Annotated in this window: 104 protein-coding genes and 4 pseudogenes (1 of these 108 running past the window's edge); 53 read left to right on the top strand and 55 right to left on the bottom strand. The window is 74.7% G+C overall.

The features are described from left to right. The first annotated feature begins 119 nt into the window (after window positions 1-119). The 4 genes from HNR61_RS42345 to HNR61_RS42330 all read left to right on the top strand — a co-directional run bounded on the left by HNR61_RS42345 (window position 120) and on the right by HNR61_RS42330 (window position 2,839). The gene (locus tag HNR61_RS42345; RefSeq protein WP_182848784.1) at window positions 120-1,184 is read left to right on the top strand and encodes a sensor histidine kinase; all 1,065 of its coding nucleotides are present in this window, start codon (window positions 120-122) and stop codon (window positions 1,182-1,184) included. Further along, window positions 1,181-1,855: a response regulator gene (locus HNR61_RS42340; protein ID WP_182848783.1), complete on the top strand. Its 675-nt coding sequence runs from the start codon at window positions 1,181-1,183 to the stop codon at window positions 1,853-1,855. The genes HNR61_RS42345 and HNR61_RS42340 overlap by 4 nt, the downstream gene beginning before the upstream one ends. A gap of 149 nt (window positions 1,856-2,004) precedes the next feature. Next, window positions 2,005-2,355 carry a hypothetical protein gene (locus tag HNR61_RS42335; protein WP_182848782.1) on the top strand — a complete coding sequence of 117 codons (351 nt, stop codon included), beginning with the start codon at window positions 2,005-2,007 and terminating at the stop codon, window positions 2,353-2,355. Between the two features lie 97 nt (window positions 2,356-2,452). Then, the gene (locus HNR61_RS42330) at window positions 2,453-2,839 is read left to right on the top strand and encodes a hypothetical protein (RefSeq protein WP_182848781.1); all 387 of its coding nucleotides are present in this window, start codon (window positions 2,453-2,455) and stop codon (window positions 2,837-2,839) included. A gap of 511 nt (window positions 2,840-3,350) precedes the next feature. On the opposite strand, the gene HNR61_RS47090 is transcribed toward HNR61_RS42330, so the two are convergent. Then, on the bottom strand, window positions 3,351-4,766 hold the full coding sequence (locus tag HNR61_RS47090; RefSeq protein ID WP_312898358.1) for a recombinase family protein: 1,416 nt from the start codon (window positions 4,764-4,766) through the stop codon (window positions 3,351-3,353). A gap of 252 nt (window positions 4,767-5,018) precedes the next feature. On the opposite strand from HNR61_RS47090, the pseudogene HNR61_RS50740 reads away from it, so the two are divergent. Together HNR61_RS50740 and HNR61_RS50735 are read left to right on the top strand one after the other, a co-directional pair. Beyond that, window positions 5,019-5,309 (top strand): annotated as a pseudogene (locus tag HNR61_RS50740) (lamin tail domain-containing protein); the annotation flags it as partial. A gap of 36 nt (window positions 5,310-5,345) precedes the next feature. Further along, window positions 5,346-5,653: pseudogene (locus tag HNR61_RS50735) on the top strand (IS982 family transposase); the annotation flags it as partial. Between the two features lie 27 nt (window positions 5,654-5,680). Here HNR61_RS50735 and HNR61_RS42310 read toward each other — a convergent pair. Continuing rightward, window positions 5,681-6,205, bottom strand: coding sequence for a GNAT family N-acetyltransferase (locus HNR61_RS42310; RefSeq protein WP_220510450.1), 525 nt, complete (start codon window positions 6,203-6,205; stop codon window positions 5,681-5,683). Window positions 6,206-6,305: 100 nt separating this feature from the next. Here HNR61_RS42310 and HNR61_RS42305 point away from each other — a divergent pair, with 100 nt between their 5' ends. Next, window positions 6,306-7,052: a cytochrome P450 gene (locus HNR61_RS42305; RefSeq protein ID WP_182848778.1), complete on the top strand. Its 747-nt coding sequence runs from the start codon at window positions 6,306-6,308 to the stop codon at window positions 7,050-7,052. Between the two features lie 21 nt (window positions 7,053-7,073). Here HNR61_RS42305 and HNR61_RS48795 read toward each other — a convergent pair whose 3' ends face one another. The 3 genes and pseudogenes from HNR61_RS48795 to HNR61_RS42295 form a co-directional block, all read right to left on the bottom strand. After that, window positions 7,074-7,286 (bottom strand): hypothetical protein, encoded by a 213-nt coding sequence (locus tag HNR61_RS48795; RefSeq protein ID WP_246444901.1) that lies wholly within the window; start codon window positions 7,284-7,286, stop codon window positions 7,074-7,076. A 58-nt stretch (window positions 7,287-7,344) separates the two neighbouring features. Beyond that, window positions 7,345-7,608: pseudogene (locus tag HNR61_RS50605) on the bottom strand (FtsX-like permease family protein); the annotation flags it as partial. 202 nt (window positions 7,609-7,810) lie between these two features. Beyond that, the gene (locus tag HNR61_RS42295; protein ID WP_220510449.1) at window positions 7,811-8,101 is read right to left on the bottom strand and encodes a hypothetical protein; all 291 of its coding nucleotides are present in this window, start codon (window positions 8,099-8,101) and stop codon (window positions 7,811-7,813) included. On the opposite strand from HNR61_RS42295, the gene HNR61_RS42290 reads away from it, so the two are divergent. The 8 genes and pseudogenes from HNR61_RS42290 to HNR61_RS42260 all read left to right on the top strand — a co-directional run bounded on the left by HNR61_RS42290 (window position 8,085) and on the right by HNR61_RS42260 (window position 13,285). After that, entirely contained in the window at window positions 8,085-8,729 is a 645-nt protein-coding gene (locus tag HNR61_RS42290) for a hypothetical protein (RefSeq protein WP_220510448.1), read from the top strand. The genes HNR61_RS42295 and HNR61_RS42290 overlap by 17 nt on opposite strands. Before the next feature lie 17 nt (window positions 8,730-8,746). Continuing rightward, complete coding sequence (locus HNR61_RS42285) at window positions 8,747-9,169, top strand: sensor histidine kinase (protein ID WP_220510447.1); 423 nt, start codon at window positions 8,747-8,749, stop codon at window positions 9,167-9,169. Then, a pseudogene (locus HNR61_RS50315) lies at window positions 9,166-9,420 on the top strand (response regulator); the annotation flags it as partial. The gene HNR61_RS42285 and the pseudogene HNR61_RS50315, both read left to right, overlap by 4 nt. Before the next feature lie 187 nt (window positions 9,421-9,607). Continuing rightward, window positions 9,608-9,949 carry a response regulator transcription factor gene (locus HNR61_RS50310; RefSeq protein ID WP_312898359.1) on the top strand — a complete coding sequence of 114 codons (342 nt, stop codon included), beginning with the start codon at window positions 9,608-9,610 and terminating at the stop codon, window positions 9,947-9,949. Continuing rightward, window positions 9,874-10,368, top strand: a complete 495-nt coding sequence (locus tag HNR61_RS42275; protein WP_182848773.1) for a SigE family RNA polymerase sigma factor — start codon at window positions 9,874-9,876, stop codon at window positions 10,366-10,368. The genes HNR61_RS50310 and HNR61_RS42275 overlap by 76 nt, the downstream gene beginning before the upstream one ends. Then, a complete protein-coding gene (locus HNR61_RS42270) occupies window positions 10,365-11,042 on the top strand; it encodes a hypothetical protein (RefSeq protein ID WP_182848772.1) in 678 nt (225 codons plus the stop codon). Before HNR61_RS42275 ends, HNR61_RS42270 begins: the two co-directional genes overlap by 4 nt. Window positions 11,043-11,334: 292 nt before the next feature. After that, window positions 11,335-12,099: a cyclodityrosine synthase gene (locus HNR61_RS42265; protein WP_182848771.1), complete on the top strand. Its 765-nt coding sequence runs from the start codon at window positions 11,335-11,337 to the stop codon at window positions 12,097-12,099. After that, entirely contained in the window at window positions 12,089-13,285 is a 1,197-nt protein-coding gene (locus tag HNR61_RS42260; RefSeq protein WP_182848770.1) for a cytochrome P450, read from the top strand. The genes HNR61_RS42265 and HNR61_RS42260 overlap by 11 nt, the downstream gene beginning before the upstream one ends. A 419-nt stretch (window positions 13,286-13,704) precedes the next feature. Here the strand turns inward: HNR61_RS42260 and HNR61_RS42255 are convergent, their stop codons facing one another. Then, window positions 13,705-15,147 carry a DHA2 family efflux MFS transporter permease subunit gene (locus tag HNR61_RS42255; RefSeq protein ID WP_182848769.1) on the bottom strand — a complete coding sequence of 481 codons (1,443 nt, stop codon included), beginning with the start codon at window positions 15,145-15,147 and terminating at the stop codon, window positions 13,705-13,707. 2 nt (window positions 15,148-15,149) lie between these two features. After that, window positions 15,150-16,094: an NAD(P)/FAD-dependent oxidoreductase gene (locus tag HNR61_RS42250; protein ID WP_182848768.1), complete on the bottom strand. Its 945-nt coding sequence runs from the start codon at window positions 16,092-16,094 to the stop codon at window positions 15,150-15,152. Window positions 16,095-16,153: 59 nt separating this feature from the next. On the opposite strand from HNR61_RS42250, the gene HNR61_RS42245 reads away from it, so the two are divergent. Beyond that, window positions 16,154-16,645 (top strand): helix-turn-helix domain-containing protein, encoded by a 492-nt coding sequence (locus HNR61_RS42245; protein WP_182848767.1) that lies wholly within the window; start codon window positions 16,154-16,156, stop codon window positions 16,643-16,645. A gap of 24 nt (window positions 16,646-16,669) precedes the next feature. Here the strand turns inward: HNR61_RS42245 and HNR61_RS42240 are convergent, their stop codons facing one another. The 3 genes from HNR61_RS42240 to HNR61_RS42230 form a co-directional block, all read right to left on the bottom strand. Continuing rightward, complete coding sequence (locus HNR61_RS42240) at window positions 16,670-17,650, bottom strand: NAD(P)-dependent alcohol dehydrogenase (RefSeq protein WP_182848766.1); 981 nt, start codon at window positions 17,648-17,650, stop codon at window positions 16,670-16,672. Window positions 17,651-17,870: 220 nt separating this feature from the next. Then, window positions 17,871-18,587, bottom strand: a complete 717-nt coding sequence (locus tag HNR61_RS42235) for a TetR/AcrR family transcriptional regulator (protein ID WP_182848765.1) — start codon at window positions 18,585-18,587, stop codon at window positions 17,871-17,873. A gap of 185 nt (window positions 18,588-18,772) precedes the next feature. Further along, window positions 18,773-19,132: an aldolase/citrate lyase/malate synthase family protein gene (locus HNR61_RS42230; RefSeq protein ID WP_220510445.1), complete on the bottom strand. Its 360-nt coding sequence runs from the start codon at window positions 19,130-19,132 to the stop codon at window positions 18,773-18,775. A gap of 187 nt (window positions 19,133-19,319) precedes the next feature. Here HNR61_RS42230 and HNR61_RS42225 point away from each other — a divergent pair, with 187 nt between their 5' ends. Beyond that, window positions 19,320-19,493 (top strand): hypothetical protein, encoded by a 174-nt coding sequence (locus HNR61_RS42225; RefSeq protein ID WP_182848764.1) that lies wholly within the window; start codon window positions 19,320-19,322, stop codon window positions 19,491-19,493. Window positions 19,494-19,657: 164 nt separating this feature from the next. Here HNR61_RS42225 and HNR61_RS42220 read toward each other — a convergent pair whose 3' ends face one another. Then, a complete protein-coding gene (locus HNR61_RS42220) occupies window positions 19,658-20,551 on the bottom strand; it encodes a DUF4437 domain-containing protein (RefSeq protein ID WP_182848763.1) in 894 nt (297 codons plus the stop codon). Window positions 20,552-20,626: 75 nt separating this feature from the next. Here HNR61_RS42220 and HNR61_RS42215 point away from each other — a divergent pair, with 75 nt between their 5' ends. Together HNR61_RS42215 and HNR61_RS42210 are read left to right on the top strand one after the other, a co-directional pair. Next, entirely contained in the window at window positions 20,627-21,187 is a 561-nt protein-coding gene (locus tag HNR61_RS42215; RefSeq protein WP_182848762.1) for a TetR/AcrR family transcriptional regulator C-terminal ligand-binding domain-containing protein, read from the top strand. Next, a complete protein-coding gene (locus tag HNR61_RS42210) occupies window positions 21,184-21,927 on the top strand; it encodes a maleate cis-trans isomerase family protein (protein WP_182848761.1) in 744 nt (247 codons plus the stop codon). Before HNR61_RS42215 ends, HNR61_RS42210 begins: the two co-directional genes overlap by 4 nt. Window positions 21,928-21,974: 47 nt before the next feature. Here the strand turns inward: HNR61_RS42210 and HNR61_RS42205 are convergent, their stop codons facing one another. Continuing rightward, window positions 21,975-22,892, bottom strand: coding sequence for a hydroxymethylglutaryl-CoA lyase (locus HNR61_RS42205; protein ID WP_182848760.1), 918 nt, complete (start codon window positions 22,890-22,892; stop codon window positions 21,975-21,977). Window positions 22,893-22,958: 66 nt separating this feature from the next. Between HNR61_RS42205 and HNR61_RS42200 the strand changes: the two genes are divergently transcribed. The 3 genes from HNR61_RS42200 to HNR61_RS42190 are packed head-to-tail and all read left to right on the top strand — an operon-like array spanning window position 22,959 to window position 25,447. Then, on the top strand, window positions 22,959-23,597 hold the full coding sequence (locus HNR61_RS42200) for a GntR family transcriptional regulator (RefSeq protein WP_182848759.1): 639 nt from the start codon (window positions 22,959-22,961) through the stop codon (window positions 23,595-23,597). A 9-nt stretch (window positions 23,598-23,606) separates the two neighbouring features. Beyond that, on the top strand, window positions 23,607-24,815 hold the full coding sequence (locus HNR61_RS42195; protein WP_182848758.1) for a CaiB/BaiF CoA transferase family protein: 1,209 nt from the start codon (window positions 23,607-23,609) through the stop codon (window positions 24,813-24,815). Next, window positions 24,815-25,447 carry an isochorismatase family protein gene (locus HNR61_RS42190; RefSeq protein ID WP_182848757.1) on the top strand — a complete coding sequence of 211 codons (633 nt, stop codon included), beginning with the start codon at window positions 24,815-24,817 and terminating at the stop codon, window positions 25,445-25,447. The genes HNR61_RS42195 and HNR61_RS42190 overlap by 1 nt, the downstream gene beginning before the upstream one ends. Here the strand turns inward: HNR61_RS42190 and HNR61_RS42185 are convergent. Beyond that, window positions 25,433-26,101, bottom strand: coding sequence for an ArsR/SmtB family transcription factor (locus tag HNR61_RS42185; RefSeq protein WP_182848756.1), 669 nt, complete (start codon window positions 26,099-26,101; stop codon window positions 25,433-25,435). The two genes, HNR61_RS42190 and HNR61_RS42185, sit on opposite strands and share 15 nt — an antisense overlap. Window positions 26,102-26,114: 13 nt before the next feature. Between HNR61_RS42185 and HNR61_RS42180 the strand changes: the two genes are divergently transcribed. Further along, window positions 26,115-27,335 carry an MFS transporter gene (locus HNR61_RS42180; protein WP_182848755.1) on the top strand — a complete coding sequence of 407 codons (1,221 nt, stop codon included), beginning with the start codon at window positions 26,115-26,117 and terminating at the stop codon, window positions 27,333-27,335. Here HNR61_RS42180 and HNR61_RS42175 read toward each other — a convergent pair. Then, entirely contained in the window at window positions 27,309-27,509 is a 201-nt protein-coding gene (locus HNR61_RS42175; RefSeq protein ID WP_182848754.1) for a hypothetical protein, read from the bottom strand. The genes HNR61_RS42180 and HNR61_RS42175 overlap by 27 nt on opposite strands. Before the next feature lie 80 nt (window positions 27,510-27,589). On the opposite strand from HNR61_RS42175, the gene HNR61_RS42170 reads away from it, so the two are divergent. Together HNR61_RS42170 and HNR61_RS42165 are read left to right on the top strand one after the other, a co-directional pair. Next, window positions 27,590-27,874: a hypothetical protein gene (locus tag HNR61_RS42170; RefSeq protein WP_182848753.1), complete on the top strand. Its 285-nt coding sequence runs from the start codon at window positions 27,590-27,592 to the stop codon at window positions 27,872-27,874. An 805-nt stretch (window positions 27,875-28,679) separates the two neighbouring features. After that, window positions 28,680-29,330, top strand: a complete 651-nt coding sequence (locus HNR61_RS42165) for a response regulator transcription factor (protein WP_182848752.1) — start codon at window positions 28,680-28,682, stop codon at window positions 29,328-29,330. Here HNR61_RS42165 and HNR61_RS42160 read toward each other — a convergent pair. From HNR61_RS42160 to HNR61_RS42105, 12 genes are all read right to left on the bottom strand, one after another. Beyond that, on the bottom strand, window positions 29,312-31,423 hold the full coding sequence (locus tag HNR61_RS42160; protein WP_182848751.1) for a prolyl oligopeptidase family serine peptidase: 2,112 nt from the start codon (window positions 31,421-31,423) through the stop codon (window positions 29,312-29,314). The two genes, HNR61_RS42165 and HNR61_RS42160, sit on opposite strands and share 19 nt — an antisense overlap. Next, window positions 31,420-33,135, bottom strand: coding sequence for an ATP-binding cassette domain-containing protein (locus HNR61_RS42155; protein WP_182848750.1), 1,716 nt, complete (start codon window positions 33,133-33,135; stop codon window positions 31,420-31,422). The genes HNR61_RS42160 and HNR61_RS42155 overlap by 4 nt, the downstream gene beginning before the upstream one ends. Beyond that, complete coding sequence (locus tag HNR61_RS42150) at window positions 33,132-35,171, bottom strand: ATP-binding cassette domain-containing protein (protein WP_182848749.1); 2,040 nt, start codon at window positions 35,169-35,171, stop codon at window positions 33,132-33,134. Before HNR61_RS42150 ends, HNR61_RS42155 begins: the two co-directional genes overlap by 4 nt. A 97-nt stretch (window positions 35,172-35,268) precedes the next feature. After that, complete coding sequence (locus tag HNR61_RS42145) at window positions 35,269-35,400, bottom strand: SapB/AmfS family lanthipeptide (protein WP_182848748.1); 132 nt, start codon at window positions 35,398-35,400, stop codon at window positions 35,269-35,271. Between the two features lie 10 nt (window positions 35,401-35,410). Continuing rightward, window positions 35,411-38,026: a class III lanthionine synthetase LanKC gene (lanKC, locus tag HNR61_RS42140; protein ID WP_182848747.1), complete on the bottom strand. Its 2,616-nt coding sequence runs from the start codon at window positions 38,024-38,026 to the stop codon at window positions 35,411-35,413. Between the two features lie 176 nt (window positions 38,027-38,202). Further along, window positions 38,203-39,123 carry an alpha/beta hydrolase family protein gene (locus HNR61_RS42135; protein ID WP_182848746.1) on the bottom strand — a complete coding sequence of 307 codons (921 nt, stop codon included), beginning with the start codon at window positions 39,121-39,123 and terminating at the stop codon, window positions 38,203-38,205. Further along, the gene (locus tag HNR61_RS42130) at window positions 39,120-39,782 is read right to left on the bottom strand and encodes a neocarzinostatin apoprotein domain-containing protein (protein ID WP_182848745.1); all 663 of its coding nucleotides are present in this window, start codon (window positions 39,780-39,782) and stop codon (window positions 39,120-39,122) included. The genes HNR61_RS42135 and HNR61_RS42130 overlap by 4 nt, the downstream gene beginning before the upstream one ends. Beyond that, the gene (locus HNR61_RS42125; RefSeq protein WP_182848744.1) at window positions 39,779-40,339 is read right to left on the bottom strand and encodes a neocarzinostatin apoprotein domain-containing protein; all 561 of its coding nucleotides are present in this window, start codon (window positions 40,337-40,339) and stop codon (window positions 39,779-39,781) included. Before HNR61_RS42125 ends, HNR61_RS42130 begins: the two co-directional genes overlap by 4 nt. Beyond that, entirely contained in the window at window positions 40,336-42,267 is a 1,932-nt protein-coding gene (locus HNR61_RS42120; protein WP_182848743.1) for a P-loop NTPase family protein, read from the bottom strand. The genes HNR61_RS42125 and HNR61_RS42120 overlap by 4 nt, the downstream gene beginning before the upstream one ends. A gap of 2 nt (window positions 42,268-42,269) precedes the next feature. Further along, a complete protein-coding gene (locus HNR61_RS42115; RefSeq protein ID WP_182848742.1) occupies window positions 42,270-43,280 on the bottom strand; it encodes a hypothetical protein in 1,011 nt (336 codons plus the stop codon). Beyond that, window positions 43,277-44,320: a COG1470 family protein gene (locus HNR61_RS42110; protein ID WP_182848741.1), complete on the bottom strand. Its 1,044-nt coding sequence runs from the start codon at window positions 44,318-44,320 to the stop codon at window positions 43,277-43,279. Before HNR61_RS42110 ends, HNR61_RS42115 begins: the two co-directional genes overlap by 4 nt. Window positions 44,321-44,411: 91 nt before the next feature. Then, a complete protein-coding gene (locus tag HNR61_RS42105; RefSeq protein WP_182848740.1) occupies window positions 44,412-45,758 on the bottom strand; it encodes a WxL domain-containing protein in 1,347 nt (448 codons plus the stop codon). A gap of 236 nt (window positions 45,759-45,994) precedes the next feature. On the opposite strand from HNR61_RS42105, the gene HNR61_RS42100 reads away from it, so the two are divergent. Both HNR61_RS42100 and HNR61_RS42095 read left to right on the top strand, forming a co-directional pair. After that, window positions 45,995-46,663 carry a class E sortase gene (locus tag HNR61_RS42100; protein ID WP_182848739.1) on the top strand — a complete coding sequence of 223 codons (669 nt, stop codon included), beginning with the start codon at window positions 45,995-45,997 and terminating at the stop codon, window positions 46,661-46,663. A 56-nt stretch (window positions 46,664-46,719) separates the two neighbouring features. Continuing rightward, window positions 46,720-47,427: a hypothetical protein gene (locus tag HNR61_RS42095; RefSeq protein WP_182848738.1), complete on the top strand. Its 708-nt coding sequence runs from the start codon at window positions 46,720-46,722 to the stop codon at window positions 47,425-47,427. 12 nt (window positions 47,428-47,439) lie between these two features. On the opposite strand, the gene HNR61_RS50305 is transcribed toward HNR61_RS42095, so the two are convergent. Continuing rightward, window positions 47,440-48,249: an IclR family transcriptional regulator gene (locus tag HNR61_RS50305; protein WP_312898356.1), complete on the bottom strand. Its 810-nt coding sequence runs from the start codon at window positions 48,247-48,249 to the stop codon at window positions 47,440-47,442. Window positions 48,250-48,419: 170 nt separating this feature from the next. On the opposite strand from HNR61_RS50305, the gene HNR61_RS42085 reads away from it, so the two are divergent. The 6 genes from HNR61_RS42085 to HNR61_RS42060 all read left to right on the top strand — a co-directional run bounded on the left by HNR61_RS42085 (window position 48,420) and on the right by HNR61_RS42060 (window position 56,089). Then, window positions 48,420-49,658, top strand: a complete 1,239-nt coding sequence (locus HNR61_RS42085) for a flavin reductase (protein ID WP_182848737.1) — start codon at window positions 48,420-48,422, stop codon at window positions 49,656-49,658. A gap of 60 nt (window positions 49,659-49,718) precedes the next feature. Further along, the gene (locus HNR61_RS42080) at window positions 49,719-50,987 is read left to right on the top strand and encodes an acyl-CoA dehydrogenase family protein (RefSeq protein ID WP_182848736.1); all 1,269 of its coding nucleotides are present in this window, start codon (window positions 49,719-49,721) and stop codon (window positions 50,985-50,987) included. Next, window positions 50,987-52,423, top strand: a complete 1,437-nt coding sequence (locus HNR61_RS42075; protein WP_182848794.1) for an aldehyde dehydrogenase family protein — start codon at window positions 50,987-50,989, stop codon at window positions 52,421-52,423. The genes HNR61_RS42080 and HNR61_RS42075 overlap by 1 nt, the downstream gene beginning before the upstream one ends. Next, complete coding sequence (locus HNR61_RS42070) at window positions 52,420-53,562, top strand: FAD-dependent oxidoreductase (RefSeq protein ID WP_182848735.1); 1,143 nt, start codon at window positions 52,420-52,422, stop codon at window positions 53,560-53,562. The genes HNR61_RS42075 and HNR61_RS42070 overlap by 4 nt, the downstream gene beginning before the upstream one ends. Next, a complete protein-coding gene (locus HNR61_RS42065) occupies window positions 53,559-54,980 on the top strand; it encodes an aldehyde dehydrogenase family protein (RefSeq protein WP_182848734.1) in 1,422 nt (473 codons plus the stop codon). Before HNR61_RS42070 ends, HNR61_RS42065 begins: the two co-directional genes overlap by 4 nt. Before the next feature lie 134 nt (window positions 54,981-55,114). After that, the gene (locus HNR61_RS42060) at window positions 55,115-56,089 is read left to right on the top strand and encodes an alpha/beta fold hydrolase (protein WP_220510443.1); all 975 of its coding nucleotides are present in this window, start codon (window positions 55,115-55,117) and stop codon (window positions 56,087-56,089) included. Between the two features lie 197 nt (window positions 56,090-56,286). Here HNR61_RS42060 and HNR61_RS42055 read toward each other — a convergent pair whose 3' ends face one another. Next, a complete protein-coding gene (locus HNR61_RS42055; protein ID WP_182848732.1) occupies window positions 56,287-56,637 on the bottom strand; it encodes a winged helix-turn-helix transcriptional regulator in 351 nt (116 codons plus the stop codon). A gap of 95 nt (window positions 56,638-56,732) precedes the next feature. On the opposite strand from HNR61_RS42055, the gene HNR61_RS42050 reads away from it, so the two are divergent. Beyond that, a complete protein-coding gene (locus HNR61_RS42050) occupies window positions 56,733-57,341 on the top strand; it encodes a carboxymuconolactone decarboxylase family protein (protein WP_182848731.1) in 609 nt (202 codons plus the stop codon). Here the strand turns inward: HNR61_RS42050 and HNR61_RS42045 are convergent. Both HNR61_RS42045 and HNR61_RS42040 read right to left on the bottom strand, forming a co-directional pair. Then, on the bottom strand, window positions 57,229-57,918 hold the full coding sequence (locus tag HNR61_RS42045) for a hypothetical protein (RefSeq protein WP_182848730.1): 690 nt from the start codon (window positions 57,916-57,918) through the stop codon (window positions 57,229-57,231). The genes HNR61_RS42050 and HNR61_RS42045 overlap by 113 nt on opposite strands. A gap of 3 nt (window positions 57,919-57,921) precedes the next feature. After that, on the bottom strand, window positions 57,922-58,203 hold the full coding sequence (locus HNR61_RS42040; protein ID WP_182848729.1) for a Dabb family protein: 282 nt from the start codon (window positions 58,201-58,203) through the stop codon (window positions 57,922-57,924). 85 nt (window positions 58,204-58,288) lie between these two features. On the opposite strand from HNR61_RS42040, the gene HNR61_RS42035 reads away from it, so the two are divergent. From HNR61_RS42035 to HNR61_RS41995, 9 genes are read left to right on the top strand one after another with little or no spacing between them, the layout of a single operon-like run. Continuing rightward, on the top strand, window positions 58,289-59,926 hold the full coding sequence (locus HNR61_RS42035) for a nitrilase-related carbon-nitrogen hydrolase (protein ID WP_182848728.1): 1,638 nt from the start codon (window positions 58,289-58,291) through the stop codon (window positions 59,924-59,926). A 37-nt stretch (window positions 59,927-59,963) separates the two neighbouring features. Beyond that, window positions 59,964-60,761 (top strand): oxidoreductase, encoded by a 798-nt coding sequence (locus tag HNR61_RS42030; RefSeq protein ID WP_182848727.1) that lies wholly within the window; start codon window positions 59,964-59,966, stop codon window positions 60,759-60,761. Then, window positions 60,758-61,720 carry an alpha/beta hydrolase family protein gene (locus HNR61_RS42025; protein ID WP_182848726.1) on the top strand — a complete coding sequence of 321 codons (963 nt, stop codon included), beginning with the start codon at window positions 60,758-60,760 and terminating at the stop codon, window positions 61,718-61,720. The genes HNR61_RS42030 and HNR61_RS42025 overlap by 4 nt, the downstream gene beginning before the upstream one ends. A 10-nt stretch (window positions 61,721-61,730) precedes the next feature. Further along, the gene (locus tag HNR61_RS42020) at window positions 61,731-62,888 is read left to right on the top strand and encodes an aromatic ring-hydroxylating dioxygenase subunit alpha (protein WP_182848725.1); all 1,158 of its coding nucleotides are present in this window, start codon (window positions 61,731-61,733) and stop codon (window positions 62,886-62,888) included. After that, a complete protein-coding gene (locus HNR61_RS42015; RefSeq protein ID WP_182848724.1) occupies window positions 62,885-63,610 on the top strand; it encodes a hypothetical protein in 726 nt (241 codons plus the stop codon). Before HNR61_RS42020 ends, HNR61_RS42015 begins: the two co-directional genes overlap by 4 nt. Then, window positions 63,603-64,550: a hypothetical protein gene (locus tag HNR61_RS42010; RefSeq protein WP_182848723.1), complete on the top strand. Its 948-nt coding sequence runs from the start codon at window positions 63,603-63,605 to the stop codon at window positions 64,548-64,550. Before HNR61_RS42015 ends, HNR61_RS42010 begins: the two co-directional genes overlap by 8 nt. Next, complete coding sequence (locus HNR61_RS42005) at window positions 64,547-65,329, top strand: SDR family oxidoreductase (protein WP_182848722.1); 783 nt, start codon at window positions 64,547-64,549, stop codon at window positions 65,327-65,329. The genes HNR61_RS42010 and HNR61_RS42005 overlap by 4 nt, the downstream gene beginning before the upstream one ends. Then, on the top strand, window positions 65,326-65,976 hold the full coding sequence (locus HNR61_RS42000) for a hypothetical protein (RefSeq protein ID WP_182848721.1): 651 nt from the start codon (window positions 65,326-65,328) through the stop codon (window positions 65,974-65,976). Before HNR61_RS42005 ends, HNR61_RS42000 begins: the two co-directional genes overlap by 4 nt. Continuing rightward, window positions 65,973-66,716, top strand: coding sequence for a maleate cis-trans isomerase family protein (locus HNR61_RS41995; RefSeq protein WP_182848720.1), 744 nt, complete (start codon window positions 65,973-65,975; stop codon window positions 66,714-66,716). Before HNR61_RS42000 ends, HNR61_RS41995 begins: the two co-directional genes overlap by 4 nt. 32 nt (window positions 66,717-66,748) lie before the next feature. Here the strand turns inward: HNR61_RS41995 and HNR61_RS41990 are convergent, their stop codons facing one another. The 9 genes from HNR61_RS41990 to HNR61_RS41950 form a co-directional block, all read right to left on the bottom strand. After that, the gene (locus tag HNR61_RS41990) at window positions 66,749-68,461 is read right to left on the bottom strand and encodes an ABC transporter ATP-binding protein (RefSeq protein ID WP_182848719.1); all 1,713 of its coding nucleotides are present in this window, start codon (window positions 68,459-68,461) and stop codon (window positions 66,749-66,751) included. Then, window positions 68,458-70,191, bottom strand: a complete 1,734-nt coding sequence (locus tag HNR61_RS41985) for an ABC transporter ATP-binding protein/permease (protein WP_182848718.1) — start codon at window positions 70,189-70,191, stop codon at window positions 68,458-68,460. The genes HNR61_RS41990 and HNR61_RS41985 overlap by 4 nt, the downstream gene beginning before the upstream one ends. A gap of 342 nt (window positions 70,192-70,533) precedes the next feature. After that, entirely contained in the window at window positions 70,534-71,412 is an 879-nt protein-coding gene (locus tag HNR61_RS41980) for an ABC transporter ATP-binding protein (RefSeq protein ID WP_220510442.1), read from the bottom strand. A gap of 47 nt (window positions 71,413-71,459) precedes the next feature. Next, window positions 71,460-72,533 (bottom strand): FecCD family ABC transporter permease, encoded by a 1,074-nt coding sequence (locus HNR61_RS41975; protein ID WP_182848717.1) that lies wholly within the window; start codon window positions 72,531-72,533, stop codon window positions 71,460-71,462. Then, the gene (locus HNR61_RS41970; protein ID WP_182848716.1) at window positions 72,530-73,525 is read right to left on the bottom strand and encodes a FecCD family ABC transporter permease; all 996 of its coding nucleotides are present in this window, start codon (window positions 73,523-73,525) and stop codon (window positions 72,530-72,532) included. The genes HNR61_RS41975 and HNR61_RS41970 overlap by 4 nt, the downstream gene beginning before the upstream one ends. After that, window positions 73,522-74,499 (bottom strand): ABC transporter substrate-binding protein, encoded by a 978-nt coding sequence (locus HNR61_RS41965; protein WP_182848715.1) that lies wholly within the window; start codon window positions 74,497-74,499, stop codon window positions 73,522-73,524. Before HNR61_RS41965 ends, HNR61_RS41970 begins: the two co-directional genes overlap by 4 nt. 164 nt (window positions 74,500-74,663) lie before the next feature. Continuing rightward, window positions 74,664-75,155 carry an NUDIX hydrolase gene (locus HNR61_RS41960; RefSeq protein ID WP_182848714.1) on the bottom strand — a complete coding sequence of 164 codons (492 nt, stop codon included), beginning with the start codon at window positions 75,153-75,155 and terminating at the stop codon, window positions 74,664-74,666. 148 nt (window positions 75,156-75,303) lie between these two features. Further along, window positions 75,304-75,483 carry a hypothetical protein gene (locus tag HNR61_RS41955; protein ID WP_182848713.1) on the bottom strand — a complete coding sequence of 60 codons (180 nt, stop codon included), beginning with the start codon at window positions 75,481-75,483 and terminating at the stop codon, window positions 75,304-75,306. Window positions 75,484-75,666: 183 nt separating this feature from the next. After that, window positions 75,667-76,953: a PP2C family protein-serine/threonine phosphatase gene (locus tag HNR61_RS41950; RefSeq protein WP_312898355.1), complete on the bottom strand. Its 1,287-nt coding sequence runs from the start codon at window positions 76,951-76,953 to the stop codon at window positions 75,667-75,669. Between the two features lie 372 nt (window positions 76,954-77,325). On the opposite strand from HNR61_RS41950, the gene HNR61_RS41945 reads away from it, so the two are divergent. Next, entirely contained in the window at window positions 77,326-77,655 is a 330-nt protein-coding gene (locus tag HNR61_RS41945) for a DUF6191 domain-containing protein (RefSeq protein ID WP_182848712.1), read from the top strand. Further along, window positions 77,645-78,172, top strand: a complete 528-nt coding sequence (locus HNR61_RS41940; RefSeq protein WP_220510441.1) for a DUF3995 domain-containing protein — start codon at window positions 77,645-77,647, stop codon at window positions 78,170-78,172. The genes HNR61_RS41945 and HNR61_RS41940 overlap by 11 nt, the downstream gene beginning before the upstream one ends. A gap of 335 nt (window positions 78,173-78,507) precedes the next feature. On the opposite strand, the gene HNR61_RS41935 is transcribed toward HNR61_RS41940, so the two are convergent. Together HNR61_RS41935 and HNR61_RS41930 are read right to left on the bottom strand one after the other, a co-directional pair. Next, a complete protein-coding gene (locus tag HNR61_RS41935; protein ID WP_182848711.1) occupies window positions 78,508-79,290 on the bottom strand; it encodes a DUF899 family protein in 783 nt (260 codons plus the stop codon). 724 nt (window positions 79,291-80,014) lie between these two features. Then, window positions 80,015-81,880 (bottom strand): cellulase family glycosylhydrolase, encoded by a 1,866-nt coding sequence (locus HNR61_RS41930; protein WP_182848710.1) that lies wholly within the window; start codon window positions 81,878-81,880, stop codon window positions 80,015-80,017. Window positions 81,881-81,989: 109 nt separating this feature from the next. Here HNR61_RS41930 and HNR61_RS41925 point away from each other — a divergent pair, with 109 nt between their 5' ends. Beyond that, window positions 81,990-82,595 (top strand): TetR/AcrR family transcriptional regulator, encoded by a 606-nt coding sequence (locus HNR61_RS41925; RefSeq protein ID WP_182848709.1) that lies wholly within the window; start codon window positions 81,990-81,992, stop codon window positions 82,593-82,595. Between the two features lie 194 nt (window positions 82,596-82,789). Here HNR61_RS41925 and HNR61_RS41920 read toward each other — a convergent pair whose 3' ends face one another. From HNR61_RS41920 to HNR61_RS41890, 7 genes are all read right to left on the bottom strand, one after another. Next, the gene (locus HNR61_RS41920; RefSeq protein ID WP_182848708.1) at window positions 82,790-83,419 is read right to left on the bottom strand and encodes a sigma-70 family RNA polymerase sigma factor; all 630 of its coding nucleotides are present in this window, start codon (window positions 83,417-83,419) and stop codon (window positions 82,790-82,792) included. Beyond that, window positions 83,419-83,652 (bottom strand): hypothetical protein, encoded by a 234-nt coding sequence (locus HNR61_RS41915; RefSeq protein WP_182848707.1) that lies wholly within the window; start codon window positions 83,650-83,652, stop codon window positions 83,419-83,421. The genes HNR61_RS41920 and HNR61_RS41915 overlap by 1 nt, the downstream gene beginning before the upstream one ends. A gap of 300 nt (window positions 83,653-83,952) precedes the next feature. Beyond that, window positions 83,953-84,207: a hypothetical protein gene (locus tag HNR61_RS41910; protein ID WP_182848706.1), complete on the bottom strand. Its 255-nt coding sequence runs from the start codon at window positions 84,205-84,207 to the stop codon at window positions 83,953-83,955. 461 nt (window positions 84,208-84,668) lie between these two features. Next, window positions 84,669-85,502: a phosphotransferase enzyme family protein gene (locus HNR61_RS41905; RefSeq protein WP_182848705.1), complete on the bottom strand. Its 834-nt coding sequence runs from the start codon at window positions 85,500-85,502 to the stop codon at window positions 84,669-84,671. A gap of 134 nt (window positions 85,503-85,636) precedes the next feature. After that, a complete protein-coding gene (locus HNR61_RS41900) occupies window positions 85,637-86,053 on the bottom strand; it encodes an RNHCP domain-containing protein (protein WP_182848704.1) in 417 nt (138 codons plus the stop codon). A 28-nt stretch (window positions 86,054-86,081) separates the two neighbouring features. After that, on the bottom strand, window positions 86,082-86,492 hold the full coding sequence (locus HNR61_RS41895) for an RNHCP domain-containing protein (protein WP_312898354.1): 411 nt from the start codon (window positions 86,490-86,492) through the stop codon (window positions 86,082-86,084). Window positions 86,493-86,825: 333 nt separating this feature from the next. After that, complete coding sequence (locus HNR61_RS41890) at window positions 86,826-87,830, bottom strand: serine/threonine dehydratase (RefSeq protein ID WP_312898353.1); 1,005 nt, start codon at window positions 87,828-87,830, stop codon at window positions 86,826-86,828. Between the two features lie 68 nt (window positions 87,831-87,898). Here HNR61_RS41890 and HNR61_RS41885 point away from each other — a divergent pair, with 68 nt between their 5' ends. Beyond that, window positions 87,899-88,555: a TetR/AcrR family transcriptional regulator gene (locus HNR61_RS41885; protein ID WP_182848703.1), complete on the top strand. Its 657-nt coding sequence runs from the start codon at window positions 87,899-87,901 to the stop codon at window positions 88,553-88,555. A 7-nt stretch (window positions 88,556-88,562) separates the two neighbouring features. Here the strand turns inward: HNR61_RS41885 and HNR61_RS41880 are convergent, their stop codons facing one another. Beyond that, complete coding sequence (locus HNR61_RS41880; protein ID WP_312898352.1) at window positions 88,563-89,387, bottom strand: SAM-dependent methyltransferase; 825 nt, start codon at window positions 89,385-89,387, stop codon at window positions 88,563-88,565. A gap of 163 nt (window positions 89,388-89,550) precedes the next feature. Between HNR61_RS41880 and HNR61_RS41875 the strand changes: the two genes are divergently transcribed. Beyond that, window positions 89,551-90,219 (top strand): sulfotransferase family protein, encoded by a 669-nt coding sequence (locus HNR61_RS41875; RefSeq protein ID WP_182848702.1) that lies wholly within the window; start codon window positions 89,551-89,553, stop codon window positions 90,217-90,219. Between the two features lie 68 nt (window positions 90,220-90,287). Here HNR61_RS41875 and HNR61_RS41870 read toward each other — a convergent pair whose 3' ends face one another. Then, window positions 90,288-90,887 (bottom strand): TetR/AcrR family transcriptional regulator, encoded by a 600-nt coding sequence (locus HNR61_RS41870; protein WP_182848701.1) that lies wholly within the window; start codon window positions 90,885-90,887, stop codon window positions 90,288-90,290. Between the two features lie 79 nt (window positions 90,888-90,966). Between HNR61_RS41870 and HNR61_RS41865 the strand changes: the two genes are divergently transcribed. The 5 genes from HNR61_RS41865 to HNR61_RS41845 all read left to right on the top strand — a co-directional run bounded on the left by HNR61_RS41865 (window position 90,967) and on the right by HNR61_RS41845 (window position 95,116). Beyond that, window positions 90,967-91,812 carry an alpha/beta hydrolase family protein gene (locus HNR61_RS41865; RefSeq protein ID WP_182848700.1) on the top strand — a complete coding sequence of 282 codons (846 nt, stop codon included), beginning with the start codon at window positions 90,967-90,969 and terminating at the stop codon, window positions 91,810-91,812. After that, window positions 91,809-92,996 (top strand): YbfB/YjiJ family MFS transporter, encoded by a 1,188-nt coding sequence (locus tag HNR61_RS41860; protein ID WP_182848699.1) that lies wholly within the window; start codon window positions 91,809-91,811, stop codon window positions 92,994-92,996. The genes HNR61_RS41865 and HNR61_RS41860 overlap by 4 nt, the downstream gene beginning before the upstream one ends. Before the next feature lie 47 nt (window positions 92,997-93,043). Further along, window positions 93,044-93,718: an alpha/beta fold hydrolase gene (locus tag HNR61_RS41855; RefSeq protein ID WP_182848698.1), complete on the top strand. Its 675-nt coding sequence runs from the start codon at window positions 93,044-93,046 to the stop codon at window positions 93,716-93,718. A 369-nt stretch (window positions 93,719-94,087) separates the two neighbouring features. After that, window positions 94,088-94,621 carry a hypothetical protein gene (locus HNR61_RS41850; protein WP_182848697.1) on the top strand — a complete coding sequence of 178 codons (534 nt, stop codon included), beginning with the start codon at window positions 94,088-94,090 and terminating at the stop codon, window positions 94,619-94,621. 36 nt (window positions 94,622-94,657) lie between these two features. Beyond that, window positions 94,658-95,116 (top strand): hypothetical protein, encoded by a 459-nt coding sequence (locus HNR61_RS41845; RefSeq protein ID WP_182848696.1) that lies wholly within the window; start codon window positions 94,658-94,660, stop codon window positions 95,114-95,116. Window positions 95,117-95,149: 33 nt separating this feature from the next. On the opposite strand, the gene HNR61_RS41840 is transcribed toward HNR61_RS41845, so the two are convergent. The 5 genes from HNR61_RS41840 to HNR61_RS41825 all read right to left on the bottom strand — a co-directional run. Then, window positions 95,150-95,590, bottom strand: a complete 441-nt coding sequence (locus HNR61_RS41840) for a hypothetical protein (protein ID WP_182848695.1) — start codon at window positions 95,588-95,590, stop codon at window positions 95,150-95,152. A 113-nt stretch (window positions 95,591-95,703) separates the two neighbouring features. After that, window positions 95,704-95,871 (bottom strand): hypothetical protein, encoded by a 168-nt coding sequence (locus tag HNR61_RS41835; protein ID WP_182848694.1) that lies wholly within the window; start codon window positions 95,869-95,871, stop codon window positions 95,704-95,706. 451 nt (window positions 95,872-96,322) lie between these two features. Next, the gene (locus HNR61_RS47085; RefSeq protein WP_220510440.1) at window positions 96,323-96,547 is read right to left on the bottom strand and encodes a hypothetical protein; all 225 of its coding nucleotides are present in this window, start codon (window positions 96,545-96,547) and stop codon (window positions 96,323-96,325) included. Continuing rightward, complete coding sequence (locus HNR61_RS47080; protein ID WP_220510439.1) at window positions 96,544-96,759, bottom strand: recombinase family protein; 216 nt, start codon at window positions 96,757-96,759, stop codon at window positions 96,544-96,546. Before HNR61_RS47080 ends, HNR61_RS47085 begins: the two co-directional genes overlap by 4 nt. 131 nt (window positions 96,760-96,890) lie before the next feature. After that, window positions 96,891-97,426, bottom strand: partial view of a TetR/AcrR family transcriptional regulator gene (locus tag HNR61_RS41825; RefSeq protein ID WP_312898351.1) — the 3' portion only. 55 nt of this gene lie beyond the right edge of the window; the window shows 536 of its 591 coding nt (coding positions 56-591); its start codon lies beyond the right edge, outside the window — the gene reads right to left on this strand; it ends in the stop codon at window positions 96,891-96,893.

Genomic DNA, 97,426 nt, shown 5'->3' with positions numbered 1-97,426 from the left:
GGGCGGGTCCACCACCCCCCACCCCGCGCCGTTGCCCCCCGCCCGGGGGGGGGGGGGGGGGGGGGCCCCCGCGCCCGGGGGGGGGGGGGGGGGGCGCCCCCCCCCCCCCCCCCCGCCCGGTGCTGTTCGACATCGCGCTCGCCGTGGCGGCGACCTTCGTGGAGGTGGGGGTGCTGTTCAACGACGGCACCAGGCCCGCACCCCTGCCGATCGCGGTGACCGTCCTCACCGGTGTGGTGCTCTTGGCCCGGCGCCGGTCCGGGGTGGCGGTGACAGCGGTGGCAGCCGCGTCGGCTGCCGCGGTGACCGCGGCCGGGTACTCGCCCGGGGGCGCGCCGGCCGTCGTCGCGCTGTGGTCGCTCGCCGAGACGCGTGACCGGCGCATCTCGCTTGCGGTGCTGGCACCGATGGTCGTGTTCCTGGAGGCCGGCAACGTCTGCAGCCCGACGGTTTCGATCGGGGCGTGGACGCTGGGCGCCTACATGCAGACGCACCGCCGCTACGTCCGGGCGGTGGAAGAACGAGCCGCCACCCTCGAACGCGAACGGGAACAGCTCGACCTGATCGCGGCGCAGCGCGAACGCGGCTCGATCGCCCGCGAACTGCACGACATCGTCGCCCACTCGGTGACGGTGATGCTGATCGGGGTCCGCGGCGCCCGCGACGTCCTGGATACCGACCCGCAGGTGGCAGCGCGGACGCTGGAGCGGGTGGAGACCAGCGCCGAGCAGAGCCTGGCCGAGCTGCGCCGGGTCCTCGTCCTGCTGCGCGGGCAGCATGCGGCGGAGACCCGACCGCAGCCCTCCCTGGCGGACCTGGACGAACTGATCGCCGGGTACCGCGCGGCGGGACTGCCGATCCGGCTGGAGATCGCCGGGGAACCGCTGGACCTGCCCAGCGGGGTTGAGCTGTCCGCCTACCGGATCATCGAGGAGGCGTTGACCAACGCCCTGAAACACGCCGGGGCAACACTGGTCACGGTACGGCTCGGCTATGGCGGAGCAGACCTGGAGGTGCGGGTGCACGACGACGGGACGGGAACCGGCGGGCCGGGACCCGGCGGGCACGGCCTGGTAGGCATGCGGGAACGGGTCGCGGTGCTCGGCGGTGAGCTGGAGACCGGCCGGGCCCCCGGCGGCGGGTTCCAGGTCGTGGCCCGGCTGCCGGTCGGGGAACGGGCATGACGATCCGGGTGCTGATCGTCGACGACCAGGAACTGATCCGGATCGGCTTCCGGCTGTTCCTGCAGACCCAGGCCGACCTGGAGGTCGTCGGCGAGGCCGCGGACGGCCACGAGGCCCTCATGCGAGCCGCGGAGCTGCGGCCCGACGTCGTCCTGATGGACGTCCGGATGCCGCGGATGGACGGCGTCGAGGCCACCGCCCGCCTCACCGCCACCGAGCGTCCGCCTCGCGTGCTTGTCCTCACCACCTACGACCTCGACGAGTACGTGTTCGGCGCGCTGCGTGCCGGGGCATCGGGATTCCTGCTGAAGGACGCGCCCCGCGAGCGGCTCCTGGAGGCCATCCACGTCGTCCACCAGGGCGAGGCGCTGCTGTCCCCGTCGATCACCCGCCGCCTGATCGAGGACTACGCCGACCGCGCCGACCCGGTCCGGCCATCACCGGATCTGCTGACCGCGCTGACCCCGCGTGAGCGCGAGATGCTCCTGCTGATCGCTCAGGGCCTGTCGAACCAGGAGATCGCGGCGCGGCTCGTCGTCACCGAGGCCACCGTCAAGAGCCACGTCGGCAGCGTGTTCGCCAAGCTCCACCTCCGCGACCGGGTCCAGGCCGTCGTACTGGCCTACGAGCACGGCATCGTCGTTCCGGGCCGCCGTCCCAACCCCCTTTGAGAGATCGCCAACAACTATCGGCGGCCCGACCCGATTCTCCTACATCCCCACGACCTGCAGCTACCTGACCACTGCGGCCCGTTCCTGCCGTATTCCGGTGGCACCCCTACGAGGCCGCCGCCGTCGCCGAGGTCGCCGAGGAAGCCGGGATGGACGTCATCCGACACACCCTGACCCGGGTCGCCGGCGGGTACCGCCCCAACCGCTGCAAGCGCGGCGACGGACCCAACGGCCTGGGGCACGTGTGGCTGGTCTTCACCGCGCACGCCACCGGCCACCCCCGCCCTGTGGACGGCGCCATGCCGGGCCTGCACTGGGCGGAGCGGGAGGAGCTGGCCGAGCTGGCGGCCCGCACCGCCGCACGTGCCCGGGGCACGGTGACCGACGCCCAGTGGCGCGACCGCCCCGGGCTGGAGCCGGTGTGGTGTCGATGGATCGTGGCCGTCGGCCTGATCACCATGAGCGCCGATGACCTGGAAGCCATCGACAACGCGCTCTAACCGGGGCGGATGCGTCGCGCTCGGCAGCATCCGCAACGCCCGCGGCCAGTACACCCTGGCGACCGCCACCGTTTGACCCTGCGAAGGAGAACTCCCGATGACGTTCCCGCCCCTGTTTCCGCCGGTCCGGCCTCTGGCCCCCGGCGGTTTGTCGGCTGAGGAGATCGACCACATCGAGCACCAGGCCGCCGCCCTCAACGCCGACGACCGTCTCATCCCGCTGTCGCAGGTTCACGAGCTGGCCCGCACCGCCCAGCTGCTGATCGAGCTGCTGGACCGCGACGGCGACTGGGGCGGCTGCACCGGCTGCATCGTCGCCGACCAGCTCGGCCCGCTGTGGACCAGCAGCCCCTGCCCCTATCACCTGGGAGTGGCTCACGACTGGGAGGCCGCCCGCGCCATCATCGGCACGGCCCTGAAGGCCCCCGAGCACCAGGCGGCCCGCGAGGCCGTCGTCAAGGCCCTGGAGGCCGAAGAAGGCTGACCGCCTCCCTGTCCATCCAGCGCCCTTCCGGGTCTCCGGAAGGGCGCTGATGCGTTCCGGGGTTCACCCGCCCGAACGGTCTGCATGAGCGCCAGGAGGTGGGCGAGCGGGTGGACGACCCGGCTCGCCGGGGGTCCGGGGGCGGCGCGCCCCCGGCGACGACCTGCTCAACCGGCGTGTTCACCGGCCGAGACCCGGGCCGCGCCCTGGTCGGTGTTCGGGGCCGCGTGGGTGGTGCGGGCCGGGAAGGTCCAGGCGCGCGGTGGCCGGGCGGGCGGCGTGCTGGGCGCGTTGGGTGCGCTCGGTGTCGCGACGATAGTCCGACAGGGTGTGACGCAGGGCCTGTTCGATGCGGATGTTGGTGAGCTGGGCGCGGGCGGTGGCCCCGGTGAGGGGTGTGCCGGGGCGGGGAGCGCCCGGCGGTGCTGGTCGGTCAGCCCGGCCGCGCGCTGGCGCGCGGTGCGCTCGTCGTCGGCGACGGCGGCGGCGTGGTGCTGGGTCCAGCGGGTGGTCAGGTCGGTGTGGTCGGCGGTGGCCTGGCCCTCGCGCCAGGTGGTGCGGGCGGCAGGTCGGTGCCGATCCGGTCGCTGTCGGGGTCGCCGGAGCGGGCCTGCCATCCGCGGCGGCCGCCGTAGGTGGTGCGCTGTAGCGTCCCGGCGACCTGGCCGCCCGGGGCCACCACCCGCCAGCGGCCCTCATTCGCCTCGGCTTGGGACTGCACCAGCCGCCATCCCGCCGGCAGCCCGTCGATCGGTTCGTCGCGGTGGATGGTGGCCTGGCGGCGGCGGTGTTCGGCCTCGGCCGCCAGCGCCCGCAGTGCCTTGACCCGCGAGGGGTAGGCGCCGTTCTTGGAGCCGGCGGTGACGATGGCGCCCGCGACCTGGTCGGTGGTGCGGGCGTGGCGGGCCTCCCAGGCGTACCCGCGGGTGGCCTGCCGCTGGTGGACCACCTGACCCACCTGCGTGCTCTGCTTCCACCACAGGGTGTAGACCTCCTGGTCGGGATCGGCCTGGGTCATCGTCCACTCCGGCTCCAGTCCCGCCACCCGGCGGCGCACCAACGGCCCGCCAGCTGACTTGGCCACCGGTTCCGGCGCGACCCCACCGGCGAGCCCGGCCTCACCAGACTCGGCCTCACCAGACTCGGCCTCGGCAAGACCGACCGACCGGCTCCCAGCGCGGTGGTCACCACCGCTCATCCCCTGCTCCGGAACCGAACCGTGGCGGCCCGCCCCCTGCCGCGCGGCGACCGTCTGCGGTGCTACCACGTTGTCCTTGCCGCCCTTCGAAGTCGCCGCGGCCGCGGGTGCGGCGAGCACGACGGCGGAGGGCTCGCTGAGGCCGCCGGTCGCCGGGGCCGCGGCGCCGCCCTCGTGACCGGCCTGGTGGCTGATCTGCTGGGCGGTGGCCTGGTCGTGGCCGCGCAGCATCCGCATCACGGTCGCCGGCGAGGGGTGTTTGCCCTTCTTGGCGCCGGTGGTGATGACCAGGCGGGCGGCGATCTCGCGCAGGCTCATCCCCTGGTCACGCAGGTGCAGCGCCCTCGACAGCATGGGCTCATCGGCGACGCTGGCGCCGCCGATGGCCTTGCCACGGGCCCGCGCCGCCTCGTGTCCTTCCAGGGCGCGGTCGCGGATGTACTCGCGTTCCATCCCCGACAAGGCGGCCAGCACGGTGAACACGATCCCGCCCGGATCGTGGGAACCCTGCAGTTCCCCGGTGAGGAACTCCAGCGCGATGCCGTCGGCGCGCAGCTGCTCGGCCAGCGCCGCCAGCTCCAGGCCGCGCCCCAGACGCTTGTGCTCATGCACCACCAGCGTCACCGCCACCCCGACGGCGCGCAACCCGCGCGCCAGGGCGATGGCGTTCTCCAGTTCGGGGCGACGGGTGGCGCGGATGGAGATCTTCTCGGCGAAGACCCGCGTCACCGAGCCCCCGGCTTATGAAGCGCGGCGGACCGGACGCCCCTGTGCGGCGCCCACGAAGGGGCTCGCCCGTCAGAAGCGGCGATGACGTCCAAGCTGGGTGCCTGGTTCGCGGCCGGACCGGCATCGGCCATCACCGCAGGTACTGCCCCGAAACCACAAGGCGTTCCGATACACCTGGCACGCACCAACCACACCACCAGACAGAGAAGAGGATGCGGGTGAGGAAAGCTTTTGGCGACGGGGGCGGCCGCGGTGACGGCGACCGCGGGCGTCGGGCTGGCCGCCACACCGGCCCAAGCCGCCAGCGCCGTTCAGATCTACCGGGTGTACTTCGACTCCCCCGGCAAGGACACCGGCTCCAACGCCTCGCTGAACGGCGAGTGGGTCCAGCTGGTCAACACCTCCCGCTCGGCTCGCCAGCTCAAGGGCTACAAGCTGCGCGACAAGACCGGCTACACCTACACCTTCGCCAGCTTCACGCTCAAGGGCCGCGCCAAGGTCACCATCCGGACCGGCAAGGGCCGCAACACCACCGCCACCCGCTACTGGGGCCGCTCCTACCTGCCGCAGGTGCGCCCGGTCGCTGATGAGCCGTGCCCGATCGTGTGCGACAAGGGCTGTGCTGGGGCTGGCGTTGAGGCCGCTGCGGCTCGGCTGGGCCATGTGCTGATCCGCCCCTGGCATGTCCGTTCTGGCTGCGGCAACGCATCGAGGCGGTCATCTGGACGTTGAAGAACCGGCTGGGGCTGGAACTCCACCAGGCCCGTACCACCGAGGGTTTGTGGGCGCGCATCAGCCAGCGCATCGTGGCGCTCAACGCCGCCATCTGGCGCGACTGGCTCGCCGGTCGGCCCGTCAAACGATCCCTGGTCGCTTACGGCCGCTGACCAGCACCAGGAATTCCCATCAACGGTCTAGGGGTGGGCGAGGCGTTCGAAGACGAGTTCTCGGCCGTCCTCCTCGTCCCATCGCTCGCCCGTCCGGTGGAAGCCGAGGGCGGTGATGACGGCCAGGGACGCGGTGTTGTCCGGGGCCACCGAGGCCCGGACGGTCCTGGCTCCCTCGTCTGCGGCGCGGTGGAGCAGTTCGGTCGCGATGACCTTGCCCCAGCCCTGTCGTCGTGCGGCCGGGTCCACCGAGTAGCTGATCTCGATGGTCCCCTCGTCGTCGGGCGGGGCCTGGAAGCCGCCGTGGCCGACCACCACTCCTTCGGGTTCGGAGACCACCGCCCACACGCGGCCCTGGGGCCGGTCGGGGGCGGTCTCGCGGAGCCCGGCCCGGTAGCGCCACAGAGCCCGCAGGCCATCGCCCACGAAGTGCTCGGTGAGGGGCACCCCCGCCTCCGCCGAGGCCGTGGCGGTGTCACCGGCCGCGAGCGCGGACATGGCCTGCGGGGTCATCTCGACCAGCCTCATGCGCCGGGAACTGTTTTTGATCATGGATGGGATGGTCGCACCGGCCGTGCGCGCGGCTCAAGGCGGTTGCGGGCCCGCGTCGTTTCGGCAGTGACCGAAGCGTCGCGGGCCTACCGTCGGGGCCGTGCAGACATTCACGCGATACGCCGAGGTGACCGCGGCCCTGGCCGACCCGGGCTTCACCGTCGTCCCGGCCGGTGGCGACGGCGGCCCGGGCACGTTGGACTGGCTGCGGCGCACGGTGTGCCGCTTCAGCGAAGGCGAGACCCACCGCCGGCGCCGCGCCGTCGTGGAACGCGAGCTGGCCCGCGTCGACCCGGCCGAGCTGCGCCGCGCGGCCCGAGTCCGGCCGGACGCGGTCGCCGTCCTCGGCCGTGCGCTCGGCGTCACCGACCTGGAAACGCTGACCGCCGCGGTTCCGGTCGCGGCGGCGGGCTATCTGACCGGTGACCGCCCGCCGGGCGCCGACGCGGCGGTCGCGGCGCTGGTCGGGCTTCTCGGGCCGGGGCCGGACGAGACCGTGGCCAACCGCATCGCGATCCTCGTGCAGGCCTGCGAGGCGACCGCCACGCTCGTCCGGTCCGCGCTCGGGCTCGCCGGCCCGGACCGGTGGGACGCCGAGTCGCTGGTCGTCGAGACACTGCGGTTCGCCCCGCCCGTCCCCGCCTTGCGCCGGGTCGGCGCGGGCACTCCGGTGGTGCTGGACGTGCGGAGCGCGAACCGCGATCCGGCCGTCTTCGCCGATCCCGAACGGTTCGATCCGGGCCGGACCGGGCCCGCGCACCTCACGTTCGGTTCGGGACGGCGGCCCTGCCCGGGCGCGGTCCACGCCGTGCAGATCGCCGCCGGGGCCGTGGAGGCGCTGCGCTGAACCCGGCGCCGGGATCGTCGATCACTCGGTGCGGAGGGCGGACGCGGTGCGGATCCGGGCGGCCCAGGTGGCCGGGAGCAGGGCGCCCGCCGTCGCGATCGCGAGTCCGCCCAGCAGGAGAGCGGCCGGCAGCGGCGGACCGTAGGGGTCCATCACCTCGGCGGGGAGGCCCGTGCCCGCGCTCTCCCCCATGACGGGCAGCACCCGGGCGTGCAGGGCGAGACCGAGCGGCACGCCCGGCGCGCAGGACGGGGACCAGCGCGGTCACGGCGACGACGCCGAGGGCCGCGGCGGCGACCGCGGCGGAGACCCAGGGCGCGACCGTCAGGGCGCCGGCACCGTAGGCGTCCTCCGCCTGGCTCATCACCGGGACCGCCGGCAGGTTGGCGAGCACGACGCCCAGGGCGGTGCCGGCGGCGGCCGGGAGCAGCGCCTGCCCGACGTAGGCCCGCACGACCTGCGCGGGCGTGAGGCCGAGCGATTTCATGATGCCGATCCGCCGCGTCGCCGCGCTGACCGCGCCGCTGACGACCGCGCCGATGACCAGCACGGACATGGCCAGGCCGAGCACGCCGGACGCCACGATGAACGGCACGAACGTCGCGGCGGCGCGCTCGGCGGCCAGCCGGGTCGTGAGGTGGGAGGTCGCCCCGTCCAGCGCGCGCCCGCGTCACCTCGGCGTCGGTACCGGAGGAGGCCAGCCGGTAGGCGCGGGGCGCGCCGGGGACGCGCAGGGCCGCGGCCTGTTCGGGCGGGACTTATGCGTCTGTGGTCCGGCTCACCGACCGGGCGCGGCCGACCACGGTCAGCGTGGGGCGGCCGGGCAGGCCGGGGAAGGAGAGCCGGTCGCCGATCGCGAACGGCGGGCCGTCGGCGCTCACCACGATCTGGCCCCGCCCGTCCGCCCACGCGTCCTCGGTGAGGTCGGGCCGGTCGACGCACCCTCCGGAGCGGTCCCGACCGACGATGGTCAGCGGTGGCAGCCGCATCCCCGGCGGCACGCCCCGCCCGTCGAAGCCGTCCGACTCGACCGTGGGACGCAGCGACACCACGGGGTCGGGGCCCGCGGCGGCCGTCACGCCCGGCGTCCGCGCGGTGGCGGCCAACTGCGGGGCGGTGGCCCTGGAGCCGTCGGACCGCGCCGTCAGGTGGGCGCCGTCCTGCCGCGCGAACCCGTCCGGGCCTCATCCGCCCGCGCCGCCGGCGCTCCCCGTCCCCGGCGTCGGGATCCCGCCGGTGGACGGCGCCGTCCACCCGTGGCAGATCCTCCTGGCCCTGCTGGTGGCGTTGCCGCTGGTGGTCCGGCGCCGGTATCCGCTGGCGGCGTTCGTGGTCGTCGTCGGCGCGGCGCTGCTCTACGACGACGCCCCCGGCTTCGGCCTCGCCTTCCTCTTCGCCGGCTGCGTCATCGCCGCCTACAACTCCTACCGGACGCAGGCCACGGGCTGCGTCATGGTCGGCGGCGGCCTGGTCATCGCCGACCACAAGGCGAGCCTTCCCGCCATCGGCACGGGCGTCAGCACGTCGCTCTCCCTGCTGCTGGTGTTCCTCGCCGCGAACGCCCCGCACAGCTGGCGCCAGCGCATGCGGTCGCTGGCGGCGCGGCAGGAGGCGGCGGCGCCCGACCGCGCCGAGCAGGCGCTGCTCGCCGTCGAGACCGGGGCCGCGCGGCGCTGACCGGGCTGCGCCACGTCATGGGGCTGCTCACGATGAACGGGGACGGCCCCGACCGGCTCACCGAGGACCTCGCCCCGCCGCCAAGGCCGGGGCAGGTGGAGGCCCTCGCCGCCCGCGTGCGCGCCACGGGCGTCCCGGTCGAGCTGTCCGTGACCGGAGCGTCCGGGCCGCTGCCGACCGGCATCGACCTCGCCGTCTACCGGGTCGCCCAGGAGGCGCTAACCAACACCGTCAAGCACGCCGCGGGCGCGAGCGTGACCGTCACCATCGACCACGGTCCTCGCGCGCTGCGCCTGGAGATAATCGACACCGGCACCGGGCGCGGCCTCATCGGCATGCGGGAACGCCTCGCCGTCTACGGGGACGCGCCGGAGGCCGGACCGCTGCCGGACGGCGGGTACCGCGTCCGCGCCGTCGTCCCGCGGGAGGGCGTCCGGTGACCGACCGGCCCCGCGTGGTGGTCGCCGACGACGGCATCGGCGTCGTCGCCGAGGCGGCCGACGGTGAGCAGGCCGTCGCGGCCGTCCGGCGGGACCGTCCCGACGTGGTCCTCATGGACATCCGCATGCCGGAGGCCGACGGGCTGGAGGCCACCCGCCGCATCCTGTCGGCCCCCGGCGGGCAGCCGCCCTGGATCATCATCCTGGCCACCTACGGCCTGGACCGGTACGTGTACGCGGCGCTGGCCGCGGGCGCCAGCGGCTTCCTGCTGAAGGACGTCTCGCCGGAACACCTGGTGGCGGCGGTGCGGCTGGTGCGCACCGGCGACGCGCTGCTGGCCCCGTCCATCACGCGCCGCCCGGTCGAACGTTTCGCGCCGCGCGAGCACGGCGCCCTCCACCGCGACCTGTCCGTGCTCACGCCCCGCGAGCTGGATCGTGCGCGGTCTCAGCAACGCCGGGCTCGCCGCGAGCCCGCACCTCGGCGAGGCGACCGTGAAGACCCACGTGACGCGGATCCTGTCCAAGCTCGACCTGCGCGACCGCGCCCAGGCGATCGTCGTGGCGTACGAGACGGGGTTCGTGACCCCCGGAAGCCCGGGAGACCGGTCGGGCGCGCGTTCCGCCGTCTTCGCCGTCGCTGTCGTCCTTCTGCGGTGCCCAGGGCGTAGTCCTGGTGCACACATCGACAGAAAGGCCTCCGCATGGCGGATCGATCCGGCTTCACCGACTACGTCGAGAAGCACTCCGGTCGCCTGCTGCGCAGCGCGTACCTGCTGACCCAGGACCGGGCCCGTGCCGAGGACCTGGTGCAGACCGCGCTCGCCAAGGCGTGGGTCTCCTGGGGCCGTGTCTCGGACGACCCCACCCCCTACGTCTACCGGATCCTGACCAACACCCATGCCTCCTGGTGGCGGCGGCGCTGGCGCGGCGAGGTCCCGACCGAGTGGCTCCCCGAGCCGGCCGGACCCGACCTGACGGCGGCGCTCGACGACCGCGACGTGATGTGGACGGCGCTGGCCCGGTTGTCGGCCCGCCAGCGCGCGGTCGTGGTGCTGCACTACTTCGAGGGCCTGCCGCTCACCCAGGTCGCGCAGATCCTCGGCTGCTCCGGTTCCAGCGTCAAGACCCAGCTCCACCGGGCCCTGACGCGCCTGCGCGTCGATCCCGCCCTCCAGGCCCTCAAGGAAGCGAGATGACCATGCCCCAGACCGAAGAGGAACTCGTCGCCCTGCTGCGCGAGCGCGCCGAGGGCGCGCCCGCCGATCCCGCCCGCGCCGACCGCGCGGCGGCGCTGGGCAGGCGCATGCTGCGCCGCCGCCGGACCGTTCGCGCGCTCGTCGCGACCGGTGCCGTGGCCGCCGTCGCGGCCGTCTTGCCAGCCGTCCCCGGCGATCCGGGCAGGGTCGGCCCGGCCGACGCCACGCTGGTGTCGGTGCGGCTCCCGGACCAGGTGCCGCTGCCGGGCCGGGCCGGTCATCTCTTCCGGGAGGAGAGACTGCCGCTCGTCGCGTCACGGCAGCGGGACCGGATGGGCGTGCCGGTCCGGTTCCGGTTCACGGCGCTGAGCACCGACACCATCTACAACGTGCGGTGCTCGGTGCCCGACTCCTGGATGGTGGTCAAGACCGACTCCCCCGGCCGGGCGACCAGCATCGGCCGGTGCGGCCCCCGGGACCAGCTCGGCCAGTTCGACGCCCGGTCGGCCGGGCGGTCGTGGAGCGGCCGGGCCCACGAGTGGGAGGTGTGGGTGCTGCCGCCGGACGCGCGGATCGACGCGACGACCGATCCGGACGACATCGACGAGATCGCCGCCCGCACCGGCACCCGTCCGGGAGCCTGGGCCGTCGGCGTCTACGACCGGCACGGGTGACCCTCCCCGAGGGGACGACGGCGGCCGCGAAGGATTTCCATCGGCCTTTGACCAGACCCGGACACGCCGAGTCAAATTCGAAGCCTGCGACGGGCGGGCAGGAAATCATCTCTTTTTCGGAGAGAAATTGGCGTTTCCCTCAGCGAGGAGGACGGCTGCGAACGATTCGGAAGATCACCGCTGGCGGCGCGGGGTAGTCGCTCGTTGACCCTTCGCGGCTCCGGACGCTAATTTCTGGCTGCCGTCGCCACACCAGGAGCATCGGGCTCCATCGGGACTCGCGACGCGAAGGATGCTCTGCGCGTTGACGCCAACGATCAGATCTTCGACCATTCCTTCCTTTCCTCCAGCCGATGATCCGGCGCGGCTCCTCGAGGTCCGGCCCTACACGCCGCACTGCCGCGTGATCTTCGAGGACCGGGACCACGCGGTCATCGGCGTCTCTCCGGGCAACAGCTACTTCTCGGCCCGCCGCCTGGTGGATCTCGCCAGGTGGGGGGCCGAGCGGTTCGACCGGGTCGACCTGGTCTACACCGACCTGCACGTGGCCGAGATGTACGCCGCGCTCGGCTACGACCCGGGCGACGCCAGGCGCAAGGCCGGCAAGAACCTGCGCGGTGTCCGGGCCAAGGTGAGGGCCGCCGTCGACAGCGTCGGCCGGCCCGGAGCGGGGGTGAGGGCACGCCCCCTGTCGGCGCTGGCCGACATCCCGGCGTACCGCGCTCTCCACGAACACGTGCTGTCGTTGCTGGACACCGACGCGCAGTTCCGCGGTGTCTGCGACGCGCTGGTGAGCTCGTTCCTGTCCGCCAGGGTGCTCGGGGGCCGGGAACCCACCGAACGGCAACGCCAGGCGTGCCTGCGGTACGTCTGCGCCGAGGCCCCGCTCTTCGTGGACACCCCCGCGATCCTCGGCGTCCCCTCCTCGCTCAACTGCTACCACCAGCTGCTCCCGATGGCCGAGCTGCTGTACTCGCGGGGTTCGGGCCTGCGCGCCTCCCGCAACCAGGGCCATGCCGTCGTGACCCCCGCCGAGGAGGATTCCGATGACCGTTGAGACGGCGCGCGAGCCGCTGCCCGACTTCCCCTTCTCCTGGCGCGGCGACCGGCTGCCGGACGAGGTCGGCGCGCTGCGCGGGGAGCCGGTCAAGCGGGTCCGCACGATCGCCGGCGACGAGGCCTGGCTGGTCTCCTCCCACGAGCTGTGCAAGCGGGTCCTGGAAGACCCCCGGTTCAGCCTGAAGGACACCTCCGCCGAGGGGGCGCCGCGGCAGTACGCGCTGACGATCCCCCCGGAGGTCGTCAACAACATGGGCAACATCACCGGAGCGGGCCTGCGCAAGGCCGTGCTCAAGGCGATCAATCCCAAGGCCTCCGGTCTGGAGGACTGGATGCGGGCCCATGTCGGCGACCTGCTGGACGGGCTGGTCGCCGAGGGGGCGCCGGTGGACCTGCGCGGCCGGTTCGCCAACCCCTACTCGGAGGCGATGCACTGCCGCGTCCTGGGCCTTCCCCCGTCCGACGCGCCCCGGCTGGCCGCGAGCCTGGACATCGCGTTCATGAACTCCCCGGCCCCGGTCGACGGCGCGCGGCTGAACTGGGACCGCGACATCGCCCACATGGTCGAGCGGCTGAACGACCCGGGCACCACCGGCCTGATGGGCGAGCTCGCGGCCCTGCGGTCGGACGGGGCCTACGCCCACCTCACCGACGAGATGCTCGCCACGGTCGGGGTGACGATGTTCGGAGCGGGCGTGATCTCGACCGCCTCCTTCCTCACCATGGCGGTCCTCTCCCTCCTCCAGCGCCCGCGGACGTGGGCCGAGCTGTGCGCGGCCCCCCACCGGGTCCCCGCGGCGGTGGAGGAGCTCCTGCGGGTCAACCTCTCGATCGGCGACGGCCTGCCCCGGCTGGCGCTGGAGGACGTCACGCTGGGCGAGGTGACCGTCCGCAAGGGCGAGCTGGTCCTCGTCCTGGTCGAGGGCGCCAACTTCGACCCCGCGGCCTTCCCCGACCCCCACGCCTTCGACATCGACCGTCCCAACAGCTCGGCGCACCTGTCCTTCGGCGGCGGCCGGCACTACTGCCCCGCCACCGCGCTGGGCAGGAAGCACGCCGAGATCGCGGTGCGGGCGCTCGTGGAGCGGATGCCCGGCCTGCGGCTCGCCGTTCCCGTCCAGCAGCTGGTGTGGCGGACCGGCTTCATGAAACGCATCCCCGAGCGGCTCCCCGTCATGTGGTAGCCAGAACCGTCACCCCACGGGACGCGCGCCGTCCGGGCGCCCTCCATGGAGGACGCCCGGACGGCCTCGCCGGCCTACGCCGTCACACCTCGGCGGGTGCCATCACGAGCCGGATCTCGGGGTCGAGGGCGGCGGGCCCGAGGTCTCCGTCGCCATGCCGCGGGGGCGGCTGGGACGGAAGGGTGGGCGCGGGTTCTCGAGGGAGCAGGGTCGACTCGAGTTTCTGCATCAGCAGCAGTACGGCGAAGGCCACCAAGGGACCGAGGAAGACCACAAGAATCGTTCACACCTCCAGCCGGGGCGTTCGCATGACCGCCGAGTGCCATGCGAAGTTCGCACTGGTTCGCGGTGTGCTGGTGTTCCGCGCTGCGGCCGGTTCAAACAGCCGATCCTCGATCGGAGGTCCCGGCCCCTCCGGTTCAGGACGGCGCGTCGGCCATCCGCGGCGCCTTCTCCCCTGCCGCGGGGCGGTCGACGGCCCGGGGGAGCAACGCCATCAGGGCCACCAGGACGGCGGCGGCCGGCGCGCCCCAGAACAGCACGTCGGGGATCGCCTCGACGGTCGCCTCCGGGCCCGGGGCGCGGCCGTGGAGTTCCCGGGTGAGGAGGGTGCCGGAGACGGCCACGCCGAGCGAGAGCCCCAGGCCCCGGACCGACAGCGCCGCCGAGGTGGTGGCGGCCAGGTCCGCGGGGCCGACCGCGTTCTGCGCGACGACCACCAGGTTCTGCGTCAGCAGCCCGAAGGCGAGGCCCAGCACGGCGATCTCCACGGCGAAGACGGCATAGGGGGTGCCGGACGTGACCCGGCTCAGCAGCGCGAACCCCAGCACCGCGATCGCCGCGCCCGCGACCAGGTAGGGCCGGAACCGGCCGCTCGCGCCGATGCGGGCGCCGGCCAGCGAGGAGACGACCATGAACACCAGGACGTAGGGGGTGAGGGCCAGCCCCGCCCGGGTGGCGCCCATGCCGTAGGCGGCCTGGAGGTGGGTGGGCAGGTAGAGGATCGATCCGCCCAGCAGCGCGCCGAGCAGCGCGGTGGCGGGCAGGACGACGCGCAGCGTGGGATGGGCGAACAGCCGCGGCGGGAGCAGCGGGTCGGCCGCGCGCCGTTCCCGCCGGACGAACAGCGCCGTCAGCACCGCCACCGTCCCGGCCAGCGCGAGGATCACGCCGGACGTCCACGCGTACGTGCGGCCGCCCCACTCGGCCACCAGCAGCAGGCTCACCGTCGCGCCCGCGATCAGGACGGCCCCGGCCACGTCCACCCGGCCGTTCCCGCCCGGCCGGGGCAACCGCAGCGCGAACGCGGTGAGGGCCATGCTCAGCAGGCCGAGGGGCAGGTTGACGTAGAAGATCCAGCGCCAGCCCCAGGCGTCGGTGATCGCTCCTCCGGCGAGCGGGCCGCCCACGCTGGCCAGCGCGAAGACGCCGCCGGTGAAGCCCTGGACCCTGCTGCGCAGGCGCCGCGGGTACAGCTCCGACAGCGCGATCGTGGGGATCACGAACAGCGCGCCGGCGCCGACGCCCTGCAGCGTCCTGGCGGCGATCAGCTGGGGCATCGTCTGGGCCAGGCCGCACAGCGCCGATCCGGTGACGAAGACGGCGACCGCGGCGACGAAGACCGCGCCGCGGCCGAACCGGTCGCTGACGCGCCCGTAGAGCGCGCCGGTCGCGGTCGAGGCCAGCACGTAGGAGGTGACGGTCCAGCCGATCCCGTCCATGCCGCCCAGGTCGGCGGCGATGTCGGGCAGGGCGATGGCGACCACCGTCTGGTCCAGGACCGACAGCAGCATTCCCAGCAGCAGGCCCGCCGTCGCGAGCGGCACGTTGCCCGGCCGGGGGGCGGGGTTCTCGGGCGCCATGCTCAGCTCCTCACCCGCGCGAACGGGTCGGGCAGGCCGAAGTCGGCGCCCAGCAGGTCCTGGTCGATGGCCGCGGCGGCGACGGTGCCGCTCGCCGCGGCGGCGATGACCGCGGCCATCGGCACCGGCATGGTGGCCCGCCGTGCCATGTCGCCCGCGGCGTAGACGCCCGGGATGCTCGTCCGGCCGAACTCGTCCACCTCCACGCACCCGTCTGCGAAGTGCGCGCAGCCCAGGTTCGCGGCCAGACCGGAGCGCTGGCGCGGGACGTTGACGACGAACACCGCGTCCCCGGCCAGCGGCGGTCCGCTTTCGAACACGATGTGCTCCAGGTCGCCGCCGGTCCCCTCCAGGCGGGCGACGGCCTCGCAACGCACCGCCACGCCGTTGGCGGTCAGCGTCTCCCGCGATCCGGGGTCCAGCGGTTCGCCGTCGGTGCACAGGACGACCTCGGCGGCGAAGCGGCTCAGTTGGAGCGCCAGCCGTATCCGGGGCGGTTCCGCGCCGAGCACCGCGACCCGCCGGCCGGTGCATTCGTAGCCGTGGCAGTAGGGGCAGTGGAAGGCGGAACGGCCCCACAGCTCCTCCACCCCGCGCGGGCCGGGCAGGTCGTCGGCCAGCCCCGTGGCCAGCAGGACGCGCCGGGCGTTCACCTCGTCTCCGTCGGACAGGCGCAGGTGGAACCCGCCCTGTTCCAGGGCCCGCGCGCCGGTGACCGTTCCGGCCCGCACCTCGACCGCCGGGTAGGCGGCCAGTTCCTCGCGGCCGAGCCCGCGCAGCTCGGCGGGCGGCGTGCCGTCGCGGGTGAGGAAGTTGTGCACCGCCCCGGCCGGAGCGTTGCGTCCCTCCCCGGCGTCGACCACGAGCACCGGGCGGTGGACCCGCCCGAGGGTCAGCGCGGCGGCCATCCCGGCCGGCCCCGCGCCGATGATGACGGCGTCGAACATGTCTGCCTCCACGAACGATCTCGCTTGACGTGGACGCAAGTCTGCAAGTTAATGTCAACATGAAGTCAAGTGACTCGCTCCGGATCGGGGAGCTCGCCGCGCGGTTCGGGCTGGCCCCGCACGTCCTGCGCCACTGGGAGGCCATGGGCCTGCTGGTGCCCGCGGACCGGGTGAACGGCCGCCGCCGCTACACCCGCGACCACGCCGTCCGCGTCCTGACGATCCTGCGCGGCAAGTCGGCGGGGATGAGCCTGGAGCAGATCCGCGAGATGCTCGACGCCTCCGGCAGGGAGGGCCGCCAGGCGCTGCTCCGGCGGCACCACGAGGAGCTGGAGCGCCGCCTGCGGGAGATCGCGGCCTCCAAGGCGCTGATCGAGCACGCCATGCAGTGCACGGCCGAGGACTTCACGCAGTGCCCCAACTACCGGCGCGTTCTGGACCTGGAGGGGGTGGCCGGGTTCCACGGCGCCCACGGGGGCGGGTGCGTGGTCGAGACCGCGCCGGTGCCCGGCGGCGACGGCACCGGCGAGGCGTCCCACCGCGAAGCCTGACGGCGGGCTCGCGAAGGCGGGCGGTCAGAGGGTGATGGCGACCTTGCCGCGGGCGTGGCCCCGCTCGATGTAGCGCAGCGCCTCGGGGAGCTCGGCGAACGGGTAGGTCCGGTCGATGACGGGGGCGAGCCGTTCCTCCTCCATCAGGCCGGCCAGGAAACGCAGGTCCGTGGAGTTGGGCCTCCAGCGGACGGCGGCGATGCGCTGGCTGACGAAGGGGGAGGCCAGCGCCCCGCGGAGCATCTGCGCCGCCGGGCCCAGCAGCCCGCCGCGGGCCGAGGCGATGCCGCCCACGATCACGAGCGTCCCGCGCGGGGTCAGGGGGCGGCGCAGCTCCGCCAGCGACCGGTCGCCCACGATGTCCATGAGCAGGTCGTACCGCTCCTCCCGCTCGGTGAAGTCCTCCCGGATGTAGTCCACGACGTCGTCCGCGCCCAGCGAGCGGACCAGCGCGACGTTGCGGGTGCTGCACACGCCGGTGACCTCGGCTCCGAACGCCTTGGCGAGCTGGACGGCGAACGTGCCGATGCCGCCGGAGGCCCCGTTGACGAGGACCCGCTGCCCGGCGGCGATCCTCCCGGCGTCGCGCAGCCCCTGGAGCGCGGTGTGCGCGGCCATCGGCACCGACGCCGCCTGCTCGAAGGTGAGGCGGGCGGGCTTGAGGGCCAGCCTGTCGTGCGGGACGGCGACGGTCTCGGCGAACGAGCCCAGCCGGACCTCCCCGAAGACCTCGTCGCCGGGACGCAGTCCGGTCACCTCGTCGCCCACCCGTTCGACGACTCCGGCGAGGTCGGCGCCGGGCACCAGGCCCGGTCTCGGCCGCCGCAGGCCGATGCTCAGCCGCACCAGCTTCGGATGGGCCCGCAGGTGGCGCCAGTCGTAGGGGTTGACGGAGGCCGCCCGCACCCGCACCAGCACCTCGTCCCGGGCGATGGCGGGTTCCGCGACGTCCTTGAGGGTCAGCACGTCGGGCGGGCCGTAGCGGTCCCAGCTCCAGGCCTTCATGGCGTCTTCCCTTCGGTGGGGGGTCCATGACCCGGTGCCGATCTCCCGGGCCGGTGTCCACGGCCGCTCTCGGCCGGGTCACTGTCGTACGCCGTAAGGTTCTCTTACGCCGTAAGACTAACTTACGGCGTAAGAGAGTCAAGGGGTGTGGCGGAAACGGACTCGGCCGGTGCCCGAGGGTGACGGAACGTCCGGCGCGTTCGGTCGCGCCCGGCAGGGGTCACGCGCCGGCGGCGCGGCGGCGTTCCAGCCCTTCGAGGATCAGGTCCAGCGCGAACTCGAACTCGAACTGGTCGTCGCAGAAGCCGAGGGTGCCCTCGGGATCGTCGTGGACGGCGTCCGCCAGCATCCCGACGATGTTCGGGAACCGGTCGGCCATCCGCTCCATCATCGCGGCGGCCTCGGCGTCCGCGGGGCGCGCGCCGTCGGGCCGGAACAGCTCCTGGGTGAATCCGAGGGCGCGGCTGCCGAGGACGTGCAGCGCGCGATGGGCCAGGTCGAAGGTGAACCCGCCCGCCCGGAGGACGGCGACGACGTGGTCGTAGTAGGCGATGACGGCCGGGCTCGTCTCGGTGCGGGTCTCGAGCACCCGCGGGGCCCAGCGGTGACGCAGGAACACCTCCCGGGCGGCGAGGATCCGCGCGCGCAGCGCCGCCCGCCAGTCCCGTTCCGGGAGCGGGGCCTCGACCGCGTCCACCGCCGCCATGACCTCCTCGAGGACCACCTCGACGACGCCGTCGAGAACGGCCTCCTTGTTGGCGACGTGGTGGTACAGCGACATCGCCTCCACCCCGACCTCCTGCGCGAGCCTGCGCATGGTGAGCGAGTCGAGGCCGTCGCGGTCGGCGAGTTCCACGGCGGCGCGCAGCACCCGTCTCCGGCTCAGCGGAACACGGGGCCGCTCGGCCGGTTCGTCGGCGTCGGCCCGCAGGGTCATGGATCTTCCTTCCGACACGCTCCGTCCGTACACGGTAAGTCTCCCCGGTCCGGCGCCCGCGCGGCGACCGGGGCCGACGGGACGACGAGGGCACCGGCCTGACGCTCCAGCGGTCTCCCTGGAGGCGGCGCTCGCGGCGTTGGGCGGGTGAGGGCCCCGGCGGATGTCCCGTCCCGGCCGCGTCGTCAGTCCGCCAGCAGCCGGCGCGCCGAACGCACGACCGCCTCGTCCACCAGGCGGCCGCGTTCGTCCAGGCAGACGCCGCTGCCCTCGGCCATGGCCGCGTCGTGGCGGGCGACCAGGTCACGGGCTCGGGCGATCTCCTGGGGCGACGGGGTGAACACCTCGTTGACGACGGGGAGCTGGGCCGGGTGGATGCAGGCCCGGCCCCGGAACCCCAGTCGCCTGAGGGCCAGGGTCGAGGTGCGCAGGGCCTCCAGATCGCGGAAGTCGGTGCTCACCGGGGCGATCGGTGGTCGCACGCGGGCGGCGGCGCTGGCCAGCACGACCTGGGAACGTGCCCACAGGAGACCGGCTCCGGCCACACCACGCCAGCCTCCCGCCCGCAAGCCCTGGGATACCTTCACAGTGTCCCGGACACTGTTTGCCCTGTCCGGCCCCCGCAGGCATTCGGACAGCTCGGACAGCAAAACGATCGCACCGGACATCCAGGGTTTCCGGGCTTGTCCGCACCCGCCCCACCCAGGCGGGCAACACCCCTCAATGGGCCGCATGAACACCCTGGAACCGGCCATCGCGGCCGCCGCCACAGTGATCGCCCTGACCACGATCGCCGCCGCGGCCATCCTCGCGATCCGCATCGCCGTCCGCGGCACCCCCGGCACCCACCGCGCCGGCATCATCCACGCCCTGGCCGACCTCACTCGCGCCCTGCGCGGCCGATAACCCCGCCACCAGCACTCTCGGCGACCACCGAAAGTGAACGCCCCGCCCGCGAGGGTCGTTCCCGATAACGGGCGCGGCACCGTGTGCGAGAACAGCGCCGTCGCGGGCCGGGGCGCGGTTGGGTTCGGGCACCGTCGCCAGGGCCTTGTCCTCGTCGAACGGGGTCACTGGTGGGTGGGGTTCTCCCAGCGGCCGACGCTGCGGGAGCGGACCGGCTCCAGGAAGCGGGGGGCCGCGGTGCCGGGGAAGTCCGGGCCCCAGTTGGTCGCGTCGCCCTCCATGACGACGCGGGCGTTGTCGGTGTACCAGTCGACCAGGTCGGCGTCGGAGCGGACCAGCCAGGTGCAGCCGAGTTCGGCGTCGGCGGTGAAGTCGCCGTGGCGGATCAGCGCCGGCCGCCAGAAGTAGGTGCCCGGCCACATCCTGCCGAAGTTGTACTCGAAGGCCCCTTCCAGGCAGTAGGCCTCCTCCGAGCAGGGGTGGTGGGCCAGCGGCTCCTCGCGCCAGCCGGGCTTGGCCTTGATGAGCCGGGTGTAGAAGCCGGTCTTCTCGTCCCGGTGCAACAGCTTGATGTAGAGCCCGGGAACGGGGGTGCCTCCCAGGTCGAACCGCATCGGGCTGCCGCCCTTGACGTCGATCCAGGGCATCTGCGCCGAGTCGAGCACGATCAGCCGCTGGTCGGGGCGGACACCGGGCCGGTCGGCGTCGGAGAGCTCGAAGCGCCAGTCGCCGTACTCGCGGAACAGCAGGATCTCGGTACCGGCGGTGACCGAGACCGGGGGTGTCCACACCCCGGTGGGGGCCATCCAGTAGCCCTCGGGCCCGAGGACGGTGTCACCGATGGTGACCTGGCCGGACAGGACGTACCACTCGGTCTCGGCGGGGTGGACGCCGGCGGGGCGGGACCAGTCGGAGGTGAAGCGGGCCTTCAGCGAGGCCGAGCCGTCCTCCTCGTCGTAGCTGAGGTTGCGCTGCTCGGCGGTGCCGTCGGCGTGCTGGAACTCGGCGGGGTGCCAGATCAGGTCACGCTCGTCCACGATCTCCACGTGCGCTCGCATGGTGCCCCTCTCGTGGGTTTCCGAGACAAAATGTAGCGCTTACCGGTTTCCCGGACAATATGTATTGTTAACTTCGTGACCCGACCCGGACGCCCGGCAGGCCCGTCCTCCGACACCGCGACGACCGTCCTGACCGCCGCACTCGAACTGCTGCTCACCGAGGGCGCCGCCGCGCTGGTGCCGCAGCGTCTGCACGCCGAGACCGGCGTGGCCCGATCGACGATCTACCGGCACTGGCCGACACCGCGCCACGTGCTGGAGGCCATCATCGAGGTCGCTCCGGTGCGGTCGCCGGAACCGACCGGCGACCTGGCCCGCGACCTGCACACCCAGGTCGACCTGCTGTGCGACCGGCTGGAGGGCAAGCCCGTCGGCGCGGTACTGCAAGCGCTGATCGTCGCGGCCTCCTGGGACGCCTCGACGGTCGACCTCAGGTGCCGCTACGTCCGGGACCTGATGACCCCGTTCGAGACCGTGCTGTGCGCGGCGGGTCTGGAGGAGTCCCGGGTGACGGAATGGGTCTCGGCGATCACCGCTCCGGCGCTGGTCGACTCGCTGCTGCTCAACCTTCCCGTCCCCCGCGCCCGGGCGCACCGCGCCGTGGAGGCGGTCCTCGCCGAACTGGAGTTGACATGACCAACGTCGTCGGCCCCCGTGCCGTCTTCGGCGTCGTGGTGCCCAGCACCAACACCGTGGCCGAACACGACTACTGGAAGGCCGGTGTCCCCGGCGTCGCCTACCGGGCCGGGTCGATGTACATCACCGATCCGGCCATCGCCGACGACGCCGGTTTCGAGGCGCTGCTCGCGCAGATCCGGGCGTCGATCGACAACGCGGTCCGGGACGTGCTGACCGCCGAACCCGACCGCCTGGTCATGGGGATGTCCGCCGAGACGTTCTGGGGCGGCGTCGAGGGTAACGCGGCCTTCGAACGGCGGTTGCGCGAGCGCACCGGCCTGCCGGTGACCACGGGCGCGAGTTCCTGCCGGGCGGCGCTGCGACACCTGGGATGCCGTCGAATCTCGGTGTTCTCCCCGTATCAGCCGGTCGCCGACCGCGAGGTGGGACGTTTCTTCACCGAGGCGGGTTTCGACGTCGCGGCGATCACGGGCCTGCGGTGCCCCACCGCGATGGACATCGCCCGCGTCCCCGGAAACCAGCTGCGCAAGGTGGTCGCGGAGCTGGACGGCCCGGACGTCGAGGCGATCGTGCAGGTGGGAACGAACCTGTCGTTCGTGGCCCTGGCCGACGAGCTGGAGGCCGAACTGGGCAAGCCGGTGATCGCCATCGACGCCGCCACGCTGTGGCACGCGCTGCGCGAGCACGGTTTCGACGACCGCGTCCCCGGCGCGGGCACGCTGCTGCGCGAGCACTGACGCGTCGCGCCGTGGCGCCCGGCGTGCGGGCACCACGGCGATGCCGCTCACCCAGCGGGGGCGGGGAAGGGTCCGGCGCGGCCGAGGAGGGCGGGGGCGGGTTTGCCGAGGTGGTCGCCGAGCCAGGCGCCGGTGGCCGCGACGGCCTGCGGGTCGATGCCGGTGGTGTGGCCCTCGCGGTGCAGGGCGTAGAGGAGGTCCTCGGTGGCGATGTTGCCGGTGGCGGCGGGCGCGAACGGGCAGCCGCCGAACCCGCCGGTACTGGCGTCCAGGACCGTGACGCCCTCGGCGACGGCGGCCAGCGCGTTGGCGTAGCCGGTGTTGCGGGTGTTGTGGAAGTGGAACCGCAGCGGAAGGCCGGGGGCCGCGGCGCGGACCCGGCGGGTCAGGTCGCGGACCTGCCCTGGAACGCCGACCCCGATGGTGTCGGCCAGGGCGATCTCGCGTGCTCCGGCGGCGTGGGCGCGGCGGGCCAGCTCGGCGACGCGCGCGGGCGGGGTCTGGCCCTCGAACGGGCAGCCGAACGCGGCGGCGATCGTGATCCCGCAGCGCACGCCCGCCTCGGCGGCGGCCCCGGCGATGCCCTCGAACGCGTCCATGGCGGCGTCGGTCGTGACGCCCTGGTTGCGGACGCAGAAGGTGTCGGTGGCGACGACGACCGCGTTGACCTCGTCCACGGCGGCGGCCAGGGCGCGGTCGAGGCCGCGGCGGTTGAGGACCAGGCCGATGTAGGAGACGCCCCCCGGGCGCGGGACCCCGGCCATGACCTGTTCGGCGTCGGCCATCTGGGGGACGCGTGCGGGGTGGACGAAGCTGACGGCCTCGATCCGGGTGATCCCGGCGGCGACTCCGCGCTCGATCAGCTCGATCTTCACCTCGGCGGGCAGGATCCGGTCCTCGTTCTGCAGGCCGTCCCGGGGGCCGACCTCGACGATGGTTGTATGCAACTCTCGCCTCTCATCCATGGAAGTCTTGTCTTTTGGGGAGATTAGGTCCTAAGTTGCATGCAATCCAGAGTTGAAGGAGGAATCGTGGCACGGGCTGCCGAGGTCGCGTACGCGGAGCTGCGCCGGATGATCCTGTCGGGGGACGCCGCCGCCGGGTCCCGGCTGGGCGAGGCCGAACTCGCCGAGGCGCTGGGGCTGTCGCGCACGCCGGTGCGCGAGGCGTTGCAACGGCTGGACGCCGACGGCCTGGTGGAGGTGCTGCCCCACCGGGGCGCGCGGGTGGTGCGGTGGACCACCACCGACCTGGCGGAGATCTTCGAGCTGCGGGGGCTGCTGGAGCCGTACGCGGCGGCGCGCGCCGCCCGGCGCGGCGTGCCCGCCGAGGCGGTGGCGGAACTGGAGGCGTGCTGCGCGCAGATGGAGCAGGCCGCCGCCGCACGCGACTTCCAGCACGTCGCCGAACTCAACGACCGCTTCCACGGCCGGGTGATCGACCTGTCGGGCAACCGGCGGCTGCCCGCCTTGTTGACGTCGGTGGTGCACGCGCCGCTGGTACTGGGCACCTTCCGCCGCTACGACGCCGCCGCGCTGGAGCGCAGCATGCACCACCACCGCGAGCTGGTCGCCGCGCTGCGCGCGGGCGACCCGGCCTGGGCCGAGGCGGTGATGCGCTCGCACATCCGCGCCGCCGCCGACCACCTGATCGACAGCGACCGGAAGTGAGCAGGAGCGATGTCTGAGACCCCCGTCAGCGGCACCCCCCTGGGTGATCTGCGCGTGGTGGAGATGGGCCAGTTGCTGGCCGGGCCGTTCTGCGGCCAGCTGCTCGGCGACTTCGGCGCCGAGGTCATCAAGGTCGAGCCGCCGGGCTCGGGCGACCCGATGCGCCAATGGGGACGGGAGAAGCCACACGGCCACTCGCTGTGGTGGCCGATCCTGGCCCGCAACAAGAAATCGGTCACCCTGAACCTGCGCGCCGAGGAGGGCCAGGCCCTGGCGCGGCGGCTCATCGCCGAGGCCGATGTGCTGGTGGAGAACTTCCGGCCCGGCACCCTGGAGCGCTGGGGCCTGTCCCCCGAGGCGCTGTGGGCCGACAACCCCGGCCTGATCATCACCCGCGTCACCGGGTACGGGCAGGACGGGCCGTACGCGCCGCGCGCCGGGTTCGGATCGATCGGCGAGGCGATGGGCGGCATCCGCTACGTCACCGGGGACCCCGACCGCCCGCCGTCGCGGACGGGCATCTCGCTGGGCGACGAGCTGGCCGGGACGTTCGCGGCGCTCGGCACGCTGGTGGCGCTGCACGCCCGGCGCCGCACCGGACGCGGCCAGGTCGTGGACTCGGCGCTGTACGAGGCGGTGCTGGCGATGATGGAGTCCCTGGTGCCCGAATGGGACATCGCGAGCTACCAGCGCGAACGCACCGGATCGGTGCTGCCCAACGTCGCGCCCAGCAACGTCTACCCCACCGCCGACGGCCCGGTCCTCATCGCCGCCAACCGGGACACGATCTGGCGGCGGCTGGCCGAGCTGATGGGCCGTCCCGAACTCGCCGACGACGAGCGGTACGCCACCCACGGCGCGCGCGGAGAGAACGCCGACGCGCTGGACGACCTGATCGCCGCGTGGACGGCCGGCTGGGAGTCGGGCCCGCTGCTGAAGCTGCTGCACGACAACGGCGTCCCGGCCGGGCTGACCTACCGCGCCAAGGACATGCTGGATGACCCGCACTTCAAGGCCCGCGAGGCGATCGTGCGGCTCACGCACCCGGAGTTCGGCGACTTCCCGATGCAGAACGTGTTCCCCAAACTGTCGGACACCCCGGGACGAGTGCGGACGCTGGGCCCCGAACTGGGCGAGCACAACGCCGAGGTGTACACGACGCTGCTCGGCCTGACCGAGACGGACCTGGCGGACCTGACCGCCGACGGCACCCTCTGATGGACCCCCTGGAGGCCGACTACCAGGCGGCCGGGTTCGGCGGGACGCTGCCGTTCGGGGAGCGGCCCGCCGTGCTGGTCATCGACATCGTGCGCGCCTATCTCGACCGGGAGTCGCCGCTGTACGCGGGGGTGGAGGACGCGGTCGCGGCGGCGGCGCGGCTGGTGGCGGCGGCGCGTTCCCACGGGGTGCCGGTGGTGTTCACGCGGGTGGAGTACGGGCCGGACGGGCGCGACGGCGGGCTGTTCTACCGCAAGGTTCCCGCGCTGCGCTGCTTCGACCAGGGCAACCCCCTGGGCGGCTTCCCCGCCGACCCCTCCCCCGCGCCCGGCGAGACCGTGGTGGTCAAGCAGTACGCCAGCGCGTTCTTCGGCACGAGCCTGGCGGCGACGCTGACGGCGATGCGGGTGGACACCGTGCTGCTGTGCGGGCTGTCCACCAGCGGGTGCGTGCGGGCGAGCGCGGTGGACGCGGTGCAGCACGGGTTCGCCCCCTTCGTGGTCCGCGAAGCCTGCGGGGACCGCGACCCCCGCCCGCACGAGGCGAACCTGTTCGACCTCCAGGCCAAGTACGCCGAGGTGGTGTCCCTGGAGACCGCCCTGTCCGCCCTGCCGGCGCTATCGGCCGGTTAGCAGGGCCTCGGCGTCCGGGGCCTCGGTCAGGAGACGCTCATGGGGGCCGGGCCGCAGCAGGCCGCGTTCGCGGAGGGAGCGCAGGATCGCCGCGCCGAGCGCGCCGCCGAGGTGGGGCGTTCCGGCGGTCGAGTCCAGGCAGCCGACCGCCAGGTGGCGGCGGCCGAGGTCGGGCGGGGTGACGCCGAGGCGCTCCAGTTCGGCCGCCAGGGCGGGCCCGGAGGTGAGGGGCGCCTCGGGACCGTCGCCGGGGACGAGGGCGCGGGCCGCGACGAGACGCCGGTAGAGCAGGACGCCCAGCTCCCCGGCGAGATGGTCGTAGCACAGGCGGGCGCGGGCGAACGCGGTCGGCTCCGGGTCGCGTTCCTCCTCCCCGGCCAGGGCGTCCAGGGCGCGCACGAACGCGGCGGTGCGGTCGGGGGCGGTCAGCCGGTAGACGGCGACGCGGCCGGAGCGGCGGGAGGCGACGAGCCCGGCGTCGCGCAGCACGGCCAGATGGTTGGCCAGCCGGGACGCGCTCACGGCGAGGCGGTCGGCCATGGCCCCGGCGGGCAGTTCCCGTTCCCGGGCCAGCAGGCGCAGGACGGCGAAGCGCAGCGGGTCGGCGACCACGCCCAGGATCCGCTCCCCCTTGACAACACGAGCGTCACTCATACTTCATTGTTGCATGAATAATGACAGCAGGCGAGTCGTACGGCGGTTGCTGCTGGGCAGCGGGATCAACGGGCTGGGCGGCGGTGTCTGGTTCACCGTCTGGGCGCTCTACCTCACCCGCGACCTGGGCATTCCGCCGGGCCGGGCCGGGCTGGCGCTGCTCGTGGCGGGGGCGGTCGGGCTGGCGCTGGCGGTGCCGGTGGGCGCGGTCGCCGACCGGTACGGGGCGCGGCGCGTGCTGGTCGTGCTGTACCTGGTGCGGGGCGGGGCGGCGCTGGCGTTCCTGCTGGTACGGGACCTGCCGAGCCTGGTGGTGGCGGCCGCGCTGTTCGACGGCGCGCAGATCGTCGGGATGGGCGTGCAGGGCGCGCTGGTCGCCGGCCTGTTCGAGGGCGGGGAGCGGGTGCGGGTACTGGCGCTGAACCGGGCGGTCGTGCACGCCACCAACGCGCTCGGCGCGGCGATCGGGGCGGTGGTGCTGACGATCGACCAGCACTGGGCCTACGCGACCGCCATCGCGTTCAACGCCGTCACGTTCGTGGTCGCCGCCCTCACGCTGCGGGGCATGCCCGAGGCCCCGACCGTGGAACGTTCCGCGCGGTGGGCGGGGCTGCGCGGCGAGGCGGTCCGCGACCTGCCCTACATCGCGGTGATGGCGCCGGTGGCGGGGCTGACCCTGTGCTGGGCGATGCTGTCGGCGGGGGTGCCGCTGTGGGTGTCGGAGCGCACCGACGCGCCGCCCGCCGTGGCGGCCGTGGCCGTGGTGATCAGCGCGGTGTTCATCGCGGTGCTCCAGACCCCCGTCAGCGTGCGCGTGCGGACCGTCTCCCAGGGCGCGCGGGCCGCGACGTGGGCGGGCGGGCTGCTGGCGGCGAGCTGCCTGGTGCTGGTCGGCGCGCCATGGCTGGGCGCGGCCGTCGTTCTGGCGGCGGTGGTGGTGCACGTGGCCGGGGAGCTGCTGTTCACGGCGGGCCAGTGGCAGTTGTCGATGGAGCTGATGCGCGAGGACCGCAAGGGCGAGTACCAGGGCCTGAACGCGGCGCTGACCGGCGTGGTGATGACGTTCGCCCCCGCGCTCGTCACGGCCCTGGTCGGCGGGCTGGCGGCGGTGGGATGGGTGGTGCTGGCGCTGGTGTTCGCGGCGTGCGCCGCGCCGGTGGTGCCGCTGGCGCGGTGGGCCGAGCGGACGCGGCCGGCCGAGGCCGTGTCAGTCCGCGAGCAGGCGGCGCGCTGAGCGGACGACCGGCTCGTCCACCAGCGGGCCGTCGCCGCCCAGGCAGACACCGGTGCCGTCGGCCGCCGCCTCGTAGCGGGCCAGCAGGTCGCGGGCGCGCGCCAGCTCGTCGGGGGTGGGGGTGAAGACCTCGTTGACGACGGGGAGCTGGGCCGCCCCCTCCAACCACTTCACCCACCCGGCGATCGACTGCGCGCTGGCGCTGCGGGACGGCGGCCTCGACCCCGGCGACATCGCCGCGATCGAGCTGGGACATGCTCGCGCCGACGCTGCGGACCGTGGCCAAGCCGCGGGAGGAGAAGGCGCGGCCGCGCACGCCCTACCACGCGAAGTTCTCCGGGCCGTTCACCTTCACCGAGGAGACGCTGCGCGACCCCGCGCGGCTGGCGCTGGCGGCGAAGGTGGCGTGCGTCGCCGACGAGCGCGCCGGGGCGCTCTTCCCGACCGCGTTCGCGGCCGTCCTGCGGGCGCGGACCCGTGGCGGCGCGACGCTGGAGCATCGGGTCGGCTCCTCCCGGGGCGGGCCGGGTGCCCTCTGACGCGTGTGGAGCCGCTCATCAGGTTCCGCCTCAACGCCGCCCGGGTGCTCCCCGGCGGCCGGGCGGCGGAGCTGGTGTGGGCTCGGCTCCCTGCCGCGCGTGGGCGTGCCGGCGGCATTGGCGCGCGGGCCCGAATGAGTTGTGCGGGAGGAAGTTTGGAAAGGTTTCCCGTGGATATGCTCGTCAGGTTACCGAGGAAACGGAAGGGACGCGGCAAGCGCCGACGCGTCACCCAGGTCACCCCGAACGGGCGTTCGGAAAACGTGTTCCACCAGGATGCGCGGCGCTTTAAACAGTGCTTGACAAAGGGACTCGATCAACTTTGTCCTTCGACAAGTAGCGCGCCTTCCTGAACAAACCCTGAATGCTTCCGGACCACCTTTCCCTCCCTCCTGGACATCCAGTCCAGGAGAGGTCGCGGATTCTAGCGCAAGCAGCGACACAGAGCCAGAAAGTGGCCCGATCCGGACGCCACACTTTACGCAATCCTTGCCATCTTCTCCTGGCGGCCACGCTCCGTCAACTGTCCGTAACGCCCCGACCTGCGTCTTTACTGGCGGTACGAGAACGAGGAAGGGAGAACCTCGCCGAAAATCAGTGACCGGTGACGGCGCCGGCGCGTTTGACGTTTACTGCAAGATCCATCACTCTGAATGCCGCCCCCTCGACTCAGCCCGGTTAAGGCGGCAAAAAGATGATCTCCAAATCCCCTGAGAAGCCCCCACCCACCCCGCTTTCCCGGGGTCGCCCCGCCTTTTCGCTCTCCCCTCCGAGAACGATACGGAACGAGCCTCGGGAAGGCAGAATGATCCGAGTTGTGATCGCCGAACGCCTCCATCTTTTCCGCAGCGGCCTGGTGGCCCTGCTCGCCGGGGAGCCCGGCCTGGCCGTCGCGGAGGCGGCGGACTCGGGCGCGGCGCTGGTGGCCGCCTGCCGCCACCACCGCCCCGACGTCGCGCTCGTGGGGACCGAGCTGCCCGACATGCCCGGCGTCGACGCGGTGCGGGCGGTGCTCCGGACCGAGCGCCGGTGCGGGGTCGTCGTCGTGGCCGACCGGCCCCGGCCCGGCGAGCTGCGCGCCGCCGTCGACGGCGGCGCGCTCGGCTTCGTCCTGCGCGACTCCTCCCCCACCGACCTGGTGGACGTCATCCACCGGGTCGCGCGGGGCGAGCACGCCGTGGACGGCAGGCTGGCGCTCGCCGAGCTGGCCGCCGCCCGCAACCCCCTGACCCCGCGCGAACGCGACGTGCTGGCGGCGGTGGCCGAGGGCGCCACGGTCGGCGAGATCGCCGGGCAGCTCTGCCTGTCGACCGGCACCGTCCGCAACTACGTGGCCCGCGTGCAGGCCAAGCTCGGCGCGCGCACCCGCGTCGAGGCGGTCAGCATCGCGCGCGAGCACGGCTGGCTGCCGTACGGCGCGCGCGACGGATCGGGCCGCTACCCGCTGAACCGCTGACCCGGGGCGGCCCGCTCGGCCACCGGGCCGGGCGGGCCGCCCGCCGGGGCCGGCCCGGCCCGCAGGCCGGTGTGCGCGGCGGCGAAGGCGAGCAGGTCGGCGGCCAGGTCCAGGCCGCGCGCGGCGGAGCGGGCGCCGTGCCCGACGCGTTCCTCATGGCGCAGCAGGACCGGCCGCGTCCCGGCGGTGGCCCACTGCATGGCCGCGCACGTCTTGCGCGCGTGCAGCGGATCGACGCGGGTGTCCCCGCCGAACGTCGCGAACAGCACGGCCGGGTAGTCGGTTCCGGACCGGACCCGGTGGTAGGGCGAGTAGCCGTACAGGCACGCGAACTGCCCGGGGTCGGTGACGGTGCCGTACTCCTCGCGCCAGGCCGCGCCCATCCCGGAACGCTCGTAGCGGACCATGTCCAGCAGCGGCGCGACGCAGACGGCGGCGGCGAACAGGTCGGGCCGCCGGGTGACGGCGGCCCCCACCAGCAGCCCGCCGTTGGACTCGCCCCAGACCGCCAGCCGGTCGGGGGTCGTCCAGCCGTCGTCGACCAGCGCGCGGGCGGCGGCCAGGAAGTCGTCGAACACGTCCTGCTTGCGGTCCAGGGTCCCGGCGCGGTGGGAGTGCAGGCCGTCCTCGCCGCCGCCGCGCAGATGCGCGATGGCGAGGACGCCGCCCGCCTCCACCCAGGCCAGCGCGTCGGCGGCGTAGGACGGCACGAGCGGCATGCCGAAGCCGCCGTAGCCGTAGAGGATCGTGGGACGCGGCCCCCGGTCGCCGGGGCGGTCGATCACGGTCATCCGCACCGGGGTGCCGTCGGCGGAGACGGCGACGGCCTGGCGGGTCCGCACCGGCGGGACGGTGAGATGGCCGGGCGGCGCGGCCCACGGCGTCGTCTCGCCGGTGCGCGCGTCGTAGCGCCAGACGGTCGGCGGGGTCGCGACGTCGGTGTAGGTGAACCACGCCTCGTGGCCGCCGCCCGGCCGGGTCGACAGCGCGCCGACGGTGCCCCGGCCGGGCAGCGGCACCTCGGCGAGCCGCTCGCCGGCGGCGGCGTCGTGGACGGCGAGCTCCCCGGCGGCGTCGCGCAGGCGCGCCACCAGCAGGACGGGGCGGCCCGGCTCGGGGCCGTCGAGGAGCGCGACGTCCGCCAGGACGGCGGCCGGGTCCTCGGGGAGCAGCTCGGTCCACCGGCCTGGGTCGGCGGGGTCGGCGACGCACAGCCGCACGCGCGGCGCGTCCAGGTCGGTGACCACCAGCATCCGCCCGTCATGGCCCACCAGCGGCACGGCGCGGGCGGCGTGGCCGCGCAGCACCGGCCGGAAGCGGGGCTCGGCGGGGTCGCCGTGCGCCAGGTCGGCCAGCCACACGTCGTTGCGCGGCGCGGTGCCCGGCGACGCCGACAGCGCCAGCCACCGCCCGTCGTGGCTGATCCCCAGGCCGTAGCCGACGGCGGGGTCGTCGCCGGCGGTGAACACGACCGGGTCGCTGTCGGCCGGGGCGCCGAAGCGGTGCAGGTGGACGCGGCGGGCACCGTCCGGCCCGGTGGCGCGCACGTAGTAGAAGCCCGCGCCGTCGGGCAGCCACGCGACCGGCGAGTAGCGGCAGCGGTCGATGGGGCCGTCCACGACCGCGCCGGTCGCCACGTCCAGGACGCGCAGCTCGGCCTCCTCGGTGCCGCCGGTGGAGATCTGGTAGGCCAGCAGCCGCCCGGTCGGGTCGGGGTGCCAGGCGTCCAGGGTCGTCAGGCCGGACGGGTCGAGCGTTCCGGGGTCGAGCAGCACCCGTTCGGGGCCCGCGCCGAGGGCGGTGTGGAGGACGGGATGCTCCCTGCCGGGCGCGCGGCGGGTGTGGAAGCGCCGGTCGCCCCGCCAGACGGGGGCCTCGACGTCGCCGGTGTCGGCGAGGGCGGCGCAGCGGTCGCGGAACCACGCCCGCGAGGTCAGGGTGTCGGCGTGGCCGCGCCACAGCTCGTCCTGGGCGGCGAGCCAGGACCGGGTGCGCTGTCCGCCGGGGTCCTCCAGCCACCGGTAGGGGTCGGGGACGCGCTGCCCGTGCAGCAGGTCGGCGACGGGTTCGCGGTCGGCGGGCGGGTATCTCATGGGACGGCCTCCGGTCGGGGGTCGCGGTCCGGGGGCCGCCAGCGGCCCACCAGCTCGGCGTACGGCGGTGCGGTGCGGACGAGCTCCTCGTGGGTGCCCAGCCAGACGCGGTCACCGTCCATCAGCAGGACGCGCCGGGCGCGCAGGGCCGAGCTGATGCGGTGCGCGACGACCACGAGGGTGCCGCCGCGCCGGGCGAACGCGGCCTCGGCGCGGGCCTCGGCGGCCGGGTCGAGATGGCAGGTCGCCTCGTCCAGGACGGTCAGCCCGGCGGGGGCGAGCCAGGCGCGGGCCAGGGCGATCTGCTGCCGCTCCCCCGCCGACAGCGTCCGGGGGTCCAGCCGCGCGTGCGGGCCGCCGAGCCGTTCGACCAGGGCGTCGGCGCCGACGGCGGCGACCGCCTCCCGCACCCGGTCGGGCGGGGCGTCGGCGAGGTAGCACAGGTTCTCCCGCACGGTGCCCTCGAACACGTACGCCTCCTGCGGGATCAGCACGCGCGCCGCGCGGGGCAGCCGGTCGGCGGGGACGCCGCCGACGGTGACCTCGCCGGACCGCGGCGTGAGCATCCCGGTGACGAGCGCGGCCAGCGTGGACTTGCCGATCCCGCTGGGGCCGACCACCGCCAGGTGGTCGCCGGCGGGGATCGTCAGATCGAGGCGGTCGATGACGGGCGCGGCGTGCGGGCCGTAGGCGGCGGTCACCCCGCGCAGCCGCACGGTCGTGTCGGACGGTGCGGGCAGCCGGGGCGGGGTCGGCCCCGGTGGCGGGGCCGTCTCCAGGACGCGGTCCAGGGCGACGGCGAGGCGGACGGCGCTGACGCCGAGCCCCTCGACGAACCCGCGGAACGCCGGGATCAGCGACTGGGTGACGCACGCCAGCGCGCCCACGACCACGCCGGGGCCCGCCCCGTTCCGCAGCAGCCAGGGCGCGGCGGCCAGCAGCAGCACCACCGGCAGCCATCCGCCCAGCGACAGCGCGGCGGTGCGCAGCGCGGTCACCCGGGCCAGCGCGCGGCCCTCGCCGGCCTGCGCGGCGACGCGGCGGGCGACGGCCGCGCCGACCCGGTCCTCCGCGCCGCAGGCGACGATGTCGCGCAGCCCGGCGGCCAGCTCCCCGGTGGCGGCGGCGGTGCGCTCGTCGGCCAGCAGGTAGGCGCGCTGGCGGCGGGCCAGGGCGGGCAGCGACAGCAGGAACAGCGCCAGCCCCGCCAGGAACGGCGGCGCCACCGCCAGCAGCGTCGGCGGAGCCAGCGCCAGCAGCCCCAGCACGACGCTGACCACGGTGAACACGAACGACCGCACGACCGTCACCACGGCCGCCAGCGCGTCGCGGGCCAGCTCCACCTGGAGTCCGGCGCGGGCGACCGCCGCGGCGTCGGGCGGACGTCCCCCGCCGGTCGAGCGGTGCAGCGCGCCGGTCACGACGCGGGTCAGCAGCAGGTCCCGGAACGGCTCCACCAGCTCCGCGACGGTGAGGATCACCTGCCGGGCGCCGACCGCCGCCGCCAGCCACACCGCGCCGAGCAGCGCCAGCCACGCGGCCCCGGTCCCCGGCCGCCCGGCGGCGAAGCCGTCCTCGATCGCCCGCGCGATGGCGACCGCGACCGCGAACGCCGGAGCCGCCTCCACCGCCGACCAGGCGACCAGACGCACCAGCAGACGCGGCTCGCCCAGCAACGTACGAACGACCAGCGACGCGACGGGCCCGCTCACGCCTTCCCCTCCGAACCGTCCGGGCACTCCGGAACGGCTGAGGACCCGCGGCCGGACACAGGCGCCGGGACATCCAGAAATTCCGAACCGACCGAACCCTCCCAACTAACCGAAGACCCCGGACCGGCCGAAGACCCCGGACCGGCCGAAGGCTCCGAGGCGGCCGGAGCCTGCGCGGCGACCGGAGACTCGGGGACAGCCGAAGCCCGCGCGGCGATCGAAGGCTCCGGCACAGCCGAAGACCCCGGGATGGTCGAAGACCCCGGGATGGTCGAAGACCCCGAGACGGTCGAAGAGTTCGGGGTGGTCGGGGATTTCGGGGTGGTCGGGGGTTCTGGGGTGGTCGGGGGTTCTGGGGTGGGTTGGAACAGGGATCGGTAGGCGGGGTCCTGCCACAGGTCCTCGTGGCGGCCTCGGGCGCGGATGTGGCCGTCGTCCAGCCAGATGACCTCGTCGGCGCGGCGGACCGTGGTGAGGCGGTGCGCGACGACCAGGCGGGTGCGGCGTTCGGGGCCGCCGGTCAGGGCGTCGGTGACCCGTTGCTCGGTGACGGTGTCGAGGCTGGAGGTGGCGTCGTCCAGCACCAGGAGCCGTTCGCCCTGGGCGATGGCGCGGGCCAGGCCGAGGCGCTGGCGTTCGCCGCCCGACATCGGCGCGGCCTCCAGCGGGGTGGCGTGGCCGTCGGGCAGGCCGCGCACGAACGCGTCGGCGGCGGCGGCCGCGACGGCGCGCCGGACCGCCGCGGGGTCGGGGGCGGGCAGGCCGAGGGCGACGGCGTCGCCGACGGTGTCGCCGACCAGGACGGGGCGTTCGAAGGCGTAGCCGACGGCGCGGCGCAGTTCGGCGCGCGACAGTTCGGGCAGGGGCGTGCCGTCCAGCAGGACCGTGCCCCGCTCGGGGTCGGCCAGGCGCCCGGCCAGCGCCGCCAGCAGGGACTTGCCGGTTCCCGACCGGCCCACCACCGCCGTCGCCGAGCCGCCCCGCACCACCAGGTCCAGGTCACGCAGCCCGCCCCCGCCGGCCGCGGTCGCGGTGACGCCCCGGAACTCCAGGGTGCCCGGCCCGGCGGGCAGGCGGCGGGCGCCGTGGGGGGTGGGGCGCGACGCTAGGGTCTCGGCGATGCGGGCCGCCGCCGAACGGGCCCGCGCCAGCCGCCCCACCTGGCCCAGCGCCGCCGACAGGCCCGCGCCGAGGACGGCGTAGCGGGCGGCCGCGTACAGCTCCCCCACGGTCAGGTGCCCGGTGGCCAGGCGCCATCCGCCGACGCCGAGCACGACCACCTCCAGCAGCGGGACGGCCAGGCCGACCCGGACCCCGGCGCGGGCGTTGGCGCGCCACAGCGCCATCCCCTGCTCGCGCAGCCGGGGCAGCGGCTCCAGCACCCGCCGGACCTCCGCCGGGGCGGTCCCGGCCGCCGCGACGGTGCGGGCCCCGGCGAGCGCGCCGGTGAGCCGGTCGGCGATGACGCCCAGGGTGGCCTGGTAGCCGCCCGCCAGCGCGGTGGTGTCGCGCAGGAACGCGCGCAGCGCCACGGTGATCAGCAGCAGGCCGAGGACGAGCGCGGCGGGCAGCCACGGGTCGAGCAGCGCCAGCGCGACCAGGGCCCCCACGGTGGGGACCAGCAGCGCGGCGGCGGAGATGACCGCCTCGGGCGCGTGGCCCGCCTCCTCGGCGTTCATGCCGACGCGGGTGACCAGGTCGCCGTCGCCGAACCGGCGGGTGACGGCCGGTCCCGCGCCCAGCACCCGCCGCACGACCCGTTCGCGCAGCCGCGCCGAGGCGCGCGCGCCGGTGGCGCCTCCCGCCCAGGCCCCGAGCGTCTCGGCCACCACCACGCCCGCCACCAGCAGCGCGCACGCCGCGAGCCAGCCGCTCCGGGCGGGCGTTCCCGCGACGAGCGCGTCGATCGCGCGGCCCAGCGCGTACGGGAGCGCCAGTTGCAGTGCGGCCCCGCCGAGCACGGCCGCCGCGAGCGCGACCGGCCAGGGGCCGCCGTCCCGCAGGGTCCGCGCGACCAGCCGGTCCGCCTCGCGCATCGGATGCTCCTTTCCGGGGTGTGGACGGGCCCCGAACGTCCGTCTGGACGTCCGGGGCCCGGTCGTGCTGGGCGGTCAGACCGCCGTCGGGGTCGGCTCAGTGGCAGAGCGCGACGCTCAGGTTGCTCGGCTTGGTGGAGCCGCACGTGGCCGCGGTCAGGCTGGAGCCGCCGCTGGCGCCGCCGGAGGCGGCGGGGGCCTTGAGGCCCTGCAGGTCGAGAAGCGCCATGGTGGGGGGTTCACCTCCTCCCTCTGTCGGTCCTGGGCTGGGCGGAACCGTCCGGCGTGTCGCCGGGCGGCCCGATGAGGGGGAGGGAGGGGCGGCGCTCGTCGAGCGCCGCCCCGAGCGCCAGCAGCACCCCGGCGGTCCCGGTGGCCAGGTCCATCGACAGCCGCAGCAGCTGGTCGCCGGTGAACGCCAGGCCGCCGCCGTAGGGCAGCGCGTGCCAGCGCAGGCCGCGTACGTGCGCGGCGAGCAGCGGACCGGGTCCCTCCGGGCCGGTCCGCCCGTGGTGGGCCAGCGCGGCGATGATGCCGGCGCGGCCGGTGAACAGGCCCGACTGCACGAAGTACCGGGACCGGGTGACCAGGTCCAGGTCGTGGCGGGCCTTCTCGAGCTCGGGGTCGGGGCGGTGGTCCAGGTAGCGGTCGAGGACGAGGGAGATGCCGACCGATCCCTCGTCGAGGTAGGGCAGCAGCCGCCAGTCCTGGTTGACCTGGAGCGAACCGTCGTCGGCGTGCTTGCAGCGGCGCAGGTCCTGGCGGAGGGCGTCGGCGGCGCGGTCCAGCAGGGCGGTGTCGCCGGTGCGTTCGTAGGCGTGCAGGAACAGCAGCGCCGTGCCGCTGGAGCCGTGCATGAGCCCGGCGCGCGGGTGGTCGCCGCCGCTGATGTCGGGGACGTCGTCGGGTCCGCCGAGCCGTTCGGCGCACAGTTCCACGGCGCGGTCGGCGGCCTCGGCGAGCGCGGTCTCGCCGGTGGCGCGGTGCAGGTGCGCCAGGTTCAGGCCGACGCCCGCCAGGCCGGAGAACAGGTTCGTGCCGAGCCGTTCCCAGTCCTCGCGCAGGCAGATGTCGGCGACGTCGAGCGCGTCCTGGCGGCGGCCCAGGCGTTCCAGCGCGTAGGCGGTGCCGTGCAGGCCGTCGTAGAAGCCGAGGGGCGTGCCCGGCGCGGGTTGCAGGGCGCGTTTGGCGAGCCATTCCTCATGGTCGGGGCGGGGGTCGGCGCCGGTCTCGGCCAGCGCGTACAGGACCCCGGCCGCGCCGGTGGCCATGTTGATCCCGCCGCCGTCGTCGAACTGGGCGACGTCGCCGGGGAACAGGCGGTCGTCGCGTTCGGGGGTGGCGGCGGCCAGGATCGCGCGGTGCAGGGCGTCGCGGACCTCCGGCCAGGGGGCCTCGCCGGGGAGCGGCGGGGCGGTGACCGGCGCCGGGTCGGGTTCGGGGTCGGGGCCGAGGATGGTGGCGCACGCCTCGTCGAGGAACGCGCGCGGCACCGGGAACGTCTCGGCGACCAGGTCGGCGATCTGCCGGACGCGGGGGCGGTGCAGCAGCAGGGTGACGGTGGTCATGGGGGCGAACAGGCCGAGCCGCAGGCAGGCCAGCGCGTACTCGTCCACGGCGGTGCCGGTGCGGTCGGCCGGGGCGAAGAAGGCGGGGTTGGCGAGGGTGGCGCGGCCCCCGTCGGCGGCGAGCATGGCCACCTCGAAGTCGATGAGGCAGATCCGGCCCGACGGGGTGAGCAGGATGTTGTTGGGATGCAGGTCGCCGAAGACGACGCCGCGTCCGTGCAGCGTGCGCACCGCGTCCTCGACGGCGGCGACCGTCTCCAGCGCCCAGTCGGTGTACTCGGCGATGGTCGTCTCGTCGCAGGTGGCGCTGGTCAGCGGGTAGCGGCTGACCAGCCGGTTCTGCAACGGGACGCCGTCGACGAACTCCTCGACGAGGAACTCGTGCTCGCCCAGGGTGAAGTGGTCGAGCAGGGCGGGCACCGCGTCCAGCCCGGCGAGCCGCCGCAGGATGTCGCGTTCGTGCCGCAGCCGGGTGACGGCGTCGCGTCCCGCCGCGTCCAGTCCCGCGTGCGGCCGGGCCTCCTTGAGCACCACCCGGGAGCCGCTCCTGCTGTGGCGGCCCAGGTAGACGCCGCCGCCGTTGGAGAAGTGCAGGACGCTCTCGATCTCGTAGGGCAGGCCCTCGACGGTGACGGCGTTGCGGGCCGCCAGGTGCGGTTCGAGGAAGGCGGGCAGCGGCACCCACTCGGGGGTGGCGAAGGTGGCCCCGCGCACGTCGGGGACCAGCTCGCCGTCGGCGTTCTCGATGGCCAGGACGAGCTCGCCGTCCTTTCCGACGCATTTGCGTTCGGCGAATCCCCCGTATCTGACGAAAAGCGGTCCGTCGTCGTATCTGAGATCGCTCAGAATGTACGGTCCCTGGACTCCGTCGAGAAGTTCGTCGAGTTCCGTCAGGGTCGTTTCGAGTTCTTTCTCGTCGCGCGGGTAGAGGGTGGCGAGTTTCCCGCTGGCGCCGCGTGAGGCGGTCTTGGCGTTGCGCATCAGAAGGGTCGCCTGGCCGCGCAGGTACTTGAAGGCGATGCCGCGTTCGACGCAGTAGTCCCACATCACGCCCAGGGCGCGCTCGGCGTCCTCCAGCCGCGCCGAGATGTGGATCTTCCAGCCCTGGGCGGGGAGGGGCGTTTCCCCGACGGGCCCGTAGTACATCCACACATCGGATTCGTGCCTTTCCCAGCCGTCCGGGAGGGGGCGGGAGACGAGCGAGAAGTCCGAGGCCTCGTTCTGCTGCCGGCCGAGCACGTCGTAGAAAAGTCGATCGGCGAGACAGTAGGGCTCGTACCGGTCCATCCCGCTCCTTTCGTCGGCCACCGGTGAAAGCATTGCCGATCGTTCGGGAAAGGGATAGTCGGTAACACAGCATTGCGATGTGCGTATCGCACGGCCGCGGTGTGCGGCCGCCACCGCCGCCGCCGTGCGGTCCGCCCCGGACGGCGGCGGTACCGGTGGCGACGGCGGTGGCGGGCTCAGCGGACGTAGGTGACCGTGACGTCCTCGTCGACGCCGTCGCCGACGCCGTAGAGCCAGGCGGCGGCCCAGCGGTCCCCGAGGGCGGTGCGCAGGAACATGCCGCTCCACCTGGCCGAGGCCCGGATCGAGGCGTCCTGCCCGAGCGTCTGGGGGGACGGGTCGGGCAGGGCGCCCGCCGGGTTCTGGCCGTCGGTGAGGCCGTAGTGGTTCGCGCCCGTCACCGACACCAGCATCTTGGGCGGCCGCTGGATCGCGTCGTAGGTGCCCGCCGCCGCGGCGGGGGCGGCCACGCCGTCGGCGGTGCCCTGGACGAGCGCGACGGGGACGCTGTTGGGGACGGGCGGGTTCGCCCCGCCGCCGCGCGGGGTGTTGTTGGTGCCGTGGAGCGCGGCGCCCTTCAGCTCTGCGGGCCGGGCGGCGGGGTCGGCGCAGAACGGCGGGGCGCACGCGCCCGTGGTGAGCGCCAGCCCGGTCGCGCCGCCGAAGGAGTGGCCGAGCAGGACGAGGGAGCGTTCGTCGATGCGGCCCCGCAGCGGGGACCCGGCGCGGGCGTCCTCGGCGCGCATCCACTCCACCGTCCAGGCGGCCTGGGCCGTCTCGGCGTACAGGCCCGTCTGCCCGAACACCGCGCGGCGGTGGTTGGGGACGACGACCGCGAAGCCCAGCCGCGCGACGGCGCGGGCGAACGCGGAGTAGTGGGACTTGTCGACGTTGGCCCCCTGGAGCAGCAGCGCGACGGGCAGGTTCGCGCGGTCGCCGGGGGCGTACACGTCGGCGGCGTCGCCGTGCACGGTCGTGGGGTACTCGATCGGGTCGGCGGACGCGCGGGCGGGGGACGCGGTCGCCGCCGCCAGGGGCGAGGCGGCCAGGGCCAGGGCGGCCGACGCCGACGCGGCGAGCCTCAGCAGGGCGTTCACGAGGCGCGGCGACGTCGGCGCGGAATGATCAGCAACGCGGCGGAGCCGCCCATGACGAGGGCGGACGCGACGAGCGCGTAGGTGGGGACGCCGTCGGGGCTGCCGGTGTGGGGCAGCTTCCCGCCGTCGTCGCCGTTGCCGTTGCCATTTCCGTTGCCATTTCCGTTGCCGTTGCCGTCACCTCCCCCGCCGTCGTCTCCTCCGCCGCCGCTTCCCTGGCCGATGGTCAGGGGGACCATGGCGGTGTTGGCGGTCCGGTCGGCGCCCGAGACGCCGATCAGGGTGACGCCCACGACGCACGCGCCGGGCCGGGCGGTGCAGTCGGTGCCCTTGACGTTCTTCTTGATGGTGATCCGCACCGAGGTCTTCCCGTCGGACGAGGTCCACCGGCCGCCGGCGACCTGGCCCATGTAGGCGTGGGGCGCGGCCAGTTCACAGTCGTCCAGACCGGCGGCGGGCGGCTTGCACAGGCCGAGCGGGGACTGGCCGGTCTTGGTGAACCCGGACGCCGACACGGTGATCTGGTCACCTTCCTTGAGGCCGGTGGTCTTGCCGACCTGGAGCCGTGGCTTGGCCGCGGCGTCGGCCGACACCGCCGCCAGGGTCGCGGGCGCCACCGCCAGGGCGGCGAGCGCGGGGAGGGCGGACAGGCGTTTCATGGCGTTCTCCTTCGGGAGGTGCGGCGCTGGGCGAACGCGATGCCCGCGCCGGTGAGCACGAGGACGGCGACGGTGGCGCCCCACAGTGCGGTGGACGGCCCGCTCTCGGCGGCGGGCGGTGCGGCCGGGGCGGCGGGGGCCGCCGTCCCGCCCTGGAACGGGGAGCCGCGGAAGCCGACGGCGACGGCCGCGGTGTTGGCCCTGACGATCGCGGGCGGCGCCTTGCCCGGCAGCGGGGCCGCGCCGATGACGCACCGCCGCCTGGTGCAGTCGGTCCCGCCGAACCTCGCGCGGGCGGTGAGGGTGACGGTGGGCAGGGCGCCCCCGGCGTCGACGTTCACGAACGTCGCGCCGCCACCGAGGTCGCAGTCGCCGGGGCCGGTGTAGCCCTCCCGGCACAGGCCGACCGCGACCGACTGGAGGCCGGGCCGGAACCCGGCGCCCGTGACGGTGATCTTCTGCCCCTCGGTGAGGTCGGTGACGGGGGACGCGTTCAGGGTGGGGCCGGGGGCGAGGGCCGCCGCGAGCGCCAGGGCGGCGGTCAGGGACGCGGTCATGCCGGTCGGCCTCCTCGGTGGAGCAGGTGGTGGACCTGTTCGGGGGTCGGCGCGGTGAGCTCGGCGGCGGTGCGGCCGCGCCGGAGCACGTGGACGCGGTCGCACACCGACAGCGCGACGGGGATCACCGGCTCGGCCAGCAGCAGGGCGGTGCCCTCGGCCAGCAGCCGCCGGACCGTCGCGGCCAGCACGTCGGCGGACACGCGGTCCAGTCCCGGCGACAGGCCGTCGACGAGCAGCAGCCGGGGCCCGGTGATGAGCGCCTCGGCCAGGCCCAGCAGCCGCGCCCTCGGCTCGTCGAGGTCGGCGGCGGGCTCGTGGGCGCGGTCGCGCAGCGACGGGAACACCTCCAGGACGGCCGCCGCGGCCGTGCCGGGGTCGGCGCGGCCGCGGGCGGCGGCGCGGTCGCGCAGCAGCTCGGTGACGCTGCGGCCGTCGCGGGTCCCGGCGCCGACCAGGTGGGACAGGCCGAGGTCGGCGCGGAGTCCGGGCGGGACGGCGGTGACGTCGGTCCCGCCCACCACGACCGCTCCCCGGTCGGGGGGCAGGTGCCCCGCGACGGCCGACAGCAGGGTGCGGGCCCCGGGGCCGAACACCGCGACCGCCTCCCCCGCGCGGACCTGGAGGGAGACGTCCCGGACGGCCGCCGGTCCGCCGCCCGCCGACAGGCCGCTGACCTCCAGCAGAGGCGGGGACGCGGGGGCCGGTTCGGCGGTCGGTCCGGGCTCGGGCAGGCGCAGCGCGGTCAGCGCGGCGGCGGCGATCGGGACGGCCGTCAGCGTCAGCGCGGACGCGTCGTCCGCCACCCGGCCCAGCAGCGCCAGGACGCCCGTCGCCGCCGACCCGGCCAGGACCGCGGCACCGGCGGTCAGGCCCGCGAGCGCGGGGCGCAGCGCGGCGGGGGCCGGTCCGAGGATCGCGGTGTCCAGGCCCGCGGCCGTCACCGTCGCCGCCGCCAGCGCGACGGTGAACGCGGCGGGCAGCGCCCACGGGGCGGGCGCGGTCGCGGCGAGCGCGGGCGCCGTCGCCGCCGCCAGGAGCAGCCACGGCACCGGCCGCGCCGACCGGGCCAGGGGCCCGGCCACGGCGGCGATCACGACGGCCGGGACGGCCGCCCACGCCAGCAGGGCGATCGGGTCGGAGCCGACCATGTTCCAGCGGAACAGCAGCAGGTGGAGCCCGCCCTGCACGGTGACGGCGACCGCCGCGCCGCTCGCCGCGTAAGCGGGCAACGCGGGCCGCGCCGCCGCGAACGCATCACGCCACCCGGACGGCGAGGACGACCCGCCGACGCGAACGCGGCCGTTCAGATCGGCGCGTCCCCGGTCGGAGCGCGCCGGGTCGTTCTCTTCGGGGCTGCGACGCCCCGGCGCGGATCCTCCCGGGCCGGGAGTTGTTCGGGGGACGCGGACGGCGACGACCGCGAGTACGGCGGCCGCAACGCCCGCGACCACCAGCGCGCCGTCCGGTGTGTCCGTGAACGCCGCCGCCACCTGGGCGGCGGCGGCCAGCCCGGCCAGCGCCGCCACGTGCGGCCAGACGTACGCGCGCGGTCCGGCCGCGGACCGGGGCAGGACGAGGAGCGGGCCGCCGAGGACACCCGCCAGCACCATCGCCGACGCGAACACCGCAACGCCCGGGACCAGCCCGGCGGCGGCGACCAGCAGAGCGGCGAGACCGCCCGCCACGGCCGTCATCCCCGGCGCGGGCACACGGCGCGCCAGCCTCAGGACCAGGGGGACCCCCAGGCAGGCGAGCAGCAGACCGGTGAAGGCCGTGTAGGAGACCGCCTCCCCCGGCATCCCGACGACGCCGCCGAGCGCGTCGGTCAGCAGCAACACCGTTCCGGCGAGCAGAGGCCCGGCGGCACAGGCCAGGAGCGCGGCGTGGGGTGTCGCCGGGCGGCGGGGGTGGGTGGGTGGGCCCATGCTCAGCCCTTCCGTTCGGGGACGGTCGGCTCGCCGGGCTTCAGGTAGCGGTCCAGTGCCGCCAGGTCCACCGGCCCCGACCGGCGGCTTTCCAGGAACGCCCGCAGTTCGTCGCGGTCGTAGCCCGCGCGGCCGAGGTGTTCGAGGAGTTCGTCCAGTCCCGGCGCGGGGGCGGGGGCCGGCCGGCGGCGGCGTGCCGCCCGGCGGCCCAGGGACAGCCGGACGCCGAGGAGCAGCAGCAGCGCCGCGAGGGCGTTCGCGCCGAGCAGGCCCCAGGGGTAGGTGCTGAAGGAGGTCGTGAACGGCACCGTCCCGGCGAACCGCCCGCCCACGACGAACCGGCCGGACGCGGCGCGCGGCAGCTCCACCGGGATCCGGTAGGTGGCGGTGCGCCCCGGCTGGATCGTGCCGGTCCCGGGCGCGGCCAGGGGCGAGTCGGGGGTCGTGCCGGCGCCCCAGCCGACGACCAGGGGCGCGTCGGTGATCGGTTGGGTGCCCGCGTTGCGGACGCGCAGCACCAGGGTGCGGCGGGGTCGGCCGCCGAACATCTCGCCGCGTCCGCCGCCGGTCAGCTCGGCGCTGACGATGTCGACGCGGACCGGGGCGACGTCCTTTCGCACGGGTCCGGTCGGGTGGCCGGGCAGCGTCAGCGGCGCGGTGGCGGTCGCCGGGGGTCCGGCCGTTCCGGGGAACGTGGTCACGCGGACGACGCAGGGGCAGGAGGCGGGCGGCGCGCCGACGGTCAGCCCGGCCTCGAACGTCCCGGCGGGCGCGACCATGGCGGTGACCGCGCGCGGGGTGTCGCAGTCGGCGGAGCCGTGGACGGCGTTCGCGCCGCACACCTCGGCCTGCACGGTCGAGCCGGGCGTCCACGCGCTGCCCCGGACGCGCAGCGACGTGCCGGCCGGCGCGCGGCCCGGTTCGGCGCTCACCCCCGGTCCGGGCGCGGCGGCGTGCGCGGGCACGGGCGTGAGGATCAGCAGCAGCGCCGCCGCCGTGGCGCGCGGTCTCATCCGCGCCCCTCGTAGGACGGGTCGGTGTACCGGTCGGGGGCGGCCGGGGGCGTCTCCGGGAGCAGGCCCGCGCGCCGCCGCCAGCGGCGGATCGCGCGGGGCAGCGCCGACCAGGTCAGCAGCACCGTCGCGGCCAGCACGAGCAGCGCCGCCCACGGCACCGCGACGAACCCGGTCCGGGCGTGCGCCGTCACGCCGTCGGCGGCGGTCAGCTCGACGCGGACGGTGACCGCGTCCAGCGGCGGCGGGCCGTTCCAGGGCAGGTCGACGACCGTGGACTGGCCGGGCAGGATCTCCGGGAGCCGCCGGGCCGACCATTCGGCGACGGTGCGGCCGAACAGGCCGGTGGCCCGGACCCGCGCGGTCGGGGTGATCCGCAGGTTGCCGGTGTTGACGACGGTGTAGCGCAGCGCGCCGCGGGACTCGTTCAGGACCGGGACGAGGGGTTCGCGGCGGGTGACGGTGAGGGCGTCGGCGCGGACGCCGGGCGCGGCCGGGCCCGGGACGCGCAGGTAGACGCGGGCGGCGACGGCGCGGCGCAGCCCGATGCGGGCGCCGCCGGTGCGCTGGACGGCCTCGACGGCGGTGTGGAGCGCGACGATCCCGCCGATGTGCTCGCCGGGCGTGGCGTTGCCCGGGACGGAGATCCGGAACGGGATCTCCCTGGCGGTGCGCGGCGGCAGGACCAGTGCGGCGGCGTCCAGCCTGGTCCACGCGCCGACGCCGCGGCGCGGTTCGTTCTCGGCGCGCAGCGCGAACCCGGCGTCGCGCGGGGTGTTGTAGGCGTCGGCGCCGTACAGCCGGAACGTCAGGGGGCGGTCGGTGAGATTGGCGACGCGGACCGAGTCGCGGACCGTCGCGCCGGGCGGCGCCTGGAACGCGAAGTGGGGGCGGGCGGCGGGCGCGCCGCTGCGGTTGGCCGGTCCGACCGACCACGCCCCGTTGCCGGTGGCGGGCGGCGGGCCGGGGGCCGCGTGCGCGGGGACGGGCGGCAGGGCGCAGGCCGCCGCGACGACGGCGGCGCGGACCGGGAAGCTCACAGGGGCCACCTCGCAGACCTGCTGTCGGGGTAGGGGCCGGCCGGACGGGGAGGTGCTGACCACCGCCCGGCCGGGGCCGGGGCGTCCGGGATCAGGACAGGGTGAGGGTGAGGACGGCGGTGTAGCGGCCCGCGCCCGTGGCGGGCGGGACCTTCAGGTCGAGTCCGGCTCCGGCGGTGTGGGTGCCGCCGACGACGGTGGAGCCGCCCGGTCCGCCGCACAGCGTGGCGGCGGTGGCGGTGTCGAGCGGGCCCGCGCTGCCGGGGGTGACCGGGGTCGCGCCGTCCCGGGCCGCGCAGGACGGTTTCCAGGTGAGGCGGCCCGCCGGGATCCTCGTTCCGTTCGGGCTGGTGAAGTCGGTGAGCACGCCGGTCAGCGACCATCCGGCGGTGCCGCCGCGCGCGTCGACGACCTCGACCTCGCGCAGCTCGCCGGTGGCGGAACGCTCGGTCCCGTCGAGGGTGACGGGGGTCAGCGCGACCTCGCCGGGCTTCTGGGACATGGTGAGCGGGCCGCCGTTGACGGTGACCTTGAGGGTCTGCTCGCCGCACCGGTCACCGGGCTTGCCCGCGCAGCCGCCGGTGGGCGGCGGGGTGTCGGCGGTGACGGTGACGGCGGTGCGCCGGGTGACCGTTCCCTGGGTGACCGCGAGGGTGCGGGCGCCGGGCGCGGCCTCCCCGGCGACCTTGGCCGATCCGGCCAGCCTGCCGCCGGCGTCGGCGCTGGCGGTGGCGTCGGTGAGGTCGCCGGGTTTGCAGTCGGCGCCGTTGGCGTCGCACAGGGCGAGGGCCGCGGCGCCGGGTTTCCAGCCGGTGCCGCCGACGGTGAGGCCCGCGCCCCGCTTGACGGTGGCGGGGGTGACGGTGACGTCGGGGCCGGGCGGTTCGCCGCCTCCGCCGTCGGTCACCTTGACCGTGCCGAGCACGGCGGGGTCTCCCTTGGGCGCGCAGTCGATGGTGGCCTCCGCGCCCGCGTCGGCCACGATCCTCAGGGCGGCGGGGGCGAGCGTGACGTCCCCGGCCCTGGTGAGGGTGAGCTCGCCGGTGGCGGTGCCGACGGGGATCGGGACCCTGGCCGGGATCGGCCCCTGGCGTTCGGGGACGGCGATCGGGACGCTGCCCGACTGCGCCCCGGCCACCGTCAGCGCGCCGCCGGTGCGCCACTTGTTGATCGGCAGCGGGGCGACGCCGGGCAGGTCGGAGAAGTCGGCCTCGACGGTGACCCTGTCGCCGACCTTCGCGGTCGCCGGGGCCCGCACCGTCACCGTGGCGTCGTAGGCGAACCTGGTGGAGAAGATCTGGCATTCGTAGGCGACCCTGCCCGGCTGCGCCGTGGTCGCCGCCGCGTGCGCGGCCGGGGCCGCGAGCCCGGCGACGGCGGTCGCCGCGGCGGTGGCCGCGGCCAGTCCCGGGCGTCGTGCGTTGACGGATGTCCCCATGGGTGGTGCCGCTCCTTTTCTGCCGGCTGCCGGGCCGCGGGGCCGGGCAGGTCCACACCGTGCCGACGGGCGCCGCACCACGCGCCCATTCGTTTCTCTGTGCGAAACATGGTTTCGCAATTGCCCCAGAGTTCTCCGCGCGGCCACCCGCTGTCAAGGGTCAAGCCCCACCCGAAACAGATTCGTTTCACTCTGGGGATCGCCGTTTCCATCGATCCGGGTTGGGTTGCGGCTCCATGCGGACGCTCATGCGCGGTCTCGGGGAACTGGCGGCGACGGCCGGGCTGGTGCTCGTGCTCGGGGTCGCCTACCTGGTGTGGGGCACCGGCGACCACACGCGGCGCCAGCAGGCCGGGCTGGCCGACGAACTGGAACGGCGATGGCAGGCCCGCCACCTCACCGCGACACCGTCACGGCGGGGCGGGGGCGGGAACGTCACGGAAACGGCCCCGCCGGCACCGGGCGGCGCCTTCACCCTCCTCCGCATCCCCCGCCTCGGAGCGAGGTACCGCTACGTGGTCGTCGAGGGCGTCTCCCCCGCCGACCTGCGCAAGGGGCCGGGGCATTACCCGGGGACGGCGCGGCCGGGCGAGGTCGGCAACATGGTGGTCTCCGGGCACCGCACCACCTACGGCGCGCCGTTCCGGCGCGTGGACGAGCTGGTGCGCGGCGACGAGATCCACGTCGGCACCGCCGCGGGCACGCACGTGTACCGGGTCACCGGGCGGCGGGTGGTGCGGCCGGACGCGATGGAGGTGATCCTGCCCGTGCCGGGACGGCCCGGGCGCGCGCCCCGCCGCCGGCTGCTCACCCTGACCACCTGCCACCCCGAGTTCTCCGCCGCGTACCGGCTGGTCGTCAGCGCCGAGCACGCCGGATTCCGGGCGGGACGCGGCGCCGCCTGACCCATCCGTGTTACGTTCCGCTCCTGGTAACGATGTTTCCTTATGAGTGAGGTGGCATGGGAGCGCATCCGCACGGCTGGTGGATCCTGCTGCACCTGGTGCTGTTCGTGTTCTGGCTCGGCGGCGACCTCGGCGTGTTCTACGCCAGCCGGTACGTGCTGCGGCCGGACCTGACCCCCGTGGCCCGCGCGACGGCGCTGAACGTGATGAGCGGGCTGGACCTCGGCCCGAAGACCTGCCTGGTGCTGTTCCTGCCGAGCGGCGTGACGCTGATGGCGCTGGAGCCGCACGGGGCGCGGCTGTTCGGCGCGCCCGCGTTCACCGCCTGGCAGGTGGCGCTGGTATGGGCGCTGGCGGCGGCCTGGCTGGCGGCGACCGTCACCGACCACCGCGCGCACGGCAGGTTCCGATGGGTGCGGCGGGCCGACCGGGCGATCCGGATCGGGCTGGTCGTGGCGCTGGCCGGGGTGGCCGCCTACACGATGCTGGCGGACCGGCCGTTCGGGGTGACGACCGATCCGCGCTGGCTGGGCGGCAAGCTCGCGCTCTACACCCTGGCGCTCGCCTGCGGGCTGGGCATCCGGCTGACCCTGCGGCCGTTCGGGGCCGCGTTCGGCACGCTGATGACCAGCGGCTCCACGCCCGAGGTGGAGCGCGCGCTGAAGCGCGCGGTGGACGGGTGCCTGCCGTTCGTGTTCGGGATCTGGGCCTCGGTGCTGGCCGCCGCCGCGCTCGGCGTGTTCAAGCCGGGCGCCGACGTGTAGCCGGCCGGCCGTTCAGCCGGTGTGGCCGAGCTGGGCGGAGACCCGCGCGGACGCCTCCAGCAGCAGCGGGACGTGCTCGTCCATGCGCGGCTCGAAGCGCGAGTCGGGGCCCGACAGGCTGAGGGCGGCGATGACGTGGCCGTCGTGGTCGAAGACGGGCGCCGCGATCGAGGCCGCGCCCGTCTCCCGCTCCCCCAGCGAGGTCGCGTGGCCGCGCCCGCGGGTCGCCGCCAGCTCGGCGCGCAGCGCGTCCGGGTCGGTGATGGTGCGGCTGGTGACGGCGTCCAGGGAGTGGCGGCGCAGGTAGCCGTCCACCTCGGCGTCGTCGAGGAACGCCAGGATCGCCTTGGAGGACGCGCCCGCGTGCAGCGGGTAGGGGATGCCGAGGCTGACCTCCATGCGCAGGGCCTGGGCGGGCACGACCTGGTCCACGTACATCCGGGTGTCGCCGCGGCGCACCGACAGCGTCGCGGTCTCGCCGGTGAGCTGCGACAGGCGGCGCAGCTCGGGCGCGGCCATCGCGCGCAGGTCCATGCGGGCCAGGTAGGCGCGGCCGAGCGCGATGGCGGCGTGGCCGAGGGAGTAGCGGCGGGTGACCGGGTCGACGGTGATCAGGTCGCGGCTGCGCAGCGCGGTGAGGATGCGGTGCACCGCGGCCTTGGTCAGGTCCAGCTCGGTGGCGATCTCGGTGACGCCCAGGTCGGGACGGCCGCTGCGGCCGAACAGCAGCAGCACGTCCATGGCGCGCTCCACGGCCGCGATCGACCGGCTCTGGCTCTCGGCCTCCTCGGCGACGGCCGTTCCGGTGGCCCTGCGCGGCACGGCGGTTCCCTTCCCTCGGCGGTTGGTGACCGAAGTCTAGGGCAAGTCGTTTCGCTTGGGGAAACGCGACGCGGGGCGGGTTGGCGAACGCATTGACACCCCGCCATCCAGCTCGTTACCTTGAGCGATACAGCGTTTCCATTAATGGAACAACGGACTGGGGGCCGGGCGTGACGGTCGATGCCGAGACCTTCCGGGCGGTGCTGGGGCAGTGGCCCACCGGCGTGTGCGTGGTGACCACCGTCGCGGACGGCGCCTGGCACGGGATGACGGCCAGCTCGTTCAGCAGCGTCAGCCTGGACCCGCCGCTGGTGCTGGTCTGCCTGGACCGGCGGCTGCGCACGCACCGGCTCGTCGAGTCCTGCGGCGCGTTCGCGGTGAGCGTGCTGGGCCGCGACCACGCGCGCCTCGGCCGGGTGTTCGCCGGGCTGGAGCCGGGCGAGCGGTTCGCCGGCCACCCCTGGCGCACGGCGCGGACCGGCGCACCGGTGCTGGAGAAGGCCCTGGGATGGCTGGACTGCCGGGTGGCGCACGCCTACCCCGGCGGCGACCACACCATCTTCGTCGGGGAGGTGCTGGCCGGGGCGACGCCCCGGCGGGCCGCCCCCCTGCTGTTCCACTCGCGCGCCTGGGGGCAGCTCGCCGACCCGCTGCCGGACGAGGTGTCGGTGTCCGACACCGGCCTGGCGGCGGCGCTGCACCGCCGGTCCCGGCCGTCGGGCACCGCGCCCGCGCGGATCGCCCCGGCGGAGGCGGCGCGGCTGCTGGAGACGGTGCGCGCGGCGGGCGTGCGCACCCGCGTCCACCCGGCCGACCCGCCGCCGGACCCCGGGCCGCGCGGATCGGTGCTGGTCTCCGGGCCCGCGCAGGTGCGGTCGCTGCCGCGCGGCGCGGCGGGCGCGGTGGAGTTCCACGACGACCGCCACGCGCCCGGGATCGTCGCGGCGGCGGCCGGGCGCGGGCTGCGGACGGTCGGGCGGGTCGCCGACGCGTTCGCGGCCGCGCGCGAGGCGGCCGCGCTGGCGGCGGTCGAACGGCTGCGGGAGCTCGGCTGCGACGAGATCGCCCTGGACGAGGGCCCCGACGCCGCGTCCCCGCTGCGGGTGCGGCGGCTGCTCCAGAACGCGGTCGCCGCGACCCGGCCGGTGCCGCTGCGGGTGCGGCTGCGCGAGGCGTACGGGCTCGGCCTGGCCAACGCGCTCACCGCGATGAAGAGCGGCGTCCGGCACTTCGACGCGACGCTGGGCGGCGTGGACGGCGGGCTGTGCGCCGAGGACGTGCTGTTCCTGGCCGAACGCCTGGAGGTGCGCACCCCCGTCGACCGGTCGGCGCTGGTCGCGGCCGCCGCCGCGCTGGAGGCGGTGTGGGGCGGCCCCCTGCCGGGCCGCACCTACCGCACGGCGTCCTGACCTCGCCCCCGCGGCACACCCCCACCGCCTGCTTTCGCGACAAGGAAGGGACCTCCCCCCATGACCCTGACGGGCCAACGCCTCGTCGAGACCATGACCGACGCCGAGCGCGCGCGGGCCGAGCGGGTGGAGGCGGTGCTCCCGGCGCTGCGCGCCGCCGCCGCGTCCGCCGACGCCGCCGCCGAGTTCCCCTCCCCGCACGTGGCGCTGCTGCGCGAGGCGGGCCTGCTCGGGCTGGTGGTGCCCGAGAGGTTCGGCGGCCTGGGCGGCGGGCTGCGCGACCTGGCCGCCGCGACCTACGCGATGGGCGGCGCCTGCCCGTCCACGGCGCTGGCGTTCTTCTTCCACAACACCAGCGCCTCGCGCGGGCTGCTGCCGCTGGAGGCCCTGGACGCGGGGCTGTTCGACGCGGACGAGGCGCCGGTGGTGCGGGCGTTCGCCGAGAAGGTGCTGACCCGGATGGCGGGCGGCACGTGGATGGCGAACTTCGCCAGCGAGGAGGTCAAGAGCTCCGGCGCCAACATCGCCATCGCCACCACCGCCCGCCCCGCCGGCGGCGGCTGGGTGCTGGAGGGCGTCAAGTCGTTCGGGTGCGCGACCGGCGTCGCCGACACCTACCTGGTGACGGCCCGGCTCGACGGCACCGACGACGCCGACGGGCTGGCGCTGTTCCTGGTGCCGCGCGAGGCCGACGGCGTGAGGTCGCGCGACCCGTGGAACGGCCTCGGCATGCGCGCCTCGGCCAACCACGGCGTCACGCTCACGAACGTGTTCGTCCCTGCCGGCGAGGCGCTGACGGTGCCCGGCGCGTTCGTGCGGATGCTGCGGATGAGCCGGGGCAGCTTCGTCGGCAACCAGCTGGCGATCTCCGCGGTCTACCTCGGCGCGGCCCAGGCGGTGTACGACTTCACCGTGGACCGGCTCACCCGCAAGACCTTCGCCGACACCGGCCGCCCCGTCGCGTCGTCGCCCATGCACCAGATGATCATCGGGGAGATGGCCGAGCGGCTGGAGACCGCCTACCTGTGGGCGCGCCGCCAGCTTGAGCTGGAGACCTCCGAGCCGCCGCTGCGGCCCCGGCGCGAGGTGTACCGGCAGTGGCGGATCGGCAAGGGCGACATCGCCGAGGCGTGCTTCCAGGTGGCGGTCGGCGCGTTCAAGGCGTGCGGCACCTCCGCCGCCACCATGGACGGGGTGATCGGGCGGGGGCTGCGCGACCTGGCGATGGGCCTGGTGATGACGTTCCCCGCCGAGCGGGGACGGCTGGAGGCCGCCCAGATGATCACGTCCGACCGGGAGAACGCGCTGTTCGCGAGCGTGTCCCGGTGATGCCCGCCGAGCCGCGCGACCTGGTCGCGGGCGAGTGGGCGCCGGTGGAGGGCGTCCTGGACCTGGTGCTGGAGGACCCCGCGACCGGCGCGGAGCTGCGTCCGGCCGCGGTGTCCGGCGGCGCGCGGGCCGAGCGCGCGCTCGCGGCGGCCGACCCGCGCTGGGGCGGGACGCCCGACGCCGAACGCGCCGAGGTCCTCGACGCCGTCGCCGCCGCGCTGGAGGCGGTGACCGGAACGATCGCGGAGCTGGAGTCGCGGGCGACCGGCGTGCCGATCCGGCAGACGGCGCCGCTCGGCGCGATCGTGTCGGGCTCGTTCCGGCTGGCGGCCGAGCGGCTGCGGGCGGGGGTGCTGACCGAGCGGCCCGGCCCGGGCGTGGAGGTGCGGCGGCTGCCCTGGGGCCCGGCGCTGTGCCTGGTGCCGTGGAACGCGCCCGCGCCGATGGCCGCGCACAAGGTCGCCAGCGCCCTCGCCGCGGGCTGCCCGGTGATCCTCAAGCCGAGCGAGTACGCCCCCTACGGCACGCAGCTTCTCGCCGAGACGGTGGACGCGGTGCTCGCCGAACGGGGCGCGCCGCGCGGGACGTTCCAGTTCCTGCACGGCGACGGCCGGCTCGGGGCCGCGCTCACCGCCGACCCCCGGGTGCGCGCGGTGTCGTTCACCGGCGGGACCGCGGGCGGCACGGCGGTGGCGGCGGCGTGCGCCGCCGGGCTCAAGCCCGCCCAGCTCGAACTGGGCGGCAACAACCCCCTGGTCGTGATGCCGGACGCCGACCCCGACCGGGCGGCGCGGGCCGCCGTGGACCTGCTCACCACCCTCAACGGGCAGTGGTGCCGCGCGCTCGGTCGCCTGGTCGTGCCCGCCGGGCTGGCCGACGAGGTCCTCGCGGCGGCGGAGGCGCGGCTCGGCGCGCTGCGGGCCGGGCCGCCGCTGGACGACGGCACCGACCTCGGGCCGCTGGTCCACTCCCGGCACCGGGCGCTGGTCGCCGCGCGGCGCGACGCGCTCGGCGGGCGGATCACCATGGCGACCGCCGTGCCCGGGGAGGGCAACTACCTGTCCCCCGCCCTGGTCTCGGACGTTCCCCCGGAACGGGCGGCCGAGGAGATCTTCGGGCCGGTCGCGACCGTGCACCCGTACGCGACGGTCGAGGAGGCGGTCGCGCTCGCCAACGGCACCGGCCACGGGCTGGAGGGCTATGTGGTCGGCTCCGACGAGGACGCCGCGCTGGCCGTGGCGCGGCGGATCAGGGCGGGCGAGGTGAAGGTGAACGGCTCCAGCGTGATGAGCCTCCACCTGTTCGCGCCGCGCCCGGCGTGGGGGATGTCGGGTCTCGGCGAGGAGGGCACGGTGGAGACGCTGCGGTTCTTCACCGGCGCGCGGGTCGTCGGGGTCGAGGGCCGGTTCGCCCTGCACTCGCGGGAGCCGTCGTGACGCGGGTGCTGGTGGCGGGCGCGGGGCCCGTCGGGCTGACCGCCGCGCTGGCGCTGGCGCGGCGGGGCCTGGAGGTGACGGTGCTGGAGGCGGGTGCGGTGCTGGCGGCCGAGTCGCGCGCCTCCACGTTCCACCCGCCGACCCTGGAGATGCTGGCCGATCTCGGGGTGGTGGAGGAGCTGATGGCCCGCGGCCTGGTCGCGCGCACGTTCCAGTACCGGGAGCGGCGCGGCGGGGTCGTCGCCGAGCTGGACCTGTCGGTGCTGGCGGACGACACCCCGTTCCCGTTCCGGGTGCAGTGCGAGCAGAGCGGGCTCACCCCGATCCTGCGCTACCACCTGGCGTCGCTGGGCGGGGAGGTGCGGTTCCGGTCGCCGGTGCGGGAGGTGCTGCCCCACGCCGACGGCGTGGTGGCGGTGACCGCTGACGGGCGGCGGGTCCACGGCGACTGGCTGGTCGGCGCGGACGGCGCGCGCTCGGCGGTGCGGCGGTCCCTGGGGATCGCGTTCGAGGGCATGATCTATCCCGAACGGTTCCTGGTCGCCTCCACCCGCGAGGACCTGGCCGCGCTGATCCCCGGCCTCGCGCCGGTGAACTACCTGTTCGACCCCGACGAGTGGCTGGTGCTGCTGCGCACGCCCGACCACTGGCGGGTCCTGCTGCCCACCGCGGACGGCACCGGCGACGCCGACGAGATGGCGCGGCTGCCCGGACGGCTGCGCGGGGTCGTGGACCGGGAGTGGGACGTCGCGCACGCCAGCCTGTACCGCGTCCACCAGCGGGTCGCCGCGCGGTTCCGGCACGGGCGCGTGGTGCTGGCCGGGGACGCCGCCCACGTCAACAACCCCCTCGGCGGGATGGGCATGAACAGCGGCGTCCACGACGCGGTGCTGCTGGCCGGCGCGCTGGCCGACGTCGCCGCGGGGCATGACGACCGGCTGCTGGACCAGGCCGCCGAGGAGCGCCGCGCCGTCGCGCTGACCTACGTCCGGCGGATCACCCACGCGAACTGGGAGCGGCTGCGCGACCCGGCGGCCCGCCACGACGACCTGCGGGCGCTGGCCGCCGACCCCGCGCGGCTGCGCGCGCACCTGCTGCGCACCTCGATGATCGCCTCGCTGCGGGACGTCCCGGCGTGAGCGGGTGGATCGTCCGGGAGAACCCGGCGCGCGTCGCCGAGGAGGTCGGGCGGGTCCCGGTCGACGACGCGCGGGCGGTGGACGCGGCCGTGCGCGCGGTGGAGGCCGCCCAGCCGGGTTGGGCGGCGCGGCCCGTCGCCGAACGCGCCGCCGTGCTGGCGGCGGTCGCCGACGCGCTCGACGCGGCGTGCCCGGCCGGGCTGCTGGCCCGCGAGACCGGCAAGCCGCTGGCCGACTGCCGGGGGGAGATCCGGTTCTCGGCCGCCTACCTGCGGTGGGCCGCCGAGCACGCGCCCGCCGCGTTCGCCGACCGCGAGACCGACGACGCGGCCGGGCGGCTGCTGCTGCGGCGGCGGCCCTACGGGGTGGTCGCGGCGGTGACCCCGTGGAACGCCCCGGTGATCCTCACCGTGCTCAAGGTGGGCGCGGCGCTGGCGGCGGGCGACACCGTGGTGGTGAAGCCGTCGCCGCTGGCGCCGCTGACGGTGCGGGCGGTGCTCGCGCTGTTCCCGGAGGCGCTGGCGCGGGTCGTGCAGGGCGGCGCGGAGACCGGGCGGGCGCTGGTCGGGCACCCCCGCGTCCACCGGGTCGCGTTCACCGGCGGCGCGGCGGCGGCCCGCGACATCGGCGCGACCGCCGCCCGCGCGCTCACCCCGGTGGTGACGGAGCTGGGCGGCAACGACGCGGCGGTGTTCCTGGACGACGCCGACCTGTCGGACCCGGCGATGGACCGCCTGGTGATGGCGTCGTTCGCGACGGCGGGCCAGGTCTGCGTGGCCGCCAAACGCCTGTACGTGCCGAGGGCGATGCTGGGCGACTTCCGGGAGGCGTACCTGGCGGCGGCGCGGCGGACGCTGGTGCTCGGCGACCCGCTGGAGGCGGGCACGACCGTGGGCCCGGTCGTCTCGGCGGACGCCGCCGCGCGGGTGCGGGCGCTGGTGGACGACGCGGCGGCGCGCGGCGCGGACGTGACGGAGCTGGGCGCGGTGCGGGCCGCGATGGACGCCGGGTACTTCGTGCGGCCGACGCTGCTGACCGGGCTGGACGACGACGCGCCGGTCGTGGCCGGGGAGCAGTTCGGGCCGACGGTGCCGCTGCTGGTCTACGACTCCGAGGCGGAGGCCCTGGCCCGCGCCAACGCCGGGGACCTCGGGCTGGGCGCGTCGGTGTGGTCGGCCGACGAGGAGCGCGCGTTCGCGTTCGCGCGGCGGTTCGAGGCCGGGTTCGCGTTCGTCAACACGCACAACCGCACGGGGCTGGCGCTGCGCGCGCCGTTCGGCGGGGTGAAGCGCAGCGGGCACGGCCGCGAGTACGGGGTGGAGGGGCTGCGCGAGTACGTCCAGACCTGCGCGGTGCACGCCCCGGCGGCGTTCCGGCCGGGCGGCGCGGGGATGCCCGCGGGCGGCTACCCCTCCTGACACGACCGTTACCGAACAGCGTTCTGGAAACACCTTGACCGGGGGCCGCGCGCGCTCTTGTATGAGCTTCAACACATTGGAAACTCCGTTTCCCTATAGGAAACGGAGTTGTTGCCCTCGGAGGCGACATGCGCGTGACCCGTCTTCTCGCGTCAGGTCTCACCGCCGGAGCGGCCGTCGCCGCTCTGCTCACCCCCCTCGCGGCGGCCCCCGCCCACGCCGCCGTCACCCGGATCGAGACCACGGTCGAGATCCGCTGCGCGTTCACGATCCGCAACCAGAGCGCCGACTGGTACCTCCCCGGCGGCGCCCCCAGGGGGCTGGTCTGGCTCCAGCACGGCTTCGGCCGCGCCAACGACCACATGGCCGACCTCGCCGGGAAGTACGCCTCCGCCGGGTACGTGGTGTTCGCCCCGACGCTGCCCTCGGCCGACCTCTACGGCTGCACGCTCCAGAACCTCGGCAACAACACCGGCTTCCTCAACAACGTGGCCGACCTGTTCGGCAAGGCGTCCGACCCCAACGACAAGCTCGGCCGCAGCTTCACGCGCGCCAGGAACGCGGCGGGCCGCCCGGACCTGACGCTGCCGCGGAACAAGGTGTTCTCCGGCCACTCGGCGGGCGGCGAGGCCGCCCTGTACGTGACGCAGCGCCTCCGCTCGGCCTACCCGGCGGCCTGGCCGACGGTGCGCGGCGTGGTGCTGCTGGACCCGGTGAAGTCGCTGGTCGGCAACAACACCGACGCGTCCCTCAACCACCTCGACAACACGACCCTGCCCATCCACACGATCTCCGCGCCCGGCTACTCCTGCAACAGCAACGGCTCCGGCACCGCCGTCGTCCAGGCGCAGCTGCACCGCCCGTTCGTGGGCGTGCGGCTGACGACCGGCGCGCACACCGACGCCGAGGGCGCCAGCACCGACACCGTCGGCACCGTCGCGTGCGGCACCCCGCAGGCCAGGAACGTCGCGGCGTTGCAGACCCTGGCGGTCGGCTGGGCGCGTGACGCCTTCGACGGCACCAGGACCGCCGACCACTACCCCGGCGGCGCCTACTACCAGGGCCTGCTGAACGCGGGGGCCGCCCAGACGCTCGCCGGCGCGTCCTGACCCTCTCGCGAAGCGGGGCCGGTCCCTGTTCCAGACTGGCCCCGGCCACGCACGCGAGCGCGTTGCCCGACCCGCGGACCCGAAGCCGGAGGCGAGGGCCCGCGGGTCGGATCGCGGAGCGATGTCGCGCTCGCCAAGACCCGGTAAGGCGCGAGTCCCCGGGCGAGCGCCACAGGCCAGGGCTTGGGGAACACCGTCTACCCCTCCCGGGCGCCGGGGTCCTCCAGGGCGCGGGACCACCGCTCGGACCAGGCGTCGAGGGGGCCCAGCGCCCGGACCAGGTCGGCGCCCAGGGCGGTGAGGGCGTACCCGGCCTCGGTCCGCGCGACGAGGCCGGCGTCGCCCAGCTCGGCGAGGCGCTGGTACAGGACGCTGGACGACAGGCCCTCGCAGCGGGACAGCAGGGCGCGGGGCCCGACGGGACCGGCGTGCAGCTCCCACAGCAGGCGCAGGGCCCAGCGGCGGCCCAGCAGGTCCAGCGCCGCCATGATCGGGCGTCCGGTCCGCGACCCGCGGACCGGCGCCCCGGGACGGGGAGTCCTCGTCATGCCCCTCCTTGTGTTTCGTTTTTCGAAACGTTACCCTCCCGGCACTGTTTCTTTTTCCGAAACGCCCGGCCGTCCGGGCCCGGCAGGAGGCCGTGATGCCGAGGATCACCCCGCTCGAACCGCCCCACCCCGCCGACGTCGAGGAGCGGCTGGCGCGGATGACACCGGCCGGGACCGCGCCGATCGCGCTGTTCCGGACCCTCGTCCGCAACCTGCCGATGGCCGGGGCGATGAGCGGCTGGGGCCGCTACGAGCTGGGCCGGGACCTGACGCTGTCGCTGCGGGAACGGGAGATCGTCATCGACCGCACCTGCGCCCGCTGCGGCTGCGAGTACGAGTGGGGGGTGCACGTCCTGGTGTTCGCCGACCGCGCCGGGCTGACCGCGCCGCAGATCTCCTCGCTCACCCACGGCGGCCCGGACGACGGCTGCTGGACCGACGAGCGCGAACGGCTGCTGATCCGCGCGGTGGACGCCCTGCACGACACCTCGGACGTCGACGACGCCCTCTGGGCCCGGCTCGCCGCCGCCTTCACCGAGCCCGAGCTCCTCGACCTGCTGATGCTGTGCGGCTGGTACCACGCCATCAGCTTCACCGCGACCGCCGCCCGCGTCCCCCCGGAGCCGGGCGCGCCCCGCTTCGCCGACGTCCGCCGTGCCGGTCCGGCGGACCGCCGGGCGGACGACCGTGGCGGTCCGCCGTAGGCCGCCGTGCAGGCCGCCGGGTCAGCGCCGTCGCGGCGAGCAGCACGGCCTCGCCGAGGTTGCCGAGGGGCGGGACCGCGACGGCCGCCCCCGACGCCGCGAACGTCACGGCCGTGGCCGCCAGCAGCGCGCGCCGCCGGGTCCGCCAGGCCGCCGCCCCCACGACCGCGAGCGCCACCAGGGCCGGGATCGGGGGACCCGACTCGGCCGGGGCGAGCCGCAGGGTGTCGGCGTAGTGCCGGGGTTCCAGCCGCAGGCCCGCGACCTCGGTGACCAGGCCGTGGACCACCAGCGCGGCGGCCACGCCCCAGGCGGCCCGCCGGACCCGGCGGGGGAACCCCAGGCGCGCCGCCCACACGACCAGCAGCGGCGTCAGCACGGCGTGCCCGACGAACCGCCCGACGCTCAGCGCGCGCAGCGCCTCCCCCTCGCCGAGGGACGCGCCGAGGCCGATGACCGCCGAGTCGTAGGCGATCCCCGCCCCCACCGCCGCGAGCAGCGGGTCGCGGCGGCGCAGCGCCAGCCCGGCCAGGACCGCCTGCGCCGCCGCCAGCCCGGCCAGCGCGGCCGACAGCACCGGTCAGCCCTCGTGGTCGACGACCGCGCGGGCCGCCGGCCGGGGCCGCAGCCAGGACGCGACCTCCCGGTGCGCGGGGTGGTCCTGGTAGCCGCGCAGCTCCTCGACGGACGCGTGCGTGGTGACCAGGCACAGGTCGTAGGAGACGTCCGAGCGCACCACGTCCAGCCCGACCGTCATGCCGCGGATCTGCCCGACCCGGCTGGTCAGGCCCTCCAGCAGCGCCTTGGCCGTGGGCGCGTCGGCGGCGTCGGCGAACTTCATCAACACGACATGGGTGAGCAACAGATCCTCCCGGGCTCTGTTCAGGACGGCCCGGCGATTGTATGTTTTGGAAACATCGTTTCGCTAGGGGAACCGAGGAGGCGCGATGGCTCCGGTCCGGGTGGCCGCCGTCCAGTTCGCCGTCGGGCAGGACGTGGCGGCCAACCTCGCCACCTGCCTGCGGATGATCGACCGGGCGGCGGCGGAGGGCGCGCGGCTGGTCGTGCTTCCGGAGTTCTGCGACCACCTGTCGTGGTACCCGTCCCGCGCCGCCGCGCACGAGAGGGCGCGCCGTCCCGGCGACGCGTTCCTGTCCGCGGTCGCCGAACGGGCCCGGCGGCACGCGGTGCACCTGAAGCTGAACGTCACCCTGGCGCGCGACGACGGCCGCACCACCGGGACGAACCTGCTGTACGGCCCGGACGGGACGTTGCTGGCCGCCTCCGACAAGCTCGTGCTGATGGGCGCCGAGGGCGACCACCTCGACCCCGGCGCCACGGCCGGTCCGGTCGTGCCGACGCCGCTCGGCCGCCTCGGCATGTACGCCTGCATGGAGGGGGTGCTCGGCGAGGTCTGCCGCGACCTCGCGGTGCGCGGCGCGCAGGTGCTGCTGAACGGGCTGAACTCGTTCGCCACCGACGAGGCGTCCCTGCACGTGCCGGTGCGCGCCGCCGAGAACCGGGTGTGGGTGGTCGCGGCCAACAAGGTCGGGCCGCTGCTCCCGGCCGAGCACCTGCCCGCGATCAGCGAGCGCCTGGGCGTGCCGCCCGAATGGCTGCACGGGGCCGGGGAGAGCCAGGTCGTCGCGCCCGACGGGACGGTGGTGGCCCGGGGCCCGCGCACCGGCGAGGCCGTCGTGGTCGCCGACATCGACCCGGCGGCGGCCGACGACAAGACGCGCCCGGACGGCACCGACGTGTTCGCCGCGCGGCGGCCGGAGCTGTACGGGCCCATCGTGTCGCCGCCCCGCCCGCGCACGACCCCGCCCGGCGCCAAGGAGATCACCGCGGCGGTGGTCCGGCCCGCCGCGCCGGTGGAGGCGGGCGCGCTGGCCCGGGAGGCGGCGCTGCGCGGCGCGGACCTGGTGGTGCTGCCGGAGCTGGCGTTCGGGCCGGACGCGTCGGCGACCAGGACGGCGCGGGTGCTGTCGGACGCGCTGCGCGGCACCTCCGCGCACGCGGTGACCAGCGTCCGCGACGGCGACTCCCACATCGGGTGCCTGGTGAGCGCGCACGGCCTGGTGGACACGCAGCGCCAGCTGCACCGCAGCGCGCGGCACGCGGCGTGGGCCACCCGCCTCGGCGACGGGCTGGAGGTGTTCGGCCTGCCCTGGGGGCGGCTGGCGATCATGGTCGGCGACGACGCCCTCTACCCGGAGACCGCGCGGCTGGCCGCCGTCGCCGACGCCGACGCGCTGGCCGTCCCGTTCACCCCCCGCGAGCCGTGGGAGACCGGGCTCGGGCTGCTGGAGAGGGCGGCCGAGAACCGGCTGAACGTCGTCGCGGCGGGCGGCGACGCCGGGCTGGTCCTGGCGCTGTCGGGCGACTTCACCCTGTGGACCGCGTGGGAGGGGCCGTTCACCGGGCGCATCAGCCACCCCCTGGTCACCCGCGCCGACGGCCCGGTCACGCTCGCGCCGATCCATCCCGCCCGGGCCGTGAACCGGCTCGTGTCCAAGAACACCGACCTGGTCGCCGGCCGCCCGTGGCGCGCCGTCGCCTCGCTCGCCGCGGCCACCCCCTGACCGCGCCCGACCCGATCCCCCACCGAGCGGAGTTCCGTTGAAGGAGACCCTGCGGCACGTCGAGCAGATGGTGGACTCCTCCCCCGTCGTGGACGTGACCGAGACCTTCCAGCGCTGGCAGGAGCTGCTGGCCGAGCTGAAAGCGAAGATCGACGCGCGGTTCGAGCTGCGCCGCGACCCCTCCACCGAGCCCCTGGAGTCCTACGGCTCCCACCCCGACGGGCCGGGCGGGCGGCTCGCCGCCTTCACCGGCCCCGAGGTCGACTGGATGGTCCACTCCTGGCTCGGCGACCCGAAGGCCGGCTTCGCCAACCTGCACCTGACGGTGTGGCTCGGCCCGCAGGTCCGGGTGCCGCACCTGGGGATCGCGCTGCTGGTGTGGCCGGAGGGCTGGTTCTACCTGGACTCGGTGCCGCGCGTGAACCTGCCGGCCGACGGCGGGTACTACGAGCCGCTCAACGAGCAGTGGCTCGCGGTCAGGCAGGAGTACCCGGAACTGGAGTGGTTCACCAGCCGCGCCGGGTTCATCCGGGCGAGCCTGTCGCCCACGGCGCAGTGCTACTCCTTCCCGCGCTCGGACCGGCTCCTCGGCCTGGTGCACCGCCTCACCCACGAGCACGTGGACCGCTGGCTGCGCTGGGTCGACGGGGCCGAGCCCGTCCCCGGGCCGGAACGGGCCGGGCTGGCCGCGACCGACCTGGCGATCCGCCGCAACATCGCCGAACGCGACCCCGCCAACGTCATGGGCGTCCGCTACTTCGGCCGGGAGACCACCGACCGGCTCGTCCGGGGCCTGTGGGGCGGCGACCGCGTCCTGCCGAGGCCGGGCGCATGACCGCGCACGCGACCGGGACCGTCGTCCGGAGCCTGTGGTGGGCGGCGCGGACCGGCGGGGAGCCCCCGTTCGACACCGCGCACCCGAAGATCTACTACCCGGCGCGCCCCGAGGGCACCGACGCCGAACGGCTCACCGGCGTCATCCCGCCCGACCCCGGCGGCGCCCCGTACCCGGTGGTCCTGTTCTGCTCGGGGGTGAACGTCGGGCAGGACGCCTACCGGACCCTCGCCGCCGACCTGGCGGCCCGGGGGTTCGTCGTGGTGACGTTCGACCGGGTGGGCGAGCTGTTCGGGGGCCAGGTCGGCCTCACCCCCGGCATGGACCTGGAGGCGGCCCGGCCCGGCGTGTACGGGACGCGGCCGACCTGCCCGGCGATCGGCGCGGTGCTGGCCTCCCTGGACGGCGTCGACCTTCTCAAGGGGATGCTCGACCTGGACCGGGCCGCGCTCGGCGGGCACTCGGCGGGCGGGACCGTGGCGCTCCAGTCCGCGCGGTTCCTGCCGGGAGTGCGGGCCTGCTTCGCCTACGGCGCCCACACGATGGTCGCGACGATGCTCGGCTGGCCCGCCGGGACCGTGCTGCCCGCGCAGGTGGAGTGCCCGGTGCTGCTGGGCGTCGGCACCCGCGACGGCGTGATCATGGGGAGTTCCGACCGCTACGGGCAGGACGCCGTTCCGGGGGCCGCGGCCGACCCGGTGTCCCGGACCTTCCACGAGGGCCTGTCGGGGCCGGACGACCTGCTGGCCGTGCTGCCCGGCGCCAACCACTTCGCGCTCGCCGACCCCGCCGACCCGACGGCGGCGCGCGCGTTCCTCGACCTGGCGGCCGAGGGCGATCCGGCCGCCGCGCGCCGCGCCTTCACCGACCTGGTGGCGGCGTTCCTGCGCGCCCACCTGCGCGGCGAGGACGCCGTCCCGGACGCCGATCCGGCGCTCGTCCGGCTGTCGCGCCGATAAGGAGCCCCGCATGCTCAAGAACTTCTGGTACGCGGTGGAGTTCGCGCACGCCGTGACCCGCGCCCCGCGCAGGGTGACCTGCCTCGGGCAGGACTTCGTGCTCTACCGCAGGCGGGACGGCCGGGTGGTGTGCCTGTCGGACCTGTGCGTCCACCGCGGCGGCGCGCTGTCGATGGGCAGGCTCGTCGGCGACGACGGGATCGCCTGCCCCTACCACGGGTGGGAGTACGCGCCCGACGGCGCCTGCACGAAGATCCCCGCCAATCCCGACGGGCGCGGCATCCCCCGCAAGGCCCGCGTGGACTCCTACCCGGTGCGGGAGGAGTACGGGATGGTCTGGGCCTTCCTCGGCGACCTGCCCGAGGAGGAGCGGCCGCCGATCCCGCACTTCCCGCAGCACGACGACCCGTCGTTCCGGGCGGTGTACTTCGAGATGGAGATCGCCGCCAACTACGAGCGGACCTTCGAGAACGTCGTGGACGCCGCGCACACGCCGTTCGTGCACGGCACCTCGTTCGGCAACCCGGACCGGCCGCAGATCCCCGACTTCGAGATCACCGGGGACGACTGGTCCGCCGAGGCCGACATCCTGCTCAGCCCGCCCCCGCCCAAGGGCCTGTGGGGGCTGCTGTCGCGGACACGGCCCGACACCGTCGTGGTCACCAACGGCTGGTACCTGCCCAACATCGTCAAGCTGCACGTGCGGCTGCCGTTCGGCGACCTGATCCTGTACGACCACAACATCCCGCTGTCGCGGGACCGCACCCTGGTGAAGATCGTCGGCTACCGGAACTTCTTCACCGGCGGCTGGGCCGACCGCAACGCGCTGCGGCGCATCGAGAAGATCCTGCTCCAGGACAGGCCGATCGTGGAGAACCAGCGGCCCGAGCTGCTGCCGTTCGACCTGGCCGACGAGCTGCACCTGCGCAGCGACGCCCTCCAGGTCGCCTACCGGCGCCGCCGCCGCGCGCTGATCGAGCGGGGATGGTGGGTCGGCGACGACGACACCGCCGCCGGCGACGGGCCGCGCCGCACCGCCACCGTCATCCCCTCCCCCGCCCGCCGCGACAACCCCGAACTCGCCCGCGCCTGGACGCACCGGGCGCGGGGCGCGGACGCGCCGGGCGGCCGTACACCCGACGCCCCCGCCGAGGAGGAGACCGCGTGAGCCTGCCCAAGGAACTGAGCGACCGGACCATGGCGGCGCTCGCCGAGGCCGACGACCTGCGTCCGGTCCGCGAGGAGGACCTCGTCGGCCCGGTGTCGCCCGAGCCGGTGGGCCGGCTGCGGGTGCTGCGCGGCGTCCGGCTGGCCAAGGTCGTGTACGTGGGGCTGACGGTGCCGCCGATCGGCATGGACAGCCACATGCTGTTCGCGTTCACGCCGCCGGAGTCGGCGGTGCCGCACTTCACGCTGGACGCGGTGGAGGCGGGCGGCTCCCTGGCCTTCCACCTGGACCTGGTGCCGCGCGCCGACCTGGCCTCGCACCTGGAGTACCTGAACGCCGCCTTCCAGCCGCTCACCCCGGCGTTCGAGGAGGCGGCGGCGCTGTTCGGGGCGTCGCGGGCGGCGATCTCGCCCCGGCAGTACGCGATGATGTCGCCCTGGATGCTGGTGCACCGCACCGACGAGGAGCGGTTCCGCAGGGTCGGCGGGTTCGTGGGCGCCTACCTGGCGCACTGGCGGACGCTGCTGGACAAGGGCCTGCCCGGCGACGTCGCGGACACCCTGGCCGACACCGACCTGGCGGCGCGCGACGCCCGCAACCGGGCCGCGCTGTTCAGCCGCGAGGTCGATCCGGTATGGGCCAACGTGTCCCGGCTGCTCGGCGGCGGGCGCACCGACGAGATCCGCGCCGAGCTGGTCGCCCCGGAGGTGCGCGGTGGCTGAGCCGAGCACCTGGCAGCGGCGCATCGCCGGGGAGTGGCACGGGCGGCCGTCGCTGTTCGACGCGGCCGGGACGTGGCTGGGGTTCGAGGACATCCGGCGCTCGTCGGTGTTCGAGGACGGCGTCACCACCTACTACATGGACGGCGGCCTGGAGGGCGGCGGCCCGATGGCGGGGCGGTTCCGGCTGGGCGCGCCGTTCGCGTTCGGGGTGGTGGACTCCGACCGGGACCGGCTCTACACCGGGCCCGACTTCCACGGCTCCGGCCAGCCCTACGGCGGTTTCGTGGACGCCCGCTACTACGGGCCCGGCTGGCAGGTGAGCCTCAACACCTGGAACCACGTGCTCCCCGACGGCGAGACCCAGGTGTACTCGTCGGTGCTGTACCAGGGGTGGGCGGTGGTGGGCTGCTTCAACGGCGTCTACCGGCGCGCCGCCGCCCACGACGACGATCCCGCGGCCCGGGCCGCGATCAAGGCGTTCCTGGCGGACGAGACCCGCGACGGCCCGACGCCGTTCGTCCTGCCCACCAAGCGGCGCGGCGCCTACCGCGGGACGTGCGAGCTGTGGGGCGCGGACCAGAGGCTCGTCGGCGACGTCGCGGTGGCGATCGAGCTGGAGCCGCTCGACCTGCTGCGGACCCGGCTGCGCACGACCTGGAGCGGGGAGCTGGACCGGGCGTTCGTCACCGAGTGGCGGCGCGACGGGTTCCGGTCGTTCTACGAGGGCCCCGACGCCTGGGGCAACGCCCAGGCCTACGGGCGCGCGAACTACCCGCTGCTGCACCTCGGCGACGCCTGGACGGTCCGGGGACGCGAGTTCATGGTCGACGCCTCGCCGGGGATGCGGGCGGGCACGACGCTGACGGTGGTCTACGAGCTGTCGCGCGGCAACGTCCTGACCGGGGTCCTGCACGGCGTGCTCCTCTGGGAGCAGGCGTGACCGCCGTCGTGGTCACCGGCGGGACGCGCGGGATCGGGCTCGGGCTGGCGCGCGCCTTCCTCGACCGGGGCTGCCGGGTCGCGGTCTGCGGGCGCGCCGCCGGGTCGGTGGACCGGGCCCTGGCCGAGCTGGACGCCGGGGACCGCGCCGTCGGGCTGCCCTGCGACACCTCCCGGCGCGACCAGGTGCGGGCGCTGTGGGAGACCGCCGCCGGGGCGTTCGGCCGGATCGACCACTGGATCAACAACGCGGGGGTCTCCACCGCCCGCCGCCCCCTGTGGGAGCAGCCCCCCGAGCGGCTCGACGACCTGGTGTCGGCGAACCTGCTGGGCGTCCTGCACGGCAGCGCCGTCGCCGTCGCCGGGATGCGCGCCCAGGGCGGCGGCACCGTCTGGAACATGGAGGGCCTCGGCAGCGACGGCCGCGCGGTGCCGGGACTGATCGCCTACGGCTCCACCAAACGCGCCGTCACCTACCTCACCGACGCCCTCGCCCGGGAGCTGCGGGGCACGCCGGTGCGGGCCGCGCACCTGTCCCCCGGCATGGTCGTCACCGACCTGCTGGTCCAGGACTACCCACCCGAGGAGCTGGCCAAGGCCAGGAGGGTCTTCACGATCCTGGCCGACCGGGTCGAGACGGTCACGCCCTGGCTCGCCGACCGGGTGCTGGCGGGCACCGCCAACGGCGGGCGCGTCGCGTGGCTGACCCGCCGCAAGGCCGCCGTCCGGTTCGCCACGGCCGCCTTCCGCGAACGCGACCCGTTCGGGGAGGGGCCGTGACCGACTACCCGGTGACGCTGGCGGTCGAGGACTTCGTGCCGGTCGTCCTCACCACGACCGGCGTCGTCCTGCTCGTCCCCTACGTCGGCGCGCGGTTCGGGCCGCGCGCCGCCAGGATCGCGCTGCTGGCGGGGGCGTGCGCCGGGGCCGGAGGGTTCGCCAAGGCGTCCTGGAAGCTGGTCGTCGCGCTGGACGGCCCCGACCTGGCCTGGCTGGAGGGCGCGCTGTTCCCGCTGCTGCTGGTCGGCTTCGCCCTGCTCGCGCGGGCCCTGTACCCCGAGCCCGCCGAACGGACGCACCGCGCCCTGGCCTACGCGCTCGCCGCGTTCCCGGTGCTCGGGCCGGCCGCCTCGGCGGCGCTGCGCGACACCTGGCCCGCCATGGTGCTGGCGATCGCGGCCGTCAGCGTCGCCGCCGTCCGGCTCGCCCTGCTGGGCCGCGCCGAGGGGGACCCGGCCGCCTCGGCGCTGTTCGGGCTCTGGCTGACCGGCCAGTACGTCCTCGGGCCGCTCGCCGCCCGCCCCGACCAGACCGTCGCCTTGCAGTGGGTCGAGCAGGGCTGCAACACCCTCACCCAGGCCGCGTTCGCCTACGCCGCCTGGCGCCTGTCCCAGACCGTCCGCGTGAAGGAGCCGGTGACCCCATGACCGACGCGCTGGGCTGGCGCCGCAAGTTCGGCGTGATCGCCCCGTCCACCAACACCATCGTCGAGCCCGACTTCTACCGGATGGCGGTGCCCGGCGTGACCGCGCACTTCTCCCGCATCCACATCCGCGACCAGAACATGGACGGCGACGCCGGCATGGAACGGCTCCTGGAGCAGATCCGCGCCGAGACCGGCGCGGCCTGCGAACGGGTCATGACCTGCGAGCCCGACTACATGGTCATGGGCATGTCCGCCGAGACGTTCTGGGGCGGCGTCGAGGGCAACCGGGCGTTCGTCAGGCAGATCGAGGACATCACCGGCCTGGCGGTGGCCACCGGGGCGGAGGCGTGCGAACGCGCGCTGCGGCTCCTCGGCGCGCGCCGCATCGGGGTGGTCACCCCCTACCAGCCGGTCGGCGACGCCAACGTGCGGGCGTTCTTCACCGAGATCGGCTTCGAGGTCGGTGAGATCGTCGGCCTGCGCTGCCCGACGGCGGTGTCGATCGCGCACGTCGGCGAGGACCGGCTGCGCGACGCGCTGCGCGGCCTCGCCGCGACCGGGGTGGACGCGATCGTGCAGTGCGGCACCAACCTGTCGATGGTGCGCCTGGCCGACGAGGCCGAACGCTGGCTGGGCCTGCCGGTGGTCGCCATCAACGCCGCCACCTGGTGGATGGCGCTGCGCGACAACGGCGTCGAGGACCGCGTCCCCGGCGCCGGGCGTCTGCTGCGCGAGTTCTGACGCCGCGTCCGTGCCGCCGCCGGGCCCGCCGGTCAGGGCGTCCCCGGGGCCGGGTCCAGGAGGCGGGTCAGCGGGCCGGGGGCCGCGGTGAGGGCGTCCCACGTGCCCTCCTGGATGATCCGGCCGTTCTCCAGGACGGCGATGTGGTCGGCCCGGCGGATGGTGGCCGGGCGGTGGGCGATGACGATCGTGGTGGCGTCGCGGCCCGCGAGCAGGCGGGCCAGTTCGGCGTCGCCGACGGTGTCCACGTGGGCGGTCGCCTCGTCGAGCACCAGCACCCGGGGCTCGGCGAGCAGGGCGCGGGCGAGGGCGACGCGGGCGCGCTGGCCCCCGGACAGGGTCGCGCCGCGTTCCCCGACGACGCTGTCCGGGCCGTCGGGGAGGGCGGCGGCGATCCGGTCCACGCCGCACCGTTCGGCGACCCGGTCGAGGAGGGCGTCGTCGGCGCCGGGCGCGGCCAGGCGCAGGTTGTCGCGGAGCGTGCCGTGGAACAGGGCCGCGTCCTGGCCGACGAGCGCGACCGCGGAACGCAGGTCCCCGTCGGGGAGGTCGCGCAGGTCGACGGCGCCGTCGCCGGTGGTGAGCTCCACGGAACCTTCCGTGGGGTCCCAGAAGCGGGCCAGGAGGTGGGCCAGGGTGGTCTTCCCCGCGCCGGACGCCCCCACGAGCGCGACGGTGCGGCCCGGCGGGACGGTGAGGTCCAGGCCGCGCAGCACGGGTGCGCCGCCGTAGGAGAAGTGGACGCCGCGCAGGCGGACGCCGAGCGGCCCATCGGGCAGCGGACGCGGCCGCGCGGGGGGCGGCGCGGTCGGCGGCGCGGTGGTCGCGGCCCTCACCCGGACGGCGGAGGCCCGCAGGCTGCCGGCCTGCCGCAGGGCGTCGGCGGAGGCCGCCACCGGGGCCAGGATCGCGACCGCCAGGGCCAGCGCGGCCGGGGCCCGGACGGCGTTCCCCGCCACGACGGCGACCACGGCGATCAGGGCCGACACCACCAGGACGTCCTGGACGGCGGTGAAGGCGCCGTCGTGGCGGGCCTCGGCGCGCTGGGCCCGCGCGAGCCCGCGGCCGACGTCCACGAGCCGCCGCCGGCGGCGGTCGAGGGCGTCGCGGGCGAGGAGCTCGCGCATGCCGTCCACGGTGTCGACGGCGTCGGCCGACAGGCGGGCCGTGGCGGCGCGCACCTGCTGCCCGCGCGCGGTGCGGGCGCGGTCGCCCAGCAGCGGGTGCGCGAGCAGGGCGGCGGCCGCGGGCAGGACGGCGAGCGTCAGCCAGGGGTCGAGCACGGCGAGCACGGCCGTCCCGGAGGCGAGGACCAGCCCCGACGCCAGCAGGTGCGCGGTGGTGTGCGCGTAGAAGAACTCCAGCGCCTCGATGTCGTTCATCGCGGTCGCCGCCAGGTCGCCGCTGCGCCGCCCGGCGACGCGGGCGGGGGCGCTGCGGGCGAGGCCGTCGTAGATGCGCACCCGCAGCTCGGCGAGCACCCGGTAGGCCAGGTCGTGCGACAGGTCCATCTGCCGCCAGGTCGCGACGGAGCGGAGCAGGACCAGCCCGGCGAGGGCGCCGACGGTGCCGGGGCCGGGGGCGGCCCCGTCGACGACGGCCCGTCCGACGGTGTGCGCCAGCAGGGTGACCAGGGCGACGAGCGCGGCCTGGTCGACCAGGCAGGCGACGATCGTGCGGGCGACCGTCCGGCGGTGCGGCCGCAGCGCCGGGAGCAGGCCGCGCAGGGCGTGCGGGCGGCTCATCGCTCCCCCCGGCGGCTCAGGTCCGCGGTGGCCAGCGCGGCGTAGGTGCCGCCCGCGCCGGCCAGGGTCCGGTGGTCGCCGACGTCGTCGACGCGGCCGCGGTCCAGGACCACGATCCGGTCGGCGTGCCGGACGGCGGCCAGCCGGTGGGCGACGACCAGGCAGGTCCGGCCCCGCGCGGCGCGGCGCAGCGCCTCGGTGATCTGGTGCTCGCGCCGCTGGTCCACCGCGCTGGTGGCCTCGTCCAGCACCAGGACCGGGGCGTCGCAGAGCAGCGCGCGGGCCAGCGCCAGGCGCTGCCGCTGGCCGCCCGACAGGGTGGCGCCGCGTTCGCCCAGCACGGTCGCGTACCCGTCCGGGAGCGCGGTGATCTCGTCGTGGATCCCGGCGTCGCGGCAGGCGGCGGCCAGCCGTTCGTCGGTGGCGCCCGGGTCGGCCAGCCGCAGGTTGTCGGCGATGGAGGCGGCGAACAGGTAGACGTCCTGGGAGACCACGGCGATGGAGCGGCGCAGCGCGGCCAGCGACAGCTCGCGGACGTCCAGGCCGTCGAGCAGCACGGCTCCGGCGTCGGGGTCGTGGTGGCGTTGCAGGAGCGCCAGCAGCGTGGACTTGCCCGCGCCCGACGGGCCCACCAGGGCGGTGGTGCGGCCCGCGGGGCATTCGAGGTCGACGCCGTCGAGGGCGGGGCGGCCGGCGCCCGGGTAGGCGAAGCGGACGCCGCTGAACACCACGGCGGGCGGCGACGGCCACGCGGGGGCGAGCGTCCCGGTGTCCGGCACGGCGGGCCGGGCGGTGCGCAGCGCCGCGATGCCGTCGGCGGCGGAGACGCCCACGTACCCGGCGTGCCATTCCCGGGACAGGTCGCGCAGCGGCCGGAAGCACTCGGAGGCGAGCATCAGCAGCAGGTAGGACCCGGTTCCCGTCGCGCGTCCGGCGGTGGCCGACGCGCAGGCCAGCAGGACCGCGCCGAGCGTGCCCGCCTGGATCGCGAGGTCGGTCAGCGCGGTGTCGACCAGCGAGACCCGCAGCTTGGCGACGGTGGCCCGGTGCAGCCGCCGCGACCGTTCCTCCAACGCCTCGCGCCTGCGCCGGACGGCCCCGGTCGCGCGCAGGGTGGGCATCTGCTGGAGCGACTCCAGGTAGTCGGCGGCCAGGCCCTCGTAGGTGTCCCAGTGCTCCTTGCCGCGCGCCGCCAGCGCCCTGTCCCACAGCCGCGGAACCGACAGCGCCGCGACGACGGCCGCCAGCAGGACCACCGCCGCCCACACGTGGACGACGGCGACCCCCACCAGGAGCACGGGCGTGACCACGCACACCACCGCCAGTTGCGGCAGGTAACGCGACAGGTAGGTGTTGACGCCCTCGACGCCGTCCACGACGGTCGCGCGCAGCGCCCCGGCCCGGGTGGCGTCGCCGTGCGCGGGGCCGAGGCGGCCGAGCTGGACGAGCAGCTCGTCGCGCAGGTTCGACCGGATCCGCGCCCCGGCGTCGGCGGCGGCCACCCGCTGCCGCCAGACGAGGATCGCGCGCAGGACCAGCACCGCGCCCACCGCGCCGAGCAGGACGGGCAGCCGGCCGGTGCGGCCACGGGCGATGTCGGCGAGCGTGACGGCGAGCAGCACGGCCTGACCGGCGTGGGCGAGGGTGACCAGGGCGAGCAGGGCGGTCGCGCGCAGCAGCGGGGCCGGAGCGGTACGGGCCGCGCGCAGCAGCTCGGGGTGAAGCATCATCGACGGTCGCTCCAGGCGTGGGAGGAGGGGGCCGGCGCGCGACCGTGGAGGGTCGGCCGCCGTCCGGCGGGAGGCGGGGCGTCCGGTGTCGCGCGGGCGTGGTGGCCGTGACGGGAGGCGGCGCGCCGGTGGTCACGGCGGGCGTTCCGGCCCCGGGAGGGGTGTGGGCCGCCGCCGCGGGCGGGATGGGGCGGTGGCACGTTTCTCCTGCTCGTGGCTTCCCGGGGAGCCACCGGCACCGGGCGGGCCCGTCCGAGAGGCGTCTCCGGACGGGCCCGCGCACGACGCCGGTCCCCGCACGGCTGCGGGAACGCGGCTTTCCGGGGGATTCCGCACCGCACACTAATGAAAACCGTTATCGATTTCAATCGGGGCGGGCCGGTCGGGGTAGCAGACCGGCCATCCGTGTTCGGGGTCCCGGCCGACCCGGCCCTCGACGCCGAACACCTCCCGCAGCAGGGCGGGCGTCACCACCTGGTCCGGCGGTCCCTCGGCCGCCACGCGTCCGTCGCGCAACGCCACCAGGCGTTCGGCGAAGCGGGCGGCCATGTCGAGGTCGTGCAGCACCATCAGCACCGTGAGGCGCCGCTCGTCGCGCAGCCGGGCCACCAGCCGCAGCACCTCCAGCTGGTGCCGCAGGTCCAGGTAGGTGGTCGGCTCGTCGAGCAGCAGGACGGGCGTGTCCTGGGCGAGCGCCAGGGCGAGGCGCACGCGCTGCCGTTCACCGCCCGACAGGGCCTCCACCGGGCGGTCCGCCCACTCCTCCACGCCGACGTCCCGCATCGCCCGGACGGTCACCGCGTCGTCGCCGACGCGGAGCATGCCCAGCGGCCCGCGCGCGGCGTAGCGGCCCTGCCGGACCAGCTGGCGCACCGTCAGTCCCGGAACGGCCGGAGCCGACTGGTGCAGCAGGGCGACCTTGCGGGCGGCGTCGCGGCGGGAGATCCGGGCCATGTCGGCGCCGTCCACCGACACCCGCCCCGACTCCGGGCGCAGCACCCCGGCCGCCAGGCGCAGCAGGGTGCTCTTGCCGCAGCCGTTCAGGCCGACCAGGGCGACGAACTCGCCGGGCCGGACCCGCAGGCTGACCTCGTCGAGCACCCGCCGTCCGGGGTAGCCGAAGCTCACCCAGTCGATGTCCAGCGCGGCGGCCGGCCCGGGGGCCGGAGCGTCCGGCGCCGGGCTCGTCGCGGACTCGGGTTCGCCGATCAGCTCGGACACGGTCTCGTGCGCTCCTTGTTCGGATGGAGGGTTCTCATGGGGGCGGGTCACGGCTGGACGGCGTGCCGGCGGGCGACGGACAGCAGCACCGCCGCGCCCACGCAGGTGGTGACCGCGCCGACGGGGACGCTGAGATGCTCGGCCCCCCAGGCGGTGGCCGCCCGCGACGCCAGCTGCGCCGCCGCGTCCGCGCCGCACACCGCGACGGCGCCGGCGAGCGCCGCCCCCGGCAGCGCCAGCCGCAGGTCGGCCCCGAACAGGGCCAGCGCGGCGTGCGGCACGACCAGCCCGACGAAACCGAGCGCGCCCACCGACGCCACCGCCCCGGCCGTCAGGGCCACCGCGCACAGCAGCGCCAGCCCGCGCGTCCGCGCCGGGACCAGGCCGGCGGCCTCGGCGACCTGCTCGCCGCAGCGCAGCAGCATGAGCGGCCCCGCGGTCAGGCAGGCGGCGGCGCCCCAGAACAGCACCCACGGCCACAGCAGGTTCCAGTGCTGCCAGGTGCGCGCCTCGGTGGTGCCGACCATCCACTGCACGACGCTGCCGAGCTCGCCGGGCGCCGCCAGCAGGGTCACCGCCGTCAGCCCGCTGAGAGCCGCCGAGACCAGGACGCCGTGCACGGCCATCTGGGCCGGGTCGGAACGCGTCCGGCCGGTCATCAGCCACAGCAGGCCCGCCCCGCCGCAGCCGCCGGCGACCGCGGAGACCACGACGGCGACCGGTGACGCCCAGTCGGCCAGGCCGGCCCCGGTGGCGGCGACCGCGCCGAACACCGCGCCGGGGGTGACCCCGGTGACCTCGGGCGCCGCCAGCGGGTTGCGCATCGCCGCCTGGAGGATCAGCCCGGCGAGCCCGAGGGCGGCCCCGGCGCCGAGCGCGACCAGCGCTCTGGGCAGGCGGACCTCCCAGACCAGGTGGCGCGCGGTGAGGTCCACCGCGCCGCCGGTGAACGCCCGCCACGCCTCCCCCACCGACAGGGCCCGCCCCGCGGCCAGATCGAGCACGGCCACCAGCGGAACGGCGAGCAGCAGCGCGCCGAAGGCGAGCGCCGAACGCCGTCGGCGCGCCGCGGAACGGGCCGTACCGGGCGCCGTGGACGCCGCGCGTTCGAGAAGGCTCATCGGGCGCCGCCCCCCGGCTCGGCGCGGAAGCCGCGCAGCAGCGCCACCCCCACGGGCACGCCCACGAGCGCGGTCCAGGCCCCGACCGGGGTGTCCATCGGTTTGAGGGCCAGCCGCGCGGCCTGGTCGGCCCACACGGTGACCAGCGCGCCCCATGTCACCGTCCAGGGCAGCCACCGCACCACGTCGGCGTCCGGGCGCAGCCGCCGCGCCAGGTGCGGGGCGAGGAACCCGACCCAGGCGATCGGGCCGCAGACCGCGACCACGGGGGCGATGAGCAGCACGGCGACGGCCAGCGCCCCCAGCCGGGCGTGCCGCACCCGCAGCCCGAGGGCGGCGGCGTCCTCGTCGCCGAGCCGCAGCACCGCCAGCATCGGCGCGCACAGCACCAGCAGCGGCACGGCCGCCAGCAGCCACGGCCAGACGTCGTGCCAGGCCTGCCAGGTACGGCCGGACAGGCTGCCCATCAGGTAGCGGAAGATGACCTGGAGGTCGAGCTGGTCGGCCATCACCATCAGCACCAGCAGCGCGGACTGGAGCGCCGCCGCCACCGCCGCCCCGGTGAGCAGCACCGCCGACGGGCTGCGGCCGAACCCGGCGGCGACCAGCGTCGCGATCCCGCCGAGCGCGGCCCCGGCCAGGGCCAGCAGCGGATGCGCCCAGCCGGGCAGCGTGAGCGTGAGCACCAGCGGCGCGGCGACGCCCAGCGCCGCCCCCGACGAGACGCCCAGCATCTCCGGCACGGCCAGCGGGTTGCGCAGCGCCTCCTGCATGACGAGCCCGGCGGCCCCGAGGCAGGCCCCGGCGACCAGGGCGAGCAGCATCCGGGGCAGCCGGACGTCCCGCACCACCACCGCCTCCAGCCCGTCCGCCGCACCGCCGGGCAGCACGGCGAGCAGCCGGGACGGCGGGATGTTCGGCGTTCCGAGGCACAGCGCGCACAGCGCCGCGGCGGCCAGCAGCCCGGCCGCCAGGACGAGCGTCCGTCTCATCGCAGGGCGGCCGTCGCCTCGTCCAGGACGATGCCGAGGGACCGGGTGCCGCGGCCCTTGGCCCACACCTCCGGATCGACCTCGACCACCTTGCCGTTCCTGACGGCCGGGATCTGCGACCACAGGGCGTTGCCGGCCATCTTCTCCGACAGCTTCTTGCCGGGAGCGCCGAACGCGATCGTCTCCACGAAGAGCACGTCGACGTTCCTGGCCAGGATCTCCTCCAGGCTGTAGGTGCCCTCGACGCCCCGGTCCTTCCACGGGTAGTCGGCGATCTGCGGGAACAGCCCGGCCGCCACGTCCCGGCCCGGCGTGGCCACGCCGAAGTTCTCGTCGCTGCCGAACACGATCAGCGCGGTCTTGCCGCTCCTGGCCTTCTCGGCCTGGACCAGCTTGTCGCGCAGGCGCTGCTCGGCGGCGACCGCCCTGTCACCGCGATGGGTGAGCGCGCCCAGGTCGCGGAGGTAGGCGACGCTGTCCTGCCACCTGGTGGGCTGCACCGGCCAGAACGTGGTGGCGCCCCGCAGCGCCGGGGCGAGCTTGCCGTGGGTGTCCTCCAGGCCGATGACCAGGTCCGGCTTGTGGGACAGGATCGCCTCCACCTCGGGGCTGATGAACCCGCCGGGGATGACCGGGACCTTCCTGGCCCGCTCCGCGCCGAGGAACCGGGGGTGGGCCAGCAGCGCGGAGTTGGTGGCGGTCGGCACCATGCCGAGCTCGGTCAGCATGTCGTCGCAGAGGGCGACCAGGCAGACCACGCGTTCGGGGGTGCGCCCGGGGGCGATCTTCCTGCCCCGCACGTCGGTGATGCTGTCGGCGTCGGCGACCGGCTGGACGGGCGGCAGGCTCGCGGCGGACGGGCTCGCGGCGCCGCCGGGACCGCCGTCGCCGGCCCCGCCGCAGCCGGCCAGCAGGGCCGCGGCGGCGGCGAGCGCGACGGCATGCCGCAGGAGGCGGCTCGGAGTGCGCGGCATGGTCGTGGGTTCTCTCTTCCGGGGGTCGGCGACACACCGGGCGAGGACGCCCGTGCGGGGCGCCTCTCCGGACATTGCTCCGGGATGATAATCGTTTTCATTGTCTTTTGTACATCCGGCCGGGGACGGTGCCACCGGGTGCGCGGGATCGGCGGGCCTCGACGTCAATCCCGGCGCGGCGTGCCGCCGGTCACGGTCGCCCAGCGGGGATCGACATGCCCCAGCCACGCGCCCTGGCCGTCCGCCAGAGGCCGCCCGAGAGGCAGCGGCAGGAAGCGGCAGGCGAACACCAGCCCCGCGTCGCCTCCGTCGCCGCGGACCGTGTGGTGCCACGCGTCCTCCGTGGTCACGGGCGCCCGAAGGTGGAAACAGGTGGTCCTGTGCGGCTGCCGGGTGTCGGGATGGGGCTTGTCCTCCACGGCGATCCGCCGGACCACCGACGCGGTGAGCAGGCCGGTCTCCTCGGCGACCTCGCGCAGGACCGCCCGCTCCGGCTCCTCGCCGGGACGGACGCCTCCGGCGGGGACCTGGGTCCCGGCCCGCGGCATGCCGACGTGGTCGAACACCAGGAGTTCGGGAACGGCCCGATACCTGATCACGTAGGCGGCGACGCGAAGGGCGGGCCGCCGGGCGCCAAGCGATCTACAAGTGATCATGAAGTGCCGATCCTGAACCGCCGGGCATTGTTTCCCTTTCAACACCCCTGACCGCCGCGCCTATCTGAAACTTTCTCGCTTTTCAGGCGCTCGACACCGGCGGAACGGAACCGGGCCCGGCACCCGGGACCCGGGGAATTCCCGCCCGTTATGGGATCTTGGTGTCCAGGGGTCGGCCGGGCCGGTCGAGGGGGGAGGGCAGGGTCCGGGACGTGGCCTGGCGGCCGCGCAGGCGTTCGGCGACCAGCCGTTCCACCAGTTCGTCGGTCGCGGTGTAGCCCAGGTGCTCGGCACAGCTCACCGCGATGTGCACCATACGCTGGACCATCCCGATCTCTTCGGCGGGAAAGGCCGCATGCAGTCGGTGGATAACGAGATCGAACTGGCGCGTCGTCTGGGTCGTCGAGGCCATGGCCTACCCCCTGCCCCTCATGTCCACCGGAAGAAAAAGCGACTTGAGGGTTCATTGTGCCCACAGAGTTCGCGAATACCCCAAAACTTGCCGTGATTATTACGCTTTCTCCGCAGGGCCGTCCACCACGGGCCGGGGCGCCGGGGGCCCGTCGGCGGACGGACCGTGCCACTCGACGAACAGGACGGTGGCGTCGTCCTGGAGGGTGCCGTCGTGGTGGGCCAGCACGGCGCGGATCAGGCGGCGCAGGGTCTCGGGGACCGGGAAGCCGTCGGCGTTGTGGCGGATGATGAACTCGACGAAGCGTTGCAGGCCGAACTCGCGGCCCTGCTGGTCGCGGGCCTCGGTGATGCCGTCGGTGTGCAGCAGCACCCGGTCGCCGGGCTGGAGCTGTTCGGTGCACAGGGTGACGGGCTTGCCCATGTCCAGGCCCATGGGATGGGCGGGCGGGCAGGGCAGCGTGGTGATCCAGCGGCCGTCGCGGATCACCACCGGAGGATGGTGGCCCCGGTTGATCCAGGTGAACACCCCGCTCCGCAGGTCCAGATCGGCCATGATCGCGGTGACGTACCGGGTGTTCTCGCCGAACTCGCGCAGCAGGACGCGTTCGATGCCCTCGCTGTTGTCGACCAGGCCGACGCCCTGGCGGCGCTGGTTGCGGCAGGAGGCCATCGCCAGGGTGGCCGCCAGCCCGGCGTGCACGTCATGCCCCGCGGCGTCGAAGATGGCCAGGTGGACGGTGTCGTCGGCGAGGGCGTAGTCGAAGGCGTCGCCGCCGATCTGGTACGCCGGTTCCAGGGTCGCGCCGATCGTCACCTGCGGGGTGGCGAAGGTCAGCGGCGGCATCAGGTTCCACTGCATCTCGGCGGCCACGTGCATCGGACGGGTGCGCACCAGCCGGGCGTAGGAGTCGCTGGAGGGCCGGGAGCTGACCAGGATCAACGCCACCATCGACGCCAGGTGACGCACGCGCTCCACCACCTCGCCGGCCGCCTCCCCGTCCGGGGCGTCGGGAACGCCGACGCGCAGCACCCCCAGGCGTTCGGTGCCGTCCAGCAGCGGCACCCACCAGTACACGGGATCCTCCCCTCCGGGGTCGCTCCTGCGAAGGACGCGCACCTCCTGGAAGGCCCGCCCGGCCAGCGTGGAGTCGATCCGCAGCTCCTCGATCCGGGGACCGGCGCCCTCCCCGGCGTTCTCCCCACGGCCGGTCAGCAGCCGCAACACCGTCTGCTGCAGGTCGGCGAGATAGATCAGCACCTCGCCCAGCCCCGCGCCGCGGGCGTGCTCGGCGACCAGGTCCGGCACCTGCTCGACCGACGCCAGATGGCTGGCCGTCAGCAACCCGGTCAGCATCCGCTCGGTGGCGCGATCATCGGCCGTCACCGCATTCCCCTCCCCGCGGCACCGTCGGCGCCCAGCCGCCCCGACCGTGCCGCTGGATCGACCACAGCGTGACCTACCCCAACCGCCACTGGCCGCACACGGGTCGGACAGCGAACTCGGCTTCCTGGGACTCCCGGGGGAAGCGTTCGAAGGGATCATGTGGCGGCGTCGGGCCGGGAACCGCGTGGGGCACGCCGTGCGGGCCGTCCCGCAGAAGATCCGCAAGGAGCCGGGCTCCGGTACGGTTCGAGGATGGGAACCGGAAACGATCATCCTCAGGGCGGCTCTCCCGATGTCGCCTCCGGCGGCGTCGACGTTCTCGAGAACCTCCTGCACCACCATCTGACCTCTTTCTTCCGGCAGTCCTGAACGATGGCGATGTATGCGGCGGCCCTGCCCGTCCTGGCGTGCGCGCTCCTCGCCTTGGCCGGGGTGGAGCTCGTCTGGAAACGGTGCACCGGCCACGGGCTGCTGCCCTGGCTGCGCCGACGTTCCGGCACACCGATATCGGCGACCGGGTTCGACGAGTTCACGGCGGTCTTTCAGGGCAGTAAACGCGCCGAGCTCCAGCATCGCCAGGTCCAGCTGGTGCTGCGTGAGGACGACGGTGACGGAGCGCTTCCGGTCACCGGCGACCGCGTCGACCTGGACCAGGGCATCGCCCGCATCACCCGGCCGGGCGAAACCCACGATGCGCGCTGAACACCGCCGGCAGCGATGGGCCGCCTACGCCACCTGCGTGCTCACCGGCGCCTACGGGCTGATGAAGCTCGCCCATGCCCTCGGTTCGGACGTTCTGGTGGACAAGGAGCCGATGCGGCCGGACCTGCGGGTCCAGATGCTGGCCCGTGACGGCTGGTTCGTCGCCAGCTACTGGATCATGGCCGCCGTCGCGATCGCCGGTGTGCTGCTGGCGCTGGCCACCGTCCAGCCCTGGGGTCGCCGCCTTCCGCGACGGCTTCTGCTCGGGCTCACCGGGGGCATCGGCGCCCTGATGGTGCTGCGTTCGGTCGGACCGGTCGGCTTCGGCTTCCTCGGTGACGCTCTGGTGCTGACCGGCCTGCGGCCCCCACCCGCCGAGCACGCGGAGCTGGCCCGTCACCTGGCCCGGTGGGACCTGATGCTCTGGTCCCCGTTCTTCCTGGCGTGGGGAGCGCTCTGGATCGCCACGGCCCGGCAGTTCGCCCGCCGCACCAGGACTTCCAGAATCGACACCTGAGCAGGCCGTGGCCACAGCGCAACCGGCGTGGGCACGTGGGCACGGTGGCACCCGACGGCCTCGGCGCTGGCGGGTGGATGACATACCGGACGGCAGACCCGCGCCGCCTCCCCGGTCGGCGGCGGTACGAAGGCCCATGCGCGGGTCCACCGGCGGAACATGGCATAGCCGGTCTGATGCGGCGGGGGGTCGGCCGGTAGGGCTCGCCGGGCGTTCCCGCCGCGGACGGAGCAGCGCTCATCCCCGCCGTGAGCAGGACGCGACGCGTACCGGCCCCGGACTCCTGGCGGGGATGGGCAAGCCCCGACTTTCGCCGACGCCGTCGGCGAGGCGGGTCAGTGGTGGGGGCCCTGCCGGCCGAGGGTCTCCACGGGGCCCGCGCCGGGGCGGGTCCACTGCGGCACGGGGCGGCTGGTCGGGCCCCAGGCGGGGTTCCCGTCCGCGTCCGTGCGCCAGTACCAGCAGGCGTGGCGTCCCCCGGGCCGGCCCTCGGGTTTGTCCTCCCACGTCTCGCCACGGCCGTAGGGCGTCACGTCGAGGAGGGCGAAGGTTCCGTTGAACGGTTCGTTGCCGCGGCCCGTCGTGGAGTAGGTGAGGAACGTCCGGTCGCCGTCGCGCAGGTAGCAGGTGGTGTGACCCATGTCGCCGCCGACCGGCTCGGCTACGTCGCGCACCGAGTACCAGGGCTGGGTGTAACCCATGAAATCGACGTAGGAGGCCACCTCGTCCCAACGGCCCGTGGTCACGATGGCGAACGAGACGCCGCGGGCGTTGAGGTAGACGGCGTCCCTCAGGTGCCAGGCCGCGTTGGTGCAGCCCTCGCACTGCCCCTGGTGCGGCGCGCCGTCGTACCACATGTGCTTGTAGACCACGAGCTCGTCGCGCCCCTGGAACAGGTCCAGGAACGGGACCGGGCCGCCGGGGCCGACGACCTTCACCGTCCCGTCGAACTCCACCATCGGCAGCCGGCGGCGGGCCGCGGCGATGGCGTCGCCCTCGCGGGTGTGGGCCTTCTCGCGGACCAGAAGCTCGTCGCGGGCGGCCTGCCAGGTGGCCAGGTCGACGATCGGCGGGCGGCCGGGGAGCGCGGTGGTCGGATCGTCCGGCGTGGTCGTCACGGTGTCCTCCGTAGTGTCTCGTGCCGGGCAGCGTCGTACGACGTCCTATGACGGTCACCAGGACAGACCCGCGCCCCGGCCGGAACTCATCGCAGCAGAGGGCCCTTTGGCCGAGCCCGCACGGACCACGCCGGTGCTTGCGGACATCGGCGTGGAGGGTCAGCGGATGGTCCAGGTCATGTCGCCGCCCGGAGGAACTGACATCATGGACGGTATGAGCTCGACCGGCACCGAGTGGGTCACCATCGTCAGCGACGAGAAGCTGCCCGGCCGCCCCGGCCCGGCGGCGGCGGTGCGGGCTTGACTGCGTGACCGTGGCATCGACTGGACGCCGTGCGACGCCGACGACGTCCGCGTAGATCTGGCCTGTGGGCCTGACGCCGACGGCCACCGGCACGGCTGGTTCAGCGTCCGGATCAGGGCCGACGCGCTGCGGCGGCTGGGACTTCACCCCGATCAACCCGCATCGAAGACCGTCGGCCCTTCGCCTCCCGCATGGTGGCACGCCGCCGCCGAACGCGCGGTCGGCCGCGCATGGGGTCCAGGCCGCACCTCATCTCCGTGACGACCGGCGGGCGTCCGGAACGCACCGGCTCGCCCGGGAGCTCCGGGCCGCGTCGTAGACCGCATGACGTCTTCTCGTCGGCAACCGGCATGACCGAGGACGGACGCGGTACGCGCTCGGCGCCCCCGTCCGTCCAGGTCGTCGGCGTCGGGGCGGACGTCAGCCGGCCGGGAACCTCTGGGTGATCCAGGTGGTGAGGTCGGCGCGGGCGGCGTCGAGCTGGGCGTTGGTGACCGGTGCGCCGGTCGCGGTGTTGACGATGAGCGCGAAGTGCAGGCCGTCGCCGGCGGTGATCCGCAGTCGTTTGGCGGTGGAGGAGCCGGTCTCGGTGGCGGCGGCGACGGGGCCGGAGGCGGGGACGCCGTTGAGCGTGGCGACGTCGCTGACGACGGTGGTGGTCGTGGGGGCGAAGGCCGCCGGCAGGTGCAGTTCGGTGGGGGCGTCGCGGGTCGAGCCTCGCCACACGAGCACGCCGTACTGGCGTCCGCCGGTCAGGGCGGCCACGCCCGGCAGGGAGGAGGGGACCGTCAGCCACGCCTGCTGCTGGCCGGTGCCGCCGTATCCGGAGCGGGCCAGGTCCTCATAGGCGAACGCCAGGGTGTCGCCGCTGACCGCGGCGGGGTACAGCCGGTCCAGGACACGCTGGTCCAGGCGCAGGGTGACGGCGCCCGCGTCGTTGGTGGCCACCACCGAGTGGTCCTCGCCGTTCCAGGCGTCGCCCTCGGTCTGGACCTTGTCGGGGTTGCCGTTCATGGGCTCGCGGTGGCGGCCGCTGTAGATGTCCCATTGCCACTGGATGGCCGACAGGACGTCGCCGCCGGACGCGGGGGTGTTCCACCAGTTCCTGCCCGCGACGCCGTAGTCCGCGGCCTGGTACATGGCGCGGACCATCCAGGGGGTGCGGTCGCTTCCGCCGCCCGACAGCTTGTGCCCGAACTCGGAGACGATGGGTGCGGTGCCCAGGTCCTTGGCGCGCTGCCGGATCTCGTTCATCGCCGCGTCGTAGGTTCCGTCGGAGGCGGGCGAGGGGTCCACGCTGATGCGGGCCCCGTCGTAGAAGTGGGTGTTGAACACCATGCGGGTCCCCAGCCGTCCGACCCTGGTCATCCCGCCCTCCTCGAACAGGCCGGTGTTCCAGAAGACCAGCGGCTCCACGAAGGCGGGCTTGGCGGTCCAGCCCGCCTCGTCCATGACGGTGCGGATCCGCTGGTAGAACGGCATCAGGTAGGTGCTCTCCCACTCCGTGCCGCTCCTGCCGTCCAGGCCGCCGTCGAACGGCTCGTTGAACGGGTCGAGGCCGAGGATGTTGTCGAAGGACGCGGCGGGAAGCCGTTGCCTGAGGTAGGTCATCATCGACCTGGCCTGCGACAGGTAGGCGGACTGGACGCCGACCGGTCCGGCCGGGGTCGGCAGCGTCCGGTCGCGCCAGAAGTCGTACATGGCCTTGCGGACGGCGGCGTTGGTCTGCATGTTCTGGCCCCACAGGATGCAGATCCCGCACGACTCCCGCGGATAGCCGCCGGCCTGGACCACCCAGCGGGGGGCTCCGTTGCCGGTGTACCAGCTTCCGGTGTTGAACAGGTGGTAGGAGTACAGATCCTGGTGGTAGTCCACCAGGACGCGGATGCCCCGGTCGGTGAAAGCCCTGATCTGCGCGATCGCCCGGTCGAGGTAGGCGTGGTCGATCCTGTCGGGGGCCGGTTGCACGCCCTCCCAGCTGATCAGGAACCGGACCGCGTTGGCGCCGGTCAGGTCCCGCATCGCCTGCGCGGACCTGGCCGCGTCGGCCGTGCTGCGGAACGGCAGCAGGCCACTCTCGTACAGCTTGGTGCTCCCCGAGACGTTGAAGCCGCGCAGCGTCACCTCCCGGCCCTGGGCGTCCCGGAACACCCAGCCCTGCTGTTTGGGCGACACCGTCACCGCGCCCTGCGCGTGCGCCGGTGCGGCGGTGAGGACCGTTGCGGCCAGTGAGACGGCGACCGCCAGGCAGAGGGATCGCTTGGGGGGCGAGGGCGTTGGCGCCATGGTCGGGCCCTTCGGGGTGGGGGCGGGGTCCCAGCTCGCGCCTGCAAGAACCTTCTTGCAGAGAAGGATGCAAGAAGGTTCTTGCGGAAGCAAGGACTATCTTGCAGGCGTGGCACCCTCGACGCGCGCGCGCATCCTCGACGCCGCCCTGGAGCTCATCCAGCAGGTGGGCTTCACCGGCACGACCGTCACCGCCATCGAGGAGAGGTCCGGGCTCTCCCCCGGCAGCGGCAGCTTCTACCGGCACTTCCGCTCCAAGGAGGACGTCTTCCGGGCGGCCCTCGAACGCGAGCTGGAGCGCGCCCAGCAGTACCGCCGGGAGTTCGAGCGGGGAACCGTCGAAGACCCGCAGGCCGCCCTCGCCCGCCGGTTCCTGCAACAGCTCGACTACATGGCCAAGATCAGGCCGCTCATCAACCTGCTCGCCCGCGAACACGGCCAGTTCCCGGACCTCACCAGCAGGATCGGCGGAATCCTGCTCGACCGGGGCATCGTCGAGGAGGCCGGGCATCTGACGCACGACCTCCGCGCCCACGTCGACCACGCCGACCCGCACGCCCTGCTCACCGTCGTGGTCTCCGCCCTGTCCGGCTACCACCTGGCACGCCAGTTCTTCGGCCACCCTCCGGCCGAGGTCACCCCCGAACGGTTCGCGGCCACCCTCGCCGCGCTCATCACCTCCCCCCGGACAGCCGACCCGCACGGCACTGAGTAGCCGCAGGTCAGCAGCGGGGGTGAGACACACTGCCGGTGTTCGGCCGGGTCCCGAGCGGTTCGGCGGTGACGGGGGGATCGTTTCTGGCAGTCCCTGGGCGAGGCCGAGGAACCACATCCTGATCGCCGCGGCGGTCACCGCACCACCGTCGCCCGCTCGGCCATGCAGCTCGACATCGAGCCACCGGCCACGCCCTAGCCGACGTAGGCGTAGCGGTGCGCGTAGTCGTCGAGCGCGACGCGCAGCCGGCGTCGTCCCCGGTGGAGCCGGGACATCACCGTCCCGATGGGAACGTTCAGGATCCGCGCGATCTCCTTGTAGGAGAAGCCTTCGACGTCCGACAGGTAGACCGCGAGGCGGAACTCCTCGGGCAGGTCGTTGAGCGCCTGCTTCACCTCCGGGTCGGGGAGGCGTTCCAGCGCCTGGGACTCCGCCGACTTCAGCCCGCCGGGAAGGTGGGCCTCGGCGCGGGTGAGCTGCCAGTCCTCCACCTGGTCGGTCCCCGACCGGAGGGGCTGCCGCTGCTGCTTGCGGTAGCCGTTGATGAAGTTGTTGGTCAGGATGCGGTACAGCCATGCCCGCAGGTTGGTGCCCTGCTTGAACTGGTGGAACGAGGTGAACGCCTTGGTGTAGGTGTCCTGGACCAGGTCCTCGGCGTCGGCGCGGTTGCGGGTCATCCGCAGTGCCGCCGCGTACAGCTGGTTGAGGTAGGGCACCGCTTCGCGTTCGAACCGGGTCTGCTTCCGTGACAGCGCCGGGTCGTTCAGGGTGGGTCGTTCCTCGGTCCGCCGCGGCGCGCGGTGCTCGGCTGGTGACGGCTTCATCATGTCCGCTCCAGATAGGCGTCGAGACAGGTACGGGCCGTGACCTCCATCGCCCAGAGGTCGTCCAGCATGTGCAGTTGCTCGGCGTGCCGCCGGGCCGAGTACAGCACCCGTTCGACCAGCCCCGGATCCACCAGGGTCATGTACTCGGTGCGCAGCCCGGCGTACAGGTCGGCCAACGAGTCGTGCGACAACGAACGCGGCCTGTTCTCAACGGTCGCGATAGGTTCCATAGAGCGGCCCCTTTCACGGTCGGATCATCGCTACTACCCCTGCTCACGCATCCATGCGTCCCGGGAGCAAATATTCGATTCGGTCGCCTGCTTTAATCCGCTTTGACCGCTTTGGCCACGCTTGTCGCAGGGGATGAAGCGGTAGGCACAGGCAGAAAGCGGTCCATCCCCTTCAGACGATGAACGTCGCCCGTGCTCGGCCGCATCTCCGGCGGTGCCCGACTGATGTGACAGCCCGGCAAACGCTTCCCGGACCGTGCCGCTCCTGCACTCCTCAGAGTGCGGCAGTGCTGTCCGACGTCAACGCAGCGTCTGGACCCGGTAAACAGGACCGGGTTCGGTGGCGTCCGCGTTCTCCACAACGGCGACCAGGCCCAGGGGGCCGGTCAGTGCCTCCAGTGCCGCCCGGGTACGCGCCTCGTCCAGGCCGGCCTCCGCGGCGACCCGTCCCAACCCGCCAGGCCCCTCCGCGCCGCTCTCCAGCCGAGACACCGCTCGGAACACCGCCGCCTGGTCACTCGACAGATTCGTCTCATCGTGGCTGATCTCACTCATCAGAGCTCCCCCGGCCTGCTCTTCTCCCCCACTGCCCTGCCCGCCGCCACCTCCCCGTACACGCCCCAACGATCTCCTTCAAGCACGTCACCCACGAGAACCCCCAGGCCATCGCCGCCCCTGACGCCGCCACGCGCGACATCGAACAACACAGAGGAACCGGGCTCAGCGCTACCCCAAGGAGGGTCTCCCCGGCCCTCGCAGATGCGCGACGGCTTCGGAGTGAGCACCGGTCGCGCCCTCACCCCGCCGCCGACGCAACCGATCGAGTCGCGGGGAGGCCGAGCCGCGAACCTCGGGACGGTCTGTGCCAGGTCGCCCAGAGGGAGGCGCGCTGATCCCGCAGGTGCGGTTGGACCGGATTCGCAGCCGCCGTCTGGTGCGAGCGCGGGGCCGGGGGTGACGGCCGACAGCGCGGACGTCGGCGAGAGGTTTTTCACCGTGGACATCGAGGCCCTTCCTCAAGCGGGGAAGGGGCGCGTGAGCCGGGTCGCGATGGTCGGGCCTTCCTCGGCCAGCCATGCTTCGGCGCGCGGCATGCGGTCCTTGACGCCTTGCCGCCACAAGCGGTGGAACACCGGATCGGCCTCAGCGGCCGCGCGGCTGGTCAGGTGGAAGCGGTGGACCATTCGTCCGGCCAGGGGCACGAGTTCGCGACGCTGCCGGTCGGACATCCCGTAGGCGTCGGCGAACACCGCCACGCGGTGGGGGATGTCGGCCTCGGTCAGGGCAGGGGCGCGGTCCTCGGGGTGCAGCAGTGGTGCCCACCAGTACAGGGCGTTGGCGATGTCATAGACCCGGGTGGTCGGCCGGGCCAGGTCGAAGTCGATGAAGGCGGCGGGCAGTCCGTCGCGGAAGACCACGTTGCCCGGGCAGTAGTCGCGGTGGCCGACCAGTTCGGCTTCGGTGTCGACCGGCGGGATGTCCTCGGTCCCGGGCAGCGTGGCCCAGACGGCGTCGCGGGGTGGCGTCCAGCCCTGCGCGGCGTCGTGGAGCCGCCGGATGAGACGGGCCAGGGCGGCAAGGACGTCCTCCCCGGTCACCTCGGGTGGGAGCGGTTCACGGGGCACGTCACCCGGCACGTAGGACAGCACTTCCCGGCCTCGTTCATCGATGCCCAGAGGCTTGGGGACGGCTGGGAACCCTGCCTGGTGAAGGTGGGAGAGATAGGCGTGGATCGTGGCGGTGAAGGGCCTGACCGGTCGGCGGACGGTGTCGGCGACGCGGGTGATGCCCGGCGTCACCCCGTCCCCTACCAGGGGCTCCTCCTCCGGCACTGCTCGATCACTGTGCATGCCGCTCCCCAGGTCTTCCGGATGCTCGCTTCTCGTCGATGTTCTCGGGCTTGAGGGTCTCCACTCCGGCCCCGCTGATTTCGGGTTGTTCTGGCCGGGCCTCTTCCTTAGGGAGAGGCCCGGCCAGGGGCGTGTCACAGGGTGAGCAGGGCTCGTACCGGCAGTTTGCCGTCGGCCAGTGGGCGCATCGCGATGCGCATCAGGGCCAGCGCGTTGTCGTCCCCGGCGATGCGGTTGGCGCTCAGTTCACCGCATGTCACGCACTGGTGGATGAGCAGCCACTCGCCGTTGGAACGCACCGTCATGCTCAGCGCCGCCATCCGTCCGCCGCAGTCCGCCGCCCGGTCCCCCGGGACGCGCCGGTCGACGTGCCGGCTGGTCAGGCAGTGCGGGCAGTGGTTGCGGTGCGCGGTGCCCGGTGCGGCCAGGGGCACTTCGAGTCGGCAGCCGACGCACCGGAACGCGTCGCCGCCCTCCCCGCCGGGGCCGTGCAGGACGGACTTGCGCCGCTGGGGGCGTCGCCCGCCGTCGGGTGTTCTGCGTCGTGGCACGGTGGTCCTCCTTTCCGTTCGCGCCGGATCACAGATCCGCGAACACCTCGAGCGGGAAGGGAGGCTGGGCCAGCGGCCGGACGGCCATGCGCATGAGGATGAGCTGGTTGTCGTCACGGCAGACGGGGCTGGAGGTCAGCTCGTCGCAGCGCGTGCACCGGTGGATGACCATCCAGTCGTCGTTGCGGAGCACGGCGATGGCGATGGGGGACATCCGCCCCCGGCATTCGGCGGGGCCGCCGCGCACGTGGTCCTCGACGTGCCGGGAGTGCAGGCAGCTCGGGCAGTGGTTGCGGACGTCGCCGCCCGGGCCGAGCCGGGTCACGGTCAGGCCGCAGCGCAGGCACTCGAAGGTGCCGGCGCGCGGGATCGCGCCGGTGCGGGCCGGGTCGGTGGAGGTCCCGCGGTGACGGGTGCCGTCGAGATCGTGGTCGGACACTCGGGTTCTCCTTGCTGGAACCGGAAGAAATGGCTGCAGAAGGAGGCCGAGCGGCCTCGGAAGGTGGCCTGGGGGCGCCGGGCCGTCGTCGTTCGCGGAGCGCTACGGCGACGGGTCGGCGGGGCCGGGCGGCGTCACGCTTGGCGAGGCGCGCTCGGCTCGGGCGAGGTCATAAACCAGCTTCTCTCTAGGGCGGCGGCCCGTTCGCATGGGTGGTCACGTTCGCCCGTGGTGGGCGGTATCGACACTAGGACATCCGCCGGGACGGGCACCAACGGTTTTTCCGCCGGGCCGGGTTCCGCTCCTGGGCCCGCGCACCGCCTGGACGGGGCGTCAGTCCTCGGCGACGAGGGTGGCGGGGTCGGTGTTGGCGCCGCAGAGCACGATCGCGATGTTCTCGTCGGGGTGCGGGGCGTAGCCGCCGTCCCCGGGGCTCAGCAGAGCGGCCAGGGCGGTGGCTCCGCCCGGTTCGGTGACGATGCGGCGCTCCTCCCACAGGGTCCGGCGGGCCCGGACGATGTCGCGGTCCCGGACCAGGACCGAACGCGTGTCGCCCCGCCGGGCGGCGTGCAGGGCCAGGCGGGTGGCGCGCCGCGCCCCGAGCGCGTCGGCGGCGACGCCGTCCACCGGGACGTCGACCACGTCCCCGGCCTCCAGGGCGGCGTGCAGCGCCCGGCAGCCCTCCGGTTCGACGGCGACGGCGCGGATGCCGTGGTGGCGGGCGGCGGTGGCGACCCCGGCGAACAGCCCGCCCCCGCCGACGGCGACCAGCACCGTGTCCAGTTCGGGAACCTGGTCCCGGATCTCGTCCAGCAGCGTTCCCGCTCCCGCCGCCACGTGGGGGTCGTCGTAGGCGTGGCTGGTCAGCGCGCCGCTTTCGCGCGCGAACCCGGCGCAGGCCGACGCGGCGTCCGCGTACTCCCCCTCCACCAGCCGCACCTCGGCGCCGTAGGCCCTCAGCCGGGCGACCTTCACCGCGGGGGCGCTCGCCGGGAGGAACACCGTGGCCCGCACCTGGAGGGCCGCGGCCGCCCAGGCGCAGGCCAGGCCGGCGTTCCCGCCGGAGGCGATGGTGACGCCCGCCTCGGGCAGGGCGCCCTCCCGGCCGTGGGCGAGCAGGAAGTTCACCGCGCCCCGGGCCTTGAAGCTGCCGGTGTGCTGCATGTACTCCAGGGCCAGCCAGGTCCTCCCGGCCCCCTGGGCCCGGGAGGGCGGCCCGTCCTCCATCGGCGCCACGGCGACGGGGCGCACGCGGCCCCGGATCCGTTCGGCGGCCGAACGGATGTCGGCGTAGCCGAGCGGGTCCACGGTCGCTCCGGCCGAAGGAACGAAGGTCACGTCCGCCTCCCCGCGTGTCCGCCGGCCACGCGACCGGCGCTGTTACAGCGTAACTTACACTGTTTCCCATGCCCCGACACTCGGCCGCCCTGGAACGGGCCACGCCCCAGGCCATCGCGCGCGCGGCGCTGGCGCTCATCGACGAGGAGGGCCCGCAGGCCCTGAACCTGCGGGCGCTGGCCCGGCGCCTGGGCGTCTCCCACACGACGATCCACCGCCGGTGCGGCTCGACGCTGGACGGGCTCATCGACCTGTGCACCGACCATCTCGCCGCCCGGCTGCCCGACATCGCGCCCGGGACCGACTGGGCGCGGGGCACCGAGGAGCGTTTCACCCGCCTGTACGAGCTGCTGGCGCGGCACCCCGGGCTCGTCACGCTGCGCGGCGCGCGTCCCTGGCTCAGCCCGACGCTGCTGGAGCGGCTCGTCGAACCGCAGGTCGCGGCGAACATCGCCGTCGGCATGCCGCCGGAGCGCGCCATGGCCGTCTACCGGCAGATGTACCTGTTCACCCTGGGCGCGGCCGGCTTCGTGGACCACCGCGACCCGCGCGACGCCATGGCGGCCTCCCGCCGCGCCCTGGCGGCCCTGGACCCCGACCGGTTCCCCGCGCTGACCGGGCACCTCGACGCGATGCTGCCGCCGCTGGCGGACCACGGGGTCCACCGCGACGGCCTGCGCGCCCTCATCCGGGCCGCCGACCCGCGGCGCGCCGCCTCCGGCTGAGGCGCCCTCAGGGCTTGCGCGCCACGCCGCAGAACGCGTCGACCTCGCGCGGCCGGTCCAGCTCGGGCAGGTCGGGCCGCCACAGCGGGGTGGACACCACGCCCGGCTCGACCAGGTCGAGCCCCGCGAAGTAGCCGGCGATGAACTCGGGGGTCCGGGCGAAGTAGGGCAGCGCGCCCGCCTCGACGTACAGGCGGATGGCCTCGGCGCGCCCGGTCTCGTCCGCCGGGGCCGCCTGCGCGCGTTCCAGGACGTCGGTGCCGTCGTTGACCACCAGCCAGCTTCCGGGGGCCAGCTCCGCCATCAGCGTCCGGACGATGCCCTGCGGGTCGTCGGCGTCGGGGACGTTGCCCATGACGCCCAGCAGCATCAGCGCGACCGGCTGGTCCAGGTCGAGCGTCCGGGCCGCCTGCTCCAGGATGGCGGCGGGGTCGCGCACGTCGGCGTCGACGTAGTCGGTGGCGCCCTCGGCCGTGCTGGTCAGCAGCGCGCGGGCGTGCGAGAGGACCAGGGGGTCGTTGTCGACGTAGACCACGCGGGTCTCGGGGGCGATGCGCTGGGCGACCTCGTGGGTGTTGTCGGCGGTGGGCAGGCCGGTGCCGATGTCGAGGACCTGCCGGATCCCCTGCTCGGCGACCAGGAAGTGCGTGACGCGGAGCAGGAACGCGCGGGTGTGCCGGGCGATGTCGACGATCTCGGGGAACACCTCCATCACCTTGTCGCCGACCGAGCGGTCGATGGGGTAGTTCTCCTTGCCGCCCAGCCAGTGGTTCCAGATCCGCGCCTGGTGCGGACGCTGGGTGTCGATCGAAACGATGCTCGGGGTGTCCACGCCGAACCCTTCCCACAGGACGATCACTCGCGGTCCCCGAGTCTGGCAGCTCCCCGGCCGCCACGACACATCACCACAAAAGGAGCGGCGCTCGCCGGGAGCCGCTTCCGGCCACGCAGCCCGCCTCCTTGACCGCGCCGCCGCCGGATGTGACGGTCACCTCGTGGATGTGATCGGTGCGGGATACGGACGGACTGGCACGCTCTCCCTCAAGGCCGCCCTTGAGAGGCTCGGGTTCGGGCCGTGCCACCACATGAGCGAGATGCTGCGGCCCGGCCAGCTCGACGCCTGGCGCGCCAAGACGCGCGGTGAACCGGTCGCCTGGGAGACGCTGTTCTCCGGCTACCGGTCGTGCGTGGACTGGCCGTCGGCGGCCTACTGGCGCGAGACGGCCGAGCACTATCCGGACGCGAAGGTCGTGCTGAGCGTCCGCGACCCCAAGGGATGGGTGGCCAGCATGCGCGCCACCATCCTCGACCGGCACTCCCGCCAGGACTCCGCGCCCGTGCGGCTCATGCTCGGGGCGTCGAGGACGCTGGGCACGGGTGTGGCCAAGTTCGTCGAGATGACCTCGCGGATGCCCGAGATCCGCGACTTCCCCGGCCTCTCCGACGAGGAGCTGGTCGCGGCGTTCGAACGGCACACGCGGGAGGTGGTCGCCGCGATCCCGCCGGAACGGCTGCTCGTCTTCGAGGTGCGGCAGGGGTGGGAGCCGCTGTGCGCCTTCCTCGGCGTGCCCGTTCCGGACGAGCCGTTCCCGCGCGTCAACGACACCGCCGCCTTCAACGCGAACGCCCGCCGCATGATGTTGCGCCTCATGGTCCAGCGGTGAGCGGCCGCCTTCGATCCCGTGCTCACGCGGGGGCCGGGGACGCCCTCGCCTGACGCGGCGTCCGGTGGTCAGTCCCGGTGCGCCGTCCGGGCCGCGCCGTCCAGGAGGGCGAGGGCCGCATCCCGGGCGTCGTCGGCGGCTCCGGGGGCCGCGAGGTGGTCGGCGACCACGGTCGCGCCCTCCAGGAGCAGGAGGAGCTGCCGTCCCAGCGCGGCGGGGTCCGCGGCTCCGGCCCGCTCGGCGATCGCGGTGAGCAGGTCCAGATGGCGGCCGAGGTGGCGGGTGGCGATGCCGCTGGCCGGGACGGTGTGGCGCTGGGTGGCGGCGTTGACGATCGCGCAGCCGCGGAAGCCGGGCTCGCCGTACCAGCGGCCGAGGGCGTCGAAGACCGCGGCGAGCTGGGCCGCGGGCTCGTCGCCCGCGTCGGCGGCGGCCTGGGCCAGCCAGCGCGTGACGCGGTCGCTGCGGGCTTCGAGGACGGCGCGGACGAGCCCGTCCTTGGACCCGAAGTGGCGGTAGAGCGTCTCCTTGGAGACGCCCGCCTCGGCGCACAGCTCCGCTATGCCCACGCCGTCGAGCCCGCGCGCGTAGAGGATCCCCTCGGCGGTGCGGAGGATCGCCGCCCGGGTGCGGTCGGGGTCGAGGCTGCTGCCTTTGGGAACGGGCACACCGGAGATGGTACCGGGTGGTTCGATGTGCTGCTAGCGTTCACATCGAACCGGTCGGTTCTATCTTGAGGAGCACGCTGTGCCGGACCCGCTTGTCACCGATCCCGTCCACCCCGGAGGGCCCGCCGCCCGCACGGTGCCCGTCACCTTCCAGAGCGCGGGCACGACGCTGCTGGGCGTCCTGCACCTGCCGCCCGGCCCCGGCCCGCACCCCGTCGTGGTCCTGCTGCACGGCTTCCCGGGGCACGAGCGCAACTTCGACCTCGCGCAGGCGGCGCGGCGGGCGGGCTACGCGGCGCTGGTGTTCCACTACCGCGGCTCCTGGGGGATGGGCGGCTCCTGGTCGTGGGCGCACGTGCTGGAGGACGCCGCCCACGTGGTCGCCCGCCTGCGCGAGCCCGGAACCGCCGGCGTCCACGCCCTCGACCCGGACCGGCTGGCCGTCGTCGGCCACAGCCTGGGCGGTTTCGCCGCCCTGATGACCGCGGCCTCCGACCCCGGCGTGGCCGCGGTCGGCTCGGTGGCCGGGTTCGACCTCGGGACGGCCGCCGCCGCCTGCCGGACCGACCCGGCCGCGCGGGCCGCCTACCTCGAGGACTGGGCGGGCGAGCTGCTCCCCCTGCACGGCACCGGTGCGCGGGCGCTGGTCGCGGAGATGGAGGCGGCCGGGGACTCGTGGAGCCTGGCCCGCCTCGCGCCCCGGCTGGCCACCCGTCCCGTGCTGCTGATCGGCACCGGCCGCGACCCGGTCACCCCCGCCGACACCCACCACCGGCCCCTGGTGGAGGCCTACCGCGCCCACCCCGTCCCGGGCCTCGAACACCATGTCCTCGACACCGACCACGCCCTGTCCGACCACCGGGTCGCCCTGGCCCGCAGGGTGATCGACTTCCTCGACCGGCACCTGAAGGGCGCCCCCCGGTGAGCCCCTCCCCCGCCGGGACCGTCGACTCCACGTCCCGCCCCGCGCCGGGACACCACTGGACGGCCGTCCGGCTCGCCCTGGGAACCGCGTCGGCCCTGGGGATCTCCCGCTTCGCCTACGGCCTGCTCCTGCCCGCCATGCGGGAGGATCTGCGCTGGACGCTGGCCGAGGCCGGCGGGATGGGCACGGCCAACGGGCTGGGCTACCTCCTCGGCGCGCTGGCGACCGCGGCGGTCGTCCGCCGCCGGGGCACCGCCACCGCCTTCCGCGCGGGGATGGCGCTCACGGCCGTGTCGCTGGCCGCCACCGCCGTCAGCGACGCCTACGCGGCGCTGCTGGCCGCGCGGGTCCTCGCCGGAGCGACCGGAGCGGTCGTGTTCGTCAGCGGCGGGGTGATCGCTTCGCGTATCGCCGCCCGCGCCGGCTCCGGCCTGCCCATCACCGTGTACTTCGCCGGGACGGGGCTGGGAATCGCGCTCAGCGGCGCGGCCATCCCGGCGCTGGGCGAGCACTGGCGCCCGGCCTGGCTCGGCCTGGCCGTCGCCGCCGCGCTGGCGACCGCGGCGAGCTGGACCGCGGCGGGCACGGAGGACGGCGCGCGGGACGCGGGCTCCGGCCGCGCCCGGATGCGGCCCCTGTGGAGACCGGCCCTCGCCTACCTGCTGTTCGCCGCCGGGTACATCACCTACATCACGTTCCTGTCCGCCTACCTGGCCGACCGGAACGCCTCCCTCGGGCAGGTGGTGCTCACCTGGACCGTGCTGGGCCTCGCGGTCATGGCGGCGCCCGCGCTGTGGAGCCGGCCGACCGCCCGGTGGCCCGGCACGCGGGCCCTCACGACCCTGCTCGCCGTCCTGGGCGGTGGGTCAGCGCTGGCGCTGGCCGCGCCCACGCCACCGGTCATCCTGCTGTCCGCGCTGGTCTACGGGGCGACGTTCATGGGCGTCCCCGCCGCCGTCACCGCCCTCATCAGGACCCGCACCGCCCCCGCCGACTGGACCGCCACACTGGCGGCGTTCACCACGGTGTTCGCCGCCGGGCAGACGGCCGGGCCCTGGATCGCGGGCCTGGTCGCCGACCGCACCTCCACCGAGGCCGCCCTCGCCTGGACCGCGATCCTGTGCCTCGCGGCGGCCCTGATCGCCGCCGGACACCGCGAGCGCCCCGCGCCGCGGCGACCATGAACCCCACTCCTCCGAACGACGACCCGAAGAGAACAGGAAGGCGAGCGATGGCGAACTTCGTCCTCATCCCCGGGATGTGCCACGGCGGCTGGTGCTTCGAGGAGCTCAGCGGCCGGTTGCGCGCCCAGGGCCACACCGTCCACCCGCTGACGCTGACCGGGCTCGGCGAACGCAGCCACCTGCTGCCCGGCGCGGTCAACCTCGACACCCACATCCAGGACGTCACCGCCGTGCTGGAGACGGAGAACATACGCGACGCGGTCCTGGCCGGCCACAGCTACGGAGGCATGGTGATCACCGGCGCGGCCGACCGCGCGCCCGACCGCGTCGCCTCCCTGGTGTACCTGGACGCCGTCGTGCCCCAGCACGGCGACTCCTGCTGGACCCTGGTCACGGAACAGGAGCGGAAGTGGTACACGGACGTGGTGGACACCGGCTACGCGGTACGGCCGCTGCCGTTCTTCGACCCGCGCGCCACCCCTCATCCACTCGCCTCGCTGCTCCAGCCGCTCCGGCTGACGGGCGACCTCTCGCATCTCCGGCGCAGGGTCTACGTGTACGCGACGGGATGGGACGGCCCGTCCCCGTTCACCTCCGTCTACCAGCGGCTGCGAGAGAACCCCGCCTGGAGCACGCACGCCCTGGACGGCGGCCACAACCTCATGCGCGACGCGCCTCAGGACCTGGCCCGGATCCTGCTGGAGGTCGCCGAACCCCGTTGACCGAAGATCATGATCAAAAGCCCCCCGCCTTTACGATGTAGATCACTAAGCGGACGTCCCGCCACCCGCGCGTCCGGGCGCGACCGCGCCCCGGACTCTCGTTCGCCGAATCGACGTCCCAGATCATGAACCGTTCCCCGCCGGCCGCCATCTCACCGAACAAGAGGGTGGCCACGGACGAGTCCTGATCGATTCGGCGGTCGGCGTGCGGCGGTCATCTCGGACGCGCGGGAAGCCGGCCGGCGAGAACACCGCCCCGGCTCCCCGCCCTCCACACATGACCATCGGGCCGGGCGGTCCGGGAACGACGGCATCACGGAGCCCACCGAGTCCGGCCCACCGTCGCGCGGCAGAAAGGACCACCGCGAAATGGCCGAACTCGACAAGGACCGGCCCGTCGACCAGAACGGGCATGGTCCGGCACCTGACCCGAGGACAGAGGACCTCGGGCCCCGGCGGTCCCGGCGGGCCGCGGTCGGCAGGACGCTCCTCCTCTACTGGGTGCCGCCGTTCCTCGTCGCCCTGTTCCTGATCGCGCTGGACCTCCTGGGCTACGACGTCCTGGCGGTGCTGCCCGACGTCGACATGCCCGACTGGCTGTGGACCGTGATCAGGGTGCTGGTGGCCGTCGTGGCCGCGGTCGGCACCTACTCCATGTACAAGGACATGCGCGGCCGGGGCACCGGGAAGGAGACGGACGGCGCCTCCGGTTCCGACGAGCGGACCGTCAGGGCCGTGGCGGCCGACCGCAAGCAGGGCATGACCCTGGACGAGGTCACGCGGTGGGTCCAGGACGCGTCCAGCGCCCGGCTGCCCGGCGACACGGTCGTCAAGGTCGACACCACCTGGCGGGAGACCATCCGCGAGCTCACCGCCCACTCCCCCCGGGGCACCACCGAATGACATGGCGGGGGAACCTGCCCTCGGTAGCCTGCCGTCATGGACGACAATCCGGGTGGATACGACGAACGAACCCTGATCGCCGACGGCTTCGGACGCGTGCACGTCGAACTCGAACGGCGTGACGGGCCGCTCAAGGGTCTCGCCGATGTCGACGGTGTGCCGCACTACTTCGAACGCCTGGACTCCGATGCCCTTGAGGACCCCTACGCCGTCTGGCCCGCGAGCGAGGAGGCGGTGGCGATGGAACGCGAGCAGTGGGCGCTCTACATCAGATGGCTGCGCCGTCATGAGGCGGGAGAGGCCGACCTCGACAGCCATCCGGGATCCGGAGGCGTCGACGCGCGGTACGACGAACTGGAATCGCTGCTGGCGCCTCACCGCCGGGCGCCGGCGGACGCGCGACGGCTCATGGCCAGATGGCGGTTCGACGACGGTGACGAACGCTACCGGCTCAACGGCATCGACCAGTGGGTCCGGTGGGATCCGGTCGGATGAGGCGGTGCCGGGGGCCGGCGCGCGGCCCGGCGTTCAGGACGCCTTGCGCCAGCCCTCCTGGCAGGCCGCCATGAAGGCCCGGCGGCCGGCGGGGAACTTCCCGCCCTCCCTGACGCCCTGCTCGTAGGAGGTGGCGCAGAAGTTCGGGGGCGGGTCGTCGCCCATGGCCGCGCGCATGCCCGCGGCCATCTCGACCATGGTGCGGAACGTGTGGCGCTTGCCCTCCGGATCGATCATCACGATCTCCCGGCTGTCGCTGATCTCCGGCTTGGTGGGCCTGGGCCGGGGCGCGGCGGTGGAGGCGCCGGTGCCCGGCGTGGTCGCCGGCGGCGCCGTCGCGGCGGCCGTCCCCGACGCGGACGCGCTCGTCGACGGCACGGCCGAGCCGCCCTTGGGCCCGTCCTCGCCGTCGCAGGCCGCCGAGCCGAGGAGGAGGGCGCCGAGGGCCGCCACGATCGCGGTCTTGGAGGTCACGTCGGCTCCGGGGGGCAGAGAGCGGTCATCGGGGTCGGACCCTAACAGAACCCCTCCCGGGCCATCGCGGGGAGACGTCCTCGGCAACCCCCGGGAGGCGGGCTGGGCACCGCTCACGCGGGGCGTGCCAGGATCCAGCCGCCCTCCTCGTCGAGGAAGCGGTCCAGCGACAGTCCGGACTCCCCCAGGACGTCGGGCAGTTCTTCGTCGCCGAACCGGCGGGACGTGAACGAATGCGTCCACCGGCGGCCGTCCAGGCGGTACTCGATCGTGGCGGACACGACGTCGGGGCTTGAGCAACAACCACTCGGCCAGTGGCGTTAGGGAGCAGGCGGGGCCGGAACTACCGCCATCCGGGGTCCCGGGACTCTCTCCTGACCGGGGTGGGTAGCGCGGGCCGTTGCGTTGGTCGATCGTGAGGCGGCAGGCTGAATCCCGCCATGGAGTGCCCCGCCTCCGACCTTCGGGCGGGTTTCCTAATTCGGTGTTAACGGTTCTGGTGTGGCGCGAGATCCGGACGACCGTCTGGGTTTGGGGTGGGACGCCTTGGGGTTTCCTGGCCGTCCATGCCTCGTTTGAGAGCGGCGCCCGCCCCGAACCCATGGTGGCGGCGGGTTCGTTCGGTTCGGTCGGGAGCCGCACGTACTCCTGCTCTTCCCCGGCGTGGTCCCCAGCGGTGATGTCGTCGTCCGGCGCGGACGGTTCGGGGGGCGGACCGTTCGGGCGCCGCGCTCATGCGGGTTCCTGGGCAGCGGTGTGGGTGGTGGTGTACTCGGCGCGGGCGGCCGCGACGGTGCCGGGGTGGCGTTGTGCCTGCTCGTGGGCGGCCAGGGCGCGGTAGAGGCTGGCCAGGGACGGGTTTTGGCCCTTGCGTTTGCCGGTGGGGATGATCAGGTCCTGGCGGATGGCCTCGACCGACTCGCCGCCCGCGCGGCGGCGCAGGAGGGTGTGGATCATGTCGTCGGTGACGACGGTGGGGCGGCCTCGCGGATGGTCTCGCGTTCGGTCTCGGCCATCGCGGCGAAGAAGGCGAACAGCGTCTTCCCGGCCCCGGACGGGTCGTAGATGCCGGTGAGGGGTCCGGCGAGCATCTCCAGGACCAGGCCGTGGGCGGTGAGGTGGTCGGCCAGCGCGGTGAGTTCGGCGGCTACGACGCGAGCGGCGTACACCCGGTGCGCTTGCGCTCAGCCGGGCCGGCGCTGTCGGCGGCGGCAGCGCTTTGCTCCAGCACGGAGCGGCGCCGGGCGAGGTGGGGCTGTACGCCTAAGGTCGGGCACTGCCCCGAACGCAGATGATCACGTCAGGGAGTTGCGAAGCGCGCGGCGATCGTTCGGGCTGCTTCGTCGACCGCTCGCGACTGCTCCTCCCTGGTGATCGACCACGTGCCGTGCATGAGGCGCGGCCAGAAGACCGCGGACGCGATCATGCCGAGGAACTGTGCGGATGCCAGATCCGGATCATCGATGTCGGCGCTTCCTGCGGAGTGCGCCTCCCGCAGATAGCGCCCCAGCGCCTGCAGCACAGGCAGCGTGCCGAAGTCGAAGGTCCGCTCGCGCAGTTCGGGGAAGTGGTGTGATTCGGCGATCACGGTTCGCATCAGGGCGACCATGCGAGGACGCGTCAACAGTTCCGCATACGCGCGACCTAGCACCACCAAGCCCGCGTAGAGGTCGCCGGTCGGGATCTCGACCGGCTCTGGAGCCGGCGATCCGCCTGCCGCGAGCACCGTTGCCTCGAAGAGCTCGGCCTTGGTCGGGAACTGCTTGAAGAGCGTCGCCTTGGACACCCCTGCGCGCTCGGCGACACGTGCCAGTGGCGTGCGGTCGTACCCGAACT

Source organism: Actinomadura kijaniata, from assembly GCF_014138665.1.
GTDB lineage: Bacteria > Actinomycetota > Actinomycetes > Streptosporangiales > Streptosporangiaceae > Spirillospora > Spirillospora kijaniata.
Note: the sequence above shows the minus strand (reverse complement) of the source record. Positions and strands in the feature narration are given on the sequence as shown.

Excerpts from the sequence above, each read along its gene's own strand:
- HNR61_RS42285 (WP_220510447.1), top strand. The coding sequence starts at position 8,747 with ATGGGGCTGCTCACGATGAACGGGGACGGCCCCGACCGGCTCACCGAG.
- HNR61_RS42115 (WP_182848742.1), bottom strand. The coding sequence starts at position 43,280 with ATGAGACCGCGCGCCACGGCGGCGGCGCTGCTGCTGATCCTCACGCCC.
- HNR61_RS41910 (WP_182848706.1), bottom strand. The coding sequence starts at position 84,207 with ATGAGTGAGATCAGCCACGATGAGACGAATCTGTCGAGTGACCAGGCG.
- HNR61_RS41845 (WP_182848696.1), top strand. The coding sequence starts at position 94,658 with ATGGACGACAATCCGGGTGGATACGACGAACGAACCCTGATCGCCGAC.
- HNR61_RS42145 (WP_182848748.1), bottom strand. The coding sequence starts at position 35,400 with ATGGCGCTTCTCGACCTGCAGGGCCTCAAGGCCCCCGCCGCCTCCGGC.
- HNR61_RS42260 (WP_182848770.1), top strand. The coding sequence starts at position 12,089 with ATGACCGTTGAGACGGCGCGCGAGCCGCTGCCCGACTTCCCCTTCTCC.
- HNR61_RS42245 (WP_182848767.1), top strand. The coding sequence starts at position 16,154 with ATGAAGTCAAGTGACTCGCTCCGGATCGGGGAGCTCGCCGCGCGGTTC.
- HNR61_RS42225 (WP_182848764.1), top strand. The coding sequence starts at position 19,320 with ATGAACACCCTGGAACCGGCCATCGCGGCCGCCGCCACAGTGATCGCC.
- HNR61_RS42340 (WP_182848783.1), top strand. The coding sequence starts at position 1,181 with ATGACGATCCGGGTGCTGATCGTCGACGACCAGGAACTGATCCGGATC.
- HNR61_RS42105 (WP_182848740.1), bottom strand. The coding sequence starts at position 45,758 with ATGGGGACATCCGTCAACGCACGACGCCCGGGACTGGCCGCGGCCACC.
- HNR61_RS41885 (WP_182848703.1), top strand. The coding sequence starts at position 87,899 with ATGCCCCGACACTCGGCCGCCCTGGAACGGGCCACGCCCCAGGCCATC.
- HNR61_RS42035 (WP_182848728.1), top strand. The coding sequence starts at position 58,289 with ATGGCTCCGGTCCGGGTGGCCGCCGTCCAGTTCGCCGTCGGGCAGGAC.
- HNR61_RS41960 (WP_182848714.1), bottom strand. The coding sequence starts at position 75,155 with ATGATCACTTGTAGATCGCTTGGCGCCCGGCGGCCCGCCCTTCGCGTC.
- HNR61_RS42050 (WP_182848731.1), top strand. The coding sequence starts at position 56,733 with ATGCCGAGGATCACCCCGCTCGAACCGCCCCACCCCGCCGACGTCGAG.
- HNR61_RS41990 (WP_182848719.1), bottom strand. The coding sequence starts at position 68,461 with ATGAGCCGCCCGCACGCCCTGCGCGGCCTGCTCCCGGCGCTGCGGCCG.
- HNR61_RS42235 (WP_182848765.1), bottom strand. The coding sequence starts at position 18,587 with ATGACCCTGCGGGCCGACGCCGACGAACCGGCCGAGCGGCCCCGTGTT.
- HNR61_RS42120 (WP_182848743.1), bottom strand. The coding sequence starts at position 42,267 with ATGGGCCCACCCACCCACCCCCGCCGCCCGGCGACACCCCACGCCGCG.
- HNR61_RS41915 (WP_182848707.1), bottom strand. The coding sequence starts at position 83,652 with ATGGAACCTATCGCGACCGTTGAGAACAGGCCGCGTTCGTTGTCGCAC.
- HNR61_RS42160 (WP_182848751.1), bottom strand. The coding sequence starts at position 31,423 with ATGAGATACCCGCCCGCCGACCGCGAACCCGTCGCCGACCTGCTGCAC.
- HNR61_RS41965 (WP_182848715.1), bottom strand. The coding sequence starts at position 74,499 with ATGCCGCGCACTCCGAGCCGCCTCCTGCGGCATGCCGTCGCGCTCGCC.
- HNR61_RS42275 (WP_182848773.1), top strand. The coding sequence starts at position 9,874 with ATGGCGGATCGATCCGGCTTCACCGACTACGTCGAGAAGCACTCCGGT.
- HNR61_RS41975 (WP_182848717.1), bottom strand. The coding sequence starts at position 72,533 with ATGAGCCTTCTCGAACGCGCGGCGTCCACGGCGCCCGGTACGGCCCGT.
- HNR61_RS41970 (WP_182848716.1), bottom strand. The coding sequence starts at position 73,525 with ATGAGACGGACGCTCGTCCTGGCGGCCGGGCTGCTGGCCGCCGCGGCG.
- HNR61_RS41920 (WP_182848708.1), bottom strand. The coding sequence starts at position 83,419 with ATGAAGCCGTCACCAGCCGAGCACCGCGCGCCGCGGCGGACCGAGGAA.
- HNR61_RS42170 (WP_182848753.1), top strand. The coding sequence starts at position 27,590 with ATGCTCGCGCCGACGCTGCGGACCGTGGCCAAGCCGCGGGAGGAGAAG.
- HNR61_RS47085 (WP_220510440.1), bottom strand. The coding sequence starts at position 96,547 with ATGATCCACACCCTCCTGCGCCGCCGCGCGGGCGGCGAGTCGGTCGAG.
- HNR61_RS41940 (WP_220510441.1), top strand. The coding sequence starts at position 77,645 with ATGCGCGCTGAACACCGCCGGCAGCGATGGGCCGCCTACGCCACCTGC.
- HNR61_RS42335 (WP_182848782.1), top strand. The coding sequence starts at position 2,005 with ATGGACGTCATCCGACACACCCTGACCCGGGTCGCCGGCGGGTACCGC.
- HNR61_RS41945 (WP_182848712.1), top strand. The coding sequence starts at position 77,326 with ATGGCGATGTATGCGGCGGCCCTGCCCGTCCTGGCGTGCGCGCTCCTC.
- HNR61_RS42205 (WP_182848760.1), bottom strand. The coding sequence starts at position 22,892 with ATGGATGAGAGGCGAGAGTTGCATACAACCATCGTCGAGGTCGGCCCC.
- HNR61_RS42185 (WP_182848756.1), bottom strand. The coding sequence starts at position 26,101 with ATGAGTGACGCTCGTGTTGTCAAGGGGGAGCGGATCCTGGGCGTGGTC.
- HNR61_RS42265 (WP_182848771.1), top strand. The coding sequence starts at position 11,335 with ATGCTCTGCGCGTTGACGCCAACGATCAGATCTTCGACCATTCCTTCC.
- HNR61_RS42210 (WP_182848761.1), top strand. The coding sequence starts at position 21,184 with ATGACCAACGTCGTCGGCCCCCGTGCCGTCTTCGGCGTCGTGGTGCCC.
- HNR61_RS42100 (WP_182848739.1), top strand. The coding sequence starts at position 45,995 with ATGCGGACGCTCATGCGCGGTCTCGGGGAACTGGCGGCGACGGCCGGG.
- HNR61_RS41955 (WP_182848713.1), bottom strand. The coding sequence starts at position 75,483 with ATGGTCCAGCGTATGGTGCACATCGCGGTGAGCTGTGCCGAGCACCTG.
- HNR61_RS42180 (WP_182848755.1), top strand. The coding sequence starts at position 26,115 with ATGAATAATGACAGCAGGCGAGTCGTACGGCGGTTGCTGCTGGGCAGC.
- HNR61_RS42125 (WP_182848744.1), bottom strand. The coding sequence starts at position 40,339 with ATGACCGCGTCCCTGACCGCCGCCCTGGCGCTCGCGGCGGCCCTCGCC.
- HNR61_RS42240 (WP_182848766.1), bottom strand. The coding sequence starts at position 17,650 with ATGAAGGCCTGGAGCTGGGACCGCTACGGCCCGCCCGACGTGCTGACC.
- HNR61_RS42250 (WP_182848768.1), bottom strand. The coding sequence starts at position 16,094 with ATGTTCGACGCCGTCATCATCGGCGCGGGGCCGGCCGGGATGGCCGCC.
- HNR61_RS42055 (WP_182848732.1), bottom strand. The coding sequence starts at position 56,637 with ATGACGAGGACTCCCCGTCCCGGGGCGCCGGTCCGCGGGTCGCGGACC.
- HNR61_RS42025 (WP_182848726.1), top strand. The coding sequence starts at position 60,758 with ATGACCGCGCACGCGACCGGGACCGTCGTCCGGAGCCTGTGGTGGGCG.
- HNR61_RS42195 (WP_182848758.1), top strand. The coding sequence starts at position 23,607 with ATGTCTGAGACCCCCGTCAGCGGCACCCCCCTGGGTGATCTGCGCGTG.
- HNR61_RS42270 (WP_182848772.1), top strand. The coding sequence starts at position 10,365 with ATGACCATGCCCCAGACCGAAGAGGAACTCGTCGCCCTGCTGCGCGAG.
- HNR61_RS42165 (WP_182848752.1), top strand. The coding sequence starts at position 28,680 with ATGATCCGAGTTGTGATCGCCGAACGCCTCCATCTTTTCCGCAGCGGC.
- HNR61_RS42080 (WP_182848736.1), top strand. The coding sequence starts at position 49,719 with ATGACCCTGACGGGCCAACGCCTCGTCGAGACCATGACCGACGCCGAG.
- HNR61_RS42190 (WP_182848757.1), top strand. The coding sequence starts at position 24,815 with ATGGACCCCCTGGAGGCCGACTACCAGGCGGCCGGGTTCGGCGGGACG.
- HNR61_RS42220 (WP_182848763.1), bottom strand. The coding sequence starts at position 20,551 with ATGCGAGCGCACGTGGAGATCGTGGACGAGCGTGACCTGATCTGGCAC.
- HNR61_RS41850 (WP_182848697.1), top strand. The coding sequence starts at position 94,088 with ATGGCCGAACTCGACAAGGACCGGCCCGTCGACCAGAACGGGCATGGT.
- HNR61_RS41905 (WP_182848705.1), bottom strand. The coding sequence starts at position 85,502 with ATGCACAGTGATCGAGCAGTGCCGGAGGAGGAGCCCCTGGTAGGGGAC.
- HNR61_RS42075 (WP_182848794.1), top strand. The coding sequence starts at position 50,987 with ATGCCCGCCGAGCCGCGCGACCTGGTCGCGGGCGAGTGGGCGCCGGTG.
- HNR61_RS41855 (WP_182848698.1), top strand. The coding sequence starts at position 93,044 with ATGGCGAACTTCGTCCTCATCCCCGGGATGTGCCACGGCGGCTGGTGC.
- HNR61_RS42310 (WP_220510450.1), bottom strand. The coding sequence starts at position 6,205 with ATGATCAAAAACAGTTCCCGGCGCATGAGGCTGGTCGAGATGACCCCG.
- HNR61_RS42255 (WP_182848769.1), bottom strand. The coding sequence starts at position 15,147 with ATGGCGCCCGAGAACCCCGCCCCCCGGCCGGGCAACGTGCCGCTCGCG.
- HNR61_RS42150 (WP_182848749.1), bottom strand. The coding sequence starts at position 35,171 with ATGCGCGAGGCGGACCGGCTGGTCGCGCGGACCCTGCGGGACGGCGGC.
- HNR61_RS42020 (WP_182848725.1), top strand. The coding sequence starts at position 61,731 with ATGCTCAAGAACTTCTGGTACGCGGTGGAGTTCGCGCACGCCGTGACC.
- HNR61_RS42130 (WP_182848745.1), bottom strand. The coding sequence starts at position 39,782 with ATGAAACGCCTGTCCGCCCTCCCCGCGCTCGCCGCCCTGGCGGTGGCG.
- HNR61_RS42330 (WP_182848781.1), top strand. The coding sequence starts at position 2,453 with ATGACGTTCCCGCCCCTGTTTCCGCCGGTCCGGCCTCTGGCCCCCGGC.
- lanKC (WP_182848747.1), bottom strand. The coding sequence starts at position 38,026 with ATGGACCGGTACGAGCCCTACTGTCTCGCCGATCGACTTTTCTACGAC.
- HNR61_RS42095 (WP_182848738.1), top strand. The coding sequence starts at position 46,720 with ATGGGAGCGCATCCGCACGGCTGGTGGATCCTGCTGCACCTGGTGCTG.
- HNR61_RS41985 (WP_182848718.1), bottom strand. The coding sequence starts at position 70,191 with ATGATGCTTCACCCCGAGCTGCTGCGCGCGGCCCGTACCGCTCCGGCC.
- HNR61_RS41930 (WP_182848710.1), bottom strand. The coding sequence starts at position 81,880 with ATGGCGCCAACGCCCTCGCCCCCCAAGCGATCCCTCTGCCTGGCGGTC.
- HNR61_RS41995 (WP_182848720.1), top strand. The coding sequence starts at position 65,973 with ATGACCGACGCGCTGGGCTGGCGCCGCAAGTTCGGCGTGATCGCCCCG.